Origin of the sequence: Bacillus cereus group sp. N12 (assembly GCF_016483575.1) — a bacterium.
Taxonomy (GTDB): Bacteria; Bacillota; Bacilli; order Bacillales; family Bacillaceae_G; genus Bacillus_A; species Bacillus_A toyonensis.
Map to the genome: position 1 here is coordinate 115344 of NZ_JAEHBO010000002.1, position 95903 is coordinate 211246.

Sequence of the window (95903 nt, forward strand, 5' to 3'; positions counted from 1 at the left end):
TATGCGAAGAAGACTAAGCATAAAAAAGCCGATGACAACAGTACGAATAATAGCGAAGTTTGCATTGTATAAATGTAAGTTATGAAAAGTTGTGATATAAATAATAGTCAATACAAGAAATAACAATCCACGTTTTTTATGAATCATCCAAAAAGAGATGAAAGAACTCAAAAACCAAAAGGATAGAAAAAATAAAACTGTTGGAAAAACTGGAGAAATATCTAGCAAATTCCCCTGGAACAACAGGGAGGAATTTTGAGAAATATCAGTAAAAAATTTCGTTAGCCAAGATGGATTTATAAAAGCATTTTTATAATATAGGAAATGAATGATGAATAAAATCGTGATGGTCTTTATAGGAATTTGCCACCTTGTTTGAAAAAAAGAGAGAGTGAAGCAAATCCCTATAAATATTACAAAAATATCTAATCTACCTACGTTTGTAATACCTATAAGGGGTCTTAGCCATTCTAATAAAAGTAGAAATGCGCATGCATGCATGAAAAATTTAGTCATATCCAATTGTTTTTTTGCCTGTAATGTTATCATTTGCTCACCTCAAAAAACACGTTTGTATACTGGTTTCCATAAACCACATTTACAAATATTTTTCGTTTTTGTAGAGTTTCTAGAATACTGAGTTCTCGATGTGAGAGTTGATTTGCTTTTTCTTTCACGACAAACACCATTAATTTTCTATTTTTTATAGCAGCACAGTCAGCCGCCTTTTGAATATCGGGAGAAAGATCGCTTGTCACGAGTATAATCGTTACGGGCTGATACATTTTTCTTAATTCCATTTCTACACTCTGAGAGAGGGGGGATACACTGTCTGCATGTACTTTCGCTAAATGACAAAAAATTTGTTGCAACTGAGTATCTCCATTGTCTAAAGGGAAAATAGTTCGTTCTTTTCCGACAGACACGAATGACGCTGGTGAATTTTGCTTCAAGACAGTCCTTACAATAGAGGCAGTAAACGTTACGACTGATTCGAATAGAGGGGAATCAGTTCTGTCCATGAATATCATGATATTATGGCTACGCTGTTGTTCAAACTCTTTCGTCATAATATTGTTTGTTCGTGCAGTTGCTTTCCAATCAATCCATGAAAAGCGGTCACCAGGTTTATAGTCTCTGACGCCGACAGATACTGTAGAGTCTTTTGCTGAATTTATATTTGCTGAAAGCGCCCCTTGTTCGAAATGATTTTCCAATTGTCGATACGCTATATCTACATACTGGGGATAGACTAAAAATGTATCTGGAACTGAAAAAGTTACTTTTTTCTCTATCATACCGAATAGATCGCCAGTTTTGACACGTACGCTTGAAAAAGTGTGCTCTCCTCTAGGGATTGTATCAATAACATATTGAAACGAAATATTTCGTTTCAATCCTGGAAAGAGTATGACCTTATTCATCTTTTCTTGTTTACAACTTGTAAATGGTGGTGGCAGTTCATCTTCTATAACTAAATAAAGTAAGGGAAAAGGAAGTTTTCTTTTTATTGTAATCGTGCTTACAAACTGTTCTCCTGCTGCATATTTGTTTTGGTTTGTTATTCGTTTTACTTCAGCGTCCCGTAAAGCGTAGAAGGGGAGTAGTAGTGAATAAAGGCCAATAGGAATCGTACTGTAAAACAAAAACCAACTTACAAATCCTCCTTGAAGCATAGCATACACAAATGTTAAGACTACGCATAAAGGGATTAGTGATAACTTTGTAACGTGATATAGTGCTCGTAGTAGTCGCTTCATCAAAGGTTCTTCGTCCTTTGAGTCGGCACGGTAGTTCGTGCAACGATTTTGGAGATAACTTGTTCTCCTGTTATTCCTTCAAATCTTGCTTCCATTTTTAGAATGAGTCTGTGAGCTAAAACGTAAGGAGCTAAAAATTTAACATCGTCTGGAATAACATAATTTCTGCCATGGATGAATGCATAAGCTTGTGAAGCTTTCATTAAAGCAATTGAGCCACGTGGACTTGCGCCTAGCTGTATAGAACTATAAGAACGAGTCTGATTAACAAGCTTTACAATGTAATGCTTGATTGCTTTGTCCATACTTACTTCCCTTACGCTTTGTTGTAAATAAAGTAATTCTTTTATTGTTGTAATAGCTTGTAAATGGGAGAGTGGGTTTGTTTTTTCCATCCGGTTTAAAATTTCAAATTCTTCTTCTGGTGTAGGATATCCCATTGTTAGCTTCAACAAGAAACGATCGAGTTGAGCTTCTGGTAAAGGATATGTTCCTTCATATTCGACCGGGTTTTGTGTAGCCATGACAAAGAAAGGTTTTGGTAACGATCTTGTAATGCCATCTATTGTGATAGTGCCTTCTTCCATACTTTCAAGTAAGGCAGATTGTGTCTTTGGAGATGTACGATTAATTTCATCAGCAAGTATAAAATTCCCCATGATTGGTCCAGGCTTGAACTCAAATTGGAGCTCTTTTGGATTGTAAATAGAAACACCTGTAACATCTGACGGCAGTAAATCAGGTGTGAATTGAATGCGCTTGTAATCGGCGTCAATTGATTTAGAAAGAGTGCGTACTAGCATTGTTTTCCCAACGCCAGGAACATCTTCTAATAGTACATGACCTTCAGCTAAAAGAGCTGTCATGGTTAAAATCGTTTCTTTTCGTTTTCCGACCATTAATTTTTCAATATTGTTGATTATTTTTTCTACAATGGGATGTAATGAATCAAGATGGGGCATCGTAATCCTCCTAATTTCATTATCTTTTCTAATTCATTTTTATGTAAAAGAAAAGGAGTTCCTTCATTTTAGTGCAGTATATTAGTAATCTAAGAGGTAAGTAGGAATGGTGTATATAAGTTCATATTGAGAACTTATATACATAGGAAAAAACGTAAATGTTAAAAAATCATGGTGATATACTTTATAATTTCTATGTCCAAAAAGGAAATCCCACTCATAATTTTATGAATATTCAGATTATATGCGCGGATAACATTTAGTATAATTGTTTCCGTAACTAAGAGCAATACCGTAAATAATGATTTATAGTTATATCTCGCTATTTGTGGGCTGATAATCAGTGGGGGACGAACAAAACCTCCACTGATTAAAGTTTCACTTTATATAAAAACGTAGGAATCTCTCCTGCGTTTTTTCTTATGCAAAAAAAGGTGAATCCTCAAAATGCTATTTTCCTAATAAGCTCACGGCTGACCGAAATCTTCACAACAAAACAAAATAATCTTTATTTATAAATGTTTCCCCGTAAACCGGTTTCCAAATGAATTTATGACAATCTCTTGAACTGTGCGAAATGTCACATCTGTATTTTACAACCTCTTTTATAGTAAGGGTATGTAAGAGAGACGTATTAAAGGAGTGAACATGATGAAGAAGAAACCTTCAGCACTAATGAGACGTTTAAAATATTTTTCACCAATAGATCGTTATAACGATAATCATACACAAGAAACATATGAAGATCGTGAATGGGAAAATGTGTACAGAAAACGCTGGCAGCATGATAAAGTAATTCGTTCTACACACGGCGTGAACTGCACTGGTTCATGTAGTTGGAACATTTATGTGAAAGATGGAATTGTAACTTGGGAAGGGCAAGAGCTTAACTATCCAACGACAGGACCTGATATGCCGGATTTTGAACCACGAGGATGTCCGCGTGGAGCGAGTTTTTCTTGGTACATTTATAGTCCACTTCGTGTGAAATATCCGTATGTACGTGGTGTTCTTTGGAGTATGTGGCAAGAAGAATTACAAAATAATGATTCACCACTAGATGCTTGGAAAAGTATTGTGGAAAACCCTGAAAAAGCACGTAAGTATAAGCAGGCGCGTGGTAAAGGTGGATTTATTCGTGCGAATTGGGATGAAGTATTACAACTCGTTTCTGCTTCGTTACTTTACACAATCATTAAATACGGCCCAGACCGAAATGTTGGTTTTTCACCAATTCCAGCTATGTCGATGTTAAGTCATGCAGCGGGTAGCCGCTTTATGCAACTTATGGGCGGGCCGATGCTTAGCTTCTATGATTGGTACGCGGATTTACCACCAGCTTCTCCGCAAATTTGGGGTGATCAAACAGATGTACCAGAAAGTAGTGACTGGTATAACGCTGGTTACATTATGACATGGGGTTCAAATGTACCGATGACGAGAACGCCAGATGCACACTTTTTAGCCGAAGTTCGATATAAAGGAACGAAAGTTGTTTCTGTCAGTCCTGACTTCGCTGAGTCTACAAAATTTGCGGATGATTGGATTAGTGTGAAACAAGGTACAGACGGTGCACTTGCGATGGCAATGGGGCATGTGATTTTACAAGAATTTTACGTAGATAATCAAGTGGAATACTTCACAAAGTATGCGAAGCAATATACTGATTTTCCTTTCTTTGTCACATTGAAACAAAAAGGAGATCAATTCGTCGCTGATCGTTTCTTAAATGCTACTGATATTGGACGAGAAACAAAGTTAGGAGAATGGAAGCCTGTTCTTTGGAACGAGAACACGAAAGATTTTGCAACACCTCACGGCACAATGGGGTCACGTTGGGATAATGAAAAGAAATGGAACTTGCGTTTAGAAGATGAACAAACAGGTGAAAAGATTGATCCACGTCTTTCTTTACTTGGAATGGAAGATGCTGTGGGAACGGTACAAATTCCGTACTTCTCAGATGAGGGAAATAAAGTATTGGAACGTACAATTCCAGTGAAAAAAATTATGACAGAAGAAGGCGAAGTGTTCGTTACAACTGTATACGACTTAACGTTGGCAAATTACGGTGTGAACCGAGGGCTCGGCGGACAAGAGCCGAAAGACTTCAATGATGATGTACCATTTACGCCTGCATGGCAAGAGAAAATGACAGGAGTGAAACGAGAGCTTATTATTCAAATTGCTCGTGAGTTTGCACAAAACGCAGTTGATACGGATGGGCGCTCGATGATTATTGTAGGGGCCGGTATTAACCATTGGTTTAATTCTGATACGATTTATCGCGCAGTTTTAAACCTTGTTCTTCTCGTTGGAGCACAAGGGGTAAACGGTGGCGGTTGGGCGCATTATGTCGGTCAAGAAAAATTACGACCAGCAGAAGGATGGCAAACAATCGCGATGGCAAAAGATTGGCAAGGGCCACCGAAATTACAAAATGGTACATCTTTCTTCTATTTCGTAACAGATCAATGGCGTTATGAAGATACACCGGTTGGACATTTAGCATCACCAATTGAGGGCAACTCTCGTTATCAACATCACGGTGATTACAACGTATTAGCGGCACGACTTGGCTGGTTACCTTCTTATCCAACATTCGAGGAAAATGGAATTGAATTATATAAAGAAGCTGTTGCTGCTGGTGCAACAACGCAAGAAGAACTCGGAAAATACGTTGCACAAAAACTAAAAGAAAAAGAACTAAAATTTGCGATTGAAGATCCAGATAATAAAAACAACTTCCCGCGCAACTTATTCGTATGGCGTGCCAACTTAATTTCAAGTTCTGGTAAAGGCCACGAATATTTCTTAAAACATTTATTAGGCACAAAAAATGGATTAATGAATGATGATAGTGATTCGTTGCGACCAGAAGAAATTAAGTGGCATGAAGAAGCGCCAGAAGGGAAGCTTGATCTACTCATTAATTTAGATTTCCGTATGGCTGGAACAGCGCTCTATTCTGACATCGTCTTACCTGCTTCAACTTGGTATGAAAAGCATGATTTAAGCAGTACGGATATGCATCCATTTGTACATCCATTTAATCCAGCAATCGGTTCACCGTGGGAAGCACGCTCTGATTGGGATATTTTCACCGCTCTTTCTAAAGCTGTGTCAAATTTAGCGAAGAAAATCGATCTTGAACCAATGAAAGAAGTCGTTGCAACACCACTTCTTCACGATACACCGCAAGAATTAGCGCAACCACTTGGCAAGATTAATGACTGGAGTAAAGGTGAGTGTGAACCAATACCGGGTAAAACGATGCCACAAATTCATGTTGTCGAAAGGGATTATAAAACGATTTATGACAAGATGACTGCACTAGGACCAAATGCTGGAAAACAACCAATTGGTACGAAAGGTATTTCTTGGTCAGCAGAAAAAGAGTATGAGCAATTAAAGAGCAAATTAGGAGTTGTTCGAACGGATTCTATTGCGAAAGGTTGCCCAGACATAAAAGAAGCAATCAATGCTGCTGAGGCGGTATTAACGCTTTCTTCGACAACAAACGGTCATATGGCTGTAAAAGCATGGGAAGCACTTGAAAAACAAACGGATTTAAAACTGCGTGATTTAGCAGAAGAACGTGAAGAAGAATGCTTCACATTCGAACAAATTACAGCACAGCCGAAAACAGTAATTACTTCTCCAGCCTTTACAGGTTCTGAAAAAGGTGGACGCCGTTATTCACCATTTACAACAAATGTGGAACGTCTTATTCCTTGGAGAACGATAACGGGTCGACAATCTTTCTACTTAGATCATGACATGATGAAAGAATTCGGTGAAACGATGGCAACATTTAAACCAATTCTGCAACATAAACCGTTCCGAAAATCACGTCCCGAAGTAGAAGGAAAAGAAATAACACTAAACTATTTAACACCGCATAATAAGTGGTCGATTCATAGTATGTACTTCGATTCATTACCGATGTTGACGCTATTTAGAGGTGGTCCAACTGTTTGGATGAATAAAGATGATGCGAATGAAGCTGGCGTTGCAGATAATGATTGGATCGAGTGCTTTAACCGTAACGGTGTTGTTGTAGCACGTGCTGTCGTAACGCACCGTATACCGAGAGGGATGGCATTTATGCACCATGCACAAGATCGCCACATTAACGTGCCTGGTACGAAATTAACAAGCACCCGCGGGGGAACACATAATAGTCCAACCCGTATTCATGTTAAACCAACACATATGATTGGTGGATATGGCCAATTAAGCTATGGATTTAACTACTATGGTCCGACTGGGAATCAGCGTGACTTAAATGTTGTAATCCGTAAACTGAAGGAGGTAGATTGGCTTGAAGATTAAAGCACAAGTCGGAATGGTAATGAACCTGGATAAATGCATCGGCTGCCATACTTGTAGCGTAACATGCAAAAACACCTGGACAAATCGTCCGGGTGCTGAATATATGTACTTCAATAACGTAGAAACGAAACCTGGAATTGGTTATCCGAAACAATGGGAAGATCAAGAGAAATATAAAGGCGGCTGGGAATTGAGAAATGGTGAAATTCAGCTGAAATCAGGTTCGAAAATGAAACGCCTTATGAATATTTTCCACAATCCAGATCAACCAACCATCGACGATTACTTTGAACCTTGGAACTATGATTATGAAACATTAACAAATAGCCCGCAGCGTAAGCATCAACCAGTTGCTCGTCCGAAATCAGCAATTACAGGCGAATTTATCGACAAAATTGAATGGGGTCCAAACTGGGAAGATGATTTAGCTGGTGGACATATAACAGGATTGCAAGATCCGAACGTAAAGAAAATGGAAGAAGAAATTAAAACAGATTTTGAAAATGTCTTTATGATGTATTTACCACGCATATGCGAACATTGTATGAATCCATCTTGCGTATCGTCTTGTCCATCGGGTGCGATGTATAAACGTGAAGAAGATGGGATTGTTCTTGTCGATCAAAATGCATGTCGTGCATGGAGATTTTGCGTATCGTCTTGTCCATATAAAAAAGTGTATTTTAACTGGCAAACGAATAAAGCGGAAAAATGTACAATGTGTTTCCCGCGTATTGAAGCTGGTATGCCAACAATTTGTTCGGAAACATGTGTAGGACGTATCAGGTATATTGGGGTAATGCTATATAACGCTGACAAAGTAAAAGAAGCGGCTTCTGTTGAAGACGAAAAAGATTTATATGAATCTCAGCTTACTGTTTTCCTAGATCCAAATGATCCTGAAGTAGCAGCTGAAGCGAAAAAACAAGGCATTCCTGAAGAGTGGATTAAAGCGGCACAACAGTCGCCAATTTATAAAATGATTATTGATTGGAAAATTGCTCTACCTCTTCATCCAGAGTATCGTACAATGCCAATGGTTTGGTATATCCCGCCGCTTAGCCCAATTATGAATATGGTGGAGGGAAAAGGTAGTAACTGGCAAGCAGAAGAGATTTTCCCTGCTATCGATAATATGCGTATCCCAATTCAATATTTAGCGAATCTACTCACTGCAGGAGATGAATCCCACATTCGACTTACGTTGAAAAAAATGGCTGTCATGCGGACGCATATGAGAGCATTGCAAATTAATAAAGAACCAAATGAAGCAGTATTAAAAGAAATTGGTTTAACGAAACAGGATGTAGAAGATATGTATCGTCTTCTTGCTATCGCGAAATATAAAGATCGTTTCGTCATTCCGGGCACTCACCGTGAACAAGTTGCTGATTTATATAGTGAACAAGGAAGCTGTGGTTTATCCTTCGCAGGTGGGCCAGGGTCTTGCATGACAATTTCTTAAATAAAGGGGGCGGAAAATGATGAAACAAAGTTTACAAACTGCTTTTTCTTGTTCTTCTTTTCTTCTCTCCTATCCGGAACTTGGGTGGGGAGAAGCTTTAACTGAAGTACAAGAAGAGATTGAAGCAATTGAACAAGAAGACGTTAAAGCAGCACTTACAGCGTTTATAAAACAAGCACTAGATAAAACGAACGATCAATTAATTGATCGTTACGTATATACATTTGATTTTGGTAAAAAGACAAATATGTATTTAACTTATATGAACACAGGTGAACAAAGAGAAAGAGGTATTGAATTATTAGAGTTAAAACAGCATTATAAAAAATCTGGTTTTGAAGTAACAGATAAAGAACTACCGGATTATATACCGCTTTTGCTTGAGTTTTTTGCAAATGCCAATGAGCAAGATAGTGAGCCAATTATGAGTAAATACAAGGAAAATATACAAGCATTGCACGTTCAATTAAAAGAAGCTGATAGTATGTATGAACCAATTCTTGCAGCTATTCTCCTCGCTATCGATACATGGGGTGTACAGACAAATTAGAAAGGAGAGTTGTCAAAATGATGGATCAATTTCTATGGGTGTTGTTTCCCTATATCATTTTTGCAATCTTTATCGGTGGACATATTTTCAGATACAACTATGATCAATTTGGATGGACATCAAAATCTAGTGAACTATTAGAGAAGAAAATGCTCCGGGTCGGAAGTCTATTATTCCACTTTGGGATCATGTTCGTAATTGGCGGTCATGTTATGGGGATTTTAATTCCAGAGTCCGTATACCGTTCAATAGGTATTTCTGAACATATGTATCATGTAGTAGCAATTAGTTTCGGGCTTCCGGCAGGTGTTGCTTCTATCATCGGCTTAATTATATTAACGTATCGCCGTGTAACCGTAAAACGTATCATTGCAACGAGTACAACGGGAGATTATATTGCGCTTATTTTATTACTTATCGTTATGCTGGCAGGACTTTCCTCAACATTTTTAAATATCGACTCAAAAGGGTTTGATTATCGTACAACGATCGGTCCTTGGTTCCGAAGTCTCTTTATTTTCCAACCGAAAGTTGAATATATGATGGAAGTGCCTGTATGGTTTAAAATTCATATTCTTGCAGGAATGGGGCTTTTCGCAGTATGGCCATTCACTAGACTGGTACATGTATTTAGTGCTCCAATTAAATATGTAAGCCGTAGTTATGTAATTTACAGAAGACGTATTCCTAATGGATTGAAAAAATAGTTTTGGTATACATGTTTAGTAATTTATAAAGAAAGCCGAGATCTAATTGGAGACCTCGGCTTTCTTTGTAGGTATAAGTATCTAAATAAGATGCTAATCAATGCTACAAACAGAAGCAGAGCAATCTTCACAAGCAATTTCACGTTTTAAAAATTGTAAATCATGGATTGTAATCTTTCCTTTATGAATAGAAATTGTACCTTGCTTTTTTAGTTCATTTAACATGCGATTTACACTTTCCCGTGAAGTTGCACAGAAATTAGCAAGTTCTTGATTCGTTAATGGTAAATCGATGAGAATACCATTTTCTTTTAATACACCGTAACTATTTGTCATTCGTATAAGAGTAGAATATAGGGCACCTTTTTTGCCGTGTAATACTAAATCTCGGAACTTCGTTTGCATTCTTCTTAAATGTTCACTAATCCATTTCATAAATTCAAATACAAGAGCTGGTTTTTGGAGTAATGCTTTTTCTAACGCTTCACGCTTTATAACGCCTACTTCAACATCTTCAAGGCATTTTGAATTTAATAAATACTTCGCATTGTCCGTGAATAATGTTAATTCTCCAATAATGTCATATTGCGAACAAATCCGAAGTGTTAATTCTTGTCCGTCAGCACTAAGTTTACTAATTTGTACTTTTCCAGAGTGGATGATATAGAGTTCTGTTGCTTCCATACCTTCTTGAAAAATAAAACTTCCTTTTTTTATTTGCATTTTATATTCAACAGATGCAAGTAATTCCTTTAAATCTTGAGATAATTTCATACTGTTTGCCACAGCAATCACCTTTCTTCATATAAGCAATACAATTCCTATTTTGAGTGTAAGTATGCTGAAAATGCAAGAGCTATTTCAAAATTGATGTAAAATTTCACTGACCGTAAGGAGTAGGAACTGAAGATGTGAACAAAATTCGAACGGATTTGTGAAGAATTTTTGAATGGGGAAAGTAATGTGAGAAAAGTCACATTGAATATGTAGCTTCTTTTTTATAATAAAGGCAAATAAAAAATATGAAACCTACTAAGGATTGCAGTAGAAAAGAAGGGATATAGATGCACGAGAAGATGAGGGATTCGTTAGAGCGGCCACTTCAAGATTTACGTATTTCAGTTATTGATCGTTGTAATTTTAGGTGTACATACTGTATGCCAGCCGAAGTGTTCGGATCTGATTATGCTTTTTTACAGGAAGAGTTTTTATTAACATTCGATGAAATAGAAAGATTAGCTAGATTATTTATAAGTATGGGAGTCAATAAAATTAGACTTACTGGCGGTGAACCTTTATTGCGTAAAGATTTACCAAAGTTAATTGCAAGGCTTGCAAAGCTAGAAGGCTTAACGGATATTGGACTCACAACAAACGGTATTCATTTAGCAAAACAAGCTAAGGCGTTAAAAGAAGCGGGATTAAAACGTGTAAATATTAGTTTAGATGCGATAGAGGATCACGTCTTCAAAAAAATTAATGGACGAAATGTAAGTACAAAACCTGTATTGAAAGGAATTGAAGCAGCAAAGGCAGCTGGATTAGAAGTAAAAGTAAATATGGTCGTAAAAAAAGGGATGAATGATAGTCAAATTCTACGTATGGCCCGTTATTTTAAAGAACAAGAAATTCAGCTACGTTTTATCGAGTTTATGGATGTGGGCAGTACGAACGGCTGGAACTTTGAACAAGTCATTACGAAGGAACAATTAATAGAGAAAATTAATCGTGTATATCCGATTGAGCCCGCCCAGCCTCGTTACTTTGGAGAAGTAGCTAAAGTGTATCGATATGTAGGGAGCAATGCAGAAGTTGGATTTATTACTTCTGTTTCTGAGTCATTTTGTTCTTCTTGTACGAGAGCTCGTATTTCGGCAGACGGAAAGTTTTTTACATGCCTATTTGGAACGAAAGGAACGGATTTGCGAACGCTTCTTCGAGAAAATATTTCTGATGCATCACTATTAAAAATTCTACGACATACATGGGAGTTTAGAAAAGATCGGTATTCAGATGAAAGAACAGCTGAAAGTGCAAATAAACGTTCAAAAGTAGAAATGTCTTACATTGGTGGATAACGAAAGGAGGGTTCCCTATGCAAGAGCGTTATTCAAGGCAAGTATTGTTTTCTGGAATTGGTGAAATGGGACAAAGAAAAATAAAAGAAAAGCATGTGCTCCTAATCGGTGCAGGTGCACTAGGAGCTGCGAATGCAGAAGCGCTCGTTAGGATGGGAATTGGGAAATTGACAATTGCTGACCGTGACTACGTTGAATGGAGTAATTTACAAAGACAACAGTTATATACAGAAGAAGATGTACAGCAGTGTAAACCGAAAGCAATTGCAGCGGCAGAGCATTTAAGAAAAATTAATTCTGAAGTAGAAATTGTACCTGTTGTAACGGACGTTACAATGCAAGAAATGGAAGAGTTAACAAAAGAAGCAGATCTCATAGTAGATGCGACTGATAATTTCGATACGCGCCTACTTATAAATGATATTTCACAAAAAGAAAATATACCTTGGATATACGGTGGATGCATTGGAAGTTACGGTGTAACGTATACGATTCTTCCTGGAGAAACACCATGTTTTCGTTGCTTAATGGATCATCCTATGGGCGGTGCAACATGCGATACAGCCGGAATCATTCAGCCAGCGATACAAATGGTTGTTGCTCACCAAGTAACAGAAGCGATGAAAATATTGGTGGATGATTTTGAGGTGTTAAGAGGAACAATGTTATCATTTGATATTTGGAATAATCAATATCTATCATTAAAAGTAAATAGGCAGAAAAAAAGTACATGTCCATCTTGTGGGAATGTACGCACGTATCCAAGTTTAACATTTGAAGCACAGATAAAAACGGAAGTGCTATGCGGGCGGAATACAGTTCAAATCCGTCCAGGAAAAAAAATTATTCTTAATTTAGAAGAAATTCAAAAGCGCTTACAAAAAAGTGTGAATGTCAAAAAAACTCCATATTTACTATCCTTTCTAGTAGATGAATATCGTTTTGTGTTATTTACAGACGGCAGAGCGTTTATTCATGGGACTAATGATATGAAAATGGCAAAACGGTTATACGCAAAATATATAGGATGAACAGAAAGAGAGTTTCTTCTTATCAAAACGAGGTGAAAAAGAATGTTAGAAAAACGTACACCAATCTCAGTGGCAGAAGCAGTTGCACGTGTAATGGAATATGCCTATCAAGGTGAAATGGAAAAGGTTTCTCTTGCAGAAAGTTACGGAAGAATCCTCGGAGAAGATGTTGTTGCAGATCATGATGTTCCGCATTTTGATCGCTCTCCGTACGACGGATTTGCGATTCGAGCAGAAGATACAAAAGAAGCAAGTAGCAGTAACCCAATTCAGTTTGAAGTGATAGGTGAAATTGGAGCAGGTTTTGTTTTTAAAGAGGAAGTAAAAGCATTTCAAGCTGTACGTATTATGACAGGAGCCGCAATTCCAGCGGGATGTAATGCTGTTGTTATGTTAGAACTAACGGAAGGGTTTGAAGAAAACGAAAAGACTTATATGAAATTAAAACGCTCTTTCACTTCTGGTGATAACATTTCTTTTCAAGGAGAAGATGTAAAACAAAATGCCATACTTGTGAAAAAAGGAACTTCTATTAACCCTGGAGTAGCGGCATTGCTTGCTACGTTTGGTTATAGTTCCGTGCATGTTGTAAGACAACCGGTTATTGGAATTGTAACGACAGGGAGTGAACTACTTGAAGTACATGAACAACTGAAAGAAGGGAAGATTCGAAATAGTAACTCCTATATGATCTCTGCTCAAATTGAACGAGCGGGCGGAGTTGTACAGTATTATGGACAATTCGCTGACGATTTTGAGACGTGTTATAACACTGTAAAAAAAGCGATAAAAGAAGTTGATATATTCATTACAACTGGTGGCGTTTCAGTAGGAGACTATGACTATTTACCTGCTATTTATGAGAGATTACAAGCAAATGTACTTTTCAATAAAATAGCGATGCGACCAGGAAGTGTGACAACTGTCGCTGAGCTAGAAGGAAAATTATTATTTGGTCTATCTGGTAATCCTTCTGCTTGTTATGTCGGATGTGAATTATATGTTCGACCAGTCATTGGAACATACTTGCACAGGAAAGATTCGCACTTATATCGAGCAGAAGCAATTTTACAGAAAGACTTTCCGAAAGCAAATCCGTTTACTCGTTTTGTAAGAGGGAATGTAGAACTTGTAGATGGCCAATTACAAGTTACACCAGTCGGTTTAGATAAATCTAGCGCAATTTCTTCACTTGCAGAAGCGAATGCATGTATCGTTCTGCCGGGAGGAACGAGAGGATTTGAAGCAGGAATAACCGTTTCGGTACTGTTATTAGAATCAAACGCCGGAAGTGAGTGGCCGTGGGAAGAGCCGCTTCGATCATACAAGTAACAGAAAAATAGATTGCTAATTTATACAAAGATAAGAGGTGCAAGATGACACATACGTATTATGAAGTAATTGATACTCCTATTTCAATTGAAGATGTTACAAGTAAAGTAATTCGCCGTGAGTGCGGTGCGGTTACTACTTTTATTGGTACTGTCAGAGAATTTACGAAAGGACGTCGCACGCTTTATTTAGAGTATGTAGCTTATAAGACAATGGCGGAAAAACAGCTTGAGAAAATTGGTGCTGAAGTAGAAGCGAAGTGGCCTGGGACATATGTGGCAATTACACATCGCATTGGTACATTACAAATTTCTGATCTTGCTGTTGTTGTTGCTGTTTCTACACCACATCGGAAAGCGGCCTATGAGGCGAATGAATATATTATGGAGCGTATAAAACAAATTGTTCCGATTTGGAAGAAAGAGTTTTGGGAAGATGGTGATTCATGGATAGGGGATCAGTTAGAGAAAATAGCATATGGTAATGGCGAGCCTGAAAAGGAGATGAGAACATGATTGAAGTACTATTATTTGCACATTTGCAAGAAGAAGCAAGTAAGTCGGTCTTGCAAATAGATTGTGAAAATATTTCAGTTTCTGAATTAAAGGAAGTTCTGATTAAGAAATACAATGTAGCAATTTCAAACGAGATAATGGTCGCCGTAAATGAAGAATACGCAAATGAGGATGACATCATTCAAACTGGCGATGTCGTAGCAATGATTCCGCCAGTAAGTGGTGGTTGATTCTTTTCAACCTAATCATGTTAGGACGTGATTAGGCTGGAGAGAATGAATATAACTATGCATACATAGGAGGGAACAGGATGAAAAGTCCTAATTTTCAATTAAGTTTACAAACTTCTAACCTAGTTATCGGTTTTATGGTATGGGTCATTTTATCATCATTAATGCCTTATATTAAAGCAGATATTCCATTAACTGCGGGACAAATTTCTATGGTAACAGCAGTACCGGTTATTTTAGGTTCTATTCTTCGCATTCCAATTGGTTATTGGACGAATCGTTACGGAGCAAGAAAATTATTCTTTATTAGTTTTATTCTTTTATTATTCCCTGTCTTTTACATTAGTGTTGCCAATTCTATGATGGATTTAATTATTGGTGGCTTATTTGTAGGGATTGGTGGTGCTGTATTCTCTGTAGGAGTAACTTCTTTACCAAAGTACTTTCCAAAAGAAAGCCACGGTTTTGTAAATGGTATTTACGGAGTGGGTAACGCTGGAACAGCAATTACTTCATTTTTAGCACCTGTTATTGCAACTTCAGTTGGCTGGAGAACGACAGTACAATGTTATTTAGTTTTACTTGCAGCATTTGCACTTATGAACTTTTTATTAGGCGATCGTAAAGAAAAAAAGGTAAATACACCATTAATGGAACAAATAAAAGGTGTATATAAAAATGAAAAACTTTGGTTTTTATGTATCTTTTACTTTTTAACATTCGGATCATTTGTTGCATTTACAGTATACTTACCAAACTTTTTAGTATCTCACTTCGGATTAGAGAAAGTAGATGCAGGTATGCGGACAGCTGGCTTCATCGTATTAGCAACAATTATGCGCCCGATTGGTGGTTGGCTCGGTGATAAGTTTAACCCATTTAAAATATTAATCTTCGTATTTATCGGTTTAACACTTTCAGGTATTATTTTATCATTTATGCCAAGCATGAATGTATACACATTTGGTTGCTTACTAGTCGCATTTTGTGCAGGTATTGGCAATGGTACAATCTTCAAGCTTGTGCCAATGTACTTCTCTGAGCAAGCAGGGATTGTAAATGGTGTTGTGTCAGCTTTAGGCGGACTAGGAGGGTTCTTCCCGCCATTAATTTTAACATTACTATTCCAACTGACAGGTCATTATGCAATCGGATTTATGGCGTTATCAGAAGTAGCGCTTGCTTGTTTAATCATTACAGTGTGGATGTATAGCCAAGAGAAGCTGTTAGTGATGTTAAAGAATAATTAATAGAGAAAAAGGGTGCCTAGTAGAGGCATCCTTTTTTCTACTTAAACAAACAAGAATGAATTGTCTTATGTATAACAAGGGCCTTTTCGTAAATAATGTTGTTTTATTACTTAAGAATTTTATCTTTATTGATTTTATAAGAATTTCCCGCATAATTGTAACAAAGGGAGATGATTCCAAGTTGAGTAAACAGAATATCAGCACAACAGTTTCAGGAGATTTGATTGTTACCCATCTAATTGGTCAGATTAAAACAGAGGATGTGTATGAATGGTTTAATGATTTTGAGCAGGTTTGTCAGCAATTTATTTCTGAGGGGCGGAAATACAAATTATTGGTAGATAGAAAAGGATACACGCCAAATCATTTTTCTGTTCAAAAAGTATGGAAGGATAAGTTCTTCAATGAAACCATTTTGAATCATAGTAAGGCAATTGCATTTCTTCTTGAAGAAGGGGAGATACTGAATTATTTACAACAATCCAATACGAAAGAATCTGTGAAATTTTTTGATGATTATGAACAAGCGCTAATTTGGTTGAATGAATATCCAATGTAAAAAATAAATTGAAAGAGTTGCTCGTAATGTTGCAGTTATCATAACATTTACTTGTTTACAAGTTGCCGACACCATTCATTTTCTTCGCAGATTGCTTGTGCAGTTTCAAAAAAGAAACCAAAACAAAAAGAACAAACGCTTCTAAAAAACGTTTGTCCAAAGGTAATTACTATTTTAGCTAAGAAATAGATTATAATTTGTGTGTACGAGAAAGTTTTTTTATAAGATTAGGAAGGACAGAGGTTAACTCTAGTTTCAAACGCTTCGTAAACGATGGGTCCTTACCTGAAGTTGAAATAGTGACAACATATTCATCATTTCGAATGACACCAGGTGTGTGAAACGATGATTCTGTACCATCACTTACAACGTTAACCCACTGAAAATCATGGGCGACCTGTTTGACCATCATATTTATAGCATGATGATTTGTAGCTGCATAAATAAGATGAGCATCTTTAATGTCATCATTACTAAAAGTTTTTTGCTTCCAAGTAATATAGGGAAGTTCTTTCATTTCCTCGCAAATCTCGGGGCTAATAACGGTGACGAAAGCGCCTGTATCTTTTAATCCAGACGCTTTTCGATATGCGATTTTACCTCCACCAATGATAACGACCACTTTATTATGTAGATTAAACATAAGAGGGCACATGCTATACATACACACATTCCTCCATTCGCTCTAATAATGCCAACTTCATATATGTATCAAACTTCAGGCAGTTACAAGTCGTAACGTGATCGTATTTTTTTGTATGCAATTTGATTTTTTGAAGCAATAATCCGGTAAAGAGAAGGTACGGCATGACATATACATGGGATGCGGCCGATGTTATAGTCTTGAGCTCAGCAGTAAAAGAGGGAGTTCCTTTCGTTAAAAAGGAGCACGATACTGGCATACTGAGTTTTCGTTCGACAGCTGCTCCGATTTTTTGTAACTCATGTATCGGCTGGGGGTCACTACTGCCTCTTCCTACGAGTAAAATACTACTACCTTGCATTGGAATAGTTTCACGTATTCTTTTCGCTACAAGTTCAACCATATGTGGATGCGTACTAAAAGGTGGTACAACTGAAAATGTTATATGTGGGTATTTCTTTTGTATTTGTTCTATTTCAAGAGGAATATCACGTTTATAGTGAGCTGCTGCAAATAATAAAACAGGTACAATCATTATTTCAGTTGCTCCCTCTAGTATTGTTTCTGTAACTGCATCCGAAATGGTAGGTGTTGTTAGTTCTAGAAAAGCTATTTTTTGAATTCTTTCGTTACGTTCTTTCATGACAGATTGAATAAAGTGAATAAATTGTTCATTGCCTTCTTGGAGACGGCTCCCGTGTCCAACATATACAATTCCTTTCATTGTCTCACCATGTCTTTCTTCATAATAATGTTTTGTAATTGCTCATCTACATTATGGAATCCGACTTTATTCGCATAGTGTAAAGTTTGAACATCAGTATACGAGAATGGGAGAGTAACAATATCGATAAAGCCAAGGCGTTTTATTTCTGCTATAAATGTATCAATTGAGGCACGCCCTTCAAACACAATGCTATCCCATGAGAATTCAGAAAGTATACGAGAATGGACTTCATCGAAACGATGATCAATTGTATACTCATGAGTCATCATATAGGAACCAGCACCAATTTTCTCTTGAATAAAAGCAATTCGGTTAATATTTCTTCCTAAATAAACAGTTGTATCGGAAGAGAACTTTGTTTGTTTACTTAGTAGCCCATATTGCATAAGTTTTTCTTGAGTGACAACGTTCATGTGCTGCAGCTCTGCCTGTAAGGAACGAATATCTTTCTGGTATTTACTACATGATTGCATCAAGATTTCTACACTTTCAGCTGAACAAAAAACAAGTCGATCAACGTTGAAAATTTCATTGATTTGTTCAAGTGTTAATGTATATTCTTCCTTTTTGAAAGTTGGAATTTGATATATTTCTGCACCGGTTTCTTGTAACCTTTGCTTCATTACACTTGTTTTATTTGTTGCAGATGCAAATAAAACTTTTTTACCATGTAATGGTTTACGTTCTTTCCAAGCGATTTGATTACGTAAGGAAACGACATCACCAACAATCGTCATGGAAGGGTTAGAAATATTTTCGGTTTTGACGTTATGAACAATGGTTGCTAGAGTCCCTGTGACAACGCGCTGTTTCCCAGTTGTACCCCATTCAATGACTGCTACGGGTGTATCTTCTTTTTTTCCTGCTTGTAGTAAGTTTTCACAAATGGTAGGTAAGTTTTTTATACCCATGTAGTAGGCGATTGTGTCGCTATTGTGGGATGAATTATATTTTCCATAATCGGTTAAAGGACCTTTTGCATGTCCAGTTAGTAAAGTGACGCTATTACTGTAGTTACGGTGGGTGAGGGGGATACCTGCATAGCTACTAGCGGCGATGCTAGATGTAATACCTGGTACAATTTCATACGGAATGTTCGCAGATGCTAAAGTTTCTGCTTCTTCACCAACACGACCAAAAATAGAGGGATCTCCACCTTTTAAGCGTACAACGGTTTTTCCTTCTTTCGCAAATTGAAGGAGGTGGGCGATAATCATTTCTTGTCGCATAGTATGATTTTTCGGCATTTTTCCGCAATAAATAAGTTCGCATGTTTCTTTTGTATAATGAAGAAAGCTAGGATTTAATAAGCGGTCATATAAGACGATATCTGCACCCTTTAAGCAGTCTATCGCTTTTTTTGTAATAAGCCCTTCATCACCTGGTCCTGCACCAACTAAATATACATATCCGTTCATATTCGCACCTCATCTATTTTTATTTAAAAGGAAGCCAGGGGAGGCTTCCTTTCGAAAATTACATGTTTATATAAATGTCACCATCAATAACTTCTACTTCGTATGTTTGAATACAGCCGTCATCAGGTTTTTGAACTTCACCTGTTATTAGTGAGATTTTCCAATCATGTAGTGGACAAAAGACGAATTCTCCAGATACAATTCCTTCAGCTAATGGACCGTTTTTATGAGGACAACGATTTTCTACAGCGCGAATATCGCCATTTGAAAGGCGGAATAGGGCGATAGACGTACCTTTCATTTGCACCTCTTTACCAATTTGAATAGGAAGGTCTTCCGCACGCATAATTTTTATTTTTTCTTTCGTTTGTAACATGTACTACACGCTCCTTATTTTACAGTTTCTACTTCATACATCGCTTTTAATGAATTCGTTTCTAGTGCTTGTCCCCATGCTTCCGTATATGTGCTACGAGCTGTTTGGAAACGCTCATTTAACTTAGTGACCATATTTGTATCTTGCAGTATTTCTTTTATATGATCGAAGCCTAATCGTTCTGTCCAGTAGGCAGTGCGTTCTCCGTAAATACCAGTTTCACGATAATATTGCATGTAAGCTGTAGCGATGCGAAGAACATCATTTTCAGTAGGGACAATCATTACAAAATCAGCTTCACGCACTTCCGTACCACCATTTCCGCCGATATATAGTTGATATCCATTTTCGACACAAACAACGCCAAAATCTTTCGTAAGTACTTCCGCACAGTTACGTGGGCAGCCCGTTACACCCATTTTCATTTTATGAGGTGTATCTACCATTTCTAATGATTGTTCGAGTAACATACCAAGCCCTAATGAATCTTTCGTACCGAAACGACAGAAACGAGAACCAACACACGATTTTACATTACGAAGTGATTTTGAATACGCATATCCAGAAGTCATATGTAAGTCAGCCCATACGTTAGGTAAATCTTCTTTCTTAACACCATATAAACCGATGCGACTTGCGCCTGTAATTTTCACAAGAGGAACATCATACTTTTTCGCAACTTCAGCAATTTTCATTAAATCATCTGCAGTTGTAACGCCTCCGTACATACGTGGAATAACAGAGAATGTACCATCATGCTGAATGTTACCATTCATTCTTTCATTAACGTAACGGGATGATTTATCATCTTCATATTCTTCTGGAATCGCCATACGTAAATAGTAATTTAAAGCAGGACGACATTTCGAACATCCGTCTTCATGTGCAAAACCGAGTACATTTCGTACTTCTTTTGGCGATTTTAAACCTTTCTCATGAATCGCTTCTACGACTTCATCACGTGATAAAGGTGTACATCCACACATACCGGCAGATTGCGCTGAGGCATTAAAAGCATCTCCAAGTGTATGAGATAAAACTTGTTCTACAAGCGGACGACATTTACCACAAGATCCTGCGGCTTTCGTGCAGCCTTTTACTTCTTCAAAAGTAGTTAATTCATGTTCTAAAATGGCATGTACGATTGTGCCTTTCGTAACACCATTACATCCACAAATCGTGTCATCCGCACTCATTGTAGCAACGTTAAGTTCACTTTCTACACCAGCCTTGTGAAGAAGGGAAGCTGGTGTATATTGTTGTATATCTTCTTCTTTCCTTAACATACTAAAGAGGCGTGTACCATCAGCTGTGTCACCATATAAAACGATACCGACGACTTTATTGTCGCGAATTAATACTTTTTTATAGGAACGTTTACATTCATCAAAGATGGATATTGCTTTCGTTTGATCATCTTCATAGATTTGGCCAGCAGAGAATAAATCACAACCTGCAACTTTTAATTGCGTACCGACGATACTGCCCGTATATCCATCAGTTTGTAAATTCGTTATATGTTTTGCTAATATTGCACCTTGTTCATAAAGAGGAGCAACAAGGCCATAGGCGATACCGTCATGCTCTGCACATTCGCCAACAGCATAAATGGATTCATCATTTGTTAGCATATAGTCGTTGACTACAATACCGCGATTTACAATTAAACTAGCATCTTTTGCTATTTGCGTATTCGGGCGTATTCCGACAGCCATTACAATTAAATCACAATCTACAACTTCACCATCTTCAAATTGAATGCCCTCAACATGGTCTGTACCAAGAATTTTTACCGTTTTCTTTTCCATGAGAAATTTCATGCCTTGTGCTTCTAAATCTTCACGAAGGAGAGAGGCTGCTTTGGCATCTAGTTGTTGCTCCATTAAGCTCGGCATTAAATGAACAACATGTACGTCCATTCCTAAGTCAATAAGACCTCTTGCTGCTTCTAAACCAAGTAATCCACCACCGATGACAACGGCTTTTTTCTTATCTTTAGCAGTATCAATCATAAATTGTGTATTTTCAATTGTTCGAAATCCTGTCACACCAGGAAGGGTAGAACCTTCAACAGGTAAAATAAAAGCACTAGAACCTGTTGCGATAATGAGTTTGTCGTATGTAAGAGTACGATTCTTTTCTGTGACAATGATTTTTTCTTCTCGGTCAATACTTTGAACTTTTTCATTTGTATATAATGTTATTTCGTTTCTTTCGTACCAACTATATTCATTCATAATGATATCTTGTATATTTGTTTTGCCTTGTAAAACATGGGATAGCATAATACGGTTGTAGTTTGGATGCGGTTCGTCGCCAAAAATAGTAATCTCATATAAATCACTATCATGTTTTAATATTTCTTCCATACAGCGTATTCCAGCCATACCATTTCCGATCATAACTAAACGTTTTTTCATATTCATTTCCCCTTTTATGTGAAATGTTGAACAAAGTATATTATGTTTCTATTATAGAAAATAAAAAAAGAGGGAGATGTGATATTTATCACATCTTAATAATGATTCACAAATTATTAAAATTCGGATTTATGTGGAGAGATAAGTGAAAGGGAATTTTTATATGGGTAGGTAGGGGAGTGAAGAGACCCGCACCTAATTAAATAATAGTAAGCTACCCAATGAAATGATGGGGGAAGTGTGACTATTTCTTACACAATGAAAAAGCAGGACATGAGCATGTATACACATGTCCTGTGCTTTATCTATGCTTTCGTAATTGCACGTGGAAATAAAATGTTATTTTCTAAATGTATATGCTCAAATAAATCAGATTCTAGAGCTTCAAGACGTTGGTAAACAAGTCGATAAGTGCCACAAGCTCCTTCTGGAGGAGTAAAGTCATTTGTCACTTTACGAAGTTCTTTAATAATATTGCCAGCGTGGTTATGTTCATTCTCCAACTCATCCACCACTTTACGTAATTTTGCATAGGTTTCATCAGTTGGATGTTGTTCGAATTCTAAAATTAATGGGAAATCTTCTGTTTCTTCTTTAATTAAATGCTGTTCTAATTCCATCTTAAGTTCATGAAATAGCTTATGAATTTGAGCTAAATGAGGCTGACTTGCTCCATGGACGCGTAATACTTTCGTTACATACGGACTTAATTGTGGCAACTCCTCATTTAAATAGCGATGGTGCTTATTTATAACATAATCAATCAATTCACGATAAGAAGCATTTTTCCAATCAATTTCAGATTCATTTAATCGTTTCGTATTATGATAAAGCGTATTTAACTCTGTAAGTACTTCTGTTGCTGATAAATTTCTTTCATGAATTGCATCAATAAGTGGTTTATTACCACCACAACAAAAATCTATTCTATATGATTTAAAAAGGTCACTAGCTTTCGGAAATTGTGTAACAATCTCACCGACAATAGAAGTTTCAGTAAATGTATGTTCCATATGAATGCCTCCATAAAGTTTAATGTGATAACTAAACCAAGAATAGCAATATATTAAAATCAATGTGGTGATATAAATCACTTATTATGTGTCAGTTTTGAGAATAAACGGAATATATGTTGTTAAAAATGGTCAGGTCCAACTAATAGAATCACCTCAAGGTGGATTTGGTGAACAATCATTTGTATATCAAAATGGAAAAATAATTCGTATGGAAGAGCGAAAAATAAAGTTAATATAATCAAATTTGAAATTTGTTAAGAAATGGGACTACAAGCATCGATAATTATATGGGAAAAAGAGCATTATCACTGAAATAAAAAAGCCCTGCACACAGGGCATCTAAAAAGATACCCTAGCAATAACAACGATTTTGGGGACGTATTAGCTAAGGTATTTGGATGGATGGTTGCATACTAAGTATGCAGTCAAGAGCATTGTTAAATGTATTGGGTTATTCAACAAGTTAATAATAACACGAAATTTCTGTTAATTAATCCGGTAAATTTGTCCAAAAAAAGGGCTTCTATAAAAGTTTTTCACCTAAGAAATGGATGCGTGGCTCTTAACAAAAGCGTGATTTTAGCTAAAAGAGCATCTAACATAAGTTAAATACTCTTTGACTTAAAATAAATCTTCAGATGTATCTCTAATTGAATAGTTCTCACTAAAATTTACAATAGCAGAAATCTTTTGTTTTTTATCGTCAGCAACGTGTCCGAATAGGTAAATCTCATGTGTTCTATATTCTTTCGGAGGCTCAACTTTTTCAATTACAATATCAAGAGTCTTCTCTTTTTTAAAGTAACCAATTGTAACTAGTGCAGCAGTTTTTTTTACTGCTGGCCATTCTTCACTGTATTCTTTTGGAATGGATTGAGACGATACAAAATGTATAAAGATAATCGGAATAGTTAGAAAAAGTATACTTACAATTACGTAGCGTAATAATTTTCTTGCCATCAAGTGTCACACCTATCAATAATGTTTTATTTAATCAATCTAACAGTCTGTTATATTAAACCAGAATTAACCAATTAACTATCTATTTAGGTGACAATAGTATTACGAATTTGTAAGGTTTATTAAAAAAAGAGCTTAATAGAAAGTCGAACAAAATAGTTATTTCGGAGGGGGACTTAATAGGGATATTTTGAAAATTGAAATTCATTAAAAAGAGCACTATTAGAATAGTGCCCAACTTCAATTTGCAGGAGTATTATGAGGAAATTTAAGTAGGTGGCTTAAGTTTCTCTGTAATAATTATGAATTTATGATAAGGAAAATGTTTATATTTTAAAGTAATGTTGAGGGATATTTGTAAGTAGTGAAATCTTCTTTGAAGATATCTTCAACTAATTGAATCGTTTCTTCATCATAAAAACTATCATAGGTCGGATGCCTTGGGAATAAGGGATCTGTAATATCACCATCTGCATAGTTACCTTTGTAATTTGCTAGATTACTTTGGTGATGCCACGAGTTTATTAATCCGTTTAATGGAGATTTTTTTAAACAATGTTTATCTTCTAAGACAGACAGATGGGTAGAGAATTTTTCAAGGTAAATGTAATTTGTAACGAACTCTTCTTCTCCTTGTATATATTGAGGTGTGAAGTGTGGGTTTACACCTTCAAAATTTGGTGCATGCGCTTTTAAATAATATAAATACAGTTTAAAGGAAATCTTTTTATTGCAAGATTCATCACCATAAAGATAACGACGGATTGGCTTCCACTCAGTGGATTCGTAATATGGCGCTGGTATAAGAGAAATAAAGGAACTTACAGCTCTTTTGAAAGGGTTTCTTACCAATTTATACGTGTCTTTTTCTTTTGCTTGTAATGCGTTGGCTAAATCAGTGAAATATGGTATGGAATTTTTATAAATTTCAAATTCATAGTTATGAACAAATGGGCTATATTTTACAACTTCTTTAAACAAATTAATGTGATAAAAGAACCAATATGCGAGTGAAGTGCAGCCGCTTTTTTGGCTCCAAAATAAGATTAAAGGGAAATCTTTGTGAAAGTGAGGGGGACGCCCGTACTTGGCTATAAAATCATAAATATTTGTGATAAGCACATTTAACCTCCATTCACTTTGTATACTTTTCTTATTGTATGGAGGGAATACTGAATATATGAAAATAAGCCATGAAAAGTTATTTGAATAATTATGGATCGTGTTGATTTATAGATACAATAATTAATTTGGAAAACATAAATCTGGAAATAACAATTGATATTCTGGCATTAATCGAAGATCGCTAGTTAAGTTTGCGTAGTGTATGTAATTTTCTTCTAATTTAGCTAGTGTTACAAGATGGTGAGTACCCAAACCATTCTGGGTGCTATGTTTAGAAAGAGTAGGACCAATCTGTAGTTTTCGGTCCTTCATAGCGCTGTTCCATGGACTGTAAAAGAACTTTAAAATGAAAGCAGGATACTTGTAAATAGTAAACGAATAGAACGAGTTATGTCTTCCTACTGAATAGTTACCATGGGAATAATTGTGAATTAATCTACCGCCGCTATAAATGGTAAGAGGCACAGGCTGAATTACTATTCCATGAAAACGTTGTTTGACGAGTGGAATTCCATATCTCGGTTTAGTGTAGGCATGCATAGGGTTATCTACCATTAAAATAGTTCTAATGGAATACATTTTTCTTTTTAATTTAGTAAGTGATGAAAAAAACTCTTCTTTATTAGAACAGCAAAGAAATTCAGTGGTATTCAACACCATTTTCCAGCCCGTAATTTCTTTTTCTATGTTCATTACTTCTTGATCAACTAATACGGCATCAAACTCTAATACTTTTGAATCACGGATTTCCCAATGAGGTGCAAATAATTTACATATTTCAACCGAGCGATCAGTAGACCCACGATTAATAAGAATACCATGATCAAATAATTTTGTGTGGTGCATTAACCACCATGGGAGTAGATACTCTTCATTGTAGAAATGGGAAATTAAAGTTGTATTCATAAAGAGTCCTCCTTTCAAAATTTTGTGGAATATATCCTTATCTAGTATAATATGCTACTTGATCTAAAAAGTTTTCTTTAAAAATTATAATGGATGTTGAGATTTAAAAAAACTCAATGAAAGAATATAGCCCACCATGTTCTGAATAATGCAATCCAACCAATCTAAGTAATATGTATTCCAAAATTTTCATGATTAATCCTTTTAGATATAAAGTGCTCAATGAAGATGGATTTTATAAATTTGTTACAAAATAATCTTTTTCTAATAAGAAAATCACTAAAATATGAGAAAATGATATAACAATATCTATAAATATAGTCCTACTGGAAGAATCAGCGGACATCGAACTATAAGAGCATTAGTAATATTGCTCTGTAGTTCGGTGTCCGCTTTTTTGTTTTTATTAACAAAATATATAAGGGGTGTTTTTATATATGGCGCAATTAACTTTTTTACCTAAAATTGATCGCAAAGCAACGCAGGCTCGTTTAGAAGAGATTCTTGAAAATGTTCGTATTTATAGACAATTTGGGATGATTAGAAATGAGATGAAGGTTACAGCATCTAGCGAGGTAAGATATCATGGTCCAACAAATATGGTAGGGAAGCCAGCAGAAGATATTGCTTTAGCAAATGTTGGTATGAGTGAGCGTACGTATAGACGAAATAGATCTAGTGCTTTTTATAAATTAGCTTTTGCTCTTAGATTAGAAGTATATGAGACTGAAGAAACTGGAGGTAATGAATAATGAATTTTGTTTAGCAGATACGTGATCCAGAAGAAATACAGCAGCTAAAAAAGTAGTTTAAGGAGAAGTGTGCACGAAATTAAATTTTATTCATTATGGGAATCAATACAGGCTTGAGAATCTCTGACATTTTAAAATTGAAGGTAGAAGATGTAAAAACGAGTCATATCTCTATGAGGGAAAAGAAAACAGGAAAACAAAAACGTATTCAAAATACTGCAGCATTAAAAAGAGAACTGAAATGGTTTATAGAAGAAAGAGAAGATCATGAATACCTATTACAAAGTAGACAATGAAAGAATCGTCCTATCGGTCGTAGTATGGCATATAAGATATTAAGTATAGCCGCAGCAGAGTTTAGTTTAGATGAAATAGAACGCATACGCTAAGAAAGACGTACGGGTACCATATGTACATGTAAACGAAAAACATAGCACATTAATCATGGAGATATTCAATCACTCTTCAGAGAAGGTCATGTTACGTTATATAGGTGTAAATCAAGATGCAATAGATAAAGCAATGACTAGGTTTGAAATCGAATCATTGCTTTTTTCTTTTTAAATCTAGGGGTACCGTCACCGTTTTTGAAAACCCCCATGCTAAGAGCATACAAAAATTTATACAGTTTTTGGATAATTCAGTAACAAAAGAGAACCCGAAAACCTGCGTCAGGATAGGAATGTATAAAATAATGCATAAATCTGTAGAACAAAAAAAGGAAATTCCTTTGTCAGAGGATGGGCCCACCTTTCCTTGTTATCGATAATGAGACGTCATGTTAGCTTAACATGAATATAATATAAAAAAGGAATTTATAAGATTTGACGAGAATAAAATTGTATTAAAAGGATATCGGAGGTTTTTTATGAAAATCGTAGGACAGCAAATATATCTTCGACTTTACAAAATTTCTGACGCGAGCGAGTTAGCTAACTTACACACTAGAAATCGCGAATTTTTTCAACGAGTTTGTCCATTACTCCCAGAAGTCTTTTATACAGAAGAACATCAAAAAATGCGCATTGAACGAGCATTAAAAAAGAAAGCTGAAGATCAAGTTTACGCTTTTGGAATCTTTTTAAAAGCAACTGATAAACTTATCGGAGACATTTCATTAACTCAAATTGCTAGGGATCCCGCCCAAAGCTGTTATACGGGATTTACCTTAGATAGGGAGCATAATTCAAGGGGCTATACAACAGAGGCTCTTCGACTTGTTGTAGACTTTGCATTTAGAGAATTAAAACTACATAGAATTGAAGCAGGAGCTATGCCTAGCAATATAGCATCTATTCGTGTATTAGAAAAAGTAGGATTTAAAAAAGAAGGTATAGCTAAAGAAAATGTAAAGATTAATGGCAAATGGACAGATCATCAAATATTAGCTATCATCAACAGCCTGGATGTATAAGCACATTTCACTTCCAATAATGAGACGTTATGTCAACCTAACATGTATAGGATATACACTGTTCCTTATTCAACTAAATGGCAGGTTAGTTGAAGTGTATTTTGGTTAATATAGGAATTTTTGGATGCCCCCTAGAATATAAAAAATATAGATTGTATTATAGGAGGTATATAATGAAACAAAACATTTATGATAATCCGTTTTTCTTTAAAAATTATAAGTCATTACGTGAAAATGGATTTACCTTTAATGATTTTGTTGAACAGCCAGCAATTAAATCTATAATTGCTAATCTTACAGATAAGTCTGTATTAGATTTGGGATGTGGAACTGGTCATTTTTCTATGTACTGTGTAGAAAATGGTGCCTCGAAAGTTATAGGAGTGGACATCTCAAGAAATATGATTGAACAAGCTGAAATGTATAACAAAAACGAAAAAATAGATTATATGTGTGTACCAATAGAAGAACTTAATTTGCCAAATCAAAAATTCGACTTAATAACAAGTTCTTTAGTTATACATTACATAGAAGATTACTCACATCTAATTAAGAAAATAAGAGATCTGTTAAAAAATGATGGTGAATTTATCTTTTCAACAGAACATCCAATAGTAACAGCTCGAAAGGAAATGAATAATTGGTTTAAGGATAATAATGGAAACAGATTGCATTGGGCATTAGATAATTATCAAGAAGAAGGAAAAAGAGAGGAACATTGGTGGATAGATGGTGTTGTTAAATATCACAGAACAATTTCAACATTAATTAATACTCTTATAGACAACGGTTTTGTAATTGAGAAAATTATTGAGCCAGAGTCAACTCCAACAGGATTAGAAAAAATGCCAGAATTAATAAATGAAAAACGGAGACCATCTTCTATTATCATTAAATCAAGAAAATATTGAGATTAAACCCTCGTTGATTAACTTCCACTTTCGAGAATTATGTAAATAAGCTGTCCATATGGGCAGCTTTATTTTATGTTCCCGCATAGCGTAGGTTATTTTGAAAAATGCTGGTGGTATCCCTCCCTATACAGCTACTCATAATTTTTGTACTGTGTAACTCAAAAGAGAAAGTTAAATAAAATTAATGATAGCAAGGGATTCAGTGATAGGATCAGTTACACACAATATAAGATAAGGGTAAGTCAATTATTTATATGTTAATATTATGCTATAAACAAGAAAGTGGTGGTTGTGATGAGGGAAAGATGTCCGGTTTGTCAAAACTCTATTGAGGAACCCCAATTAGTAGGAGTGGGAGGGGGACGTGCAGAGCAATATAAATGTGAGAATTGTGGCACATTTTCCATGATTGAAGAAGCGAGAATCGAATTAAATGTAGAGCAGAAGAGAAAACTTTCTGCAATTTTAAGAAAGAGAAACATTAGAGGGATGGGAAAAATAATGATTTTTCTTAATCGACCAGATGAAAATCTTTCAGAATTTCCGTATCCTATTTATCTTTTAGCGGATCTATTAAGTGAATATCCAGATAGTGCTTCTGATAGATTGGATGAGTCATTAATAAACTTAGCTAAATTGTCAAAATTTCCAGGTGACCCATTATATATTCGTGAATCAGATAAATCTCTATTTTTTGTACAGAGTGTTCATTTGTTGGAAATGAAATATATAGCGAACCAATTATTTCAGGACGAATTAATTGAGATATCTAAGCTATCTGCAGCAGATTTTCCTGCACATATTACAGTTACAGCAAAAGGGTGGAATCGTATTGCAGAATTAGAAAAGGGAAGAGAAGCGGATACTAAGCAGGTGTTTGTCGCTATGTCGTTTAGTCCAAAAATGGATAGTCTATATCAGAATGCAATTGCAACGGCTGTAAAAGAAGCAGGTTATGAGCCTATTCGAATTGATAAAGTGGAACACAATAACAAAATTGATGATGAGATTATAGTTAAAATAAGACAAAGTAAATTTATAATTGCAGATTTTACTGAACATAGAGGTGACGTCTATTTTGAAGCCGGCTATGCAATGGGACTTGGTAAACCTGTAATATGGACTTGCAGGGAAAATGACTTAGCAAATCTGCATTTTGATACTAGACAATATAGCCATATTGTTTGGAAAGATGAGAGGGAATTAAAAGATTCATTACTTAATAGAATAAGGGCTACAATCAATTAAAGAAAGGTGGCAGATTCGTGACCGCTTTTTTGCAGTAAATGTGCCGGTCGTTTTGGAGTTAACGTGATATATTTGTATTGTGAGAAGTGGACGAAAACATTGCTCATAAAATTCCTCTGAAAATGGATCTTCATAACTGGTGGCGATGGTTGCAGACTGGATGAATGGTTGTTCTTCATTTCACATTCAATTGCAATTTACGTTGTATAAACGGAGAAGGGGTTTTGCTCTTCTTTTAGTTATTTAATATTGCTGAAACAGATAAATGTAAATAAGATTAGGTGATTGAAAGAAGAATAAAACTTCATTTACCATGATTGAAATGCAAATGTAATACTTAATGAAAAAGCATCCATTCGGGTGCTTTTTATTTTGGAGGGATGAAGGATGGATAAAGCCAAATTAACTAAACCAGCACAAGCGGTTATAATTGGTACATTCATTTCAATGTTAGGACGGGACCTTGTAAATGAACGTATCGATAAAAAGAAATTAGAAAGTGTTATTCCAATCTTTAATGAGTTGGAAGATATAAAACGCCAAAGTAAAAAATTCGATAACTGGGTGTTCAGATTTTGTTGTACCGGTCATTATTAATACAATAGAAATTATAAAAAGGATAACGGTAGGACGACCATATTGTTTTGTTTTTGCATTTTTCTTAAAGAATGAAAAGGATACATAAGATTAAAAGAATAAAAGCAAATAGAAATAATACGCCACCAATATTACTCAAAATAGCCATTTTCATACCTCTATTTGTAAGATTTTCTCTATTGATTATATAGGAACTTATTGGATAATACACGTTTTATATAAATTTCGAAAATTGATATTTTTAATAGACATATAAACAATTAATTTGTATATAAAGAAAAATGGATATATTTCCTATTACTTTTTTAAAGAGATTTCATAAATTATAGTATATCGATTGAAAGGAGGAGATTTGAATGGAATTTCAATTGTTAGTGAATTGTATATTACAAGAAGGTAATGCGTATTTTTTAGTAACGAAGGTAGACGATGTAATTACGTTAAAAGTACCGATTACAGCAGGAGTAGCAGCATTATTTTTAGCTTTTGGTGTACCAAGATGTTCTTAATTTAAATCTCTATAGTAGAAAGAGGAGGATAAGCCTCTTCTTTCTACTATTACATAATTATTTTATGTAAACTATAATGGTGTTTTATATTAGCACGTTTAAAATGGACATGCATATACTATAATGTTTCATTGACGTTTGTGATGAACGATAGTTTTGATAAGTGATATTCTTTTAAGTTATGAAAATAAAAGAGGTGCTATTATATATGAAAAGAAGAACATTAGATATTCCAGTTTCATTGCGAAGAGAGTGGTTTTTAATAGAGTTAGCTCATTTAACGAAAAAATATGGAATTGAAATTGCAACTAGCAAAATGGAAGCCGCACCGTTTTTAAGGGATCAAGTTACGGAATCAAAAATAGGAGCAGGGCTACAATACGATAAATATGATGATGAGTATATAATTGAAATGTAAGTAATACATGGCACAAAAAGAAATGCTTAATAATACTAGTCTTTTAAAAGAGTAACACTGATAAGGAATCACGCTATAAAAAATTATAAAATAAAGCAGATTCTATATATAGAATCTGCTTTATTATGAAATATTTTTAATCAACTAGCCTCTTTCTAATATTTTTCCTACATATTTCTCTTGAGTGATTCCAAAAGATTCACGAAGAATGCGAGCATATTCTTTAGAACCTATTGGTCGTTTATTTTTTGTGCCTTTAAAGGTTTCTGTATAATTTTTTTTCGTTAATGATATGTGACCATAATCAATTAATTTACAAGTGATAGCCCCTTTATTAAAAGGCGATTCGTTATGCTCTACAATTACTTTTTGAATGTTATTCACTTTTTTCTCATCTATTGGATCTATAGTGAAAGCATAGCCTATTTTCCATTCGTTTGAAGGTTCAGATTGTAAGAAACTTGTAGATTCGCCGTTTGCCCCTTTTCGCATTTCAAAAATATGTGTACCTTTTCGGGTATTTCGTTTGTAAATTCGATATTCTCCCGTTTGAGAAGATATGACTTCGCCATTAAAGGGGACTGGATGTAAAGGGAGATGAGATGCAAAACCTGCATCCACAATATAATCTGTATGATCATGACTTAAAATGATAATGACATGACCATCATCAGGTTTCCATTTATTATCGTAAAGATCATATACAGTACCAGCTACTTTGTATACTTGAAACCCACAATCAATTAAAAAGTAATACAATAAGGAATTTAATTCATAACAAAGACCGCCTCGTTTTTGAATAAGTAACTTTTCTACTAAGTTATTTTTTGAAATATTTTTAATAGTACCAGCCATAATATCAAGATTTTCATAGGGGAAAATCATTCCCATTTTTAAGAGGACTTCATCTAAATCATCAAATGTTAGTTCTTTTGCGGGAATTTTTAATCGTTTAAAAAACTCCTTTTGTAAATTGGTCATCATAAAGCATTCTCCTTTCTTTTTACAGAATTTTCTTCTGCTTACCGATAGGTTAGTACTTCTAAAAACTTAATTCAAGTCTGCGAAAATTATCATAATATATGTTTCTGGAAATATGATTGTATATTTTGAAATTTCAGTTAAATAATTAGTCATAGGAAAGTCTTACAATACAAGCTTCTTTTAAATTCGTTTGTATGTAATGAAAAGAAAATACATATCTTCATTATGTTTTTAAATAACTAATTAGTAATAAAATGTTTTTTCACTAAAATTTTTTCAAGATTTGTATGCTTTATATAAACAATCATGATTTGAAAAACATCTGGATGTAGTGAAGTTAACAAGTATTGAGAAATTTTTTTGTCGTGTTTACTCAAAAGGAAGAGATGGAAACGAAGAGAATAACGTGAGTTAAGGAAGAGGGTGTACGAGTAATCACATGAATATAGGGCTAACATCTTTTTCAAATAAAAAGATTAGCTATTATTAAGGGAGAAAATACAAATTATTACAAAGAGCACCTTCTTTCAAAAAAAGTGGGGGGGAGTAACATGCGATTAATGAGAAGATGTGTTGCCTTACTAATTATATTTTTTATCATGGCTCCATCGATTAGCACAAATGTAAGGGCAGAAGTTGTAAAAGAGCTTGGAAAGGGGTTTCCTGATACAGAAGTATTTACACCTGGCGATTGGTTTTTAGGACAAAAACCAACTAATTATGATGAGAATAAGCCTCCAATTCTCTTTGTACAAGGCAGAAATGGTAATGCGGATAGTTGGTATGGAAAGACTGTATATCACGATATAAATGATATGTATGACTATGCGTTGAAAGCGGGATATCAAACGGTATTTATTCAATTATATGATGCGGCAGGGAAAGGATCGGCTAGTCAGTGGGACAACGGAAAATTGTTAGCACAAAAACTGGAAGAAATATATAATCATTTCGGTAAAAAGGTTACTATTGTAGCGCATAGTAAAGGCGGTATAGATACACAAGCGGCATTAGTTGGATATCGTGCGAATCGATTTGTTGGGAATGTTATTACACTTGCGACACCACATCACGGCTCAAATTTAGCGGATTTATCATATAGTTGGTGGGCAGGTTGGCTTGCTTCTATATTAGGTCAAAAAGATGATGGTACGTACGCGTTACAAATAGGGGAAATGGCAAAATTTCGTTCAACGATAGATAATAATCCAGCAGTTAAATTAAACCGTTACTATACGGCTACTGGGACTAGCTGGGGACCAGTATTTTCTGCGTTATCTATGGGCGGATTATATTTGTCATCGTACGGCTCGAATGATGGATTAGTAAATGAGTGGAGTGCTAAGCTACCATATGGCACACATTTATTTACAGATTCCAAATTTGATCATGACAATATACGAAAAGGATCAGCTGTTTTCGCACGAATTGAACCATATTTACGTACTGCAAATGTAGGCGTGCCAGCTTTAGTAGCACCAAGTAATAGTTCAGAAGAAAATATAGAGCAATTAAATACAACTTCTAATCAAAATATTTTAGGGGGAGAATTGCCACAAAATCAGTGGATAGAGCAAGCTGTGGCGGTTGATAAAAAGGCAGAAGGAATAGTTTCTGTATTAACAGCTGCTTCTGATGTAGAAATACAACTAATATCTCCAAAAGGAAAAGTGTATACAAATAAAGATAGTACGATAACTACTGGTGAAGGTGAATCTTTCTTTAATGGGGCAACAATTAGTACATTTAAATTTGACAAAATGGACGTAGGAGAATGGAGAGTTAAAATGATGGCGAAGCAGTCGAAAGATGCATACTTAATTGTAAGCGATCACAAAAGTGGCGCGCCATTCGTTCTACAAATGCCAACAAAAGTCAAAATAAACAAATCAGAGTATAAACTGAAAAAATCACCTGCGGCACCTGAAATGAAAGGAGATCTTTCCATAACAGTAAGAGTTGTTAATAAAGAAGGGAAGCTAGTCTCTGAATTTAATGAATTACAAAATGTTAATACAAATACATTTACAGGTGCTTTGAAGGACATAAAGCAACCAGGGGTATATAACGTTACGATGGATATAAAAGGGATAAATAAAGAAGGAAAACCTTATAATCGTACGATTGTTAAGTCGGTTTATGTGGAGAAGTAAGAGTGAATAGATTTTGATATGAAAATTGCCGAAACCTTGTGTTAGAAGGGGACGGCAATTTTTTATGTTTATTAGGTTAACAGAATAATGAAATAGGGGTTTACGTTCTATAAGGGGAAAGAACCACCAAAAGAAACAGTTATAAACTCAGTTTGCCAGAAAGTACCGTAAGTTGGCTTTGATGGTTTATGTGAATCGTGGCAGGAACATCTTTTATACGAGTTTGAAGAACGATAGTATGAACCCAATATATTACCTCCTGATGATTAATAAATGTAAGATACATAGTAGTATATATAAATGAACTACTATTGGCATGTATGCCTGTCCTGTATAAGGTGGTAGATTTGGAATATAAAGCACTCAAATGGTGAAATGTAGTTTATTAGAATAATATGTATAACGATTTTTGAAGACGAAAAAAATAATAATTTGGTAGAAAAATGAACTGAAGTTCTAAATAAATTGAAGTATTGATGAAACGCTTATTATACGAATTGCACCTGAAAAAGTAGCATTGTTATTTTTTGGTGCGATAATGTTGTCGTTTAGCGAATTGCTCCTATTTAAACGTTTGTATATTAGAGTCTTTATTCGTTACTTTTTATTTGTGCAGTTGGGCAGGAAGAAGACGAAAGGTATCGAATTCATTTACATAGGAAGCATTGTTTGCTTTTGGTGTGAATAATAGTTAAAGATACGTTGAAATATTTAAAACTGTAACGAAAGAGCTATTAAATAATAGAGGGAGCAACTTACATGGAAAATATATTAAAGGTATCTTCAAAATCAAGTCCAAATTCAGTTGCAGGTGCAATAGCAGGTGTACTAAGAGCAAATGGCAATGTGGAAATCCAAGTAATTGGGGCAGGTTCTTTAAATCAAGCAATTAAAGCAATTGCGATTGCAAGAGGATTTGTTGCTCCAAGTGGTGTTGATTTGGCTTTTGTTCCAGCATTTCAAGAGATTTCTATCAATAATCAAGAAAGAACAGCAATTAAATTAATTGTAGGTCCTAGAAAGAGAAGATCCTAATAGAGTGCCTTTATAGGATGTGATTTGAAAAGTGCGATAGAAATCGTCCTTTTCTTTTTTTATTTATATTTTAAAGTTGAATTTTTAGTAATAAGCATTAGTGTAGTTAATAAAAAGTGTCGCAAATGCTTGTATGACAGGCACTTGTGACACTTTTGTAGTTTTATATAATATAAAATGAACAACCCTAAAACTGCTCATTCTTCTCCCAAGATTCAACGATATAATGAGCAATTGTTGGGTTATATCCTTTTCCAACTAAAAACATAATCGCAGCGACTTCTGTTAAAGCGTGTTTATGTGAAGTATGTTTCGCTTCATTTAAACCATAATCTACCCAAGGTTTTACGAAATCTAATACAGGTTTCTTTAAAGGTAAAAATTGTGTACCGACAACTTGTTGAATTTGTTGTTGAGTCGGTTCTGTAATAGGCCCAGGTGGTAAAATTTGTGGTTGTGTAATATCTAAAGTCGGACCTGGTGGTAAAATTTGTGGTTGCATTGGATCAATTGTTGGTGGTTTAGGTGGTGAGACACGTGCGTCGTAGTTGGGTTGATACATTTGTTGTTGGTATTGTGGTTGTTGTGGCTGAGTTACATATGGATTTTGTTGTTCTTGAGTTTGCGGTGCTGCATATGGATTTTGAGGATATTCATAATTTGGACGTGTGTCATATGGATTTTGTTGTTCTTGAGTTTGCGGTGCTGTATATGGATTTTGAGGATATTCATAATTTGGACGTGTGTCATATGGATTTTGTTCGTATTGTTGTTCTGGCTGTTGTAATTCTTGTTCCTCATATTGTTCTGTATATCTTTGTTCCGGTTGCTGAGGGTAAAATGGTTGTTGTGGATAAGGCGGTTGATTATTATAGAACATGTTTATTCCTCCTTCATGATGATGCCTACCACCTAGTGTATGGGCGGACAAGAAAATATGTGATGAAAAAAGGCGGGCGTGTTACAATAAGAAACTGGGTGAAGATAAAATGACAAAACAAGAAAAGATTAAAAAAACAATTACTTTTGTAAAAAATATTTTAGAAAAAGATGCGAGTGGGCATGATTGGTATCATATTGAGCGCGTACATAAACTGGCGATTTCTTTATCCGAGCAAGAAGGAGGAAATCGTTTTATAATTGAAATGGCAGCATTACTTCACGATGTGGCAGATGAAAAGTTAAATGAAAGTGAAGAAGCAGGAATGAAAAAAGTTTCTGATTGGTTAGAAGAGTTACATGTAGATGAGGAAGAAAGTAAACATATTCTTCATATCATCGCCAATATGTCTTATAAGGGTGGGCATGGTGGCGCAGTTGAGTCAGTTGAAGGGAAAATTGTTCAAGATGCAGATCGTTTAGATGCCCTTGGGGCAATTGGGATTGCACGTACATTTGCATATGGCGGAGCGAAAGGGAGATTAATGTATGATCCAACAATTCCGCCGCGTGAAGTAATGACGAAAGAAGAGTATAGAAAAAATAACGATCCATCTTTAAATCATTTTTATGAAAAACTTTTAAAATTAAAAGACTTAATGAATACGAACGCAGCAAAACAAGAAGCTGAAGTTCGTCATCGTTATATAGAACAGTTTATAGAACAATTTATGAAAGAGTGGAATGCACAAATATGAAAATGTTAACTGTGGAGAACTTATCGAAATCATACGGAGAAAAACCGTTATTTGATGGATTATCATGTAGTATTACAGAAGGACAACGTGTCGGAATTATTGGTGTAAACGGTACTGGTAAATCAACATTATTAAAAATTATTGCAGGGTTAGAAACTTCTGATACAGGTGAAATGACGCATTCACGTGGATATACAATTAGTTATTTATCACAGCAACCAGAGTTTGATGAAAAACTAACAGTATTAGAGCAAGTGTTCCATGGTGATACACCTTTAATTCGTCTTCTTCGTGATTATGAAAAAGCACTATTAAATATTGAAAAAGATCCAAGTAATGAAAAAGTACAGGAACAATTATTTGCAGTGCAGCAACGTATGGATGCAATGAGTGCATGGGAAGCAAATGCAAATGCGAAATCTCTTCTAACGAAATTAGGAATTACAGATTTCACTGCAACTGTTGGGAATTTATCTGGTGGACAGAAAAAACGTATCGCAATGGCACAGTGTTTTATTGAAACACCTGATTTATTAATTTTAGACGAGCCTACGAACCATCTTGACCATGAGACAGTTGAATGGTTAGAAGAATATTTAGCAAGATATACAGGTGCGGTATTACTTGTAACCCATGATCGTTATTTCTTAGATCGTGTGACGAATCGTATTTTTGAATTAGATAATGGTAAACTATATAGCTACGAAGGAAACTATAGTACATTTTTAGAAGCGAAAGCACTTCGTGAAGAGCAAGAATTGGCACAAGAATCCAAACGCCAAAATTTATATCGTCGTGAACTTGCTTGGATTCGCCGTGGTGCAAAAGCCCGTTCTACGAAACAAAAGGCGCGTATTCAGCGTTTTGATGAGTTAAAGGAACAAGAGGGGCCAGCTGCAAAACAGTCAGTTGATATTGCACTAAGTGGAAGTCGTTTAGGAAAGAAAGTACTTGAGTTAAAAGATGTAACGAAAAAATTTGGCGATAAGACGGTATTACATAATTTTAATCATATTGTGAAACCAGGCGATCGTATCGGAATTATTGGGGCGAATGGAAGCGGGAAATCTTCTCTATTAAATATGCTTGCAGGCAAGTTATCTCCTGATAGTGGTGAAGTTGAAGTAGGACAAACTGTAAAAGTTGCTTATTATACGCAAGAAAATGAAGAGATGAATTTAAATCAGCGTATGATTGAATACATTAAAGAGATTGCAGAAGTTATTCATACAACAGATGGAAAAGTAATTGGTGCATCTCAAATGTTAGAACGTTTCTTATTCCCGACGCATTCACATGGTACACCGCTTGGTAAACTATCTGGTGGTGAAAGAAGACGTTTATATTTATTACGTATTTTAATGGGGGAACCAAACGTACTATTACTTGATGAACCTACGAATGATCTAGATACACAAACATTAACAGTACTAGAAGATTATTTAGAAGATTTCCCAGGTGTCGTTTTAACTGTATCGCATGACCGTTACTTCTTAGATAAAGTAGTAGATGAACTGTTCATCTTTACTGGCGGAGGAGAAGTGCGTGAGTTCCTAGGTAGTTATACAGATTATTTAGAAATGGAAAAAACGAAAGAACTTATTGAGAAAGCGGAAGTTCAAAAAGAGAAAAAAGTAGTAGAAGCAGCTCCAAAACAACAACGTAAACGTAAACTTTCATACAATGAGCAGCGTGAATGGGAAACAATTGAAGATACAATTGCCGAACTAGAAGAGAAAATTGAGTCAATTGGAGAAGAACTTGCGAAAGTTGGATCTGACTTCACAAAGGCACAAGAATTATCTGAAGCACAGCAGAAAACAGAAGAAGAGCTAGAAAAAACGATGGAAAGATGGAGTGAACTATCAGATATCGTTGAAGGATTAAAATAAAAACAAGCTGCATATATTGAAAAGTAAAGAGAAAAACTTTACACTATTGGTAGAACCTATTTTAGGAGGGAAAAAATGAGAACATCTAATCCAATGTTGAAAAAAGAGGCATTTCGTAAAGAGGGAGCAAGCGCTTCTGCGATGACTATTGGCGGAACAGTAGGCAAAACGTTTATCATGCTTATCTTGCTACTTGCAACGTCTGTCTATTCATACATACAGATGATGCAGGGTACGATGAAAATGCCAGTGTTAATTGGTGCATTAGTAATTGCGGCAATCATCGCATTTGCATCTATCTTCTTCCCGCGAATGGCACCAATTGGGGCGCCAATTTATGCGGCGGTAGAAGGAGTTGTATTAGGAAGTATTTCAGCAGTTTATACAATGAAATTTGGCGATTCTATCGTTTTAAACGCTGTATTACTTACAATTTCAATTCTATTTGCAATGTTAGTTTTATATGCAACACGCGTTGTAAAGGTAACTGATAAATTCCGTACGGGTGTAATTGCAGCGACAATGGGAATTATGGTTATGTATTTAATCGTATTCTTATTAAATATGTTCGGTGTAACTGTTCCATATATTCACCAGGGCGGTACAATCGGTATTATCATTAGTGCGGTTGTTATTGTAGTTGCTGCATTAAATTTATTACTAGATTTCGATTTAATCGAAAGCGGTGCACGTAGCCAAGCTCCAAAATATATGGAATGGTACAGTGCAATGGGTTTAATGATGACTCTAGTATGGTTATACTTAGAAATTCTTCGTTTCGTTTCTTACTTTACGAAAAATGACTAATGAAAAAATCCTGCATGAAATGTGCAGGATTTTTTTATTTTCAAAGATAAATTGAATGAATGGTATAATGTGGATGTTAGAAGTTTGAATGGAAGGGGATGGAATATGATGAAAGAGAAGAAAGGGATTATGAAAAAACTATTTTCTAAAAGTTTTTTCATAGAACTAGATGATGCTTTAACATATCCGTCAGTAGAATGCATTATTTCAGCCATTGAAGGGTATGCAACTGAATGTAATGAACTACTAAAATTTGAGAGTAAAGTTAAACCGATTACATTCTACTTAGACGATGCATTGTTTAGCGCTGAAATAAAAATGGCTCGCGGAGGGTATTACATCTCTTGCAGTGAAATATAATATATCTTGAAACCTTACATGTTCATAATATGTAGGGTTTCTTTTTTGCTTTTTTATATGCAAAGTAATCCTTTTTACTTTAGAAATATATAATTTTATCCTTTTTACCCTTCACACATTTTTCTTTACAATGAAGAAAAACATGCGAGGTGGTATAACTTATGATGAATCGAGTTGTATTAATCGGTAGATTGACAAAGGATCCAGAATTATACTACACAAAACAAGGCGTCGCTTATGCACGAATATGTGTTGCAGTGAATAGAGGATTTCGAAATAGTTTAGGTGGACAACAAGCAGATTTTATAAATTGTGTTATATGGCGAAGAGCAGCTGAAAATGTAACAGAATACTGTACGAAGGGATCACTTGTTGGAATTACAGGGCGTATTCATACGAATAATCACGATGATGAGAAAGGAAAGAAAATATATAGAACTGAAGTTGTGATTGAGAGTATTACCTTTTTGGAGAGAAGGAGGGAGGGGGCATCGTAATAAAAGGGGATTTTAAGTAATAGCTTCGGAAAAATTTTGTGGAAAGTATTTTAATAAAGTTAAAGAAGGGGTACCGTCAGCAATTTTGAAGAAAAACAAGCTAACGAAAATTATAAATTTAAAATCTTTTATACTGAATATTGAAAGATTCCTCTGGAAATGGTTACTCATTGAATTGGGATTATTAGATTGGTTTTATTCCACATTTTTCACGGTACTTGTTAATCTTTTGAATCATTGATTTATTAATATTGAAGATAATTATGTGCATATTAATCACATAATTTGTCCCTATCAAAATGAACTTTTCTTGCATCTACTATATTGTTAAGACTATTTTATTTTGAAAGGATGTGATTATATGGCTCATAAATCTACTGGGGTTTTTCGAGTTCCGGTTTCTGAGAATGGTATTATTCCAACTGCTCTCAATATTATGTTAAACAATGATTCACGCTGCCATACTAGTAATGTGACGGTAATTGTTAAGAGAAGTCCAAACACTTTTTTCCCAACGCAAAATGAATTAGTTGAAATCTCTCGTACTATTGTTTCTTTAGGACCAAACAGAACATCTAAGATTGTGTTGTTTACTCCAGAATTCCATATAGAAGATTTTCTTGATGTCATCATTAGAGGAAATAAAGATGATGTTGAGGATGTTCTTGTGTATTCTTTCTTAGCAGACTCAGAAGGTCACAATCTTCCATCTACTGTTTTCAGGAATGAAGAATATACTTTTGCTTGCTAACACCATGATGATGTATATCATACACAAATACTTTTGACATAATATGGAATTATCGTAACAAAAAAGGCGAACCTCCTAATTTCATAAAGGGTTCGCCTTTTTTCTTTCTATCACTCTAAGCAATTCCATTAATTCATCTTTCGGAATATCTACAATCAAAATGTCTTCAGAAATCAATTCTCCACCAACAAGTCCCTCAGAGCGCATTCGTATGAACGTTTTTATATATAAATCGTTCTTCTTTTTTAGTAGTATCCTCCAGAGCTTTATTTATTAACTGCACTTCACTTTAAAATGAATGATCTAACTAGGATATAGATACCTCTTTTTATGTAGGGCAAAGAGAACAAATTCCCTCCTTAAAATAAAACCTATCGGAAGCGAACGGTTTTAAAATTTCGTTCCTAATTTGAAATGTAAAAAATGAAATAGTATGGTAGCGGGAAGAAAGTAGTAAAATTAAGCATCCGAGTAGGAGTATAGAGTGATAACATGTTACAATACAGCTAAGAACACGCAATAAAGGAGAGTTTTTTACGTGAAGATTAAAGCAATTGAACCGACGCCAAGTCCAAATACAATGAAAGTTATTTTGAATGAAGTATTACCATCAGGAGCGCGTAATAATTATACAAATGAAAATAAAGAACAAGCACCAGTACAAGTGCAAGAAATTTTGAAAATTGAAGGCATTAAAGGTGTGTATCATGTAGCAGACTTTTTAGCAGTCGAGCGTAATGCGAAGTATGATTGGAAAGTTTTATTACAACAAGTTCGTGCCGTTTTCGGTGAAGAAGTAGTAGAAGAAAGCGAAGAACAGCAACTTTCTCACTTTGGAGAAGTGAAAGTATTTATTCAAATGTTCTTTACAATTCCGATGCAAGTGAAGTTAACAGATGGAACGACGGAAGAGCGTGTTGGTTTACCTGATCGTTTTAAAGAATCAATCATGAAAGTGCAAATGTCTGCACCTAACGTTGTGAAAGAGCGTAAATGGGTAGAGCAAAGTACACGTTACGGTAATTTTGAAGAAATAGGGAAAGAAGTAGTAGAAGAAATTGTTGCTGCTTATTCAGAAGAACGTGTAAATGAAACAGTTAAAGAATTATTAGATCAGGCTGGAGCAGTTGAAGTAACGATTCAAAAGCGTGAGCCATATAAAGTAACAGAAGAGATGATGAAAGATTCTGACTGGAAAAATCGTTTTGCAGCTTTAGAGCAAATGGATCCTACTGAAGAGGATATTCTAGTGTTGAAAATGGCGTTAGACGATGAAAAAGTATCTATCCGCCGCATAGCAACAGCTTATTTAGGTATGGTAAAAGGTGATGAAGTATTACCGTTATTATATAAAGCGTTATTAGATCGTTCAGTAAGTGTTCGTCGTACTGCAGGGGATTGCTTATCAGACGTAGGTGACCCAGCAGCGATGTTCGTTATGATTAAATCGCTGAAAGACCCAAGTAAATTAGTACGCTGGCGTGCAGCTATGTTCTTATTTGAACTTGGAGATGAAAGTGCGATTCCGGCATTAAAAGCAGCGCAAGATGATCCAGAGTTTGAAGTAGCGATGCAAGCTCGTCTTGCATTAGAGCGTATTGAAGGCGGCGAAGAAGCAAAAGGTTCTGTATGGAAACAAATGACGGAATCTCGTAAAGGGGAATAATATATGATTGTTTTCTATGATAGTTGGTGTCCGATGTGTACTGCAGTGGCAGAGCGTACGAAGAAATTAGATAAAAAGGGTAAAATGACATTTGTTTCATTTCGAGATGATGATGTAGTTAAGAAGTATGATCTTTCTCAAGAACTACAAAGTAAGATGGAGCAAAGGATGTATATTTTTAAAAATAATAAATGGTATGACGGAATTCATAGCATAAACGTATTAGCGAAGGCCGTTCCATCTTATTGGTTTGCAGTGCCTTTTATAAAATTATCTATCGTACTTGGATTTGGAAGCAAAGTATACGATTATATCGCTAACAATAGAAAACTTGTCCCAGTCGGACATTGCCGCGGTGGGGTTTGTGAAATCCCTTCAAAAAAATGAAAACGTCACTATCTTTCTTTTGCACCTACTAATAGAGCGTGATATGATGAATTTGGAATGAAAGTTGAAGGAGAGATACAAGATGTCAAATGCTTATGAAGAATACATGCGCCAAATGGTAATTCCAATGCGTCAAGAATTAGTGCGTTCTGGATTTGAAGAATTAACTACAGAAGAATCTGTTACAGAATTTATGGAGAATGCATCAGGTACAACTTTAGTAGTTGTAAACTCAGTTTGTGGTTGTGCAGCTGGTTTAGCGCGTCCATCAGCAGGCCAAGCAGTTGTTCGTGCTGAAAAACAACCTGACCATCTTGTAACTGTATTTGCAGGTCAAGATAAAGATGCTACTGCAAAAATGCGTGAATACTTCGGAGAAATTCCTCCATCTTCACCATCTATGGCATTATTAAAAGGAAAAGAAGTTGTTCACTTTATTCACCGTCATGAAATTGAAGGTGCAACTATGGACGAAATTATTACGAACTTAGAACAAGCTTTCGAAAAGAATTGCTAAAGAAGGGGGAGAGTAAATCTCCCTCTTTTCTTTATATAGAGGTGAAATAATGATAGTAACAACAGCAGGACGAACGAACAAAGAAATGACATCTTATGCAAAAAAAGTAGCGACAGAATTAAATAGTTCTTTCGTTATACGTAATGATATACCTGTGCACAAACTGCATGAGAAATATGAACAAGATGTGCTTGTTGTAGGGAAGAACCGATTAGCTATTTACCCTGAAGGTACGGAAGAGTCGTTATTCTTTCATCCAAACTCAGCAATGTTTCGTGTGAAAAGGTTAATGCGCGGAGAACACGATCCGTTTGTACAAGCTGCCCAATTAGAGAGAGGGATGACAGTGCTAGATTGTACGCTCGGCATGGCATCAGATAGTATTGTAGCTAGCTATATTGTTGGTGAAAGTGGAAAGGTAACAGGACTTGAAGGTAACGAATATATGGCTTACATAATGGAAAAAGGTTTGCAAACATGGTCTTCATCAGTTGCTGAAATCGATAAGGCAATGCAAAGAATCCAAGTAAAGCAAACGGAGCATTTTTCATTTTTAGCGCAATGTGAAGACAATAGTTATGATGTCGTATATCTTGATCCGATGTTTGAAGAAACTGTCATAGAATCAGATGGAATTAAAGGATTAAAACACTTCGCTTTGTATCATGATATTACTGATGAAACAATTGCAGAGGCGAAGCGAGTGGCGAGAAAGCGTGTCGTTTTGAAAGATCATTTCCGTAGTTCTAGATTTGAAAAACACAATTTTCACGTATACAAAAGAAAAAGTGCTAAGTTTCACTTTGGTGTAATTGACCCTTGCTAATTGTTTGAAAAGATGTATAATAAGCAATAATTAATTAAATAAACTGTCTGTGATGAAGAGAGTAGTCTTTTTCAGAAGGAAAGCGAGCTAGGGATGGTGTGAGCCTAGTGCGGAAGAAAAAGATGAAGCGCACTTCGGAGACGCTTCTTGAACGAATAGTAGAGTAAGCCGAGGTCCCCTGTCCTCGTTATAAACGGGAAAGTGGTTCGTAATGAACAACAAGGGTGGTACCACGGGTTAAAACTCGTCTCTTATATAGAGACGAGTTTTTTGTGTTTAAAAAAATAAGGAGGTTGTAGTATGGAATATAAAACACAGTTTGCGAAAAGTTTATCAAATATTTTTGTAAATGAATTAACGCAAAATCAAATTTTAGATTTAATCGAAACACCGAAACAAGATGAATTCGGAGATGCAGCGTTCCCATGTTTTTCACTAGCGAAGCAATATAAAAAATCACCAGCTATTATCGCAAAGGAAATTGCGGAGAAAGTAAATGATCCGTTCTTTACGAAAGTAGAGGCTGTTGGTCCTTATGTAAATGTATTTTTCAATCGTGAAACTGTAAGTGATGCTGTATTAAAAACGATTTTAGCTAAGAAAGAAGAATACGGTCAAAACTACTTTGGATGTGAAAAAACAGTAGTTATTGATTACTCATCTCCAAATATTGCAAAACCTTTTTCGATGGGGCATTTACGTTCTACAATGATTGGAAATTCACTGAAACATATCGCTGAAAAATGTGGCTATGAAGTTGTAGGAATTAATTATATTGGGGATTGGGGAACACAGTTTGGAAAGTTAATTACTGCTTATAAAAAATGGGGAAATGAAGCAGTAGTTAAAGAGGATCCAATCCGTGAATTATTTAAGTTATACGTTCAATTCCATGAAGAGGTAAAAGACGACGAAGAACTAGAAGAAGAAGGGCGTGCTTGGTTTAAGAAATTAGAAGAAGGTGATGAAGAAGCTGTTGAGCTTTGGAATTGGTTCCGTCACGAATCCTTAAAAGAATTTTCTCGAATTTATGAACTTCTCGGTGTAGAATTTACTAATTTTCAAGGAGAAGCTTTTTATAATAACTTAATGGAAGATTTCATTGGAATTTTAGAGGAGCATGATTTGCTTGAAGAGTCAGAAGGCGCATTAGTCGTTAATTTAGAAGAAGAGGGAATGCCGCCTTGCTTAATTAGAAAATCCGATGGTGCGACGATCTACGCAACACGTGACTTAACGGCAGCGTTATATCGTCAAAACACATATGCATTTGATAAAGCCCTATATGTAGTTGGCCCGGAACAAAGTTTACACTTCAATCAATTTTTCACTGTATTAAAAAAGCTTGGCTACAATTGGGTTGACGGCATGGAACATGTACCGTTTGGGTTCATTTTAAAAGATGGTAAGAAAATGTCGACACGTAAAGGAAGAGTTATTTTACTTGAAGAAGTACTTGAGGAAGCAATAGATCTTGCAAAACAAAATATTGAAGAGAAAAACCCAAACTTAAAACAGAAAGAAGAAGTAGCAAAGCAAGTCGGTGTAGGAGCAGTCATCTTCCACGATTTGAAAAATGAGCGTATGCATAATATCGAATTCTCATTAGAAAATATGCTGAAATTCGAAGGAGAAACAGGACCATATGTACAGTACACACATGCGCGTGCTTGCTCTATTTTAAGAAAAGAAAGTGTAGAATTTGAAACATGTACGTTTGCTTTAAAAGATGATCATAGCTGGAGTGTCGTAAAATTACTGAATAAGTTCCCACAAGTAATTGAAGCAGCCTTCAACAAAAATGAGCCATCAATCATTTCGAAATACGTATTAGATGTAGCACAATCGTTCAATAAATATTATGGAAATGTGCGTATATTGGAAGAGAGTAAAGAGAAAGACAGCAGACTGGCATTAGTTTATGCTGTGACGGTTGTATTAAAAGAGGGATTACGTTTGCTTGGGGTGGAGGCACCTGAGGAGATGTAACATAAAAAGGTGTACGTATCATAGTAGATATGTATACCTTTTTTATATTTATAGGAAAGGTATAAGCAAAAGTTTCATTTTTTTAAAACTAAACTTAACTTTTCTTTAAAGTATAGGAATGTCTTTATTAAATGGAGAAGTGTAATGTTATATAAGGAGGCGTTAGGTTTGGAAACATACGACTGGAACAGTAAACTAACATATTTAAAAAATACAAGAGATTTATATTACAACGACGATTATGTAAGTTTTTTAGTAAATTCAGTTTGGAAGATTAATAAGCCCGTACATATCGTGGATTTCGGTTGTGGATATGGTTATTTAGGCTTAGTATTAATGCCATTACTTCCAAAAGGATCAAAGTATACAGGCATTGATAGTGGAGAAACATTACTTGCTGAAGCGAGAGAGTTGTTTCATCTACTTCCATATGAATCAGAATTTATTGAGGGGGATGCTACAGAAATTGAACTGAACGATAAATACGATATAGCAATCTGTCATGCTTTCTTATTACATATGAATACTCCAAAAATGATGTTAGAAAAAATGATACATGCAATTAAAAAAGGTGGTAAAATAATCTGTTTTGAACCACATTGGATTTCAAATATGTCTTCATATGTCTTAAATGGAGAGAATCAATTGGAAATTATTAAACTAGGTGCTTTGCAGAAGTTATTTGAAAAAGACGCGCAGAGAAACGGTAAAGATGGAAATATTGGCATGAAAATACCGATGTATTTAAGTAAATTAGGTGTGAAAAATATTGAGTGTAGAGTGAGCGATAAAGTGAACTTTTTAGACTCTAGTATGCATCACAATGATAAACACAGTTTGTATCATTCATTAAGAGAAGAGGGGATTGCGGACAACCCGGGTGATAAACAGCAATTTATAGAACGTTTAATGATAAGAGGATTAACATATGATGAAGCATTAGCTCAATATGAAGCAGAACTACGATTTTTTAAAGCGCTCCATATACATTCATCTTTAGTATATGCTCCGAATATGAAAATTACATTTGGTGACATAGAATGTTAAAAGGTAGCGATTTATTGAGGATTGACATTTTTTATCGATAAGTCGATATTCACCGTATAATCGTTGATATATTTTAAGAATCGGTCGATATATTTTGAAAATCACCGATAAAACGAAAGAAGCGCTGATATATTTGAATTATCGCCGATATAATTTCATGTACTGATTTTGGCCTTGAAAAGATAAGATCCTCAATTCACGTTATTCCATATAATTAAACAAAATACGAAGAAAAACAATCATTTTTACTATATTTTGTTATAAATTCGAATAATATTAAATAATACTATCCATTATAGGAGATTTTAGTTGAATACCTACAATATGATGTGTAAAATCTAAGCAAGTAGCAGTTTAAATAAATATTCGAGGTGAATGCATGCTAGATTTTAAGCAGTTAGAAGCTTGTTTGAAAGACAAGAGATTTGTAGATGGATTACAGGAAATAAATAATGAAATTTCATATATAAAAGAAACGAATACTTTATCCTATGTGAAGACTTGGCTTGCTAATATTCCTTCACATAAGGAGTTTGATATATTAATTCGCCTTACTGATGAAGGGCTTATGCACCAATACAGTTCATTCCTCATTCGCTACGCTTATAAAAAATTCCCAAATATGAGAACGCTCTCTTTATATTGTGATGAGTTAATTGATGAGCGAAAAATCCTTGAAGCAGAACAGTTGTTAAAAGACTCTTTAGAAGAGGCAGATAAAGAAGAAATAGATAACGATTTTTTAGCGAAAACATATTTTACTTTAGTACGATGTTTATTAGAAATGAAACGAAATGGAGAAGCGCTCATTTATATGCAAAAAGCAGAGGAGTACAGTACACGTGCGGTCTTTGATAAATGGGGCTACGTCTATATGCATACAGGTGAATGGGAGAAAGCAGAAGAACAATTTTTAGCTGGAAAGCAGCATAAAGATTGTGAAGAACTATCTACCTACTTATTATCACAGTTATATGCGAATAAAGGGGAACAAAAACGTGCATTACAGTTAATCGATGATGCGATTGTAAAGTTTCCACAAGTACCATATTTTCATTTTGAAAAGGTAAAGTATTTATTAGATTTAGCGAAATATGAAGAGATGTTAGCGGTAATAGATAATATTAATAGTACGCTTCCTTATCATGCTTATGAAACTTACTTTGTACATTTACGTGCAGAAGCGTTGTACAAAATGAATAAACTTGTAGATTTACAACAGTTATTAAAAGAAGAAAAAAGTTTAAAAGGCTCTTTATATCATAATTTAGAAAAAAATCCAGATGGAAAAAAGGTTCACCTGCCGATAGTTCCAATTGTACAAAAGGATAATTATTGTGTTCCGACAAGTTTAGAAATGATGTTGCAGCTATGGGGAGAGAAGCGTACACAAGATGAAATAGCAGAGTTTATTTTTGATATGACAGGCTCAAAGTTTTCCGATACGGTCTCTTATATTGAAGAATTAGGCTATGAATATCGTTATTTTAAAGGGAATGAGGAAATTTATAAGATATTACTCGACCGAAAGATCCCCGTTTTATTAAGTATAGACATCGAACATGCTTCACATGTGCAAGTGCTATCAGGATATGATGATACGTTGCAAGCTTTCTATGTTCAAGATCCAAACTTTATAGAACCAGTTCTTGTGGAATATAGTAAATTGCAAGAGAAATATCGTTATACAGGTTGTTTGGCGATCACGTTTGTTCCGAAAGAAAAGAAGGAACAACTAGCATTTTTAAGTGAAGAAGAGAATCATTATTTTAAATCCATTTTCTCTTTTACAGATCATTTAGATGAACAAGATAAAGAGGGAATTAATAACTTAGTACAATTTTTAAAAGAGACGAGTGATAATCCGAATACGTGGTTATATACGATGAAACATTTAGATGTTGAAGTAGATAAAGAATTTATTTTATATTGTATAGAAAAGTTAATGGAAAAGTTTCCGAACTCGGATTTTGTTAAATTGCATGGTGCACAGTGCTTTATTCGTCTTCAAGAAATGGAGAAAGCTGAGCAAATGCTGGCAAGTGTTGAGAAGAAAAATAATCGTGCTTTATATCATTTGATAAATGGAAGATATGCATTTGAGCAGGAAAGTTATATAGAAGCGATTTCAAGCTTTCGTTCATCGTTACAATTAGACGCAGATCAGCCTATTGCTTGGAGTTTTCTCGCTTTATCCTATATGTATATTGATCAATCTGAAAAAGCATTGCAATACTCTCAAGTTGCGTTAGAGCGTAGTCCTGAAAGGTTCACTTTAACAAATCACGGTTTAATATTAATAGATTTAGAAAGATATGAAGAAGCATATGAAATCTTTAATAATTTGTTAAGAGAATATAAAAATGAGGCGCACGTATGGTATGAACGAGCGAGATGTGCGCATCAATTAGGGAAATTACATTTAGCGATAAAAGGACTTAAAGTGGCGATTCAGTTAGATAGTAATGCGCCTTACATTTATACGAAACTTTCAGAGATCTATGAATCTGATTTGAAGGATGAGAAAAGCACAAAAGAAATTTTATTAAAAGGTATTGAGAATTGTGATGATAAGGCGTCTCTATATGTAAGGTTAGGTGATTATCATTTTCAAAATGATAGTCTGGAAGAAGCAGAAACATTATATAAGCGTGCTTTAGAAGAAGATAATGAAGATGTTTATTCTCATTTCGGACTTACGCAAGTTTATATGGCAAAAGAGCGATATGATGAAGCGAAAGAATATATTCTTGGTCTCGAAACACAAATTGAAAAGAGCCAAGATTTCCTTATGAATGCAGGAATGGTTTTATGGGATGCAGAGGTTGAACTTGGTGGAAATGAAGATGGGTTTAAAGTAGCATTGTCTAAGTTAGAGAGTGGTATAAAGCAGAGTGAATATAATGTAGCAAGTGCGTTAGATGAATATGTGAATCGAATTAAAGGAACTGTATTTGTACAACGAGGTATAGCATTCTTAAGAACGTTACAAAAAGAAAGAAATGAAGTAAGTGAATACAGTTGTTATGCAGGTATTTTACATGAATCTATTGGACAGTATGGCCAAGCGATGAAAAGATATAATAAAGCAATAGAACAAAAGAAAACAGCATTGCCATATTACCGAATTGGTGAAACACTTATGGTATTAGGACAATTGACGGAAGCAAAACAAGCGTATGAAACATGTTTAGAGCTTGATGAAAACTTTTTAGGTGTACATTTACAACTAGCAGAAATATACGAAAAAGAAGAAGACCGTTTCAAAGAACAAATTCATATGGTTCAGGCGATGAAAGAAGAGCCTTTGCATATAAATATGGAATATTTGGCACAGCTTTCAGTAGAAATAAATCTTCAAGAAGAGTTGCTAAAGGAATTAGAACATCTAGCAGGCGAAGTACCCGAAATATGGCGCTTAGATGCGATTGCGTATGTGTATGGAGCGATGGATGAAATAGATAAAGAACAAGCACAGATTGAAGAAGCGCTACAATTAGATAGTGAGCATATAGAAGTACTATATCATTATGCAAAAGTATTAGTGAAAAAAAGAGATGCAAAAGCGATTGAAGTTGCAATGAAAGTAATACAAAAAGATGTAAATAATGAACGTATATTTGATGTTTATGTAAAAGCGGTAGAACAACATAAGAAATTGTCTAACATCCGAGATTTTCTTCATACATTAAAAGTGAAAAAAGCAGAAAGAAGTACAGCATTCATGTATGCAGCAGCTGCGGTTACGGAAAGATGGATTGAACGTCAACAAAATGAACAACCGAAAAAATCTATATTTACGAGAGCTTTTTATCGTATGAAAAACCGGGCAAAAGAAATTTCAATGGTTACAACAATCATTGAGTTATATGAAATCTCATTAAAGTTAAATCCAAAAAATAGTATGGTAGCACAACGATTTGGATTATTTTACGAAAATGTATCGATGAATAAAGAAGCGATAGATGTTCTGCAAACATCGTTAGAAAATAAATGGGATTATGAGGTAGCGAAGCAACTTGTAAATCTTTTCATTGAGTGTGAGGACGAAGATTTGTTACAAGATGCTCTAGAGTTAATGAAGCAATTAGTTCGAGAGCTACCGGATGATTATGATACGCTTCTTATACAAGCGCAAGTATTCTTGAAAGTTGGGGAAGAAGGAAAAGCAGAAAAAATATGCTTACAATTAACGGAGAAAACACCGTTTGTAAGTAGAGGGTTTCTTACTTTAGGAGAAATGTACCAAAGTCAAGAGAGATATGAAGAGGCAATTCAGTTATTAGAAGATGCTTCTATACATCATCCAAATGATACGGCAATTCTTCTTTCATTAGCATCTTCATATCATAGTGCCGGACAAACGATAAAGGCAGAAAAAATAACAAGTGAAGTAGTAAAAATGGATACGAGTGATCTGTTAGCAAGATATGATCATGCTTGTTATTTAGCGTTATTAAATAGAAATGCAGAGGCGAAAGAAGAGCTTGAACATGTACTTCGTGAGGATGAATCTGGATTTTTTGCTGAACTTATCGAAGAAGATGAAGATCTAGCAAGACTGAGAGAGTTTGAAAAGTAATTGTATATGTATATAAGTAGTGAAAAAAGGATATAAATAAAAATATATTTTGAATTAGTTGACAATTTATTGTTAAATGGCATAAAATAGCTTTTAACAAAGTATACAAATCTGAAGACGAGAAAGAGTAAAATAATGAACTGTTCCCCAGAGAGCCGGTAAAGTGCTGAAAGCCGGTGTTCAGACGTTATTTGAAAATCATCTCCGAGGAGCCGAGGCTGAAAGTAAGTAGGCCCGGACGGATGTCTACCGTTACAAAGAACGCGTATGTTAGTACGTTGCTAAGCGCTATTAGTGAAAAGCTAATAGAATTAGGGTGGTAACGCGGGTAAACCCGTCCCTACTTCATAGGGGCGGGTTTTTTGTGTGCTTTTAAAACATTCAAAGGAGTGATTGTAGATGAAGAAAGTAGATGTAAAAGAGTCAGCTGTAGGGAGAGAAACACGTATTCGTAAGCAGTGGAACGAACAAAGCATTTTTGAACAATCAATTCAGAATCGAGAAGGCGCGCAATCATTTGTGTTTTATGAAGGACCACCAACGGCGAACGGTTTACCACACGTCGGCCATGCACTTGGTCGAGCAATTAAAGATTTAGTAGCAAGATATAAAACGATGGCCGGTTATAAAGTAGTAAGAAAAGCAGGATGGGATACACACGGTTTACCTGTAGAATTAGGTGTTGAGAAGCAACTTGGTATTTCTGGTAAACATGAAATCGAAGAGTATGGAATTGAGCCGTTTATTAAGAAGTGTAAAGAGAGTGTATTCACATATGAAAAGCAGTGGCGTGAGTTCACAGAAAGTATCGGTTATTGGGTAGATATGGATGATCCATACGTTACTTTAGAAAATCCATATATCGAAAGTGTATGGCATATTTTAGGGACGATTCATGAAAAAGGCTTGTTATATAAAGGGCATAGAGTTTCACCGTACTGCCCAAGCTGTCAAACCTCCCTCAGCTCACATGAAGTTGCACAAGGGTATAAAACAGTAAAAGATTTAAGTGCAACAGTTAAGTTTAAAGTGGAAAATAGTGAAAATGAGTATTTCTTAGGTTGGACGACAACACCATGGACACTTCCAGCAAATGTTGCACTTGCTGTACATTCAAATATGGAATACGTTAAAGCGAAACAAGAAGGTCATGTATACATTGTTGCGAAAGAACGTGTACAAGAAGTATTAAAAGAAAACTATGAAGTATTATCTGTTCATAAAGGTGAAGAATTAGTAAATACATTTTACACAGCACCATTTCCAATGAAAGAAGTGACAAATGGTTACCGTGTTATTGCAGCGGATTTTGTAACGGCAGATAGTGGTACTGGACTCGTTCATATTGCTCCAGCATATGGGGAAGATGATTATAGAGTTGTTCAAAGTGAAGGATTGTCGTTCCTACATGTTGTAGATGGAAAAGGTGAGTATACAGATGCAGTACCATTTTTGAAAGGTAAATTTGTAAAAGATTGTGACGTTGATATCGTTCGTTATTTGGCGAAGGAAGGTTTGCTATATCATAAAGAAAAATATGAACATAGTTACCCGCATTGCTGGCGTTGTGATTCACCACTTCTTTATTATGCAGGAGAAAGTTGGTTAATCCGAACAACTGCAATTAAAGATACATTTTTAAAAAATAATGATTCTGTTACTTGGTATCCGGATCATATGAAACATGGACGTTTTGGTAAGTTTTTAGAAAATATGGTTGACTGGAATATTAGCCGAAATAGATATTGGGGAACACCATTAAACGTTTGGGAATGCGAAAGTTGCGATCATCAGTTCGCACCGAAAAGCATTGCTGAATTAAGAAAGCATAGTAAGAAAGAAACACCTGAAGATTTAGAATTGCATAAGCCGTATGTAGATGAAGTGCAAGTGTGCTGCGGGAAATGCGGAGGCACAATGAATCGCACACCAGAAGTAATCGATGTTTGGTTTGATAGTGGTTCTATGCCATTTGCACAATATCATTACCCGTTTGAAAATAAAGATTTATTTGAAGAGCAGTTTCCAGCGGATGTTATTGCAGAAGGAATTGATCAAACACGCGGCTGGTTTTATAGTTTATTAGCAGTATCAGCACTATATACAGGTAAAGTGCCGTATAAACGAGTTTTATCACTAGGGCATGTTTTAGATGAAGAAGGACAAAAAATGTCTAAAAGTAAAGGCAATGCACTAGATCCAGTTGATTTAGTAGAGAAGTTTGGTGCAGATGCGCTAAGATGGGCTTTACTCGTTGATAGTGCCCCGTGGAATGCGAAGCGTTTTTCTGAAAGAACAGTACTGGAAGCGAAATCTAAATTTGTAGATACATTAGTCAATGTGTATAGCTTCTACGTTTTATATGCAAATTTAGATGAGTATAATCCGAAAGAAACGTATGACGTAAAGCTTACGAAATTAGACGAATGGGTATTATCAAGATTGCATAGTACAACGAAAAAAGTGAGAACAGCACTTGATGAGTATCAATTTACGAATGCAGCTCGTGAAATTGCAGCACTTGTAGATGAAGTGAGTAACTGGTATGTAAGACGTTCACGTAATCGTTTCTGGGAATCTGGTATGAACGCTGAAAAAGCATCTGCCTATGAGACACTTCATGAAGTGCTTGTAACAATTAGTAAATTAATTGCACCATTTACACCGTTTGTCGGGGAAGACATTCATCTGAATTTAGAAGGAAGTAGCGTTCATTTAGCGGATTATCCAGTTGTAAATGAATCACTAATTCAGCCGAAATTAGAAGCGGAAATGGATGCTGTTTTACAAGTTGTCGAACTTGGAAGAAGTAACCGTAATCAGCATTCTTTAAAAGTAAAACAGCCGTTAGCTGAGCTTGTATTACTTGAGCATAAAGAGAATGATATCGATTGGGAATCTTATCGCGATATTGTAATGGATGAGTTAAATGTGAAAGCATTCCATGTTGAACTGGATGAAACGAAGTATACATCATATCAATTGAAGCTCAATTTTAAAACAGCAGGGCCGAAGTTCGGTAAAAATGTAAATGCAGTAAACGGCTGGTTAAAACAATTATCACAAGAAGAAGTACAAAACTTTGTATCAACAGAAAGAGCAGTTTACGAAGCAACATCAGGAGCAGATGTGGTTGTAACCGCTGAAGATGTGTTAGTTGAGAAAGTTGCAAAATCAGGATTCTCTAATACGACTAACGGACAATATACGGTTATGTTAGATACGAATGTAACGGAAGAATTGTTACAAGAAGGAGTAGCTCGTGAATTCATTCGTGCGGTTCAAGAATATCGTAAGCAGTTGAATTTACCAGTTAACTTACGAGTTGATGTGATTCTTGATGCAGAGGAAGAACTACAGCAAACGTTAACGAATCATAAACATCTATTGGAAGAAAACTTACTCGTCAAGCAATTTACATTTGGCCACTTAACAAATGAAGACGACGAGCTTTCTTTAGGGGAGACAAAACTCCGAATTAAGTTAAGCGAGGCTAATTAATGAAAAAAGGAAGTTGGAATCATTCCAACTTCCTTTTTTGTATGAAGGGAGATTAACCCGATGATTTCCTCATAATCCACTCGATAGGGACACTGGAAAATTTCTTTCTTCATATTTTAAAAGTATAAGGTTGAAAGAATTGATAAAGAAATATATTTCTAAAATATTGTTTTCGTTTTACACATAAATATTGAGAAAATTTCACTTACCCAAAATGTAAAGGTAATAGAATTGCTCGTATAGAATTACTCGTAGATTCACTTTATTTCGTTACTTGTCGACAGTAATAGCCTTATAGAAATGGGGTAAAGGTTTCAATTTATTAGGGGGAGTGGTTTTATGTTAAACAAAAAAATGGTGGCAATGGCAATGACTGTACCATTAGTAATGGGGACGATTTCTACAGTTTCCGCATTGGAAAAGAAGCAAGTAAAGGTAGAAGCTTATTCACCACAGAAAAAAGCAGTTGAATATTTAAAAGGGAATGCCAATCAGTATGGATTAAAGCCCGATCTTTCAGACTTGCAATATATTTCTACAACAGAAACGTCAGTAGCTTCATATGTTAGGTTCCAACAAGTAGTAAATGGCGCGCCTGTATTTTCAAAACAAATTACGGTTACTCTTAACGGAGAGGGAAAAGGAGTACTTGCTGTTTCTGATTATCAACCTGTTACAGGTGTGAAAGAAGTAACGACAAAAATTAGTGAAAAAGATGCAATACAAAAATCAATGGCGTATGTTGGAGAAGCGAGTGAGCAAAACTTATGGGCTCCTACAGAAAAAGAATTCGGATATATTGTAGAAGAAGGTGTCGCTCTTCCAGTATATAAAGTGGTAGTCCATTCTAATAATCCATTCGGTGCATGGGAAACATTTATTGATGCAGAAAATGGAAAGTTAATTAAAAAGGTTGATATAAACCGAAAAGCTGAAGGGTCAGGAAAAGTATTTTTACCTAACCCTGTCGTATCTAGCGGTAGTAAAGTAGGATTAAAAGATAATAATGATGCAGATTCAACAGCTCTAACGAACCAATTGAAGACTGTTACGTTAAAAGGTTTAGATGGAACAGGATTTTTAATTGGAGAGTATGTAACGATTTCTTCAAAAGCGAAGACGAAATCTACAAACTTACAATTTAACTATACACGTGCAAATGATAGCTTTGAAGATGTTATGTCGTATTATCATATCGATACATTGCAGCGCTATATTCAAGGACTAGGCTTTAAAAATATTAATAATCGTTCGATTAAAGTAAATGTTAATGGTACAACGGATGATAACTCATTCTATTCTCCATCAACGAAAGCTTTAACTTTCGGTACTGGCGGAGTTGATGATGCAGAAGATGCTGGTATTATCGCGCATGAATACGGCCATTCAATTCAAGACAATCAAGTGCCTGGATTCGGTAGCTCACCAGAAGGTGGAGCAATGGGAGAAGGATTTGGTGATTTCTTAGGTGCTACTTATGAAGATGCAGTGTCGACTACAGGGTACGGAAAAGCATGTGTTGGAGAATGGGATGCGACAGCTTATTCTAGTTCGGATCCAACATGCTTACGCCGATTAGATACGAATAAAGTATATCCGAAAGATATTACGAATGAAGTACATGATGATGGGGAAATTTGGGCTCAAGGACAATACGAAATGGCACAAGCTTTTGGCCGTGATGTAGCAACAAAAATTATTTTACAATCACATTGGTCATTAACGCCAAATGCTAAATTCCGTGATGGAGCAAAAGCAATTAAGCAAGCGGATGCTCTTCTATATGGCGGACAACATGCTGCTGATATCGATCGTATTTGGGCAGCAAGAGGAATTAGTACGAATTAATATAAAAAGTCGTGGCGTTTATAAGCCACGACTTTTTAATTTACATAAGAATTGGTACTAGTAAATAAATTAATATCAATGATAATGTGAATACATCCGCATCCTCATTTACTTTTTAGATTCTTTAAAAACAAAATGCTCTTTAAATTTTCTAGACTCAACTTTTTGACCGTTTCGCATCGAGCGGAAAGGGTGTTCTTGCCACGTAATAATCACGTCAACCTCATCTGCTTTTGTAGAAATAGGTAAGTTAGCATGTTCAAATCCAGTTTTGTTGCTTGCTAAACGACTTTCCTTTAGGGAAAAGAGTTCATATTTCGTTTTTGTATTTGGCTCGTTGCGGAAGACTTCAACTTGTACGTTATACACTTCGCTTTTTCCGAGATTTTTTACAGAGAAATAATATGTTTGAAATACACCTTTTTTAGGTTGCAACAATTTTTCACTCGTTTTTTTCACTTCATCAATATTCACTTGCCATTGATTAGAATGTTGAGAGATTGGTAAAGATTTTGGTGAATATGCGTACGTTTCATTTACTACAATTAGGCATAACAAAAGGAGAAAGAAACTAATTGCTTTTTTCATATGTACACCTCCGCTACAATTTTGCTATTAATATGCGTGGGAAATATGTAAATTATGTAATAAAATGGAAAAATATACAGAGCATGAAAAAGACTAGTGTAAATCTAAATGGGAAAATAATAATAGAACATGAAAAATACGCATATATAACGGTAGATGAAGAATCTTAAATAAAAAGGCTTGCGTTTTATAAAATAAAGAGATAGAATACTCTGTAAATATAAAAAGTGATGATCAGGAAAAGTACATGATGCAAAGGTCTACAGAGAGCAATCGGTTGCTGGGAAGATTGCGATACCGCATGATGGAAAGACACCTGTGAGTGTTGCTTTGAACGTGATTATTAGTAAAAGCAAACGGTACCTACCGTTATCAGGGCTAAGATGGTCATTGTGACAATTTGGGTGGTACCGCGGAAAAAATCCGTCCCTATTTCTAGGGGCGGATTTTTGTATTCTTTGAAAGGAGGTGAGTGAACGTGGATGACGACGATGACAACAATAACGTAAATAAAATGAAAACTATTGGAGGGAAATATAATGGGGCAAATAATGAAGCGTTCACTCACTCAAGCGAGTACAGAGCATGTTGGAAAAGTGGTACTCTTACAAGGGTGGGTAAAAAAGATCCGTCATCTAGGTAATGTTAGTTTTTTATTATTACGGGACCGAACGGGAGTTATTCAATGTGTATTAGAAAACGAGTTAGCTGGATACAAAGTTGATGTAGAAAGTGTCGTTCAAATAGTTGGTGAAATTGTAGAGACTTCGAAAACAGAATTAGGGGTTGAAGTACTTGCTCATGAAGTGAAAGTATTAAATGGTGCAGAACAACTTCCATTTGAATTAAATAAAAAGAAATTACAAGTTGGTTTAGATCAACTATTGAATGAACGAGTATTATCGTTAAGACATGAGCGAACCGCGGCGATATTTAAAGTGAAAGCTACACTCGCTCAAAGTTTTAGTGACTATTTAACGGAGAACGATTTCATACGTATATTTACGCCGAAAATTGTTTCGCAAGGGGCAGAAGGAGGAGCGAATGTTTTTAAGCTTCCATATTTCCAAAAAGAAGCTTATTTAGCTCAATCACCACAGTTTTATAAACAAATGATGGTAGCGGGAGGATTGGAACGTGTTTTTGAAATTGCACCTGTTTACAGAGCGGAACATCACAACTCTTCCCGTCATTTGAATGAATATATATCGTTAGACGTAGAGCTTGGATTTATCGATGATTTTCATGAAGTGATGCAATTAGAAACGGATGTTTTACGGTATATGTTTCAGCAAGTAGGAGAAACATGTGAGAAAGAACTACAACAATTACAAATAGAAGTACCTGTCATTACTGAAATACCGAAAATTACATTGTCAGAAGCACAAGAGATTTTGAAAAGTAAGTATCGAAAAGAATCACCGATTGGAGATTTAGATACAGAAGGTGAAAAGTTACTAGGGAAATATGTGAAAGAAACATATAATAGTGAATTTGTTTTCATTACACATTATCCGAAAGAAGCGAGACCGATGTATACGATGCCGAATAACGAGAATCCATCTATTACTGATTCGTTCGACTTACTATATAAAGGATTAGAGATTACGTCAGGTGCACAGCGTATTGATAATTATGATATGTTACTCGCATCTTTTAAAGAAAAAGGATTACACCTAGAGAAATTTCAATCTTATTTAAATACATTCCGATACGGTTGTCCACCGCATGGCGGTTTCGGTATTGGGTTAGAAAGGATTGTATATAAACTTTTAGAATTAACGAACGTACGAGAGGCGAGTGCTTTTCCGAGAGATTGTACACGTCTTACACCATAAAAAAGAACCTTCGCGATTATCGCGAGGATTCTTTTTTTATGTTCTTTTATTTTTACATTGAAAGTTTATAAAAAACCTTTTCGACAAAAAAATTAATATATACCTTGACAGTTATAAATATAACCGATATACTTCATATTAATTTCAAAAGAAAATATATTCTAAATATTAAAATGTGTTGAATAGGAGTAGTAAGGTCATGTATTTGTGCAGAGAGCTATGGGTTGGTGCGACATAGTCAAATGACATCCTGAACTCGCCTAGGAGCAGTAAGGTGGAACGGAATTACATTCTTAGTAAATCTTAACGGTTAACCTTCGATATTAGGTTTGTAATCAAACGATTACTACTAAGGTGGATTCATAATGGAATCAATAAGGGTGGTACCGCGTTAAGTAAATGGCTTAGCGTCTCTTTTTATAAAGAGATGCTGAGCCATTTTTTATTTTATAGAAAAAGAAATGGAGGGTTTATTCGGATAGGTATATAAAATTTAATTATTTATATAAAAAGATTTAATTAGGAGGAAAATAAGATGAAACAGACGGAGCAATGGACTTCGAAATTAGGATTTATAATGGCTGCAGCAGGATCAGCAATTGGATTAGGCGCAATATGGAAGTTTCCTTATATCGCTGGGAGGAGCGGGGGAGGAGCATTCTTTTTAATCTTTATATTATTTACTGTATTAATTGGTCTCCCGCTATTAATAGCTGAATTTATGATTGGACGCAGTACACAGAAACAAGCAGTTGGCGCATTTAAAAGTATTGCACCAAATACAGGATGGCACTGGATTGGACGCCTTGGCGTTGGAACGTGTTTTATATTACTTTCGTTTTATAGTGTTGTAGGTGGATGGGTATTGATTTATTTATTTAGAGGAGCAACTGGACAACTTATTACTCCGGGACAAAATTACGGTGCATTATTTACTGAAACAATTGGAAATCCCGCTTGGGCTATTACTGGACATTTCGCTTTTATGTTCATTACGATATGGGTTGTATCAAAAGGTGTACAAAACGGAATTGAAAAAGCAAGTAAATATATGTTACCAGCATTGTTCGTTTTATTTGTCGCCCTTATTATTCGTTCATTAACATTGGATAATGCAATGCAAGGTGTGAAGTTTTTCTTACAACCAGATTTCTCAAAGATTACTTCAGAAAGTATTTTGTTCGCAATGGGCCAATCGTTCTTTGCGATTAGTATCGGAATATCAATCATGGTTACGTATAGTTCCTATTTAAATAAAAAAGAAAGTTTACCAAAATCAGCAATAACAATTGTTGGATTGAATTTATTCGTTTCTTTATTTGCAGGTCTTGCAATTTTTCCAGCAGTATTTTCATTAGGAATGGAGCCGACGGAAGGGCCTGGATTGCTATTTATCGTATTACCATCTGTATTTAGTCAAATTCCATTTGGCGGATTGTTCTTAACGGTATTTCTTGCACTATTTACATTTGCCACATTAACATCGGCGTTTTCTCTACTAGAGACGGTTGTTTCAGCATTAGCAAATGGTGAACAAGAAAGAAGAACGAAACTATCATGGATCATTGGTTTCTGTATTTTCTTAGTAGGTATACCATCTGCGTTATCATTTGGAGTATGGAGTGATATTACGATTTTTGGTAAGAATATTTTTGATGCGGTAGACTTTTTATCTAGTAATATATTAATGCCACTAGGAGCGCTATTTATTAGTATTTTCGTATCATTCAAAATGGAAAAGAAGGTGCTAGAAGCAGAATTTTTTGTGGGTGGAAATTACGGAAAGAAAGTATTTACTTGTTGGGCATTTTTACTTCGGTTTGTAGCGCCACTTGCCATCATCATCGTCTTTTTAAATGTAATAGGAATTATTTAACATTAAATGTTATAATATACAGTAAAAAAGAAGGTGATGATTATAAAGGCGAATTTGATAGAAGCAGGGAAATACATGGACATTAGAGGGAAGAAGTTATATGTTGAAGCACATGGAAACCCTTAAAGTAAGCCTGTATTATACTTGCACGGCGGTCCAGGAGAGAGCTGTTATGATTTTTCATTTCATCAAGCGGAACGTTTAAAAGATTCTTTATATGTAATTATGATAGATCAAAGAGGTGTTTGTCGCTCAGAAGAAATTCTTGAGGACGAAGCTTTTGGATTAAATGATTTGATTGAAGATTGTGAAGAACTAAAAAAAGTATTGCAAATTGAGAAGTGGTCTGTAATTGGACATTCTTTCGGTGGATATGTAGCATTGTTATATGCATCGATATATCCAAGTTCAATAGAGAAAATAATATTTGAAGGACCAACTTTCGATTTTGCATTAACAAGTAGAGCTTTGTTACAAAAGACAGGGGATTTATTAAAAAAGTATGGAAAACAAGAAGTAGCAGAAGAGTCCATCGCTTATTCATCTAGCAATGCTAGTTCCGAAGAGTTGCTTGAAGCTTATATAAGATTAAGCGATGAATTAGAAGAAAAAAGAATGGAGATTTACAATAATAAGGAAGATAGGACAGATGAGAGTTTATACAGTGATCAAGAGTGGGAAATATTTTCAAAACGCTCCAAGATTCATTTTGATAGATTAAAATTAGAAGGCGCATGTCATACATCATTATTATCCAAAATAAAAGATGTACAAAATCCAATGTTATTACTTGTAGGAAAACATGATGTAGTAACGTGTGAAAAACAAATTGAAATATTTAATAAAGATGCTCGAAACGGCAAGTATATTGCATTTGAAGAGAGCGGTCATTCACCTCATTATGAGGAAGCAGATAGATTCGCAGAAACAGTCATGTATTTTTTGAAATGAAGAAAAGGGTGCTTCTATTAATGAGAAGCACCCTTTCTAAATTTCTGGATATGTGATTGTTATGTTAGGCCATTTACTTTGCCAATTCTTTTTAATAACTCTGTTTTTGTACATATGTATACGTCCTGTTGATTCGAGAAAATGAGCTGTTGCTCTCACTTGTAATGAAAGAACATCTTTAATACCGCACGGAGCTGTTAATATAACATTGTTTTTTTCGTCTAATGTAACCCCTAAAGCCGTTGCTGTTTCAGGGAATTTAGAAATAGCATCAACAGAAGAAGAATATGGTGGCATGTTGTTCACCACATGCATACGAGCTTGATTTTTAACCGACCAAGGTATAGAAGCATCCATATTTGTTAGTGTTTTCTCTACGGATTGTTCATATGTCTCGTCTTTATGTAATGGATCAAAATAGATGACATCAACGTCCGGTGTAGCAGTTCTTACTTCGTAGTTATGCAAAGTATCCCAAAGTTTAGAACGAACAAAACCGGCGCAAATCCACCAATCAGGTAGCTCTAGTGATTTTGCTATGTGTAATACGTCCATCATCCATTTGTCGTTTTCTATTAAGCGAATTACATCTTGTTCTGTTTGTATCTTCATTGATAAATTCACCTTCCTAGTAAATTAATGCATCAGTTCAATAATCCATAAAATCCAGTAAGCACCTGGTACGAACAACAGTTGTGCGAGTAAAGTACCGAGAAGTCTAGATATCATTAACCAACCATACATTTTACTCATAGATTCAGCACCATTTTCTGATTGTAAAGCACGCTCTGTTAATAGAGCAATGCGTGGATCGAGCAATACTGTTAATAAAATAGTAGCAAACCCATTCACAAGGCCAGAAGCTGTACTTGCATTTGTTGCGTAATCTGGATTTAGAAAAGAAGCATAAAGGGCAGAAAGAACACCTGCTGTATAAATTGCAGTAGCAAACATGTTAATAAGCATAATACGCTTTGGAATACCACCGATACGCAATCTATGAATCATTTCAAATCTTGGAAAGCGCACATATTTTTTTGTGTACTTTAATTTTTGAATGTTATTTGTTTTCATCATTCGAATGAAAGAACCATCTGTTTCAAAGTTTTGAATGACATATCCAAATAGTTTTGTCAAAGTTGGATAAAGAATAATCGCAAGTAATGTACCTATGGAAGCAGATAATAGTACAAGTCGTATAGTATGCTCTAAATTAATAGAAGCATCTCGTTTTGCTTCATCGACAATCCCGCCAATTAAAAAGGCTTGTAGTAAATTTGAAGTTCTTGAAATAAGTAATACCATTCCTACGACAGATAAGGCAACGACAATCTTTTTTAAACGAACACCAGCTAATCGAATACTATAAGAACTAGTTTCGACTGCGTGGATGACAATTGTGAAAGCCATTATAAAAATTAACGTAATTGACATTTGTTTCACCAGTTTCTATTGAATTAATTGTAACTTTCTTACTTTATCATATCTATCCGTCTAATGTAACCGAAACTATGTAACATAGAAAAAGTGATTTTTTTGAAAAAACAAATAATGGTAGTATAGTAGAGGTAGAGTAGTAAAAAAACCTTTAGTATTACATGTAAAGTAGGATAAGTGGGGGATTAAATATGTATACAACATTTTTATTTGATTTAGATGGAACAGTAACGGATCCTAAAAAGGGGATTGTAAATTCAGTTTTGTACGCGTTAGAAAAGGTTGGAATTGAAGAATTACATGTAAGTGAGTTAGATTCATTTATTGGTCCTCCTATTCAGCAATCATTCGTAGAGAGATATAATATGAATGAAGGAGAAGTTGAACGAGCTGTTTTTTATTTCAGGGAATATTTAAAGCAACGTGGGTTGTTGGAGAATAGTGTATACGAGGGTATTCCAAATCTCCTAAAACAATTAAAAGATAACGGAAATCGTTTATTTATAGCTACTTCAAAGCCTACTATTTTTGCTAGACAAGTAATAGAGCATTTTCAACTAACGAATTATTTTGAAGATATCATTGGAAGTAATTTGAATGGAACAAGAATAAAAAAAGAAGAAATAATTGCACATATTTTACTTCAGAATGAAGGACTTAATAAAGAGGAAGTTGTTATGATTGGAGATAGAAAGCACGATATAGTAGGTGCAAATCATAATGGAATTGCTTCAATTGGCGTTTTATATGGCTATGGTAGTGAAAATGAGTTGATTGAAGTTAGTTCGACCCATATAGCGAAGGATATAGAAGAACTACACCATTTTTGTATAGAAAATAGTTTAATAAAAAAATAAAAATAGAGACTAACAATCCCTTTATAACGTATGACGATGAAATCGTTTTTGTTTAAAGGGATTTTTCATATGTAATCGAATATGTATAATTAGACATTTTAGTATGAAAAATTTGTATGAATTAGAGGAGGGATGTCAGAAATGAAAGATTAGTAGAAATTTATCGAAAAAAGATTGAATTTTCAGTTTAAAGGAGGGGTATAATTGGAGCTAGTTATTATATTATTAGCACTTAGCTTACTTATGTTTGTAGCCTATAGAGGGTTTTCTGTTATTTTATTTGCACCAATTTTTGCATTATTTGCGGTATTTTTGACAGAACCTAGTTTTGTATTACCTTTCTTTTCTAATATTTTTATGGAGAAAATGGTAGGGTTTATTAAACTATATTTCCCGGTGTTTTTACTTGGAGCAATTTTTGGGAAAGTAGTTGAAATGTCAGGAATTGCTGATTCTATTGCAAAGACGATTGTAGAGTTGGTTGGAGAAAAACGTACAATTTTAGCGATTGTTTTAATGGGTGCTATTTTAACATATAGTGGTGTTAGTGTATATGTAGTGGTATTTGCTATATTTCCGTTTGCAGCTAAGCTTTTTCGACAAGCTAATATTCCAAAACGCTTAATACCTGGAACAATTGTCCTTGGAGCAGTAACATTTACAATGGATGCGCTCCCTGGATCACCACAAATTCAAAATGTAATACCTACAACATTTTTTAAAACGGATATTTATGCTGCACCGATACTTGGTATTGTAGGGGCAATTTTTGTACTCACGTTAGGTTTATTATATTTAGAGAGTAGGCGTAAGAAGGCAAAAGCAGCAGGTGAAGGATATTTTGGTTTTAACGACGGGAATACTGAAATGGCAGCATCTTTGGAATTAGAGCAGAAAGAAATACCGCTGTTAAATAGTTTAGAAATTACGAGGGCACAACAACTTATTGCTTTTATACCACTTATTTTAGTAGGTGTAATGAATAAAGTGTTTACTATTATGATACCGAAGTGGTATCCGAACGGTTTTGACTTTTCAGCAATTGGTATGAAAGCATTTGGAAAAGTAGAATTGAGTGCGGTAGTTGGAATATGGTCTGTAGAATTGGCACTTATAATAGGAATTTTAACAACTCTTTTATTATACTGGAAACGGGTAGTAACAGGATTTCAAGCTGGATTGAATACAAGTATAGGTGGAGCACTACTTGCAACAATGAACACTGGAGCAGAATTTGGTTTCGGTGGTGTCATTGCAGCACTTCCAGGTTTTGCAATTATGAGAGATGGCATTTCTGCAACGTTCACAAATCCTTTAGTGAATGGAGCGGTAACGACGAATATTTTAGCCGGTATTACAGGTTCTGCATCAGGAGGAATGGGGATTGTTTTAAGTGCGATGGGGGATAAATTTATTGCAGCAGCCAATCAATTTGATATCCCATTAGAAGTTATGCACCGTATCGTATCAATGGCATCAGGAGGAATGGATACATTACCACATAACGGGGCTATTATTACTATTCTTACAGTAACAGGTTTAACACATAAACAGTCATATAAAGATATATTTGCTATTACAGTTTTGAAAACGCTTGCTGTGTTTTTAGTTATCGCATTCTATACTATTACAGGAATTTATTAAAAATAGATACTATATGAATTGTAAAGGTTTATTTAGTTGATTTTTTATAAACTAAACATTAATAAGGGTAAGAAGGGGTGGAGTATTTGCAAGAAGTTGCTGAGTTTCGTATGCCGAAGTCTGTACTATATGGAAGAAATTCGATTGAAAAGCTGGGGGAACAATCAAAGAAGTTTGGGAAAAGAGCTTTTATAGTTACTGATACAATTATGGAGAAATTAGGGTATGTTGAAAGGTGCATAAAACAGCTAAATAAGAAAGGGATTACTGTTATTACATATAATAAAGTGAATGCTGAGCCTACAAATTTACACGTATTAGAAGCGTTAACGATTTGTAAAGAAGGAAAGTGTGATTTTATTATCGGTATTGGTGGTGGAAGTTGTATTGATGCTGCGAAAGCAGTAGCGGTGTTATATACTAATGGTGGAGCAATTGAATATTACGTCCAAAAAGATGTTGAAATAGAAAATGATCCACTACCACTCATTGCAATTCCAACAACTTCAGGTACTGGGTCAGAAGTAACAAGTGTAGCAGTAATTACGAATAAAAAAACAGATGTAAAAATGATGATGAAGCATCCGAGTTTTACCCCGCAAGTAGCGATTATTGACCCGATATTAACAAGTTCGGTACCACCTCATATTACGGCAGCGACAGGTATAGATGCATTATGCCATGCAATTGAAGCATATATTTCTAAATTTTCTCAACCACTTACAGATGTACTTGCTCTTTCGGCTATTGAAAGTATTATGAAATATTTACGTATTGTATATGAAGATGGAGGTAATATGGAAGCAAGGGAAGCAATGATGATCGCTTCATTACAAGCTGGAATTGCATTCTCAAATGCATCTGTTACATTAGTTCATGGAATGTCAAGACCAGTAGGGGCGTTATTTCATGTACCACATGGTATATCAAATGCAATACTATTACCTACAGTTTTAGAATATACAAAAGTGAGTGCAACAAAAAGACTAGCGGAAATTGGACGTTGTTTAAATAAAGATATGTATTCCTATTGTGATGAAGAAATAGCCGATTATACGCTGAGGGAAATAAAAAAACTTTGTTTTGATCTTCGTATTCCAAATTTAAAAGAATACGGAATCGGTGAGGTTGAATTTGAAAATGCTATTTCAAAAATGGCCTCGGATGCAATTGAAAGTGGTAGCCCAGGAAATAATCCGCGAGTTCCTTCTTATAATGAAATTAAACAGTTGTATCGACAATGTTTTAATTATCAATATGAAGATTCTATAAAAACATTAGGGGTTTAATTTCAGAATATTCACATAAAATTTCCTTGGAAATAGTTAGAACAAGACTTTATATTATAAACTTAAAGTCTTGTTTTATTGTGTATAATATACATAATAAAACATTGTTATTAGTTTAGAAAAAAGTTTAGGTAGGTGTGTGTTATATATGAAAACGATAGGGCTTATAGGTGGTATGAGTTGGGAATCGACTTCGGAATATTATCGAATTTTAAATGAAGAGATAAAAAGTAGATTAGGGGGATTACACTCAGCAAAATGTTTGATTAATAGTGTGGATTTTGAAGAGATTGAACGATTCCAGTCTAACGGGGATTGGGATGGAGCAGGAGAAGTATTAGGGAATGCGGCGTATTCATTGCAGAAGGGAGGAGCAGATTTTATAATCATTTGCACAAATACAATGCATAAAGTAGTGGAGAAAATAAAAGAGAATATTAACATCCCCGTATTACATATTGCTGATACTACTGCAAAAGAAATTAAAAGAAAAGGTATTCAAACGATTGGTCTACTTGGAACGAAATATACAATGGAGCAAGATTTCTATAAGTCACGTATAGAAGAGAATAATATAAAAGTAATAGTACCAGTAGAAAAAAATAGAGAAAAATTAAATGAAATAATTTATACAGAATTATGTTTAGGAAAAATAACATCGCAATCTAGAGAATATTATAAAAGAGTCATAGAAGAGCTAGTGCAAAAAGGAGCACAGGGAATAATTTTAGGTTGTACAGAAATAGGATTATTAATAAAGCAGGAAGACGTATTAGTTCCGATATTTGATACAACTGTTATACATGCAATGGAAGCAGTAAATGTGTCTTTAGGAAATAGATTATAATTATATTATGTAAACTTAGTTCGTGTATGTGGAAAACATTCAGAAAATATTTTATAATGTAAGTGGTTACATTTAAGGGGGATGCGTATGTTTTCAGTTCAACCAATCGCATTTGTACATAATGAAAGAAAGGAAATAAAAGATGACGAATGGGGAGAAGTAAGATCCTGTATTACTTTAACTGAATTGTATACAGAGGAAAGTATACAAGGGATTGAAGAATTTTCTCATATTGAAGTTGTTTTTTATTTTCATAAAGTAAAGGATGAACAAATTCAATATGTTGCTAGACATCCTAGAAATAATAATGATTATCCTAAAGTAGGCATTTTTGCACAGCGCGGGAAAAATCGCCCGAATCGCTTAGGTGTAACAATTGTAAAAGTGATAAAAAGAGACGGTAAATCAATTATTGTTGAGGGATTAGATGCTATTGATGGCACCCCTATATTGGATATAAAACCGGTAATGAAAGAGTTTATGCCGAAAGAAGAAATTCTACAGCCTAAATGGGTAACGGATATAATGAGACAGTATTGGAAGGGGAATGGAGTAAAATGAGAATATATGAGGCAACAATTGCAGATTTAGATGGACTAGCATCAGTTTTTAATAACTATCGTATGTTTTACCGACAAGATTCCGATTTAGATGGTGCAAAAGTATTTTTACAAAATCGTATCGAGAGAAAAGAATCCGTTATTTTCGTAGCAGTTGAAGACGGTGAATATATTGGATTCACGCAACTATATCCATCATTTTCTTCCATTTCAATGAAAGAATTATGGATTTTAAATGATCTGTTTGTACAAGCCGCGAAGCGCGGAACTGGAACAGGTAAAAAATTATTAGAAGCTGCTAAAAAATTCGCATTAGAAAATGGCGCAAAAGGTGTAAAATTACAAACAGAGATTGATAATTTATCAGCACAGCGATTATACGCTGAAAATGGTTATTTAAGAGATAATCGTTATTTCCATTATGAATTAACATTTTAAAAAATGTAAGATTAAAAGAGACGTTTTCAAAATGAAAACGTCTCTTTTAAATTGTATTATAGTTGATTTAATATCCAGTTTGTTGCATCTTCAAAGTTTTCTGCAATGTAGTTTGGCTCAATATGTGCCCACCTGTCTCGGTACGTATGTAAAGCATCGTATCCAGCGCCTGTTCGTACTAATATTGTTGTCGCATTCACTTTTTCACCTGCCACAATATCAGTCCAACGATCACCAACTACAGCACATTGTGTTAAATCAAGCCCATGTTTTTCCGCTGCTTTTAGAAGCATGCCTGTACTTGGTTTACGGCATTCACAACCATCACCATGTTTGTGAGGACAAACGTAAATATCATCAAAACCGAAACCTTTTAATTCTTGTACAAAATCAGCTACAGTCGCTATTCCATCCGCGATACCTGGTTGATTTGTGAAAGAGAAAATTTTTATATTCTGAGCTTTTATTTTTTGCAGAGCTGCTTTTGTAAAGGGGAATAATGTAAAAGAACCAGGGTAATGTATTGTAGTGTCGCCGCCAATTGTACCGTCACGATCAATGAAAATTGCTTTAATGTTTGTCATATTTATAGTCCCTTCAAGTAAAAAGTAGTTTAAAAATGTTTTACAAATCGATATCCATTTACTTCATAACCTAATTTTTTGTAAAAAGGATGTGCTTCTACTCTTTTTGTTCCACTAACTAGCCATGTTCCAATGCAATGATGCTTCTTTGCTAATTGTTCTGCATAATCCATTAACACCTGTCCAATGCCTTTCCGCCGTATTGTAGAATCGACGCTAATAATTGAAATTTCTCCATAACGAGTTACATCTTCTAAATTTTCGCGTATACGAAACCCGAGTAATCCAAATATAGTTTCTTCTTCCACATAAACATATAAAAAATCAAAAGGACTCATTTGTACGAATTGCAAGCGGTTGTTCATATCTTCATAGGAAATAGAGGAACCTTTTAATTCTTTCGTTAAAGAACAAAGTGCATCTATATCATCTATCGTCGCTTCACGAATTTGAAAAGACATATTATTCACTCCAATAAAATGTAATCAAACATTTAATATTCTGTTAAAAAATGTTTTTTCCTGCTATGAAAATAAATATTTTATAATGATATATAAATAGTTATACTTCTTCATTTTTATTTATTACCAGCTGTAATTGCCGGGATTATTTTTATAGTATGGATTGGTTGGATTGTATTTTTACCATAGAAAAAGAGCCGAAAATGGCTCTTTTTCTAATCTGTCACACATTGATAAATAAAATATACTAAAACGAGTATGCTTGCGGCGGAATACATGACATCTAAAGTCATTTGGTCGCCTCCTTATTGTTGTTGTATTTTATTGTATGAAATCTTACAATTTCATATTCAAGTGAAAAATATGTGAACGTTAACAAAATTGTAAAGTGCAAAAATTACAATCATTTTGTATAATAGAAGAAACAACCGTTATATAAAGTGAAACTTTAATCAGTGGGGGGGGTCTTCATCCCCCACTGATTATTAGCCTTCACCAATCGGGCTTTTACGGGCAGTTGATCCCCCGCCTAACTTCTTTGCCTTCGCTGAATTTTGAGGTGGGGGTCTTACTTGCCCGTTAATGCGGGATAAAATATAATGAGTGAAAGGGGAGGGAACATAAATGCCAAATTGGTTTAGAAAAACCTTAGTCGCATTAATTACCGTATTTACATTTGGTTTAGTGACGCCTCCTTCCATATTGCTTGATAATGCCAAAGCTGCGGACAAGCCTACGAGCACAGCTGGGCAACAAAATTTGGAGAGTACGTCCTATACATATGAAGAAACGAATGACAGGTTAACCACCGATACTTTTATTACTTATGCAATGCAAGAAGCAGAGAAGCAGTCGATGCAAAAGTTTGGAACTAAAATTGGTCCAGTAATTGAAGATGAGTTTAAAGATGTAATATTACCGAAAATTGAAGAGGCAATTGCTGAGCTTGCCAATGATGTTCCAGAGGAATCGTTACAATCATTATCGATTTCTCAGAAACCAGCTGGTGGAAATAATGAAAAGATTTTTCACGTTTACGATACGAAATCTGGAAATGACTTACTACGATTTCATGTAAGAAGAGATCATCCACCGCAAGATGGTTATTATTTCAATTTCCATTATCATCGTTTTGATGATGGATACTCTGGACATCATGAACTAGGAAATATTTATTGGAATACGAATGTACCGCCAAAATGGCTTTCTTAAAAAGAACAAGAGAAAATCTTGTTCTTTTTTTGTTGATAAAAGGGTAAGACAACTATGTTGTTGAATAACATATGTTTAGGAAAAAAGAAGAAAAGGGAGTATGGAAATGCAAAAATATATTGTTTTTGACTTTGATGGCACATTAGTAGATTCACAAAATATATTTGTACCGATCTATAATCAAATAGCTGAAAAGCATGGTTATAAAACAGTAAGGGAAGAAGAAATTGAGCATTTACGTAAATTAACGATGCCCGAGAGATGTAAACAACTCGATGTACCACTGTATAAACTACCGATATTAGCGTTAGAGTTTTATAAATTATATCAACCAGCTATAAAAGATCTCGTTTTGTTCCATGGGATGAAGGATGTATTAGATGAATTACATAAAAAAGGCTACGGGATTGCCGTCATATCCTCTAACTCAGAAGAGCATATTCGGGCGTTTTTACATAATAATGGTATCGAAAATATTCAAGAAGTGTATTGTTCTAAAAATTTGTTCGGTAAAGACAAAATGATAAAAAGGTTTTTAAAATCAAAAAAAATAACAGAGCAAGAAATGTTATATGTCGGTGATGAACAGCGAGATGTAGCAGCGTGTAAAAAGGCTGGTGTGAACGTAATTTGGGTATCTTGGGGGTATGATGTCATTGAAACAGTGAAAAAAGATGCACCAGATTATATGGTTCATACGCCTATGGAAATTGTACAAGTCGTACAAGGGGCACATTCTTAATATGAATACACTTCGAGCAGGTATTCATCATATTGAATTTTGGGTCGCGAATTTAGAGGAGTCTATTTCTTTTTATGATAAATTGTTTTCGATAATTGGATGGAGAAAGTTAAATGAAGTAGCATATAGTACGGGAGAAAGTGAAATATATTTTAAAGAGGTGGACGGGGAAATTGTAAGGACTTTAGGGCCTAGACATATTTGTTATCAAGCTATTCGTAGAGAAATAGTTGATGAAGTAGCAGATTTTCTTGCTAGTACAAAAGTGAAGGTAATACGTGGTCCGATAGAAATGAATCATTATTCGGACGGATACTATACGGTTGATTTTTACGATCCGAATGGATTTATTATAGAAGTAGCGTATACACCAAATGTAGAAATATAAGGGGAATAAACATGAAGACAATTGCAGCACGGCAAAACAATATACAAATAGTAAAGGATGCAGCAAATATTGAAGAAATTTCTAAAGGTTTCTCACCTGATAAAAAATATATCATTACGACTATTAAAGATGAAAAGTATTTGTTACGGACAGGCGATATAAAAGAGTTTGAAAGAAAGAAAATAGAGTTTCAAATTTTAAATGAAATGCAAAAACGTAGTGTGCAAGCACAAAGGCCAATTGAAATGGGTTTGTTGGAAGAAGAAGGTTTATGCTACGGTGTTTTTTCGTATATAGAAGGAGAAGATGCGAAAAAATTGTTGCCTACATATACACTAAAAGAACAATATGATATTGGTATAGAAGCAGGAAAAGATTTAGCAAAAATGCATACATATGAAGCTCCTAAGGGGATACTTCCATGGTATGAAAGAGCCATGAAAAAACATCGAAAATATTTAGAGGCATACAAAACATGCGGAATAAAAATAAAAAATGATGATAAAATCATTAAGTTTATAGATGAAAATGAAATGTATGTACAAAACCGCCCAAATCGATTTCAACACGATGATTTTCATTTAGAAAATATAATTGTGCGGGATGGGAAATATGTAGGTGTTGTTGATTTTAATGGTTATGACTGGGGCGACCCACTTCATGATTTTGTAAAAATTGCACTATTTGCAAGAGACATTAGTATTCCGTATTCCATTGGACAAATTACGGGATATTATAACGGGAAAATACCGGATGAGTTTTGGAGATTATATGCGGTATACGTTGGGATGACGGTTTTCTCTTCAGTTGTTTGGAGTTTACGAGCAGCACCGCATATGTTAGAGGATACGTTAGAACGCCTTGCTATTGTTTTAGAGGATCATAAAAACTTTGAATTATCGAAGCCGATTTGGTTTGGTAGTGAAATGATAAATGAAGAATAGGAAAAGTAGGTGTGTTATCTCACACCTACTTTTTTTATTATTAAAATAATTATTTAATTTTCTTAAATGTAAGCGGCTGAGTACTTAACGTAGCTGGCACATGTAACTGAAGGGATGGAAATTCACCATTCACACTCATTTCATAAGCGAATAATAAACTCATTTTCATTCGGAATAAGTCAACTTTTGCAGAGAAGATGTCGTAATGATGATGTGTTAATTGAATGTCCATTTCCATGAATTGCACAAATAATGAATCATCTCGCTTGTATACTTGTAATGTTCCGTATGCAGGATGTTCGAAAGTACCAGTATAATCCTCTAATTTGTGAGAAGGTGTAGTCCCTTTAATTTGCTCAGGAAGGGATTCAGTTGCTTCTTTCATCATTTCCTTCATTTTTTCAGTATCTTCTGCAGCACGTTTATGCCAATCGATGCCTTCTAATTCAAGTAGCTCGTCATAAATTTGGTTAGCAAGATAAGTAGGAAGTAATGTGCCTCCAGCATTCGTTAAAATGACAAGACCTACATTTTCTTTTGGCATGAATGAAACAAGTGCCGAAAATCCATCAATATTACCGCCATGATGAATCACTTTGTTACCACGATAAGCGCTAATAAACCAACCGAGGCCGTAACTATTTAATGGAGATTCAGGGAGTGATAGAACTGGTTGATCTGGAATTGAATTGTGTGGTGTATACATTTGTTGTAATAATTCAGAGGAGATTAATTCATGATCTCCAAACTTTCCTTTGTTTAAGTGAAGAAGTACCCAATTTGCCATATCTTCAATTGTAGAATTAATACACCCAGCAGCGCCAACTGTATCGATGTTACGGAATGGAACTTCTTTTATTTCACCGTCTTTTTCAATGTAAGGTAAAGCATAATCCTCTGTAATTTGTGAATCTGTAACAGAGAAGTTTGTATGCCTCATATTTAAAGGTTCTAAAATATGTTCTGTAGCGTATTGCTCCCACGTTTGATTTGTAATGTTTTCAACAATGCAGCTAATTGTCGCATACATTAAGTTGTTATATAAAAATGCTGTTCGGAACGGTGCATCAAGTGGTAAATGTTTTATTTTTTCAACGAGATCTTTTCGAGATAAGGAAGAGCTGTACCAAAGAGCATCATGACGACTCACTCCAGTGCGGTGAGAGGCTAAATCCCGTCCTGTAACTTGTGAGGTAGCAAGTAGTTCACATAAAGAGAAGTTAGGTATATAAGACTGGACAGGAGTATCCCAATTAAACTTTTTTTGTTGTGCTAACAAGCTTAATGAAAGTGTGCCAAAAGCTTTCGTTGAGGAACCGATTGCGAACCGGGTGCTCGGTGTAACAGCCTCTTTTGTTTCTATATTTCGATAGCCGAAACCTTCTGAAAGAATAACTTCACCGTCTTTTATAACAGCTACAGCAGCACCAGGAACTTTTAAATCCTTCATCATTTTTTCAACCGTAGTTTGTAACGAAGTCATAACAGGAGTTTCAATTTTAGACATACTTCTAACCTCCAAATTTAAATTTTGTCCTACCGCACTATACTTTCGGTAATAGAAAATGAAAACCTTTTTAAATATGGAAAGTTAATAATTTTGTAAGAATTACTGAAAATAATTTTTATTTATCAAGATTATTAAATTTGTTGTTTTTCATGTTATGATAAATTTCATATAAGATTGAAAGAAGGTTTTTTTACATATGAAACATGCTGAATATGAATACTTAAATTTATGCCGCCATGTAATGGAGCACGGTACGAAGAAAGAAGATCGTACAGGGACAGGGACTGTATCTGTATTTGGATATCAAATGCGTTTTGATCTGAGTAAAGGATTTCCTTTATTAACGACAAAGAGAGTACCATTTCGCCTTGTAGCAAGTGAACTACTTTGGTTTATGAAAGGTGATACAAACATTCGCTATTTATTGCAGCATAATAATAACATTTGGAATGAATGGGCATTTAAGAGCTGGGTAGAAAGTGACGAGTATACTGGGCCTGATATGACAGATTTCGGTCTTCGTTCACAACAAGATGAGGAATTTAAAGTGCAATATGATGAGCAAATGGACCTATTTAAAAAGAATGTTTTAGAAGATGATGATTTTTCGAATAAATATGGCTACTTAGGAGACGTATATGGCAAGCAATGGCGTGCTTGGAAAACGACGGCTGGTGAAACACTGGATCAACTAAAAGATGTAATTGAAATGATTAAAAAAACGCCAGATTCACGTCGCCTAATCGTTTCTGCTTGGAATCCTGAAGACGTACCGAGTATGGCATTACCGCCTTGTCATACGCTATTCCAATTTTATGTAGCGGACGGAAAACTTTCTTGTCAGCTATATCAAAGAAGTGGCGACATCTTCCTTGGAATTCCATTTAACATCGCAAGTTATTCACTACTAACACATTTAATTGCACATGAATGCGGTCTTGAAGTAGGAGAATTTGTTCATACAATTGGAGATGCGCATATTTATACGAATCATTTTGAACAAGTAGAAAAACAATTGGCACGTGAACCACGTCCGTTCCCGAAACTTACATTAAATCCAGATGTGAAATCTGTGTTTGATTTTGAGATGGAAGATTTAACGATTGAAGGATATGATCCACACCCAGCGATTAAAGCACCGGTTGCAGTGTAATTGTAGAGGAGATGACAAGATGATTGTTTCATTTATGGTCGCAATGGACGAGAATAGAGTAATTGGTAAAGATAATAACTTACCTTGGCGTTTACCGAGTGAATTACAGTATGTAAAGAAAACGACGATGGGTCACCCACTTATTATGGGGAGAAAGAACTATGAAGCAATTGGTAGACCATTGCCTGGAAGACGTAATATTATTGTAACTCGTAATGAAGGGTATCATGTAGAAGGCTGCGAAGTAGCTCATACTGTAGAAGAAGTGTTTGAACTATGTAAAAATGAAGAAGAGATTTTTATTTTTGGCGGAGCGCAAATTTATGATCTCTTTTTACCGTATGTAGACAAGTTATATATAACAAAAATCCACTACGCATTTGAAGGAGACACATTCTTCCCAGAAATGGATATGACAAATTGGAAAGAGATTTTTGTAGAAAAAGGTTTAACGGATGAAAAAAATCCGTATACGTATTATTACCATGTATATGAGAAACAACAATAATAATAAAAATTGATGTGAGTATTCGCATCAATTTTTTTATTTGTATTTATAAATGTAAGTTTATAGATGGTATTCAATAATGCTATAATGAAAGGTAGCATGTGAAAAATGCTAAAATTTTCAAAAGTATTACTATAGAAAGAGGAGGAGAATCAGTTGAGAAAAATATGGGGGATTCTTTTTCTTTGCTTAACATTCATGTTAGTTGGATGTGGTAAAGAAGAAAAACCACAAGAAGCGTTTGATACATATGTAAAATCATGGAATAAACAAAAATTTACAGATATGTACGATCAATTATCAGAAAATGCAAAAAAAGATATTTCCAAGAAAGAGTTTACTGAGAAATATGAAAAAATTTATTCTGGTATTGAAGTGAAAGACTTAAAGGTAGAAACAGGGGAAGTAAAAGAAGATAAAAAAGATGAAGGCCCTGTTCCTTTTAAAGTAAGCATGGATACAGTTGGTGGTAAAATCACTTTTGGTCATGAAGCAAAAATGGTGAAAGAAAAAGATGGAGATAAAGAATCTTGGAAAATAGATTGGACACCTGATTTCATTTTCCCTGGCATGACAAAAGATAGTAAAGTGCGTATGCAAACAACAGAGCCAAAACGTGGTGAAATATACGATCGTAATGGAAAAGGTCTGGCGACGAATGGGAAAGCTTCTGAGATCGGAATCGTTCCAGAAAAATTAGATGAAACTGCTCCGCAAACGAAAGAAGCAGTAGCTAAGTTGTTAAATATGTCTGTAGAAGAAATTGATCAAAAACTAACTGCTAAATGGGTAAAACCAGGGTATCTTGTACCAATTGGAATTTTACCTGAAGGGGCAACGCAAAATACGTATATTGATTTACCTGGTGTTGCAACAAAACCTGTAAATGTTCGTACATATCCGTTAGGGGAAGCGGCAGCTCATCTAACTGGTTATATCGGAAAGGTAAATGCTGAAGATTTAAAAACGCTACAAAAGAAAGGCTACCAAGCTGATGAGCCAGTTGGTAAAGCTGGATTAGAGCAAGTATTGGAAGAAAAGCTACGCGGTAAAAAAGGTGGCCGTGTCTTTGTAGAAGATGCACAAGGAAAAGAAATTAAAAATTTAGCAAAAACAGAAGCTGTTGATGGAGAAAATGTAACTTTAACTATCGATAGTGCTGTTCAAGAAAAAACGTATAATGAAATGAAGGGCGAAGCTGGTTCAAGTGCGGCAATTAATCCGAAAAGTGGAGAAACAATTGCACTTGTAAGTAGTCCAGCATATGATCCTAATTTAATTGCACGAGGAACATCGAAAGCACAACGTGAAGCTTGGAATAATGATCCGAAAAAACCGATGACGAACCGATTTACACAATTATCGGTACCAGGTTCTGTATTTAAGCCAATTACAGCTGCAATCGGTCTTGAAACGAAAACGATTGATCCAAAAGAAGAATTGAAAATTGAAGGATTGAAATGGACAAAAGATTCTTCTTGGGGCAATTATTACGTAACACGTGTGAAAGATGCAAATCCGATTGATTTGGATAAGGCAATGAAATATTCGGATAATATTTACTTCGCACAAGAAGCTTTAAAAATCGGAAAAGATAAATTTATGAGTGAAGCGAAAAAATTCGGATTCGATGAGAAATTACCAATTGAATATGGATTCCCAGCTTCTAAAATCGCAAATGATGGTATTAAAAATGATATTCAAATGGCAGATACAGGATATGGTCAAGGACAAGTGTTAATGACTCCTCTTCATCTAGCTTTAACATATGCGCCAATTGTAAATGATGGAACAATTCCGTCACCATATATCATTAAAACAGATAAACAACCAAAAGCTTGGAAAGAAAATGTCATTTCAAAAGGAAATCAGGATATATTAAAAACTGCTATGACTAAAGTAATTAATGATCCGGATGGTACAGGGAAAATTGCTAAAATTGATGGTATGACCCTTGCTGGAAAAACAGGTACAGCGGAATTAAAAGTATCTAAAGAGGCCGAAGGAAAAGAACTAGGCTGGTTCGCTGCATTTGATTTAAATGCACCTGATATGGTCATTACAATGATGATTGAAGATGTAAAAGGTAGAGGTGGAAGTAACATTCCAGCTGAAAAAGTGAAACATATTTTTCAAAAATAAAGGTTGATGAAGGACTATCTCCATGATATATGGAGGTAGTTTTTTATTTAGTTAACATTTTAAATGGAAATATATAATTTATAGATTACAAAACAACTTATTAACTTACGAAAAAAAAGTAGCTATTTTTTATTGACATGAAGCGAGAGATTTTGTATTATACTTACATAAGGTAAGTTATTTACTTTCGAATTATAAATCTCAAATTAAAGATAAAATTAAAGGGAGAGAATACAATGACAAAAGTACTATTTATCACAGCAAATCCAAATTCAGCAGAAGGTTCTTTCGGAATGGCAGTAGGAGAAGCTTTCATCGAAGCTTATAAAAACGAGCATCCACAAGACGAAGTTGTAACAGTTGATTTATTCAATACGACTGTACCAGCAATTGATGCAGATGTATTTGCTGCTTGGGGTAAATTTGCAGCAGGTGAAGGCTTTGAAACTTTAACAGAAGTTCAACAACAAAAAGTTGCAGCAATGAACACAAACTTAGAAACATTTATGCATGCAGATCGTTATGTATTCGTAACTCCAATGTGGAACTTTAGCTATCCACCAGTAGTAAAAGCATACTTAGATAACTTAGCAATCGCAGGCAAAACATTCAAATATACTGAAAATGGTCCAGTTGGCTTATTAGAAGGCAAAAAAGCACTTCACATTCAAGCAACAGGTGGCGTTTATTCTGAAGGAGCATACGCAGCTGTAGACTTCGGTCGTAATCACTTGAAAACAGTATTAGGATTCATCGGTGTAAATGAAACTGAATATATTGCAGTTGAAGGTATGAATGCTAATCCTGAAAAAGCACAAGAAATTAAAGAAGCAGCAATTGCTAACGCACGTGAATTAGCAAAACGTTTCTAATATAGAATACTTAAAAATGTCCAAACACTTGTTGTTTGGACATTTTTTCTTCTTTTTCCTTCGTTTGTCTAGTATAATGAAGGTCGGAATGATAATAGGTGGGGGTTCTGTATGATTCAAACGTTTTTTAAAATCTTTTATTTAATTTTAATTGTAATTGCGATTACACCGAGAATGTGGCGTCTTAAAAAACAAGTAAATACGATGTCACCGCAAGAAAAAGATAATGCTGTATATAAAACGACAAATTGGTTTGGTAAAAAAATGGTACGTGTTGCTGGTGGGGCAGTAGAAGTAAAAGGGCTTGAAAATGTTCCGAAAGACAAGCCGGTACTAGTTGTAAGTAATCATCAAAGTAATATGGATATTCCTGTTTTACTAGGTTACTTAAATAAACCAATTGGATTCGTTTCAAAGGCAGAGATTAAGAAGTTTCCAGTTGTACCAACTTGGATGGAACTTATGAATTGTGTATTTATGGTTCGTAATGATCGTCGTCAATCTCTTCAAGCGATTAAAGATGGAATTGAACTATTAAAGAATGGACATTCTATCGTAATTTTCCCTGAAGGAACGAGAAGTAAGGGTGGCGAAATTGGAGAGTTTAAAGCTGGTAGTTTTCACCTAGCAGTAAAATCTGGTGTAGCAATCTTACCTGTAACGTTAGATGGTACATATAAAATGTTTGAAGCGAATGGAAATCGTATGAAACGAGCTCATGCAACAGTAACGATTTCTAAGCCGATTACACCTGAAGAGTATGCGAATATGGATATTAAAGAATTAACGAAGCATACACAGGATGTTATCGCATCACAATTACATAAGTAATAAAAAAGGTTTCAGCTTTCATCAAGCTGAAACCTTTTTTATTACGCTGCAGGTAAGACGTAAAAGAGTACACAGAAGAACATCATTGCACTACCACCTAAAACGAAGAGGTGCCAAATGGCATGGTTGAAAGGTAGCTTTTCCCAAAGGAAGAAGATTGCCCCGACTGAATATAAAATGCCACCTGCTAAAAGTAGTGAAAAACCATGTCCAGTTAGATTTTCGTAAAGTGGTTTAATAGCAACGATTATGAGCCAGCCCATAATGATGTAACATAAAGTGGATGCTTTTATAAAACGGCGTACAAAGAAAATTTTGAAGACAATACCGCCAATTGCAAGTGTCCATATAATTGCGAGTAACGTCCAACCTAAAGGTCCACGAAGTGTAATGAGTAGAAAAGGAGTATATGTGCCAGCGATTAATAAATAGATGGCTGAGTGATCTAAAATAGTAAATAATTTTTCTACTTTTGGATGGTGAATGCTATGTAGCAACGTTGAAAACAAGTACAGTAAGAACATGCTTACACCATAAACGGTAAATGCAACAACAGCTGATGCGGTACCGTGCTTAGAAGCATGAATAATCAATATGATTAAGGCAGGGATGCTTAAAATGGCACCGATACCATGTGTAATTGCATTTGCAATTTCTTCTTTTACAAATTGGGTCATTCGTGTCATTTTTTCAGTCATAATGCAAATCCTTTCTACTATCATGAAATAATATGTCATTTCCCTTACCATATCATACACAAGAGCAATAGAAAATGAAATTTGTATAATTGATTATATTTTTGAATTTTTTTGACAAAAGACGATGGATTTGTTGACGTTTTCAAACTTTTTTGACAAAATAAAATTATGCAATAGTAGGACAAGAAATCTACTAATAAAGGGGATGGGGAAATGTTTTCAAATATTGGCTTTCCAGGGTTAATTTTAATCTTAGTAGCTGTACTAATATTATTTGGGCCTAAAAAATTGCCGGAAATCGGAAAGGCTTTAGGGGAAACGTTAAAAGAATTCAAAAAATCAACGAAAGAATTGACTGATGACGCATTTCAAGAGAAGGAAAAGAAAGAAAAAATGTAATGGATTTTCCTCGTAATGGATAAGTAAAGTGTGGTGAACGAGATGGAAGATCGGGAAATGAGTGTAGTAGAACATATCGTTGAGCTTCGCAAACGAGTAATTTATACAGTGTTATCCTTTGTATTATTTTTAATTATTGGATTTACTTTTACGAAGGATATTTATTTTTGGCTTGTAAAAGATTTACCAATGAAATTAACTGTTCTCGGTCCAAGTGATGTATTGTGGATTTTTTTCTCGATTGCTACAGTATTTGCTATCGTTTGTACAATTCCTTTTGCTGCTATACAAATTTGGTTATTTGTAAAACCAGGTTTACATCCAAATGAACAAAAGATGACTGTAATGTATATACCGGTATTGTCTATATTATTTATTGCAGGTTTAAGTTTTGGATATTTTATTGTAATGCCGTTTTTATTTCATTTTTTAACTACGATAGGTAATGAAATGTTTAATACGATGTTTACGACAGAAAAGTATTTTCATTTTGTACTTAATTTAACAGTTCCATTTGCTGTGATTTTTGAATTACCTGTAGTGGTAATGTTTTTAACGAGTATTGGCATACTTACGGCGGAGTTTCTAATAAAAATAAGAAGGTATGCTTACGTAGCATTGATTATCATTGCCTCGTGTATATCACCGCCAGATTTTTTATCTCATAGTTTAGTTGCGGTACCGCTTATTTGTATTTATGAAATTAGTATTGCCTTATCAAAGATTGTTAGTAAGCGAAAAAAGAAAAGGGAAGAAGAAATACAGTCGAAAAGTGCCTCGTTATAAAGGCACTTTTTTAATTATTTGTTATACTATGGCTATAAACGTATACAATATAAAGAAGAAAAAAATAATAGAATCTCCAAAATTTAGACAAACTTTGCACCTTTATAAGTTTATACTGAATGTATTAAGCAATTTACGGATAACGAGATTCCCGTCTCACGTGATAATTAGGACGGGGGATGGATTAGGTGGAGATGAATAGAGAATAAATCTACTAACCATAAGGACTAAAGGGATCATCTAAGGATACTTTTGTATTCAAAGGAGTCTCCACTTTAAACAACGTGTTACAGCGTAAAGTAGAGGAAGTTCAAAATCCAATGAAAAAGAGGATTGATATTGTGATTACGAAAAGTTTTTATTTCACTCATTCAACAGGGGATTGTATTAAAATATTCGAAATCCCTGTCCTACAGGCGCAGCATCCATTATCGTTTCTAATTCAGTCTCGTCTTCAATTATTTATTGCAAAAATTCAAAAACAAAAGCACCCAAGATTTTCGTATTCTTTCCGTGAATATTTACAAAAATGTTTGAAGTGGAATGATTATTTAAATGTATATAAAACAAATACCCTTGAAAAAAACGCATAAATTAGAGCAGGACAGAGTCAGGAATACTCTGTCTTTTTATTTTAGGTATAAAAATATAATTAATTTGATGAAATTTCGTTCGAAATTGTTGAAAGCATTAGGAATGCTAGTATAATAACAAGGAGAGCGTATTGGAAAGGGAAGAAGGATAGTATGCAAAAAATTAAAATTGTAACAGATTCAACGGCAGATTTATCACAAGATGTAATCGAGAAGTATGACATTCATGTTTTACCATTATCAATCTCTGTAAATGGACAAACATATTTAGATCGCGTTGATTTACAACCTGATGAGTTTATTGAAGAAATGATTAAATCAGAGGAACTACCAAAAACATCACAACCAGCTATGGGTACATTTGTAGAAATGTATGACAAGCTAGGTGAAGATGGAAGTGAAGTACTTTCTATCCATATGACAAGTGGAATGAGTGGTACTGTTGCGACTGCAAATAGTGCTGCATCGATGACTGATACAAAAGTAACAGTTGTTGATTCACAATTTATTACACATGCTTTAGCATATCAAGTAATAGAAGCTGCAAAAATGGCAAATGAAGGACGCTCACTAGAAGAAATTTTAAAACGTGTAGATGAAGTGAGAAAGAATACTCGTTTATATGTAGTGGTAGATACATTAGAAAACTTAGTGAAGGGTGGACGTATCGGTAAAGGAAAAGCGTTTATCGGTTCGCTACTTAATATAAAGCCAATTGCTAGCCTTGAAGACGGTGTTTATAACCCTGTAACGAAAGTGCGCAGTCAAGGCCAAATTGTAAAAACGTTAGCTAAGTTATTTGAGCAAGATACAGCAGGAAAAGTTGTAAAAGCTGTTGCGATTCCGCATGCAAAAGCAATTCCTTTAGCTGAAAGTATGAAAGCAGCTGTGGAAAAAGTGAGTGGATTTACTCAATCAGAAATTTTCTATACAACGCCTATTATTAGTACTCATACAGGTCCGGGTGCAATTGGATTTATGTATTTAGCAGAGTAATAAAAAAGCTACTTGAAAATATATTTCAAGTAGCTTTTTTATCCCGCATTAACGGACAGTAAGACCCTCACCTCAAAATTCAGCGAAAGCAAAGAAGTTAGGTGTGAGATCAACGGTCCGTAAATGCCCGATTGGTGAAGGCTAATAATCAGTGAGGATGATGAACAACCCCCACTGATTAAAGTTTCACTTTATGTGAATAGAAAGTAAGAAATGAGAAGGGCTATACAGGCGCTCCCGCTAATGATGTAGCGAGTCTGTAAATATTCATTCATAGAAAACACCCTTTATGATTTTCTATATTATATGATGGATATAGAAAATAAGTAGTTACATTACACTTGTAAAGTTTCGATTTTTTCTTGTACTTGTTTTTTATTTGTGTCGCTATTATAAGTAAAAGTTTGGCCTAAAAAGAGTACATGCAGTTGTTCCCACGGTAACATACGCAAATTCCAATTACTTCGAAGTTTTGTTATTGCCTCGCGAGGTGTTTCATCAGCAAGTGCAAAAGCTCCGTAATGCATTGGAATAAAATGTGTCGCGTTTAAATCTAAATAAGCTTGCACTGCTTCTTCAGGGGAAACATGAGATACTTTCATAAACCATTCTGGTTCATAAGCGCCAATTGGCATAAGAGCAATATCAATTAAAAAGCGCTTTCCAATCTCTTTGAAACCCTGGAAATAGCCGCTGTCGCCACAAAAATAAATGGTTTCCAAAGTCGTTTCATTATCAATAATCCATCCACCCCAGTGAGATGTATTCATGTCAAATAAGGATCTTCTCGTCCAGTGCTGAGCAGGTACGAAGTGAAAAGAAACTTCATTAATCGTCGTACTTTCCCACCATTTATATTCTTCTACATGCGTAAATTTCTTACGAGTAAATAATTTTTTTAATCCGATAGGTACAAGATATAGAACATCATCATTTAACTGACGAAGAGTTGAAATATCTAAATGATCATAATGACCGTGTGAAATAAGGACTATATCAATTTTAGGTAGTTCTTGTATAGTAAGACCTGGTTCAGTAAGCCTCGGAACTAACTTTAATTTATTTGCCCATACTGGATCTGTTAATATATTAAGTCCATTCGTTTGGATAAGAAAAGTAGAATGGCCCACCCATGTGACTGTCGTTTTTTCAACATTGCTTTGCAAAAATGCATTTTGTTTAACAGGTGATTGTTCTACTAAAAAAGAAAAGTCTTTTTTGTTCAGATTTCGTTCTTTACGCCATCTTAAAAAAGAACGAATTGATTTTTTTGTACTGACATTATCCATATTTTCATAGCGCTTTGCCATGAACATCACCTCATTTAAAATCGTTGTAGTTGTATTGTACCGAAATGTTGTTAAGGAATACAGTGTATAACATGGATTAATGTTTAATTAATTGTTAAAAAATAGGGAGAGGTATTTACAATTTTAACAATGAGCTTTGTTTTGCAAATACGATTTAGAGAAATAATAGTGAAAAAACATATTTTGTCTAGTAATTCGCTTGAAATTAAGAAGTATCATACGTAAATTCGTACGATTTCGTGAACAAATGCAGTAAACAATTTTCTCGTAGTGTTAACTTTTGTTATGATGAGCATAACCTATTTAAATTTAGGATAGAGAAAAGAGGTTTATAAATGAAGCGTTATCAAAAACTAATTGGTCTTATGGTTGTATTTTGTCTATTTGTACTCGCTGGATGTAGTGGATCAGGCTCAAAGCTTCGTAAACCATTAAATTGGGATTTAGAAACTTTCCAATTCACAAATCAAGATGGAAAACAATTTGGTACAAAAGATTTAAAAGGGAAAGTATGGGTTGCAGATTTTATGTTCACAAACTGTCAAACAGTTTGTCCGCCAATGACTGCTAATATGGCAAAATTACAGAAGATGGCAAAGGAAGAGAAGTTAGACGTTCAGTTTGTCTCGTTTAGTGTAGATCCAGATCTTGATAAACCAGAAAATCTGAAAGCTTTCATTCAAAAGTTTACAGAAGATACTAGTAATTGGAATTTATTGACGGGTTATTCGTTAGAAGATATTACAAAGTTTTCAAAAGATAATTTCCAATCACTTGTAGATAAGCCAGAGAACGGTCAAGTAATACATGGTACATCATTTTATTTAATTGATCAAAATGGAAAAGTAATGAAAAAGTATAGCGGTATTAGTAATACACCGTACGAAGATATAATACGTGATATGAAGCGATTAGTGGATTAAAAATAAGGGTGCGTAGCACCCTTATTTTTTTACATTAGTCTATAGATAAAATGTCATGCTGTTGTGGAAGTTTCGGTGCACGAATTTCTAACACACCATTTTGATAGGAAGCTTTCGCTGCTTTTTTATTAATGGAATAAGGCAATTTAATCATTCTTGCGGCTTCTGAAATAGACCGTTCTCGGCGATAATAGTTATGAGATGTTTGTTCTTCTGCCTCTTCAAGTATTTCTTCTTTTACAGAGACTTTTAAGTATTCGGTTTGTATTTCAATTTGAATTTGCTCTTTTTGTATACCCGGTAGTTCAGCGGTAACAACGAGTTCTTCATCAACTTCATATAAATCTACAGGGAATGTTAATAAACGATTTCCTTTTTGGAAAAAATGATTCAAATCAGCGATTACATTGCGAAGAGGTGTTTGCTCAAAAAAATCATCAATTTGCTTTAAATAATTGCGAACCGGTGGACGAGAAGAATCTTTTTTTTCTTCACTCATGGTATTCCCTCCTAGAAATCAATTTGCAATATCATATGACAAAAGCGGAGAAAGGTGATTGCCTAATTTTCATGTTTTCATAAAAAAATGTTAAAAATGTGAAATGGAGTGATTTTTTTATAGTTTTTGGTCGCCATATTGAGTTGATTATGCTAGTATAAATAGGGTTGATATAGTAGTATAGAAACAGAATGAAAACCGAAAGAGGGTAAGAAGTATGTGTGGTTTTGTAGGATGTTTATGTGAAAACCCTAGAGAGTTTTCAGAAACAGAAAAACATCAATTTGAAAATATGAACACGATGATTTTCCACCGCGGTCCAGATGACGAAGGATATTTTCGTGATGAACATGTACAATTTGGCTTCCGCCGTTTAAGTATCATTGACTTAGAGGCAGGACATCAGCCGCTAACTTATGAAAATGATCGATATGTAATTATTTTTAATGGTGAAATTTACAATTATGTAGAATTACGCGAAATGTTACTTGAAAAAGGTGCGACTTTCGCAACGCAATCTGATACAGAAGTTATCATTGCATTGTATGCACATATGAAAGAAAAATGTGTAGACTATCTTCGTGGTATGTTTGCATTTATGATTTGGGATCGTGAAGAAAAGAAACTTTTCGGTGCACGTGACCACTTTGGTATTAAACCATTATATATCGCGCAACAAGATGATACTACATTCTTCGCATCTGAGAAGAAAAGTATTATGCATGTAATGGAAGACAAAGGGGTAAACCCAACGTCACTACAACATTACTTTACGTACCAATATGGTCCAGAACCAGAAACATTAACAATTGATGTTAATAAAATTGAGCCTGGTCATTATTTCGTAAAGGAAATCGGTAAAGAGATGGAAATCCATCGCTACTGGAAGCCTTATTTCAATGCTTCAAGCGCAACGAAAGAAGAGCATATCCAAGCAATTCGTGATGTATTATACGATTCAGTAAAAGTACATATGCGAAGTGATGTACCAGTAGGTTCATTCTTATCTGGTGGTATCGATTCATCTATTATCGCTTCTATCGCAAGAGAAATGAATCCGAACCTTTTAACGTTCTCTGTTGGTTTTGAACAACGTGGTTTCAGTGAAGTTGATGTTGCGAAAGAAACTGCTGAGAAATTAGGCGTTAAAAACCATAACGTATTTATTTCAGCGAAAGAATTTATGGATGAGTTCCCAAAAATTATTTGGCATATGGATGATCCTTTAGCAGATCCAGCAGCTGTACCATTGTACTTCGTTGCAAAAGAAGCACGTAAACATGTAACAGTTGTTCTTTCAGGGGAAGGCGCAGACGAGCTATTTGGTGGTTATAACATTTACCGTGAGCCAAACTCACTAAAAATGTTCTCGTACATTCCTAGCCCAGGTAAGAGCGTTCTAAAAGCATTAAGCGGTGCTCTTAAAGAAGGATTTAAAGGAAAGAGCTTCCTAGAGCGTGGATGTACGCCAATTGAGGAGCGCTACTATGGAAACGCGAAAATCTTCCGTGAAGAAGAGAAAGCGGAATTAATGAAGTTCTACAATGAAAGTGTTAACTATATGGATATCACGAAACCATTGTATAACGAGATTAAAGATTATGATGATGTAAGTAAAATGCAGTACATTGACATGTTCACGTGGTTACGTGGTGACATTTTATTAAAAGCTGATAAAATGACAATGGCAAACTCATTAGAACTTCGTGTACCGTTCTTAGATAAAGAAGTATTCGATGTTGCATCAAAAATTCCAACTGAATTAAAGATTGCTAACGGAACTACGAAAGCTATTTTACGTGAAGCAGCACGCGGAATCGTTCCAGATCACGTGTTAGATCGTAAAAAACTTGGATTCCCGGTACCAATTCGTCACTGGTTAAAAGATGAAATGCATGACTGGGCTATAAATATTATAAACGAAAGTAAAACAGATCATTTAATCGACAAACAGTATGTATTAAACTTACTGGAAGCACATTGTGCAGATAAAGGCGATTATAGCCGTAAAATTTGGACTGTACTTGCGTTTATGGTTTGGCACCAAATTTATGTTGAGCATAAATACGATACGAATAAGTTCCACGAAGAAACAAAACGTGCGTATAGCTTAGTTTAATAAGAAAAACCTTAAGACCGCATATGGTCTTAAGGTTTTTTTTCATAAATAGAACGTATTATTGATACAATAATAGTAAAAGGATGGACAACATATGATTGCGTTTGAAAAAGTAACAGTAGAAAATGAAAGCGTTGTTAAAGAAATGTTCCGCTCGCATAATGTAAGTGAGAAACAGGTGCAGTATTGCGTAAAAGTTGATGATACATATATTGGTGTAATAGATTACAGTGTTCAAGAAGAGAGTGTAGTTTTATCTCAATTAATAATTCATTTTGATTATCAAAGTTACGGATATGGAACAAATACGTATTTTACATTTGAAGAGATGATGAAACAAAGAGGTGTGAAAGAGATAAAAGTGTTACAAAAGGAATTAACAGAACAAGCAAAAATTTTCATAGAGAGCTTTGGCTTTAATGAAGAAGATGGAACATACGTGAAGAAAATATAACGATGATTAGTAATGTGCTAAAATAAATATAAGGCAGGTGGATACATGATAATGACTTCTGGTCTTGTATTAATTGGAGGATGTTTTATTTTGGCAGAACTAAGCCATAAGTTCATTCGGAAAAGAGCTAGTAAGAAAAGAAAGCCGTACGAATTACAATATGTACCTGTGTTTTTTATTTTGTTTTGCATGCTTGTTACAGTACAAAATATTACTAATTTCCCGCCACTTTTGAACATTTTTTTAAAGTTCGGTTTGTTATACAGCGGTGTTGGAATGGGTCTTTTATTTATTTTATTTTGCATACGTTATATTCACTATCAATCGTATATATTTATTTTAAATTGGTTAAAGCAAGATGATAGAAACCGCCTTACATAAGGTGGTTTTTTATTTGTAATTGTAACGGAACTTGTACATTTTACATAAAATAGGACGAGTAGCAATGTAAACCTATTACACGAAAGAAAGGAACGAGACAGTGATATGAAACTTGTAATCGACGCAGGTCACGGTGGATATGATTCTGGTGCTGTTGGTAATGGTTTAGTAGAAAAAAACTTAACACTTCAAATAGCGAGACGTGTGCGAGACATTCTATCTGCAAACTACCCAATTACTATTAAAATGACACGTGATAGTGATGTATTTATCTCTTTATCAGAACGTGCTAATATCGCTAATTCTTTTGGAGCAGATTACTTTATCTCATTTCATATAAATAGTGGCGGTGGAACTGGATTTGAAAGTTATATTTATAATGGGTTATCTAACAGTAGCTCCGCATATGCAAAGCAACAAAAAATTCATGCAGCAGTCAATCCTGTATTAACAAAATACGGCCTTCGTGACCGAGAGGCAAAAAAAGCAAATTATGCAGTACTAAGAGAGACTGCAATGGATGCAATTTTAACTGAGACTGCTTTTATTGATACAACGTTTGATGCAAATTTATTGAAAAACCCACAATTTATTGAAGATCTATGTCAAGCATATGTAAACGGAATAGCAGCTATTTTTGGAGTAGCTCCGAATCCAAATCCTCCAAATCCACAACCTCCAAACCCTCAGCCAACACCACAAACGAAGGGAATTGCTTATATACTTGGGAAAAATGTAAATTTAAGAAGTGGCCCATCAACATCATCTTCAGTAATTCGCCAATTAAACTCTCCAGAATCGTATGTCGTATATCAAGAAAGTAACGGATGGTTAGACTTAGGTAACGGACAGTGGGTGTATTATGACCCGTCTTACATTAATTTTGTAAAGACGAGCAATAGTGATGGTAGCGCAATCGGTGTCGCATATATACAAGGAACGAATGTGAATTTAAGAAGTGGTCCATCAACATCATCTTCAGTAATTCGTAAATTAAATAAACCAGAATCTTATTTAGTATTTATTAATCAAAACAGTTGGTTGAACCTTGGTGGAAATCAGTGGGTGTATAATGATCCATCATATATTAAATATAATCAATATTAGGAAATAAATTTATAATTTAATATGAATGCGTATCTATATATAACATAGATACGCATTTTAAGAACGGCCATTATTTACATACTTACACAGATAGTTTCAAAAAGAAACATTTGAATAACGGATAGAATCTAAATAGTATATATTAAAAAAGTTCTCTGATATACATTGACAATGTATGTAATATACATTAACCTTTAGTTGTTAATGATAATCGATTTCATCTAGGGAGGACATATGTTACATACTAAAAAAATGTTTATGTTCTGCATTATGATACTTATGGTTATAATCGCAGGGTGTAGTAAAGAAGAAAAAAAAGAAAATGATCCATCAGCTAAAGCGAAAGATTCTTATACTGTAAAGCATGCAATGGGGGAAACAACAGTAAATGGCACACCTAAAAAAGTTGTTGTTTTAACAAATGAAGGTGCAGAGGCTCTTCTAGCTGTGGGAGTAACGCCAGTTGGAACTACGAAACCGCGTGCGGGTGATGAATGGTACCCTCATTTAGCGAAAGAGTTAAAAGATACGAAAGTTGTAGGAACTGAGCGTGATATTAATTTAGAGGCAGTAATGAAGCTTAAGCCGGATTTAATTATCGGGAATAAAATGCGTCATGAAAAAATATATGAACAATTGAAAGAAATCGCGCCAACTGTATACGCTGAAACATTGCGTGGAGATTGGAAGGAAAACTTTACGCTCTATACAAAGGCTGTAAATAAAGAAAAAGAAGGTCAAAAGGCAATTGAAGATTATAAAAAGCGTATTGAAGGAATGAAAGAGAAGCTAGGAGATAAATTAAGCTCTAAAGTTTCTATTATTCGCTTCGTTCCAGGTGATGTTCGTATATATCAAAAGAACTCATTCTCAGGTGTTGTTTTAAACGATATTGGATTTAAACGACCACCATTACAAGATAAAGATGAATTTGCGATAAAAGGAATTACAAAAGAACAAATTCCAAATATGGACGGGGACTACTTATTCTATTTCACATCTGATAAAGATGGCGATAAGAAGAATGAAGGAAACACGTTAGCAAAAGAATGGACAGAAGACCCACTCTTTAAGCAGCTACAAGCCTCTAAAAATAATAAAGTATTCCAAGTAGATGAAGTAATTTGGAATACAGCAGGCGGTATTAAAGCAGCAAACCTAATGCTAGATGATATTGAAAAATATTTTCTGAAATAAAGTTGAACCAATCAGGCGATTACGGGCCGTTATCTCCCACCTAACCTTGAGGTGAGAGTTTTACTGCCCGTCAATAGCGGGATAAATGAATGGCTGAGTGCATCACTTTAAATAGGTGATGCATTTTTTATTTATATAAATACAGAAAATTCCTTTTTTTCAGTCGTTTTAAGTTGTACAATAAAATCAATCACGTAATAAAGGAGTGGGAAGGAATGAAAGCTACTCATAAAGATTGGATTTTGTTTAATGGGAGAATTGTAAATACGAAGGAAGAACAGCCGATGGTTGCATTAGAAGAGCGAGGTTTCCAATTTGGTGATGGTATATATGAGGTATTCAGACTATACGATGGGAAGCCACATTTATTAGATTTACATTTGGAGCGTTTTTTTAAATCAATGGAAGAAATTAAACTCATTGCACCATTTACAAAGGAAGAGTTAGTAGAAGAGCTACATCAAATGATTGAAAAAAATCAATTTCAAGAAGATGGTAATGTATATTTACAAATATCAAGAGGTGCTCAAGCAAGAAACCATGTATATGAAAAAGACCTTCAACCAACGTATTTTGCAAATATTGTTTCGTTCCCAAGACCAGTCGCTACGATGGAAGTCGGTATAAAAGTAACGGTAGAGGAGGATATAAGATGGAAATTTTGTCATATAAAATCATTAAATCTACTTCCTAATATCATGATTAAAAATAAAATAAATGAACAAGGATATCAAGAAGCGATTTTAGTGCGAGATGGAGTTGTAACAGAGGGATGTCATTCTAATTTTTTCATAGTAAAAAATGATAAACTGATTACACATCCAGCTGATCACTTTATTTTGCATGGTATTACTCGCCATTATGTTATAACATTAGCGAAAGAGTTACATATCGAAGTAGAAGAACGAGAATTTTCATTACAAGAGGTATATGAGGCGGATGAGTGCTTTTTTACAGCGACACCACTCGAAATATTCCCGGTTGTTCAAATTGGCGATGAACAGTTTGCTAGCGGCGAAAGAGGGCCAATTACGAAAAAACTACAATCTGCATATGAAGAAAGTATTAGTTTGTTTAAAGTGACAAATTAATAATGAAGAAAAAAGCTGGTATTCCCCCAGCTTTTTTTCATGATATAATTCAAACATAGGACAGGTTTTGAAAACGCTGTAAAAGGGGATTTAATGTATGAATTATGAAGCTTTTAAAGAGGTAATCCACGGAAGAAGAAGTGTTAGAAAGTTTACAGAACAAGAAGTATCTACTAGTGATATAAAAGAAATTATTGATTGCGCTCGTTATGCACCGAGTGATACGAACTCGCAAACGTGGGAGTTCTTAGTCATTATGAATCGAGAGAAAATTAAAGAAATTGAACAAATGACTTGGGATGCATTACATAAACTTGCGGCAAAAGCAGCAGAAAATGGAGAAGAGAAAGCAGGGAAATTACTTACACGTTCTTTCGGGCCATATGCAACAGCTTTCTCTGAGGCACCAGTATTAATCGTATGTTTGGCAACACCTTATGAATCAAAGTTTCGTGAAAAGATATTTGATCCAATTGCCTTCGTTCCGGATGCAGTGTGGGAAGAGGAAGGAATTAAGAGTAGCTGTTTAGCGGCACAAAACTTAATGCTGGCTGCACATGCGAAGGGTCTTGGTACGTGTCCAATGACAGGGCCTGTATTGTTAGCTCAAAAAGAACTAAGACAATATTTTCAAATTGAGACCGAAAAACAAATAAATATGGTTATTTCACTCGGTTATCCGAAAGATAAACCGAAGAAACTTCCAAGAAAAGAAGTAGATGAGATTACAACGTTTATTTTTTAATCACCAAAATAAAAAGACATTGAAATAACAATGTCTTTTTATTTTGGATAGGTATGTTATTAATTTGTTGGGCTAAAATGATAAATAAGATAAAATTACTATTTATTTCATTAAAAAAATTAATGTTCTATTAAGGAAAGTATGGTACAGTAATCGTGAGCAAGCTACTAGTATTTGTTCATGAAAGTGTTAAAAATCTGTCTCTTATACACATCTGACGCTGCCGACGAAGCTAGA

89 protein-coding genes, 4 pseudogenes and 4 other annotated features (1 of these 97 only partly in view) are annotated in these 95903 nt (G+C 34.8%); of the genes and pseudogenes, 67 read left to right on the plus strand and 26 right to left on the minus strand.

Annotation, left to right across the window (positions count from 1 at the left end; all coding sequences use genetic code 11):
- The 3 genes in view from JDS92_RS01670 to JDS92_RS01680 are tightly spaced (each overlapping or abutting the next) and all read right to left on the minus strand, a layout consistent with a single transcriptional unit that may run on beyond the window.
- Positions 1–549, minus strand: the start of a protein-coding gene (locus JDS92_RS01670) for a transglutaminase TgpA family protein (protein ID WP_199631419.1). It extends 1680 nt beyond the left edge of the window; the window shows 549 of its 2229 coding nt (coding positions 1–549); its start codon is at positions 547–549; its stop codon lies beyond the left edge, outside the window.
- Positions 546–1760: a DUF58 domain-containing protein gene (locus JDS92_RS01675; RefSeq protein WP_199631452.1), complete on the minus strand. Its 1215-nt coding sequence runs from the start codon at positions 1758–1760 to the stop codon at positions 546–548. Before JDS92_RS01675 ends, JDS92_RS01670 begins: the two co-directional genes overlap by 4 nt.
- Positions 1760–2722 (minus strand): AAA family ATPase, encoded by a 963-nt coding sequence (locus JDS92_RS01680; protein ID WP_088056030.1) that lies wholly within the window; start codon positions 2720–2722, stop codon positions 1760–1762. The genes JDS92_RS01675 and JDS92_RS01680 overlap by 1 nt, the downstream gene beginning before the upstream one ends.
- A gap of 648 nt (positions 2723–3370) precedes the next feature.
- Between JDS92_RS01680 and JDS92_RS01685 the strand changes: the two genes are divergently transcribed.
- Genes JDS92_RS01685 through narI form a run of 4 tightly spaced genes read left to right on the plus strand, consistent with a single transcriptional unit; the run spans position 3371 to position 9779 of the window.
- Complete coding sequence (locus tag JDS92_RS01685) at positions 3371–7057, plus strand: nitrate reductase subunit alpha (protein WP_199631420.1); 3687 nt, start codon at positions 3371–3373, stop codon at positions 7055–7057.
- Positions 7047–8522, plus strand: coding sequence for a nitrate reductase subunit beta (gene narH, locus JDS92_RS01690; RefSeq protein ID WP_199631421.1), 1476 nt, complete (start codon positions 7047–7049; stop codon positions 8520–8522). The genes JDS92_RS01685 and narH overlap by 11 nt, the downstream gene beginning before the upstream one ends.
- Before the next feature lie 19 nt (positions 8523–8541).
- Positions 8542–9072 carry a nitrate reductase molybdenum cofactor assembly chaperone gene (gene narJ / locus JDS92_RS01695; protein WP_199631453.1) on the plus strand — a complete coding sequence of 177 codons (531 nt, stop codon included), beginning with the start codon at positions 8542–8544 and terminating at the stop codon, positions 9070–9072.
- 17 nt (positions 9073–9089) lie between these two features.
- Positions 9090–9779 carry a respiratory nitrate reductase subunit gamma gene (gene narI, locus JDS92_RS01700; RefSeq protein WP_098912172.1) on the plus strand — a complete coding sequence of 230 codons (690 nt, stop codon included), beginning with the start codon at positions 9090–9092 and terminating at the stop codon, positions 9777–9779.
- A 93-nt stretch (positions 9780–9872) separates the two neighbouring features.
- Here the strand turns inward: narI and JDS92_RS01705 are convergent, their stop codons facing one another.
- Positions 9873–10565, minus strand: coding sequence for a Crp/Fnr family transcriptional regulator (locus JDS92_RS01705; protein ID WP_199631422.1), 693 nt, complete (start codon positions 10563–10565; stop codon positions 9873–9875).
- Positions 10566–10843: 278 nt separating this feature from the next.
- Here JDS92_RS01705 and moaA point away from each other — a divergent pair, with 278 nt between their 5' ends.
- The 7 genes from moaA (at position 10844) to JDS92_RS01740 (ending at position 16774) form a co-directional block, all read left to right on the plus strand.
- Positions 10844–11857 (plus strand): GTP 3',8-cyclase MoaA, encoded by a 1014-nt coding sequence (gene moaA, locus JDS92_RS01710; RefSeq protein ID WP_098710776.1) that lies wholly within the window; start codon positions 10844–10846, stop codon positions 11855–11857.
- Positions 11858–11874: 17 nt separating this feature from the next.
- Positions 11875–12888 carry a molybdopterin-synthase adenylyltransferase MoeB gene (locus JDS92_RS01715; protein ID WP_098710777.1) on the plus strand — a complete coding sequence of 338 codons (1014 nt, stop codon included), beginning with the start codon at positions 11875–11877 and terminating at the stop codon, positions 12886–12888.
- A gap of 42 nt (positions 12889–12930) precedes the next feature.
- Complete coding sequence (locus tag JDS92_RS01720; protein ID WP_199631423.1) at positions 12931–14220, plus strand: molybdopterin molybdotransferase MoeA; 1290 nt, start codon at positions 12931–12933, stop codon at positions 14218–14220.
- A 44-nt stretch (positions 14221–14264) separates the two neighbouring features.
- A complete protein-coding gene (locus JDS92_RS01725; protein ID WP_098710779.1) occupies positions 14265–14735 on the plus strand; it encodes a molybdenum cofactor biosynthesis protein MoaE in 471 nt (156 codons plus the stop codon).
- The gene (moaD, locus tag JDS92_RS01730) at positions 14732–14965 is read left to right on the plus strand and encodes a molybdopterin converting factor subunit 1 (RefSeq protein ID WP_000573668.1); all 234 of its coding nucleotides are present in this window, start codon (positions 14732–14734) and stop codon (positions 14963–14965) included. The genes JDS92_RS01725 and moaD overlap by 4 nt, the downstream gene beginning before the upstream one ends.
- Positions 14966–15045: 80 nt before the next feature.
- The gene (gene narK, locus JDS92_RS01735; protein WP_015000425.1) at positions 15046–16215 is read left to right on the plus strand and encodes a nitrate transporter NarK; all 1170 of its coding nucleotides are present in this window, start codon (positions 15046–15048) and stop codon (positions 16213–16215) included.
- A 55-nt stretch (positions 16216–16270) separates the two neighbouring features.
- A complete protein-coding gene (locus tag JDS92_RS01740; RefSeq protein ID WP_371399468.1) occupies positions 16271–16774 on the plus strand; it encodes an STAS/SEC14 domain-containing protein in 504 nt (167 codons plus the stop codon).
- A gap of 190 nt (positions 16775–16964) precedes the next feature.
- Here JDS92_RS01740 and JDS92_RS01745 read toward each other — a convergent pair whose 3' ends face one another.
- The 6 genes from JDS92_RS01745 to ric all read right to left on the minus strand — a co-directional run bounded on the left by JDS92_RS01745 (position 16965) and on the right by ric (position 23371).
- Positions 16965–17438: a precorrin-2 dehydrogenase gene (locus JDS92_RS01745; RefSeq protein WP_098710780.1), complete on the minus strand. Its 474-nt coding sequence runs from the start codon at positions 17436–17438 to the stop codon at positions 16965–16967.
- Positions 17431–18141 (minus strand): sirohydrochlorin chelatase, encoded by a 711-nt coding sequence (locus JDS92_RS01750; protein ID WP_098710781.1) that lies wholly within the window; start codon positions 18139–18141, stop codon positions 17431–17433. The genes JDS92_RS01745 and JDS92_RS01750 overlap by 8 nt, the downstream gene beginning before the upstream one ends.
- On the minus strand, positions 18138–19562 hold the full coding sequence (locus JDS92_RS01755) for a uroporphyrin-III C-methyltransferase (protein WP_199631424.1): 1425 nt from the start codon (positions 19560–19562) through the stop codon (positions 18138–18140). The genes JDS92_RS01750 and JDS92_RS01755 overlap by 4 nt, the downstream gene beginning before the upstream one ends.
- A gap of 58 nt (positions 19563–19620) precedes the next feature.
- Entirely contained in the window at positions 19621–19938 is a 318-nt protein-coding gene (gene nirD / locus JDS92_RS01760) for a nitrite reductase small subunit NirD (protein WP_000942185.1), read from the minus strand.
- 14 nt (positions 19939–19952) lie between these two features.
- Entirely contained in the window at positions 19953–22358 is a 2406-nt protein-coding gene (nirB, locus tag JDS92_RS01765; RefSeq protein ID WP_098710782.1) for an NADPH-nitrite reductase large subunit, read from the minus strand.
- 305 nt (positions 22359–22663) lie between these two features.
- A complete protein-coding gene (ric, locus tag JDS92_RS01770; RefSeq protein ID WP_098710783.1) occupies positions 22664–23371 on the minus strand; it encodes an iron-sulfur cluster repair di-iron protein in 708 nt (235 codons plus the stop codon).
- A gap of 76 nt (positions 23372–23447) precedes the next feature.
- On the opposite strand from ric, the gene JDS92_RS01775 reads away from it, so the two are divergent.
- Positions 23448–23612: a DUF3954 domain-containing protein gene (locus JDS92_RS01775; protein WP_103592026.1), complete on the plus strand. Its 165-nt coding sequence runs from the start codon at positions 23448–23450 to the stop codon at positions 23610–23612.
- A gap of 383 nt (positions 23613–23995) precedes the next feature.
- On the opposite strand, the gene JDS92_RS01780 is transcribed toward JDS92_RS01775, so the two are convergent.
- The 3 genes from JDS92_RS01780 to JDS92_RS01790 form a co-directional block, all read right to left on the minus strand.
- Entirely contained in the window at positions 23996–24334 is a 339-nt protein-coding gene (locus JDS92_RS01780; RefSeq protein ID WP_098710784.1) for a phosphoglycolate phosphatase, read from the minus strand.
- A 333-nt stretch (positions 24335–24667) separates the two neighbouring features.
- Complete coding sequence (locus JDS92_RS01785) at positions 24668–25456, minus strand: sulfotransferase family 2 domain-containing protein (RefSeq protein ID WP_000909243.1); 789 nt, start codon at positions 25454–25456, stop codon at positions 24668–24670.
- Between the two features lie 123 nt (positions 25457–25579).
- Positions 25580–26365: a glycosyltransferase family 2 protein gene (locus JDS92_RS01790; RefSeq protein WP_199631425.1), complete on the minus strand. Its 786-nt coding sequence runs from the start codon at positions 26363–26365 to the stop codon at positions 25580–25582.
- A 437-nt stretch (positions 26366–26802) separates the two neighbouring features.
- Between JDS92_RS01790 and JDS92_RS01795 the strand changes: the two genes are divergently transcribed.
- The 6 genes and pseudogenes from JDS92_RS01795 to JDS92_RS01820 all read left to right on the plus strand — a co-directional run bounded on the left by JDS92_RS01795 (position 26803) and on the right by JDS92_RS01820 (position 31290).
- Positions 26803–27117, plus strand: coding sequence for a hypothetical protein (locus JDS92_RS01795; RefSeq protein WP_000068012.1), 315 nt, complete (start codon positions 26803–26805; stop codon positions 27115–27117).
- 17 nt (positions 27118–27134) lie between these two features.
- Positions 27135–27681 (plus strand): annotated as a pseudogene (locus tag JDS92_RS30760) (tyrosine-type recombinase/integrase).
- A gap of 304 nt (positions 27682–27985) precedes the next feature.
- Positions 27986–28531: a GNAT family N-acetyltransferase gene (locus JDS92_RS01805; protein WP_000706290.1), complete on the plus strand. Its 546-nt coding sequence runs from the start codon at positions 27986–27988 to the stop codon at positions 28529–28531.
- Between the two features lie 173 nt (positions 28532–28704).
- Complete coding sequence (locus JDS92_RS01810) at positions 28705–29442, plus strand: class I SAM-dependent methyltransferase (protein ID WP_000812398.1); 738 nt, start codon at positions 28705–28707, stop codon at positions 29440–29442.
- Positions 29443–29739: 297 nt separating this feature from the next.
- Positions 29740–30693, plus strand: a complete 954-nt coding sequence (locus JDS92_RS01815; protein ID WP_001209143.1) for a TIR domain-containing protein — start codon at positions 29740–29742, stop codon at positions 30691–30693.
- A 387-nt stretch (positions 30694–31080) separates the two neighbouring features.
- Positions 31081–31290, plus strand: coding sequence for a hypothetical protein (locus JDS92_RS01820; RefSeq protein WP_098710786.1), 210 nt, complete (start codon positions 31081–31083; stop codon positions 31288–31290).
- Here JDS92_RS01820 and JDS92_RS30765 read toward each other — a convergent pair.
- Positions 31219–31438: pseudogene (locus JDS92_RS30765) on the minus strand (excalibur calcium-binding domain-containing protein); the annotation flags it as partial. The gene JDS92_RS01820 and the pseudogene JDS92_RS30765 sit on opposite strands and share 72 nt — an antisense overlap.
- Positions 31439–31646: 208 nt before the next feature.
- On the opposite strand from JDS92_RS30765, the gene exsG reads away from it, so the two are divergent.
- Positions 31647–31799, plus strand: coding sequence for an exosporium protein ExsG (gene exsG / locus JDS92_RS01825; RefSeq protein WP_000395673.1), 153 nt, complete (start codon positions 31647–31649; stop codon positions 31797–31799).
- Between the two features lie 208 nt (positions 31800–32007).
- Positions 32008–32217, plus strand: a complete 210-nt coding sequence (locus tag JDS92_RS01830; protein WP_000830258.1) for a hypothetical protein — start codon at positions 32008–32010, stop codon at positions 32215–32217.
- Positions 32218–32361: 144 nt separating this feature from the next.
- On the opposite strand, the gene JDS92_RS01835 is transcribed toward JDS92_RS01830, so the two are convergent.
- Complete coding sequence (locus JDS92_RS01835) at positions 32362–33201, minus strand: arylamine N-acetyltransferase family protein (RefSeq protein WP_199631426.1); 840 nt, start codon at positions 33199–33201, stop codon at positions 32362–32364.
- 551 nt (positions 33202–33752) lie between these two features.
- On the opposite strand from JDS92_RS01835, the gene JDS92_RS01840 reads away from it, so the two are divergent.
- A complete protein-coding gene (locus tag JDS92_RS01840; RefSeq protein WP_097956838.1) occupies positions 33753–35354 on the plus strand; it encodes an esterase/lipase family protein in 1602 nt (533 codons plus the stop codon).
- Between the two features lie 113 nt (positions 35355–35467).
- Here JDS92_RS01840 and JDS92_RS31495 read toward each other — a convergent pair.
- Positions 35468–35602, minus strand: a pseudogene (locus JDS92_RS31495) (preprotein translocase); the annotation flags it as partial.
- Between the two features lie 511 nt (positions 35603–36113).
- On the opposite strand from JDS92_RS31495, the gene JDS92_RS01845 reads away from it, so the two are divergent.
- Complete coding sequence (locus tag JDS92_RS01845; protein ID WP_000427795.1) at positions 36114–36389, plus strand: stage V sporulation protein S; 276 nt, start codon at positions 36114–36116, stop codon at positions 36387–36389.
- 187 nt (positions 36390–36576) lie between these two features.
- Here the strand turns inward: JDS92_RS01845 and JDS92_RS01850 are convergent, their stop codons facing one another.
- On the minus strand, positions 36577–37269 hold the full coding sequence (locus JDS92_RS01850) for a hypothetical protein (protein ID WP_199631427.1): 693 nt from the start codon (positions 37267–37269) through the stop codon (positions 36577–36579).
- A gap of 109 nt (positions 37270–37378) precedes the next feature.
- Here JDS92_RS01850 and JDS92_RS01855 point away from each other — a divergent pair, with 109 nt between their 5' ends.
- The 15 genes from JDS92_RS01855 (at position 37379) to JDS92_RS01925 (ending at position 58696) form a co-directional block, all read left to right on the plus strand.
- A complete protein-coding gene (locus tag JDS92_RS01855) occupies positions 37379–38026 on the plus strand; it encodes an HD domain-containing protein (protein ID WP_199631428.1) in 648 nt (215 codons plus the stop codon).
- Entirely contained in the window at positions 38023–39918 is a 1896-nt protein-coding gene (locus tag JDS92_RS01860) for an ABC-F family ATP-binding cassette domain-containing protein (RefSeq protein ID WP_199631429.1), read from the plus strand. Before JDS92_RS01855 ends, JDS92_RS01860 begins: the two co-directional genes overlap by 4 nt.
- Before the next feature lie 75 nt (positions 39919–39993).
- Positions 39994–40725, plus strand: coding sequence for a Bax inhibitor-1/YccA family protein (locus JDS92_RS01865; RefSeq protein WP_001260657.1), 732 nt, complete (start codon positions 39994–39996; stop codon positions 40723–40725).
- A 105-nt stretch (positions 40726–40830) separates the two neighbouring features.
- Positions 40831–41085 carry a DUF4318 domain-containing protein gene (locus tag JDS92_RS01870; protein ID WP_199631430.1) on the plus strand — a complete coding sequence of 85 codons (255 nt, stop codon included), beginning with the start codon at positions 40831–40833 and terminating at the stop codon, positions 41083–41085.
- A 161-nt stretch (positions 41086–41246) separates the two neighbouring features.
- Positions 41247–41582 (plus strand): single-stranded DNA-binding protein, encoded by a 336-nt coding sequence (locus tag JDS92_RS01875; RefSeq protein WP_199631431.1) that lies wholly within the window; start codon positions 41247–41249, stop codon positions 41580–41582.
- Positions 41583–41943: 361 nt separating this feature from the next.
- A complete protein-coding gene (locus tag JDS92_RS01880) occupies positions 41944–42333 on the plus strand; it encodes a hypothetical protein (RefSeq protein WP_000940649.1) in 390 nt (129 codons plus the stop codon).
- 538 nt (positions 42334–42871) lie between these two features.
- Complete coding sequence (locus tag JDS92_RS01885) at positions 42872–43999, plus strand: conserved virulence factor C family protein (RefSeq protein ID WP_000692595.1); 1128 nt, start codon at positions 42872–42874, stop codon at positions 43997–43999.
- Between the two features lie 3 nt (positions 44000–44002).
- Positions 44003–44386, plus strand: coding sequence for a thiol-disulfide oxidoreductase DCC family protein (locus tag JDS92_RS01890; RefSeq protein WP_000634894.1), 384 nt, complete (start codon positions 44003–44005; stop codon positions 44384–44386).
- A gap of 82 nt (positions 44387–44468) precedes the next feature.
- A complete protein-coding gene (locus tag JDS92_RS01895) occupies positions 44469–44903 on the plus strand; it encodes a BrxA/BrxB family bacilliredoxin (protein ID WP_000063715.1) in 435 nt (144 codons plus the stop codon).
- Between the two features lie 49 nt (positions 44904–44952).
- Positions 44953–45729: a class I SAM-dependent methyltransferase gene (locus tag JDS92_RS01900; protein ID WP_199631432.1), complete on the plus strand. Its 777-nt coding sequence runs from the start codon at positions 44953–44955 to the stop codon at positions 45727–45729.
- A 40-nt stretch (positions 45730–45769) separates the two neighbouring features.
- Positions 45770–45984: a binding site (T-box leader), on the plus strand.
- Between the two features lie 45 nt (positions 45985–46029).
- Positions 46030–47718 (plus strand): arginine--tRNA ligase, encoded by a 1689-nt coding sequence (argS, locus tag JDS92_RS01905; RefSeq protein ID WP_199631433.1) that lies wholly within the window; start codon positions 46030–46032, stop codon positions 47716–47718.
- Between the two features lie 144 nt (positions 47719–47862).
- Positions 47863–48765 (plus strand): class I SAM-dependent methyltransferase, encoded by a 903-nt coding sequence (locus tag JDS92_RS01910; protein WP_199631434.1) that lies wholly within the window; start codon positions 47863–47865, stop codon positions 48763–48765.
- A gap of 379 nt (positions 48766–49144) precedes the next feature.
- Complete coding sequence (locus tag JDS92_RS01915; protein ID WP_199631435.1) at positions 49145–53347, plus strand: bacteriocin-processing peptidase family protein; 4203 nt, start codon at positions 49145–49147, stop codon at positions 53345–53347.
- Between the two features lie 105 nt (positions 53348–53452).
- Positions 53453–53692 (plus strand) — a binding site (T-box leader).
- Between the two features lie 54 nt (positions 53693–53746).
- Positions 53747–56848, plus strand: coding sequence for an isoleucine--tRNA ligase (gene ileS, locus JDS92_RS01920; RefSeq protein ID WP_199631436.1), 3102 nt, complete (start codon positions 53747–53749; stop codon positions 56846–56848).
- Between the two features lie 339 nt (positions 56849–57187).
- Positions 57188–58696 carry a M36 family metallopeptidase gene (locus JDS92_RS01925; RefSeq protein WP_098184377.1) on the plus strand — a complete coding sequence of 503 codons (1509 nt, stop codon included), beginning with the start codon at positions 57188–57190 and terminating at the stop codon, positions 58694–58696.
- Positions 58697–58804: 108 nt separating this feature from the next.
- Here the strand turns inward: JDS92_RS01925 and JDS92_RS01930 are convergent, their stop codons facing one another.
- Complete coding sequence (locus JDS92_RS01930) at positions 58805–59284, minus strand: hypothetical protein (protein ID WP_199631437.1); 480 nt, start codon at positions 59282–59284, stop codon at positions 58805–58807.
- A 221-nt stretch (positions 59285–59505) separates the two neighbouring features.
- Positions 59506–59718, plus strand: a binding site (T-box leader).
- A gap of 105 nt (positions 59719–59823) precedes the next feature.
- On the opposite strand from JDS92_RS01930, the gene aspS reads away from it, so the two are divergent.
- The 3 genes and pseudogenes from aspS to JDS92_RS01945 all read left to right on the plus strand — a co-directional run bounded on the left by aspS (position 59824) and on the right by JDS92_RS01945 (position 63949).
- On the plus strand, positions 59824–61122 hold the full coding sequence (gene aspS / locus JDS92_RS01935) for an aspartate--tRNA(Asn) ligase (RefSeq protein ID WP_199631438.1): 1299 nt from the start codon (positions 59824–59826) through the stop codon (positions 61120–61122).
- Between the two features lie 169 nt (positions 61123–61291).
- Positions 61292–61540 (plus strand) — a binding site (T-box leader).
- Between the two features lie 117 nt (positions 61541–61657).
- The gene (locus tag JDS92_RS01940; RefSeq protein WP_199631439.1) at positions 61658–62998 is read left to right on the plus strand and encodes a sodium-dependent transporter; all 1341 of its coding nucleotides are present in this window, start codon (positions 61658–61660) and stop codon (positions 62996–62998) included.
- Between the two features lie 75 nt (positions 62999–63073).
- Positions 63074–63949 (plus strand): annotated as a pseudogene (locus JDS92_RS01945) (alpha/beta fold hydrolase).
- Positions 63950–63985: 36 nt separating this feature from the next.
- On the opposite strand, the gene JDS92_RS01950 reads toward JDS92_RS01945, so the two are convergent.
- Both JDS92_RS01950 and JDS92_RS01955 read right to left on the minus strand, forming a co-directional pair.
- Positions 63986–64561, minus strand: coding sequence for a nucleotidyltransferase family protein (locus JDS92_RS01950; protein WP_199631440.1), 576 nt, complete (start codon positions 64559–64561; stop codon positions 63986–63988).
- A gap of 24 nt (positions 64562–64585) precedes the next feature.
- A complete protein-coding gene (locus JDS92_RS01955) occupies positions 64586–65383 on the minus strand; it encodes a lipid II flippase family protein (RefSeq protein ID WP_000028917.1) in 798 nt (265 codons plus the stop codon).
- Positions 65384–65577: 194 nt separating this feature from the next.
- Here JDS92_RS01955 and JDS92_RS01960 point away from each other — a divergent pair, with 194 nt between their 5' ends.
- From JDS92_RS01960 to JDS92_RS01985, 6 genes are all read left to right on the plus strand, one after another.
- Positions 65578–66243 (plus strand): HAD family hydrolase, encoded by a 666-nt coding sequence (locus JDS92_RS01960; protein ID WP_199631441.1) that lies wholly within the window; start codon positions 65578–65580, stop codon positions 66241–66243.
- A gap of 204 nt (positions 66244–66447) precedes the next feature.
- A complete protein-coding gene (locus JDS92_RS01965; RefSeq protein ID WP_002065163.1) occupies positions 66448–67887 on the plus strand; it encodes a GntP family permease in 1440 nt (479 codons plus the stop codon).
- A gap of 86 nt (positions 67888–67973) precedes the next feature.
- The gene (locus tag JDS92_RS01970; protein WP_199631442.1) at positions 67974–69176 is read left to right on the plus strand and encodes an iron-containing alcohol dehydrogenase; all 1203 of its coding nucleotides are present in this window, start codon (positions 67974–67976) and stop codon (positions 69174–69176) included.
- Positions 69177–69324: 148 nt separating this feature from the next.
- Positions 69325–70023 carry an aspartate/glutamate racemase family protein gene (locus JDS92_RS01975; RefSeq protein ID WP_000848589.1) on the plus strand — a complete coding sequence of 233 codons (699 nt, stop codon included), beginning with the start codon at positions 69325–69327 and terminating at the stop codon, positions 70021–70023.
- A gap of 87 nt (positions 70024–70110) precedes the next feature.
- Complete coding sequence (locus JDS92_RS01980; protein ID WP_199631443.1) at positions 70111–70584, plus strand: SAM-dependent methyltransferase; 474 nt, start codon at positions 70111–70113, stop codon at positions 70582–70584.
- On the plus strand, positions 70581–71021 hold the full coding sequence (locus JDS92_RS01985; protein WP_001223858.1) for a GNAT family N-acetyltransferase: 441 nt from the start codon (positions 70581–70583) through the stop codon (positions 71019–71021). Before JDS92_RS01980 ends, JDS92_RS01985 begins: the two co-directional genes overlap by 4 nt.
- Positions 71022–71077: 56 nt before the next feature.
- Here JDS92_RS01985 and JDS92_RS01990 read toward each other — a convergent pair whose 3' ends face one another.
- On the minus strand, positions 71078–71605 hold the full coding sequence (locus JDS92_RS01990; protein ID WP_000181775.1) for an HAD-IIIA family hydrolase: 528 nt from the start codon (positions 71603–71605) through the stop codon (positions 71078–71080).
- 29 nt (positions 71606–71634) lie between these two features.
- Positions 71635–72066, minus strand: a complete 432-nt coding sequence (locus JDS92_RS01995; RefSeq protein WP_000009785.1) for a GNAT family N-acetyltransferase — start codon at positions 72064–72066, stop codon at positions 71635–71637.
- A 624-nt stretch (positions 72067–72690) separates the two neighbouring features.
- Between JDS92_RS01995 and JDS92_RS02000 the strand changes: the two genes are divergently transcribed.
- The 4 genes from JDS92_RS02000 to JDS92_RS02015 all read left to right on the plus strand — a co-directional run bounded on the left by JDS92_RS02000 (position 72691) and on the right by JDS92_RS02015 (position 75352).
- Complete coding sequence (locus JDS92_RS02000; RefSeq protein WP_001134417.1) at positions 72691–73278, plus strand: YpjP family protein; 588 nt, start codon at positions 72691–72693, stop codon at positions 73276–73278.
- Positions 73279–73384: 106 nt separating this feature from the next.
- Positions 73385–74020 carry an HAD family hydrolase gene (locus JDS92_RS02005; protein ID WP_001174984.1) on the plus strand — a complete coding sequence of 212 codons (636 nt, stop codon included), beginning with the start codon at positions 73385–73387 and terminating at the stop codon, positions 74018–74020.
- A gap of 1 nt (position 74021) precedes the next feature.
- The gene (locus JDS92_RS02010) at positions 74022–74408 is read left to right on the plus strand and encodes a VOC family protein (protein ID WP_098710800.1); all 387 of its coding nucleotides are present in this window, start codon (positions 74022–74024) and stop codon (positions 74406–74408) included.
- 11 nt (positions 74409–74419) lie between these two features.
- Entirely contained in the window at positions 74420–75352 is a 933-nt protein-coding gene (locus tag JDS92_RS02015) for an aminoglycoside phosphotransferase family protein (protein WP_098710801.1), read from the plus strand.
- Positions 75353–75401: 49 nt separating this feature from the next.
- Here the strand turns inward: JDS92_RS02015 and JDS92_RS02020 are convergent, their stop codons facing one another.
- Entirely contained in the window at positions 75402–76859 is a 1458-nt protein-coding gene (locus JDS92_RS02020; RefSeq protein ID WP_098710802.1) for a serine hydrolase, read from the minus strand.
- 199 nt (positions 76860–77058) lie between these two features.
- Here JDS92_RS02020 and JDS92_RS02025 point away from each other — a divergent pair, with 199 nt between their 5' ends.
- From JDS92_RS02025 to JDS92_RS02045, 5 genes are all read left to right on the plus strand, one after another.
- Positions 77059–78015, plus strand: coding sequence for a thymidylate synthase (locus JDS92_RS02025; RefSeq protein WP_000679621.1), 957 nt, complete (start codon positions 77059–77061; stop codon positions 78013–78015).
- Between the two features lie 19 nt (positions 78016–78034).
- Positions 78035–78523 (plus strand): dihydrofolate reductase, encoded by a 489-nt coding sequence (locus JDS92_RS02030; RefSeq protein WP_097953481.1) that lies wholly within the window; start codon positions 78035–78037, stop codon positions 78521–78523.
- A gap of 156 nt (positions 78524–78679) precedes the next feature.
- Positions 78680–80665, plus strand: coding sequence for a penicillin-binding protein 3 (gene pbpC, locus JDS92_RS02035; RefSeq protein ID WP_098911650.1), 1986 nt, complete (start codon positions 78680–78682; stop codon positions 80663–80665).
- A gap of 236 nt (positions 80666–80901) precedes the next feature.
- Positions 80902–81537, plus strand: a complete 636-nt coding sequence (locus JDS92_RS02040) for an FMN-dependent NADH-azoreductase (protein ID WP_000170037.1) — start codon at positions 80902–80904, stop codon at positions 81535–81537.
- Positions 81538–81648: 111 nt separating this feature from the next.
- Positions 81649–82368, plus strand: coding sequence for a lysophospholipid acyltransferase family protein (locus tag JDS92_RS02045; RefSeq protein ID WP_000616566.1), 720 nt, complete (start codon positions 81649–81651; stop codon positions 82366–82368).
- A gap of 41 nt (positions 82369–82409) precedes the next feature.
- Here the strand turns inward: JDS92_RS02045 and trhA are convergent, their stop codons facing one another.
- Positions 82410–83066 carry a PAQR family membrane homeostasis protein TrhA gene (gene trhA, locus JDS92_RS02050; RefSeq protein WP_087971298.1) on the minus strand — a complete coding sequence of 219 codons (657 nt, stop codon included), beginning with the start codon at positions 83064–83066 and terminating at the stop codon, positions 82410–82412.
- 213 nt (positions 83067–83279) lie between these two features.
- Between trhA and JDS92_RS02055 the strand changes: the two genes are divergently transcribed.
- The 4 genes from JDS92_RS02055 (at position 83280) to JDS92_RS02070 (ending at position 85840) form a co-directional block, all read left to right on the plus strand.
- Positions 83280–83465, plus strand: coding sequence for a twin-arginine translocase TatA/TatE family subunit (locus JDS92_RS02055; RefSeq protein WP_000492443.1), 186 nt, complete (start codon positions 83280–83282; stop codon positions 83463–83465).
- 42 nt (positions 83466–83507) lie between these two features.
- Positions 83508–84251, plus strand: a complete 744-nt coding sequence (tatC, locus tag JDS92_RS02060; protein ID WP_000390131.1) for a twin-arginine translocase subunit TatC — start codon at positions 83508–83510, stop codon at positions 84249–84251.
- A gap of 341 nt (positions 84252–84592) precedes the next feature.
- Complete coding sequence (locus JDS92_RS02065) at positions 84593–84844, plus strand: DUF2535 family protein (RefSeq protein ID WP_000629011.1); 252 nt, start codon at positions 84593–84595, stop codon at positions 84842–84844.
- Positions 84845–84997: 153 nt separating this feature from the next.
- On the plus strand, positions 84998–85840 hold the full coding sequence (locus JDS92_RS02070; RefSeq protein ID WP_001169475.1) for a DegV family protein: 843 nt from the start codon (positions 84998–85000) through the stop codon (positions 85838–85840).
- Between the two features lie 335 nt (positions 85841–86175).
- On the opposite strand, the gene JDS92_RS02075 is transcribed toward JDS92_RS02070, so the two are convergent.
- The gene (locus tag JDS92_RS02075; protein WP_199631444.1) at positions 86176–87150 is read right to left on the minus strand and encodes an MBL fold metallo-hydrolase; all 975 of its coding nucleotides are present in this window, start codon (positions 87148–87150) and stop codon (positions 86176–86178) included.
- 335 nt (positions 87151–87485) lie between these two features.
- Here JDS92_RS02075 and JDS92_RS02080 point away from each other — a divergent pair, with 335 nt between their 5' ends.
- On the plus strand, positions 87486–88073 hold the full coding sequence (locus tag JDS92_RS02080) for an SCO family protein (RefSeq protein ID WP_000833349.1): 588 nt from the start codon (positions 87486–87488) through the stop codon (positions 88071–88073).
- 34 nt (positions 88074–88107) lie between these two features.
- On the opposite strand, the gene JDS92_RS02085 is transcribed toward JDS92_RS02080, so the two are convergent.
- On the minus strand, positions 88108–88572 hold the full coding sequence (locus tag JDS92_RS02085) for an Hsp20/alpha crystallin family protein (protein ID WP_001288081.1): 465 nt from the start codon (positions 88570–88572) through the stop codon (positions 88108–88110).
- Between the two features lie 217 nt (positions 88573–88789).
- Between JDS92_RS02085 and asnB the strand changes: the two genes are divergently transcribed.
- The 7 genes from asnB (at position 88790) to JDS92_RS02120 (ending at position 95666) form a co-directional block, all read left to right on the plus strand.
- Entirely contained in the window at positions 88790–90691 is a 1902-nt protein-coding gene (gene asnB, locus JDS92_RS02090; protein WP_199631445.1) for an asparagine synthase (glutamine-hydrolyzing), read from the plus strand.
- Between the two features lie 94 nt (positions 90692–90785).
- Positions 90786–91145 carry a GNAT family N-acetyltransferase gene (locus JDS92_RS02095; protein WP_087971295.1) on the plus strand — a complete coding sequence of 120 codons (360 nt, stop codon included), beginning with the start codon at positions 90786–90788 and terminating at the stop codon, positions 91143–91145.
- Between the two features lie 51 nt (positions 91146–91196).
- Positions 91197–91526: a hypothetical protein gene (locus JDS92_RS02100; protein ID WP_000200454.1), complete on the plus strand. Its 330-nt coding sequence runs from the start codon at positions 91197–91199 to the stop codon at positions 91524–91526.
- A 105-nt stretch (positions 91527–91631) separates the two neighbouring features.
- Positions 91632–92633, plus strand: coding sequence for an N-acetylmuramoyl-L-alanine amidase (locus tag JDS92_RS02105; RefSeq protein WP_199631446.1), 1002 nt, complete (start codon positions 91632–91634; stop codon positions 92631–92633).
- Positions 92634–92867: 234 nt separating this feature from the next.
- Entirely contained in the window at positions 92868–93830 is a 963-nt protein-coding gene (locus JDS92_RS02110; protein ID WP_000903334.1) for an ABC transporter substrate-binding protein, read from the plus strand.
- Between the two features lie 215 nt (positions 93831–94045).
- On the plus strand, positions 94046–94921 hold the full coding sequence (dat, locus tag JDS92_RS02115) for a D-amino-acid transaminase (protein WP_000648376.1): 876 nt from the start codon (positions 94046–94048) through the stop codon (positions 94919–94921).
- A 97-nt stretch (positions 94922–95018) separates the two neighbouring features.
- Positions 95019–95666 carry a nitroreductase family protein gene (locus JDS92_RS02120; RefSeq protein ID WP_001105130.1) on the plus strand — a complete coding sequence of 216 codons (648 nt, stop codon included), beginning with the start codon at positions 95019–95021 and terminating at the stop codon, positions 95664–95666.
- Positions 95667–95903 lie beyond the last annotated feature (237 nt).

Bases quoted from the DNA above. Each gene is read 5' to 3' on its own strand.
- JDS92_RS01675 (WP_199631452.1), bottom strand. From the start codon at position 1,760: ATGAAGCGACTACTACGAGCACTATATCACGTTACAAAGTTATCACTA.
- JDS92_RS01680 (WP_088056030.1), bottom strand. From the start codon at position 2,722: ATGCCCCATCTTGATTCATTACATCCCATTGTAGAAAAAATAATCAAC.
- JDS92_RS01685 (WP_199631420.1), top strand. From the start codon at position 3,371: ATGATGAAGAAGAAACCTTCAGCACTAATGAGACGTTTAAAATATTTT.
- narJ (WP_199631453.1), top strand. From the start codon at position 8,542: ATGAAACAAAGTTTACAAACTGCTTTTTCTTGTTCTTCTTTTCTTCTC.
- narI (WP_098912172.1), top strand. From the start codon at position 9,090: ATGATGGATCAATTTCTATGGGTGTTGTTTCCCTATATCATTTTTGCA.
- moaA (WP_098710776.1), top strand. From the start codon at position 10,844: ATGCACGAGAAGATGAGGGATTCGTTAGAGCGGCCACTTCAAGATTTA.
- JDS92_RS01715 (WP_098710777.1), top strand. From the start codon at position 11,875: ATGCAAGAGCGTTATTCAAGGCAAGTATTGTTTTCTGGAATTGGTGAA.
- JDS92_RS01720 (WP_199631423.1), top strand. From the start codon at position 12,931: ATGTTAGAAAAACGTACACCAATCTCAGTGGCAGAAGCAGTTGCACGT.
- JDS92_RS01725 (WP_098710779.1), top strand. From the start codon at position 14,265: ATGACACATACGTATTATGAAGTAATTGATACTCCTATTTCAATTGAA.
- moaD (WP_000573668.1), top strand. From the start codon at position 14,732: ATGATTGAAGTACTATTATTTGCACATTTGCAAGAAGAAGCAAGTAAG.
- narK (WP_015000425.1), top strand. From the start codon at position 15,046: ATGAAAAGTCCTAATTTTCAATTAAGTTTACAAACTTCTAACCTAGTT.
- JDS92_RS01740 (WP_371399468.1), top strand. From the start codon at position 16,271: ATGAATTGTCTTATGTATAACAAGGGCCTTTTCGTAAATAATGTTGTT.
- JDS92_RS01745 (WP_098710780.1), bottom strand. From the start codon at position 17,438: ATGTATAGCATGTGCCCTCTTATGTTTAATCTACATAATAAAGTGGTC.
- JDS92_RS01750 (WP_098710781.1), bottom strand. From the start codon at position 18,141: ATGAAAGGAATTGTATATGTTGGACACGGGAGCCGTCTCCAAGAAGGC.
- JDS92_RS01755 (WP_199631424.1), bottom strand. From the start codon at position 19,562: ATGAACGGATATGTATATTTAGTTGGTGCAGGACCAGGTGATGAAGGG.
- nirD (WP_000942185.1), bottom strand. From the start codon at position 19,938: ATGTTACAAACGAAAGAAAAAATAAAAATTATGCGTGCGGAAGACCTT.
- nirB (WP_098710782.1), bottom strand. From the start codon at position 22,358: ATGAAAAAACGTTTAGTTATGATCGGAAATGGTATGGCTGGAATACGC.
- ric (WP_098710783.1), bottom strand. From the start codon at position 23,371: ATGGAACATACATTTACTGAAACTTCTATTGTCGGTGAGATTGTTACA.
- JDS92_RS01780 (WP_098710784.1), bottom strand. From the start codon at position 24,334: ATGGCAAGAAAATTATTACGCTACGTAATTGTAAGTATACTTTTTCTA.
- JDS92_RS01790 (WP_199631425.1), bottom strand. From the start codon at position 26,365: ATGAATACAACTTTAATTTCCCATTTCTACAATGAAGAGTATCTACTC.
- JDS92_RS01795 (WP_000068012.1), top strand. From the start codon at position 26,803: ATGGCGCAATTAACTTTTTTACCTAAAATTGATCGCAAAGCAACGCAG.
- JDS92_RS01805 (WP_000706290.1), top strand. From the start codon at position 27,986: ATGAAAATCGTAGGACAGCAAATATATCTTCGACTTTACAAAATTTCT.
- JDS92_RS01810 (WP_000812398.1), top strand. From the start codon at position 28,705: ATGAAACAAAACATTTATGATAATCCGTTTTTCTTTAAAAATTATAAG.
- JDS92_RS01815 (WP_001209143.1), top strand. From the start codon at position 29,740: ATGAGGGAAAGATGTCCGGTTTGTCAAAACTCTATTGAGGAACCCCAA.
- JDS92_RS01820 (WP_098710786.1), top strand. From the start codon at position 31,081: ATGGATAAAGCCAAATTAACTAAACCAGCACAAGCGGTTATAATTGGT.
- exsG (WP_000395673.1), top strand. From the start codon at position 31,647: ATGGAATTTCAATTGTTAGTGAATTGTATATTACAAGAAGGTAATGCG.
- JDS92_RS01830 (WP_000830258.1), top strand. From the start codon at position 32,008: ATGAAAAGAAGAACATTAGATATTCCAGTTTCATTGCGAAGAGAGTGG.
- JDS92_RS01835 (WP_199631426.1), bottom strand. From the start codon at position 33,201: ATGATGACCAATTTACAAAAGGAGTTTTTTAAACGATTAAAAATTCCC.
- JDS92_RS01840 (WP_097956838.1), top strand. From the start codon at position 33,753: ATGCGATTAATGAGAAGATGTGTTGCCTTACTAATTATATTTTTTATC.
- JDS92_RS01845 (WP_000427795.1), top strand. From the start codon at position 36,114: ATGGAAAATATATTAAAGGTATCTTCAAAATCAAGTCCAAATTCAGTT.
- JDS92_RS01850 (WP_199631427.1), bottom strand. From the start codon at position 37,269: ATGTTCTATAATAATCAACCGCCTTATCCACAACAACCATTTTACCCT.
- JDS92_RS01855 (WP_199631428.1), top strand. From the start codon at position 37,379: ATGACAAAACAAGAAAAGATTAAAAAAACAATTACTTTTGTAAAAAAT.
- JDS92_RS01860 (WP_199631429.1), top strand. From the start codon at position 38,023: ATGAAAATGTTAACTGTGGAGAACTTATCGAAATCATACGGAGAAAAA.
- JDS92_RS01865 (WP_001260657.1), top strand. From the start codon at position 39,994: ATGAGAACATCTAATCCAATGTTGAAAAAAGAGGCATTTCGTAAAGAG.
- JDS92_RS01870 (WP_199631430.1), top strand. From the start codon at position 40,831: ATGATGAAAGAGAAGAAAGGGATTATGAAAAAACTATTTTCTAAAAGT.
- JDS92_RS01875 (WP_199631431.1), top strand. From the start codon at position 41,247: ATGATGAATCGAGTTGTATTAATCGGTAGATTGACAAAGGATCCAGAA.
- JDS92_RS01880 (WP_000940649.1), top strand. From the start codon at position 41,944: ATGGCTCATAAATCTACTGGGGTTTTTCGAGTTCCGGTTTCTGAGAAT.
- JDS92_RS01890 (WP_000634894.1), top strand. From the start codon at position 44,003: ATGATTGTTTTCTATGATAGTTGGTGTCCGATGTGTACTGCAGTGGCA.
- JDS92_RS01895 (WP_000063715.1), top strand. From the start codon at position 44,469: ATGTCAAATGCTTATGAAGAATACATGCGCCAAATGGTAATTCCAATG.
- JDS92_RS01900 (WP_199631432.1), top strand. From the start codon at position 44,953: ATGATAGTAACAACAGCAGGACGAACGAACAAAGAAATGACATCTTAT.
- argS (WP_199631433.1), top strand. From the start codon at position 46,030: ATGGAATATAAAACACAGTTTGCGAAAAGTTTATCAAATATTTTTGTA.
- JDS92_RS01910 (WP_199631434.1), top strand. From the start codon at position 47,863: ATGTTATATAAGGAGGCGTTAGGTTTGGAAACATACGACTGGAACAGT.
- JDS92_RS01915 (WP_199631435.1), top strand. From the start codon at position 49,145: ATGCTAGATTTTAAGCAGTTAGAAGCTTGTTTGAAAGACAAGAGATTT.
- ileS (WP_199631436.1), top strand. From the start codon at position 53,747: ATGAAGAAAGTAGATGTAAAAGAGTCAGCTGTAGGGAGAGAAACACGT.
- JDS92_RS01925 (WP_098184377.1), top strand. From the start codon at position 57,188: ATGTTAAACAAAAAAATGGTGGCAATGGCAATGACTGTACCATTAGTA.
- JDS92_RS01930 (WP_199631437.1), bottom strand. From the start codon at position 59,284: ATGAAAAAAGCAATTAGTTTCTTTCTCCTTTTGTTATGCCTAATTGTA.
- aspS (WP_199631438.1), top strand. From the start codon at position 59,824: ATGGGGCAAATAATGAAGCGTTCACTCACTCAAGCGAGTACAGAGCAT.
- JDS92_RS01940 (WP_199631439.1), top strand. From the start codon at position 61,658: ATGAAACAGACGGAGCAATGGACTTCGAAATTAGGATTTATAATGGCT.
- JDS92_RS01950 (WP_199631440.1), bottom strand. From the start codon at position 64,561: ATGAAGATACAAACAGAACAAGATGTAATTCGCTTAATAGAAAACGAC.
- JDS92_RS01955 (WP_000028917.1), bottom strand. From the start codon at position 65,383: ATGTCAATTACGTTAATTTTTATAATGGCTTTCACAATTGTCATCCAC.
- JDS92_RS01960 (WP_199631441.1), top strand. From the start codon at position 65,578: ATGTATACAACATTTTTATTTGATTTAGATGGAACAGTAACGGATCCT.
- JDS92_RS01975 (WP_000848589.1), top strand. From the start codon at position 69,325: ATGAAAACGATAGGGCTTATAGGTGGTATGAGTTGGGAATCGACTTCG.
- JDS92_RS01980 (WP_199631443.1), top strand. From the start codon at position 70,111: ATGTTTTCAGTTCAACCAATCGCATTTGTACATAATGAAAGAAAGGAA.
- JDS92_RS01985 (WP_001223858.1), top strand. From the start codon at position 70,581: ATGAGAATATATGAGGCAACAATTGCAGATTTAGATGGACTAGCATCA.
- JDS92_RS01990 (WP_000181775.1), bottom strand. From the start codon at position 71,605: ATGACAAACATTAAAGCAATTTTCATTGATCGTGACGGTACAATTGGC.
- JDS92_RS01995 (WP_000009785.1), bottom strand. From the start codon at position 72,066: ATGTCTTTTCAAATTCGTGAAGCGACGATAGATGATATAGATGCACTT.
- JDS92_RS02000 (WP_001134417.1), top strand. From the start codon at position 72,691: ATGCCAAATTGGTTTAGAAAAACCTTAGTCGCATTAATTACCGTATTT.
- JDS92_RS02005 (WP_001174984.1), top strand. From the start codon at position 73,385: ATGCAAAAATATATTGTTTTTGACTTTGATGGCACATTAGTAGATTCA.
- JDS92_RS02010 (WP_098710800.1), top strand. From the start codon at position 74,022: ATGAATACACTTCGAGCAGGTATTCATCATATTGAATTTTGGGTCGCG.
- JDS92_RS02015 (WP_098710801.1), top strand. From the start codon at position 74,420: ATGAAGACAATTGCAGCACGGCAAAACAATATACAAATAGTAAAGGAT.
- JDS92_RS02020 (WP_098710802.1), bottom strand. From the start codon at position 76,859: ATGTCTAAAATTGAAACTCCTGTTATGACTTCGTTACAAACTACGGTT.
- JDS92_RS02025 (WP_000679621.1), top strand. From the start codon at position 77,059: ATGAAACATGCTGAATATGAATACTTAAATTTATGCCGCCATGTAATG.
- JDS92_RS02030 (WP_097953481.1), top strand. From the start codon at position 78,035: ATGATTGTTTCATTTATGGTCGCAATGGACGAGAATAGAGTAATTGGT.
- JDS92_RS02040 (WP_000170037.1), top strand. From the start codon at position 80,902: ATGACAAAAGTACTATTTATCACAGCAAATCCAAATTCAGCAGAAGGT.
- JDS92_RS02045 (WP_000616566.1), top strand. From the start codon at position 81,649: ATGATTCAAACGTTTTTTAAAATCTTTTATTTAATTTTAATTGTAATT.
- trhA (WP_087971298.1), bottom strand. From the start codon at position 83,066: ATGACTGAAAAAATGACACGAATGACCCAATTTGTAAAAGAAGAAATT.
- JDS92_RS02055 (WP_000492443.1), top strand. From the start codon at position 83,280: ATGTTTTCAAATATTGGCTTTCCAGGGTTAATTTTAATCTTAGTAGCT.
- tatC (WP_000390131.1), top strand. From the start codon at position 83,508: ATGGAAGATCGGGAAATGAGTGTAGTAGAACATATCGTTGAGCTTCGC.
- JDS92_RS02070 (WP_001169475.1), top strand. From the start codon at position 84,998: ATGCAAAAAATTAAAATTGTAACAGATTCAACGGCAGATTTATCACAA.
- JDS92_RS02075 (WP_199631444.1), bottom strand. From the start codon at position 87,150: ATGGCAAAGCGCTATGAAAATATGGATAATGTCAGTACAAAAAAATCA.
- JDS92_RS02080 (WP_000833349.1), top strand. From the start codon at position 87,486: ATGAAGCGTTATCAAAAACTAATTGGTCTTATGGTTGTATTTTGTCTA.
- JDS92_RS02085 (WP_001288081.1), bottom strand. From the start codon at position 88,572: ATGAGTGAAGAAAAAAAAGATTCTTCTCGTCCACCGGTTCGCAATTAT.
- asnB (WP_199631445.1), top strand. From the start codon at position 88,790: ATGTGTGGTTTTGTAGGATGTTTATGTGAAAACCCTAGAGAGTTTTCA.
- JDS92_RS02095 (WP_087971295.1), top strand. From the start codon at position 90,786: ATGATTGCGTTTGAAAAAGTAACAGTAGAAAATGAAAGCGTTGTTAAA.
- JDS92_RS02100 (WP_000200454.1), top strand. From the start codon at position 91,197: ATGACTTCTGGTCTTGTATTAATTGGAGGATGTTTTATTTTGGCAGAA.
- JDS92_RS02105 (WP_199631446.1), top strand. From the start codon at position 91,632: ATGAAACTTGTAATCGACGCAGGTCACGGTGGATATGATTCTGGTGCT.
- JDS92_RS02110 (WP_000903334.1), top strand. From the start codon at position 92,868: ATGTTACATACTAAAAAAATGTTTATGTTCTGCATTATGATACTTATG.
- dat (WP_000648376.1), top strand. From the start codon at position 94,046: ATGAAAGCTACTCATAAAGATTGGATTTTGTTTAATGGGAGAATTGTA.
- JDS92_RS02120 (WP_001105130.1), top strand. From the start codon at position 95,019: ATGAATTATGAAGCTTTTAAAGAGGTAATCCACGGAAGAAGAAGTGTT.